General features: G+C 70.8%; 94 protein-coding genes (2 of these 94 cut by a window edge). 56 read left to right on the forward strand and 38 right to left on the reverse strand.

What is annotated here, in order from left to right:
- The 4 genes in view from J2X55_RS06505 to J2X55_RS06520 are tightly spaced (at most 60 nt apart) and all read left to right on the forward strand, a layout consistent with a single transcriptional unit that may run on beyond the window.
- A protein-coding gene (locus tag J2X55_RS06505; protein ID WP_309822485.1) for a TRAM domain-containing protein crosses the window boundary here: on the forward strand, nucleotides 1–56 show its final stretch. 1,204 nt of this gene lie to the left of the window's left edge; only the last 56 of its 1,260 coding nucleotides appear in the window; the start codon falls outside the window, past its left edge; it ends in the stop codon at nucleotides 54–56.
- 60 nt (nucleotides 57–116) lie between these two features.
- A complete protein-coding gene (locus J2X55_RS06510) occupies nucleotides 117–785 on the forward strand; it encodes a response regulator transcription factor (protein WP_115915687.1) in 669 nt (222 codons plus the stop codon).
- A complete protein-coding gene (locus J2X55_RS06515) occupies nucleotides 778–2,034 on the forward strand; it encodes an ATP-binding protein (RefSeq protein ID WP_181906334.1) in 1,257 nt (418 codons plus the stop codon). Before J2X55_RS06510 ends, J2X55_RS06515 begins: the two co-directional genes overlap by 8 nt.
- A complete protein-coding gene (locus J2X55_RS06520; protein ID WP_115917287.1) occupies nucleotides 2,031–3,065 on the forward strand; it encodes a hypothetical protein in 1,035 nt (344 codons plus the stop codon). The genes J2X55_RS06515 and J2X55_RS06520 overlap by 4 nt, the downstream gene beginning before the upstream one ends.
- 325 nt (nucleotides 3,066–3,390) lie before the next feature.
- On the opposite strand, the gene J2X55_RS06525 is transcribed toward J2X55_RS06520, so the two are convergent.
- Entirely contained in the window at nucleotides 3,391–3,627 is a 237-nt protein-coding gene (locus J2X55_RS06525) for an acyl-CoA carboxylase epsilon subunit (protein WP_309822488.1), read from the reverse strand.
- Nucleotides 3,624–5,213: an acyl-CoA carboxylase subunit beta gene (locus J2X55_RS06530; protein WP_396653245.1), complete on the reverse strand. Its 1,590-nt coding sequence runs from the start codon at nucleotides 5,211–5,213 to the stop codon at nucleotides 3,624–3,626. The genes J2X55_RS06525 and J2X55_RS06530 overlap by 4 nt, the downstream gene beginning before the upstream one ends.
- Before the next feature lie 157 nt (nucleotides 5,214–5,370).
- Here J2X55_RS06530 and J2X55_RS06535 point away from each other — a divergent pair, with 157 nt between their 5' ends.
- From J2X55_RS06535 to J2X55_RS06580, 10 genes are all read left to right on the forward strand, one after another.
- Nucleotides 5,371–6,153: a biotin--[acetyl-CoA-carboxylase] ligase gene (locus J2X55_RS06535; RefSeq protein ID WP_309822491.1), complete on the forward strand. Its 783-nt coding sequence runs from the start codon at nucleotides 5,371–5,373 to the stop codon at nucleotides 6,151–6,153.
- 95 nt (nucleotides 6,154–6,248) lie between these two features.
- Nucleotides 6,249–6,770 carry a PH domain-containing protein gene (locus tag J2X55_RS06540; RefSeq protein WP_181906418.1) on the forward strand — a complete coding sequence of 174 codons (522 nt, stop codon included), beginning with the start codon at nucleotides 6,249–6,251 and terminating at the stop codon, nucleotides 6,768–6,770.
- Between the two features lie 122 nt (nucleotides 6,771–6,892).
- On the forward strand, nucleotides 6,893–8,026 hold the full coding sequence (locus tag J2X55_RS06545) for a 5-(carboxyamino)imidazole ribonucleotide synthase (protein ID WP_309822492.1): 1,134 nt from the start codon (nucleotides 6,893–6,895) through the stop codon (nucleotides 8,024–8,026).
- Between the two features lie 107 nt (nucleotides 8,027–8,133).
- Entirely contained in the window at nucleotides 8,134–8,601 is a 468-nt protein-coding gene (gene purE / locus J2X55_RS06550; RefSeq protein WP_309823017.1) for a 5-(carboxyamino)imidazole ribonucleotide mutase, read from the forward strand.
- Between the two features lie 53 nt (nucleotides 8,602–8,654).
- Nucleotides 8,655–10,061: an LCP family protein gene (locus J2X55_RS06555; protein WP_309822494.1), complete on the forward strand. Its 1,407-nt coding sequence runs from the start codon at nucleotides 8,655–8,657 to the stop codon at nucleotides 10,059–10,061.
- Nucleotides 10,058–11,161 carry a glycosyl transferase gene (locus tag J2X55_RS06560; RefSeq protein ID WP_309822496.1) on the forward strand — a complete coding sequence of 368 codons (1,104 nt, stop codon included), beginning with the start codon at nucleotides 10,058–10,060 and terminating at the stop codon, nucleotides 11,159–11,161. Before J2X55_RS06555 ends, J2X55_RS06560 begins: the two co-directional genes overlap by 4 nt.
- Nucleotides 11,162–11,189: 28 nt before the next feature.
- Nucleotides 11,190–13,445, forward strand: a complete 2,256-nt coding sequence (locus tag J2X55_RS06565; protein ID WP_309822498.1) for a glycosyltransferase — start codon at nucleotides 11,190–11,192, stop codon at nucleotides 13,443–13,445.
- A 40-nt stretch (nucleotides 13,446–13,485) separates the two neighbouring features.
- Nucleotides 13,486–14,427 (forward strand): glycosyltransferase family 2 protein, encoded by a 942-nt coding sequence (locus J2X55_RS06570; protein WP_115917281.1) that lies wholly within the window; start codon nucleotides 13,486–13,488, stop codon nucleotides 14,425–14,427.
- Nucleotides 14,428–14,489: 62 nt separating this feature from the next.
- A complete protein-coding gene (locus J2X55_RS06575; RefSeq protein ID WP_309822499.1) occupies nucleotides 14,490–15,020 on the forward strand; it encodes a hypothetical protein in 531 nt (176 codons plus the stop codon).
- Nucleotides 15,017–17,449, forward strand: coding sequence for a hypothetical protein (locus tag J2X55_RS06580; protein ID WP_309822501.1), 2,433 nt, complete (start codon nucleotides 15,017–15,019; stop codon nucleotides 17,447–17,449). The genes J2X55_RS06575 and J2X55_RS06580 overlap by 4 nt, the downstream gene beginning before the upstream one ends.
- Before the next feature lie 63 nt (nucleotides 17,450–17,512).
- Here J2X55_RS06580 and J2X55_RS06585 read toward each other — a convergent pair whose 3' ends face one another.
- Nucleotides 17,513–18,931 carry a bifunctional dTDP-4-dehydrorhamnose 3,5-epimerase family protein/NAD(P)-dependent oxidoreductase gene (locus J2X55_RS06585; protein WP_309822503.1) on the reverse strand — a complete coding sequence of 473 codons (1,419 nt, stop codon included), beginning with the start codon at nucleotides 18,929–18,931 and terminating at the stop codon, nucleotides 17,513–17,515.
- 5 nt (nucleotides 18,932–18,936) lie between these two features.
- Nucleotides 18,937–19,935: a dTDP-glucose 4,6-dehydratase gene (gene rfbB, locus J2X55_RS06590; RefSeq protein WP_309822506.1), complete on the reverse strand. Its 999-nt coding sequence runs from the start codon at nucleotides 19,933–19,935 to the stop codon at nucleotides 18,937–18,939.
- An 82-nt stretch (nucleotides 19,936–20,017) separates the two neighbouring features.
- Here rfbB and rfbA point away from each other — a divergent pair, with 82 nt between their 5' ends.
- The 5 genes from rfbA to J2X55_RS06615 are packed head-to-tail and all read left to right on the forward strand — an operon-like array spanning nucleotide 20,018 to nucleotide 26,827.
- Nucleotides 20,018–20,890, forward strand: a complete 873-nt coding sequence (rfbA, locus tag J2X55_RS06595; protein WP_115915677.1) for a glucose-1-phosphate thymidylyltransferase RfbA — start codon at nucleotides 20,018–20,020, stop codon at nucleotides 20,888–20,890.
- A complete protein-coding gene (locus J2X55_RS06600) occupies nucleotides 20,887–22,764 on the forward strand; it encodes a rhamnan synthesis F family protein (protein WP_309822510.1) in 1,878 nt (625 codons plus the stop codon). Before rfbA ends, J2X55_RS06600 begins: the two co-directional genes overlap by 4 nt.
- 1 nt (nucleotide 22,765) lies before the next feature.
- Nucleotides 22,766–24,673, forward strand: a complete 1,908-nt coding sequence (locus tag J2X55_RS06605) for a rhamnan synthesis F family protein (protein WP_147302330.1) — start codon at nucleotides 22,766–22,768, stop codon at nucleotides 24,671–24,673.
- A gap of 43 nt (nucleotides 24,674–24,716) precedes the next feature.
- On the forward strand, nucleotides 24,717–25,628 hold the full coding sequence (locus J2X55_RS06610; RefSeq protein ID WP_309822512.1) for an ABC transporter permease: 912 nt from the start codon (nucleotides 24,717–24,719) through the stop codon (nucleotides 25,626–25,628).
- A gap of 2 nt (nucleotides 25,629–25,630) precedes the next feature.
- A complete protein-coding gene (locus tag J2X55_RS06615; RefSeq protein ID WP_309822513.1) occupies nucleotides 25,631–26,827 on the forward strand; it encodes an ABC transporter ATP-binding protein in 1,197 nt (398 codons plus the stop codon).
- Nucleotides 26,828–26,849: 22 nt separating this feature from the next.
- On the opposite strand, the gene J2X55_RS06620 is transcribed toward J2X55_RS06615, so the two are convergent.
- On the reverse strand, nucleotides 26,850–28,361 hold the full coding sequence (locus tag J2X55_RS06620) for a DUF2142 domain-containing protein (protein WP_309822515.1): 1,512 nt from the start codon (nucleotides 28,359–28,361) through the stop codon (nucleotides 26,850–26,852).
- Nucleotides 28,362–28,433: 72 nt separating this feature from the next.
- Between J2X55_RS06620 and J2X55_RS06625 the strand changes: the two genes are divergently transcribed.
- From J2X55_RS06625 to J2X55_RS06650, 6 genes are read left to right on the forward strand one after another with little or no spacing between them, the layout of a single operon-like run.
- Nucleotides 28,434–29,162: a glycosyltransferase family 2 protein gene (locus J2X55_RS06625; RefSeq protein ID WP_115915672.1), complete on the forward strand. Its 729-nt coding sequence runs from the start codon at nucleotides 28,434–28,436 to the stop codon at nucleotides 29,160–29,162.
- Nucleotides 29,159–29,569, forward strand: a complete 411-nt coding sequence (locus tag J2X55_RS06630) for a DUF2304 domain-containing protein (RefSeq protein ID WP_309822517.1) — start codon at nucleotides 29,159–29,161, stop codon at nucleotides 29,567–29,569. Before J2X55_RS06625 ends, J2X55_RS06630 begins: the two co-directional genes overlap by 4 nt.
- The gene (locus J2X55_RS06635) at nucleotides 29,553–30,800 is read left to right on the forward strand and encodes a hypothetical protein (RefSeq protein WP_309822519.1); all 1,248 of its coding nucleotides are present in this window, start codon (nucleotides 29,553–29,555) and stop codon (nucleotides 30,798–30,800) included. Before J2X55_RS06630 ends, J2X55_RS06635 begins: the two co-directional genes overlap by 17 nt.
- Nucleotides 30,801–30,851: 51 nt before the next feature.
- Entirely contained in the window at nucleotides 30,852–31,880 is a 1,029-nt protein-coding gene (gmd, locus tag J2X55_RS06640) for a GDP-mannose 4,6-dehydratase (protein ID WP_103206510.1), read from the forward strand.
- Between the two features lie 6 nt (nucleotides 31,881–31,886).
- Nucleotides 31,887–32,825: an NAD-dependent epimerase/dehydratase family protein gene (locus J2X55_RS06645; protein WP_309822521.1), complete on the forward strand. Its 939-nt coding sequence runs from the start codon at nucleotides 31,887–31,889 to the stop codon at nucleotides 32,823–32,825.
- Complete coding sequence (locus J2X55_RS06650) at nucleotides 32,822–34,006, forward strand: DegT/DnrJ/EryC1/StrS family aminotransferase (RefSeq protein ID WP_309822523.1); 1,185 nt, start codon at nucleotides 32,822–32,824, stop codon at nucleotides 34,004–34,006. Before J2X55_RS06645 ends, J2X55_RS06650 begins: the two co-directional genes overlap by 4 nt.
- A gap of 76 nt (nucleotides 34,007–34,082) precedes the next feature.
- Here the strand turns inward: J2X55_RS06650 and J2X55_RS06655 are convergent, their stop codons facing one another.
- The 10 genes from J2X55_RS06655 to J2X55_RS06700 all read right to left on the reverse strand — a co-directional run bounded on the left by J2X55_RS06655 (nucleotide 34,083) and on the right by J2X55_RS06700 (nucleotide 45,817).
- Entirely contained in the window at nucleotides 34,083–35,180 is a 1,098-nt protein-coding gene (locus J2X55_RS06655) for a glycosyltransferase family 1 protein (RefSeq protein WP_115915667.1), read from the reverse strand.
- A gap of 67 nt (nucleotides 35,181–35,247) precedes the next feature.
- Entirely contained in the window at nucleotides 35,248–36,138 is an 891-nt protein-coding gene (locus J2X55_RS06660) for a glycosyltransferase (protein WP_115915666.1), read from the reverse strand.
- Nucleotides 36,135–37,079 carry a UDP-glucuronic acid decarboxylase family protein gene (locus J2X55_RS06665; RefSeq protein WP_115915665.1) on the reverse strand — a complete coding sequence of 315 codons (945 nt, stop codon included), beginning with the start codon at nucleotides 37,077–37,079 and terminating at the stop codon, nucleotides 36,135–36,137. The genes J2X55_RS06660 and J2X55_RS06665 overlap by 4 nt, the downstream gene beginning before the upstream one ends.
- 44 nt (nucleotides 37,080–37,123) lie before the next feature.
- Nucleotides 37,124–38,005 carry a glycosyltransferase gene (locus J2X55_RS06670; RefSeq protein ID WP_309822526.1) on the reverse strand — a complete coding sequence of 294 codons (882 nt, stop codon included), beginning with the start codon at nucleotides 38,003–38,005 and terminating at the stop codon, nucleotides 37,124–37,126.
- A 37-nt stretch (nucleotides 38,006–38,042) separates the two neighbouring features.
- Nucleotides 38,043–39,104, reverse strand: a complete 1,062-nt coding sequence (locus J2X55_RS06675) for a glycosyltransferase family 1 protein (RefSeq protein ID WP_309822528.1) — start codon at nucleotides 39,102–39,104, stop codon at nucleotides 38,043–38,045.
- A 37-nt stretch (nucleotides 39,105–39,141) separates the two neighbouring features.
- On the reverse strand, nucleotides 39,142–40,386 hold the full coding sequence (locus J2X55_RS06680; RefSeq protein WP_115915662.1) for a lipopolysaccharide biosynthesis protein: 1,245 nt from the start codon (nucleotides 40,384–40,386) through the stop codon (nucleotides 39,142–39,144).
- Nucleotides 40,383–41,510 carry a glycosyltransferase family 1 protein gene (locus J2X55_RS06685; RefSeq protein WP_309822530.1) on the reverse strand — a complete coding sequence of 376 codons (1,128 nt, stop codon included), beginning with the start codon at nucleotides 41,508–41,510 and terminating at the stop codon, nucleotides 40,383–40,385. The genes J2X55_RS06680 and J2X55_RS06685 overlap by 4 nt, the downstream gene beginning before the upstream one ends.
- Nucleotides 41,510–42,706 carry a glycosyltransferase family 2 protein gene (locus tag J2X55_RS06690; RefSeq protein WP_115915660.1) on the reverse strand — a complete coding sequence of 399 codons (1,197 nt, stop codon included), beginning with the start codon at nucleotides 42,704–42,706 and terminating at the stop codon, nucleotides 41,510–41,512. The genes J2X55_RS06685 and J2X55_RS06690 overlap by 1 nt, the downstream gene beginning before the upstream one ends.
- Entirely contained in the window at nucleotides 42,703–43,899 is a 1,197-nt protein-coding gene (locus J2X55_RS06695; RefSeq protein WP_181906330.1) for a glycosyltransferase family 4 protein, read from the reverse strand. Before J2X55_RS06695 ends, J2X55_RS06690 begins: the two co-directional genes overlap by 4 nt.
- Before the next feature lies 1 nt (nucleotide 43,900).
- A complete protein-coding gene (locus J2X55_RS06700; RefSeq protein ID WP_309822535.1) occupies nucleotides 43,901–45,817 on the reverse strand; it encodes a DUF6541 family protein in 1,917 nt (638 codons plus the stop codon).
- Nucleotides 45,818–45,983: 166 nt separating this feature from the next.
- On the opposite strand from J2X55_RS06700, the gene glf reads away from it, so the two are divergent.
- Together glf and J2X55_RS06710 are read left to right on the forward strand one after the other, a co-directional pair.
- On the forward strand, nucleotides 45,984–47,120 hold the full coding sequence (gene glf / locus J2X55_RS06705; protein WP_115915658.1) for a UDP-galactopyranose mutase: 1,137 nt from the start codon (nucleotides 45,984–45,986) through the stop codon (nucleotides 47,118–47,120).
- A 7-nt stretch (nucleotides 47,121–47,127) separates the two neighbouring features.
- Nucleotides 47,128–49,170 (forward strand): acyltransferase family protein, encoded by a 2,043-nt coding sequence (locus tag J2X55_RS06710; protein WP_309822536.1) that lies wholly within the window; start codon nucleotides 47,128–47,130, stop codon nucleotides 49,168–49,170.
- A 45-nt stretch (nucleotides 49,171–49,215) separates the two neighbouring features.
- Here the strand turns inward: J2X55_RS06710 and J2X55_RS06715 are convergent, their stop codons facing one another.
- From J2X55_RS06715 to J2X55_RS06725, 3 genes are all read right to left on the reverse strand, one after another.
- Nucleotides 49,216–50,187: a glycosyltransferase family 2 protein gene (locus J2X55_RS06715; RefSeq protein WP_309822539.1), complete on the reverse strand. Its 972-nt coding sequence runs from the start codon at nucleotides 50,185–50,187 to the stop codon at nucleotides 49,216–49,218.
- Nucleotides 50,184–52,097 carry a glycosyltransferase gene (locus tag J2X55_RS06720; protein ID WP_309822540.1) on the reverse strand — a complete coding sequence of 638 codons (1,914 nt, stop codon included), beginning with the start codon at nucleotides 52,095–52,097 and terminating at the stop codon, nucleotides 50,184–50,186. The genes J2X55_RS06715 and J2X55_RS06720 overlap by 4 nt, the downstream gene beginning before the upstream one ends.
- Nucleotides 52,098–52,200: 103 nt before the next feature.
- The gene (locus J2X55_RS06725; protein WP_115917274.1) at nucleotides 52,201–53,595 is read right to left on the reverse strand and encodes an O-antigen ligase; all 1,395 of its coding nucleotides are present in this window, start codon (nucleotides 53,593–53,595) and stop codon (nucleotides 52,201–52,203) included.
- Between the two features lie 62 nt (nucleotides 53,596–53,657).
- Between J2X55_RS06725 and manA the strand changes: the two genes are divergently transcribed.
- The 4 genes from manA (at nucleotide 53,658) to J2X55_RS06745 (ending at nucleotide 59,607) form a co-directional block, all read left to right on the forward strand.
- Nucleotides 53,658–54,812 carry a mannose-6-phosphate isomerase, class I gene (manA, locus tag J2X55_RS06730; protein WP_115915655.1) on the forward strand — a complete coding sequence of 385 codons (1,155 nt, stop codon included), beginning with the start codon at nucleotides 53,658–53,660 and terminating at the stop codon, nucleotides 54,810–54,812.
- A 146-nt stretch (nucleotides 54,813–54,958) separates the two neighbouring features.
- Nucleotides 54,959–55,282 (forward strand): WhiB family transcriptional regulator, encoded by a 324-nt coding sequence (locus J2X55_RS06735; protein WP_115915654.1) that lies wholly within the window; start codon nucleotides 54,959–54,961, stop codon nucleotides 55,280–55,282.
- 93 nt (nucleotides 55,283–55,375) lie between these two features.
- Complete coding sequence (locus tag J2X55_RS06740; RefSeq protein WP_309822545.1) at nucleotides 55,376–58,219, forward strand: glycosyltransferase; 2,844 nt, start codon at nucleotides 55,376–55,378, stop codon at nucleotides 58,217–58,219.
- Nucleotides 58,216–59,607, forward strand: coding sequence for a DUF5719 family protein (locus tag J2X55_RS06745; protein ID WP_309822546.1), 1,392 nt, complete (start codon nucleotides 58,216–58,218; stop codon nucleotides 59,605–59,607). The genes J2X55_RS06740 and J2X55_RS06745 overlap by 4 nt, the downstream gene beginning before the upstream one ends.
- A 22-nt stretch (nucleotides 59,608–59,629) precedes the next feature.
- On the opposite strand, the gene J2X55_RS06750 is transcribed toward J2X55_RS06745, so the two are convergent.
- Entirely contained in the window at nucleotides 59,630–60,061 is a 432-nt protein-coding gene (locus tag J2X55_RS06750) for a hypothetical protein (protein ID WP_396653255.1), read from the reverse strand.
- Between the two features lie 154 nt (nucleotides 60,062–60,215).
- Here J2X55_RS06750 and J2X55_RS06755 point away from each other — a divergent pair, with 154 nt between their 5' ends.
- A complete protein-coding gene (locus J2X55_RS06755; protein ID WP_103206488.1) occupies nucleotides 60,216–60,422 on the forward strand; it encodes a DUF3499 family protein in 207 nt (68 codons plus the stop codon).
- Nucleotides 60,423–60,444: 22 nt separating this feature from the next.
- Here the strand turns inward: J2X55_RS06755 and J2X55_RS06760 are convergent, their stop codons facing one another.
- A complete protein-coding gene (locus J2X55_RS06760; protein ID WP_309822550.1) occupies nucleotides 60,445–61,275 on the reverse strand; it encodes an RDD family protein in 831 nt (276 codons plus the stop codon).
- 16 nt (nucleotides 61,276–61,291) lie between these two features.
- On the opposite strand from J2X55_RS06760, the gene J2X55_RS06765 reads away from it, so the two are divergent.
- The 3 genes from J2X55_RS06765 (at nucleotide 61,292) to katG (ending at nucleotide 65,114) form a co-directional block, all read left to right on the forward strand.
- The gene (locus tag J2X55_RS06765; RefSeq protein ID WP_309822551.1) at nucleotides 61,292–62,287 is read left to right on the forward strand and encodes a stage II sporulation protein M; all 996 of its coding nucleotides are present in this window, start codon (nucleotides 61,292–61,294) and stop codon (nucleotides 62,285–62,287) included.
- A gap of 110 nt (nucleotides 62,288–62,397) precedes the next feature.
- On the forward strand, nucleotides 62,398–62,859 hold the full coding sequence (locus tag J2X55_RS06770) for a Fur family transcriptional regulator (protein WP_115915649.1): 462 nt from the start codon (nucleotides 62,398–62,400) through the stop codon (nucleotides 62,857–62,859).
- A complete protein-coding gene (gene katG / locus J2X55_RS06775; RefSeq protein ID WP_115915648.1) occupies nucleotides 62,856–65,114 on the forward strand; it encodes a catalase/peroxidase HPI in 2,259 nt (752 codons plus the stop codon). Before J2X55_RS06770 ends, katG begins: the two co-directional genes overlap by 4 nt.
- 263 nt (nucleotides 65,115–65,377) lie before the next feature.
- Here the strand turns inward: katG and J2X55_RS06780 are convergent, their stop codons facing one another.
- The 8 genes from J2X55_RS06780 to J2X55_RS06815 all read right to left on the reverse strand — a co-directional run bounded on the left by J2X55_RS06780 (nucleotide 65,378) and on the right by J2X55_RS06815 (nucleotide 75,702).
- The gene (locus J2X55_RS06780) at nucleotides 65,378–66,337 is read right to left on the reverse strand and encodes an NAD-dependent epimerase/dehydratase family protein (protein WP_309822552.1); all 960 of its coding nucleotides are present in this window, start codon (nucleotides 66,335–66,337) and stop codon (nucleotides 65,378–65,380) included.
- A complete protein-coding gene (locus J2X55_RS06785) occupies nucleotides 66,334–69,021 on the reverse strand; it encodes an alpha/beta fold hydrolase (RefSeq protein ID WP_309822554.1) in 2,688 nt (895 codons plus the stop codon). Before J2X55_RS06785 ends, J2X55_RS06780 begins: the two co-directional genes overlap by 4 nt.
- On the reverse strand, nucleotides 69,018–70,040 hold the full coding sequence (locus J2X55_RS06790) for a 3-oxoacyl-ACP synthase III (protein ID WP_103206481.1): 1,023 nt from the start codon (nucleotides 70,038–70,040) through the stop codon (nucleotides 69,018–69,020). Before J2X55_RS06790 ends, J2X55_RS06785 begins: the two co-directional genes overlap by 4 nt.
- 125 nt (nucleotides 70,041–70,165) lie before the next feature.
- Complete coding sequence (locus J2X55_RS06795) at nucleotides 70,166–71,467, reverse strand: DUF58 domain-containing protein (RefSeq protein WP_309822555.1); 1,302 nt, start codon at nucleotides 71,465–71,467, stop codon at nucleotides 70,166–70,168.
- Entirely contained in the window at nucleotides 71,467–72,474 is a 1,008-nt protein-coding gene (locus J2X55_RS06800; RefSeq protein WP_309822557.1) for a MoxR family ATPase, read from the reverse strand. Before J2X55_RS06800 ends, J2X55_RS06795 begins: the two co-directional genes overlap by 1 nt.
- Nucleotides 72,471–73,649, reverse strand: coding sequence for a DUF4350 domain-containing protein (locus J2X55_RS06805; protein ID WP_309822560.1), 1,179 nt, complete (start codon nucleotides 73,647–73,649; stop codon nucleotides 72,471–72,473). The genes J2X55_RS06800 and J2X55_RS06805 overlap by 4 nt, the downstream gene beginning before the upstream one ends.
- On the reverse strand, nucleotides 73,646–74,284 hold the full coding sequence (locus tag J2X55_RS06810) for a DUF4129 domain-containing protein (protein ID WP_309822562.1): 639 nt from the start codon (nucleotides 74,282–74,284) through the stop codon (nucleotides 73,646–73,648). Before J2X55_RS06810 ends, J2X55_RS06805 begins: the two co-directional genes overlap by 4 nt.
- A gap of 11 nt (nucleotides 74,285–74,295) precedes the next feature.
- Nucleotides 74,296–75,702: a glycerophosphoryl diester phosphodiesterase membrane domain-containing protein gene (locus J2X55_RS06815; protein WP_309822565.1), complete on the reverse strand. Its 1,407-nt coding sequence runs from the start codon at nucleotides 75,700–75,702 to the stop codon at nucleotides 74,296–74,298.
- Nucleotides 75,703–75,866: 164 nt separating this feature from the next.
- Here J2X55_RS06815 and mtrA point away from each other — a divergent pair, with 164 nt between their 5' ends.
- The 5 genes from mtrA (at nucleotide 75,867) to hpf (ending at nucleotide 81,410) form a co-directional block, all read left to right on the forward strand.
- Nucleotides 75,867–76,547, forward strand: coding sequence for an MtrAB system response regulator MtrA (mtrA, locus tag J2X55_RS06820; RefSeq protein ID WP_115915640.1), 681 nt, complete (start codon nucleotides 75,867–75,869; stop codon nucleotides 76,545–76,547).
- Between the two features lie 7 nt (nucleotides 76,548–76,554).
- Nucleotides 76,555–78,240 carry an MtrAB system histidine kinase MtrB gene (mtrB, locus tag J2X55_RS06825; RefSeq protein WP_115915639.1) on the forward strand — a complete coding sequence of 562 codons (1,686 nt, stop codon included), beginning with the start codon at nucleotides 76,555–76,557 and terminating at the stop codon, nucleotides 78,238–78,240.
- Nucleotides 78,237–79,895, forward strand: coding sequence for an LpqB family beta-propeller domain-containing protein (locus J2X55_RS06830; protein WP_210110973.1), 1,659 nt, complete (start codon nucleotides 78,237–78,239; stop codon nucleotides 79,893–79,895). The genes mtrB and J2X55_RS06830 overlap by 4 nt, the downstream gene beginning before the upstream one ends.
- Before the next feature lie 90 nt (nucleotides 79,896–79,985).
- Complete coding sequence (locus J2X55_RS06835) at nucleotides 79,986–80,654, forward strand: phosphoribosyltransferase family protein (RefSeq protein WP_309822571.1); 669 nt, start codon at nucleotides 79,986–79,988, stop codon at nucleotides 80,652–80,654.
- A 93-nt stretch (nucleotides 80,655–80,747) separates the two neighbouring features.
- Nucleotides 80,748–81,410, forward strand: coding sequence for a ribosome hibernation-promoting factor, HPF/YfiA family (gene hpf, locus J2X55_RS06840; protein WP_115915636.1), 663 nt, complete (start codon nucleotides 80,748–80,750; stop codon nucleotides 81,408–81,410).
- An 80-nt stretch (nucleotides 81,411–81,490) separates the two neighbouring features.
- Here hpf and J2X55_RS06845 read toward each other — a convergent pair whose 3' ends face one another.
- Complete coding sequence (locus J2X55_RS06845) at nucleotides 81,491–82,798, reverse strand: hypothetical protein (RefSeq protein ID WP_115915635.1); 1,308 nt, start codon at nucleotides 82,796–82,798, stop codon at nucleotides 81,491–81,493.
- 184 nt (nucleotides 82,799–82,982) lie between these two features.
- Between J2X55_RS06845 and secA the strand changes: the two genes are divergently transcribed.
- Both secA and J2X55_RS06855 read left to right on the forward strand, forming a co-directional pair.
- Complete coding sequence (gene secA / locus J2X55_RS06850) at nucleotides 82,983–85,778, forward strand: preprotein translocase subunit SecA (RefSeq protein ID WP_309822576.1); 2,796 nt, start codon at nucleotides 82,983–82,985, stop codon at nucleotides 85,776–85,778.
- Between the two features lie 150 nt (nucleotides 85,779–85,928).
- A complete protein-coding gene (locus tag J2X55_RS06855; protein ID WP_115915633.1) occupies nucleotides 85,929–87,155 on the forward strand; it encodes a pyridoxal phosphate-dependent aminotransferase in 1,227 nt (408 codons plus the stop codon).
- A 29-nt stretch (nucleotides 87,156–87,184) separates the two neighbouring features.
- On the opposite strand, the gene J2X55_RS06860 is transcribed toward J2X55_RS06855, so the two are convergent.
- Entirely contained in the window at nucleotides 87,185–87,619 is a 435-nt protein-coding gene (locus J2X55_RS06860) for an Rv3235 family protein (protein ID WP_115915632.1), read from the reverse strand.
- 634 nt (nucleotides 87,620–88,253) lie between these two features.
- Between J2X55_RS06860 and J2X55_RS06865 the strand changes: the two genes are divergently transcribed.
- Complete coding sequence (locus J2X55_RS06865; protein WP_115915631.1) at nucleotides 88,254–89,750, forward strand: sensor histidine kinase; 1,497 nt, start codon at nucleotides 88,254–88,256, stop codon at nucleotides 89,748–89,750.
- A gap of 183 nt (nucleotides 89,751–89,933) precedes the next feature.
- Here the strand turns inward: J2X55_RS06865 and J2X55_RS06870 are convergent, their stop codons facing one another.
- On the reverse strand, nucleotides 89,934–90,182 hold the full coding sequence (locus J2X55_RS06870) for a WhiB family transcriptional regulator (RefSeq protein WP_013583608.1): 249 nt from the start codon (nucleotides 90,180–90,182) through the stop codon (nucleotides 89,934–89,936).
- 212 nt (nucleotides 90,183–90,394) lie between these two features.
- On the opposite strand from J2X55_RS06870, the gene J2X55_RS06875 reads away from it, so the two are divergent.
- Entirely contained in the window at nucleotides 90,395–90,775 is a 381-nt protein-coding gene (locus J2X55_RS06875; protein ID WP_309822581.1) for a histidine kinase, read from the forward strand.
- Between the two features lie 66 nt (nucleotides 90,776–90,841).
- Here J2X55_RS06875 and bcp read toward each other — a convergent pair whose 3' ends face one another.
- The 3 genes from bcp to aroA are packed head-to-tail and all read right to left on the reverse strand — an operon-like array spanning nucleotide 90,842 to nucleotide 93,725.
- The gene (bcp, locus tag J2X55_RS06880) at nucleotides 90,842–91,315 is read right to left on the reverse strand and encodes a thioredoxin-dependent thiol peroxidase (RefSeq protein ID WP_309822583.1); all 474 of its coding nucleotides are present in this window, start codon (nucleotides 91,313–91,315) and stop codon (nucleotides 90,842–90,844) included.
- Entirely contained in the window at nucleotides 91,312–92,373 is a 1,062-nt protein-coding gene (rsgA, locus tag J2X55_RS06885) for a ribosome small subunit-dependent GTPase A (protein WP_309822585.1), read from the reverse strand. The genes bcp and rsgA overlap by 4 nt, the downstream gene beginning before the upstream one ends.
- Nucleotides 92,374–92,387: 14 nt before the next feature.
- Nucleotides 92,388–93,725, reverse strand: coding sequence for a 3-phosphoshikimate 1-carboxyvinyltransferase (aroA, locus tag J2X55_RS06890; protein WP_115915628.1), 1,338 nt, complete (start codon nucleotides 93,723–93,725; stop codon nucleotides 92,388–92,390).
- A 112-nt stretch (nucleotides 93,726–93,837) separates the two neighbouring features.
- Here aroA and J2X55_RS06895 point away from each other — a divergent pair, with 112 nt between their 5' ends.
- The 5 genes from J2X55_RS06895 to J2X55_RS06915 are packed head-to-tail and all read left to right on the forward strand — an operon-like array spanning nucleotide 93,838 to nucleotide 99,879.
- Nucleotides 93,838–94,440, forward strand: a complete 603-nt coding sequence (locus tag J2X55_RS06895; RefSeq protein WP_115917268.1) for a sigma-70 family RNA polymerase sigma factor — start codon at nucleotides 93,838–93,840, stop codon at nucleotides 94,438–94,440.
- The gene (locus J2X55_RS06900) at nucleotides 94,437–94,679 is read left to right on the forward strand and encodes a zf-HC2 domain-containing protein (RefSeq protein ID WP_115915627.1); all 243 of its coding nucleotides are present in this window, start codon (nucleotides 94,437–94,439) and stop codon (nucleotides 94,677–94,679) included. Before J2X55_RS06895 ends, J2X55_RS06900 begins: the two co-directional genes overlap by 4 nt.
- A 53-nt stretch (nucleotides 94,680–94,732) precedes the next feature.
- Complete coding sequence (locus J2X55_RS06905) at nucleotides 94,733–96,034, forward strand: GNAT family N-acetyltransferase (protein WP_309822587.1); 1,302 nt, start codon at nucleotides 94,733–94,735, stop codon at nucleotides 96,032–96,034.
- Nucleotides 96,035–96,070: 36 nt separating this feature from the next.
- Nucleotides 96,071–98,581, forward strand: a complete 2,511-nt coding sequence (locus J2X55_RS06910) for a bifunctional lysylphosphatidylglycerol flippase/synthetase MprF (protein ID WP_115915625.1) — start codon at nucleotides 96,071–96,073, stop codon at nucleotides 98,579–98,581.
- The gene (locus J2X55_RS06915; protein WP_309822590.1) at nucleotides 98,578–99,879 is read left to right on the forward strand and encodes an esterase; all 1,302 of its coding nucleotides are present in this window, start codon (nucleotides 98,578–98,580) and stop codon (nucleotides 99,877–99,879) included. The genes J2X55_RS06910 and J2X55_RS06915 overlap by 4 nt, the downstream gene beginning before the upstream one ends.
- A gap of 223 nt (nucleotides 99,880–100,102) precedes the next feature.
- Here J2X55_RS06915 and J2X55_RS06920 read toward each other — a convergent pair whose 3' ends face one another.
- Nucleotides 100,103–103,792: a multifunctional oxoglutarate decarboxylase/oxoglutarate dehydrogenase thiamine pyrophosphate-binding subunit/dihydrolipoyllysine-residue succinyltransferase subunit gene (locus J2X55_RS06920; RefSeq protein ID WP_309822592.1), complete on the reverse strand. Its 3,690-nt coding sequence runs from the start codon at nucleotides 103,790–103,792 to the stop codon at nucleotides 100,103–100,105.
- Between the two features lie 137 nt (nucleotides 103,793–103,929).
- Between J2X55_RS06920 and J2X55_RS06925 the strand changes: the two genes are divergently transcribed.
- Nucleotides 103,930–105,390, forward strand: coding sequence for a GuaB1 family IMP dehydrogenase-related protein (locus tag J2X55_RS06925; RefSeq protein WP_309822595.1), 1,461 nt, complete (start codon nucleotides 103,930–103,932; stop codon nucleotides 105,388–105,390).
- On the opposite strand, the gene J2X55_RS06930 is transcribed toward J2X55_RS06925, so the two are convergent.
- Nucleotides 105,380–106,417 (reverse strand): glycoside hydrolase family 76 protein, encoded by a 1,038-nt coding sequence (locus tag J2X55_RS06930; protein ID WP_309822597.1) that lies wholly within the window; start codon nucleotides 106,415–106,417, stop codon nucleotides 105,380–105,382. The genes J2X55_RS06925 and J2X55_RS06930 overlap by 11 nt on opposite strands.
- A 157-nt stretch (nucleotides 106,418–106,574) precedes the next feature.
- Between J2X55_RS06930 and J2X55_RS06935 the strand changes: the two genes are divergently transcribed.
- Complete coding sequence (locus J2X55_RS06935; protein ID WP_115915620.1) at nucleotides 106,575–107,918, forward strand: hemolysin family protein; 1,344 nt, start codon at nucleotides 106,575–106,577, stop codon at nucleotides 107,916–107,918.
- Nucleotides 107,915–108,970: a hemolysin family protein gene (locus J2X55_RS06940; RefSeq protein WP_115915619.1), complete on the forward strand. Its 1,056-nt coding sequence runs from the start codon at nucleotides 107,915–107,917 to the stop codon at nucleotides 108,968–108,970. The genes J2X55_RS06935 and J2X55_RS06940 overlap by 4 nt, the downstream gene beginning before the upstream one ends.
- A 212-nt stretch (nucleotides 108,971–109,182) precedes the next feature.
- On the opposite strand, the gene J2X55_RS06945 is transcribed toward J2X55_RS06940, so the two are convergent.
- Complete coding sequence (locus J2X55_RS06945) at nucleotides 109,183–110,241, reverse strand: NADH:flavin oxidoreductase/NADH oxidase (RefSeq protein WP_309822600.1); 1,059 nt, start codon at nucleotides 110,239–110,241, stop codon at nucleotides 109,183–109,185.
- Nucleotides 110,242–110,269: 28 nt separating this feature from the next.
- Between J2X55_RS06945 and J2X55_RS06950 the strand changes: the two genes are divergently transcribed.
- The 4 genes from J2X55_RS06950 (at nucleotide 110,270) to J2X55_RS06965 (ending at nucleotide 114,333) form a co-directional block, all read left to right on the forward strand.
- Nucleotides 110,270–111,127: an ADP/ATP-dependent (S)-NAD(P)H-hydrate dehydratase gene (locus J2X55_RS06950; protein WP_309822602.1), complete on the forward strand. Its 858-nt coding sequence runs from the start codon at nucleotides 110,270–110,272 to the stop codon at nucleotides 111,125–111,127.
- 86 nt (nucleotides 111,128–111,213) lie between these two features.
- The gene (locus tag J2X55_RS06955) at nucleotides 111,214–112,521 is read left to right on the forward strand and encodes a glycosyltransferase family 87 protein (RefSeq protein WP_309822604.1); all 1,308 of its coding nucleotides are present in this window, start codon (nucleotides 111,214–111,216) and stop codon (nucleotides 112,519–112,521) included.
- A 49-nt stretch (nucleotides 112,522–112,570) separates the two neighbouring features.
- A complete protein-coding gene (locus tag J2X55_RS06960; RefSeq protein WP_309822605.1) occupies nucleotides 112,571–112,897 on the forward strand; it encodes a thiamine-binding protein in 327 nt (108 codons plus the stop codon).
- A 188-nt stretch (nucleotides 112,898–113,085) separates the two neighbouring features.
- Complete coding sequence (locus J2X55_RS06965; protein ID WP_309823018.1) at nucleotides 113,086–114,333, forward strand: MFS transporter; 1,248 nt, start codon at nucleotides 113,086–113,088, stop codon at nucleotides 114,331–114,333.
- 200 nt (nucleotides 114,334–114,533) lie between these two features.
- On the opposite strand, the gene J2X55_RS06970 is transcribed toward J2X55_RS06965, so the two are convergent.
- Nucleotides 114,534–115,343: the 3' portion of a homoserine O-acetyltransferase gene (locus J2X55_RS06970; protein ID WP_309822607.1), read on the reverse strand. Its footprint extends 396 nt past the window's final position; the window shows 810 of its 1,206 coding nt (coding positions 397–1,206); its start codon lies off the right edge, out of view — the gene reads right to left on this strand; it ends in the stop codon at nucleotides 114,534–114,536.

Below are 115,343 nucleotides of genomic sequence, written 5' to 3' on the forward strand. Positions count from 1 at the left end.
TGGATGTTTTCCCGAACTCACATCACGTCGAGGCCGTGACCGTCCTGCGCCGCTGACGCGCCGGTCCGTCAGACCGCTTCCGGCGCACCGGGCCCCCGCGCCGATACGATGTGGGGATGACGCGCGTCGCCCTGATCGATGACCACGAGTCGGTCCGACTCGGGCTGGAGGCCGCTCTCGCGCGCACCGAGACCACCGAGGTCGTCTTCTCGGGCGCGAACGTCGCCCTGTACCTCTCGTGGCGCAAGGCGGCGGCGGCGACTCCCGCCGACGTCGTCGTGCTCGACCTGACGCTCGGCGACGGCACGACGGTCTCGGAGAACGTCGACCGTGTCGTGCGCGACGGGTCGAGCGTGATCATCCACAGCGTCGCCGACCGCGCCGCCGCGGTGCGCGAGGCGCTCGCCGCCGGTGCCGCCGGGATCGTCAGCAAGTCGTCGCCGACGCACGAGGTGCTCGGCGCCATCAGTACCGTCGCCCGCGGCGAGGTGCTCGACAACGTCGAGTGGGCCAGCGCCGTCGAAGGCGATCGCGAGTTCGCCGACGCGCAGCTCTCGGCCCGCGAGCGCGAGGTCCTGCGCCTGTACGCCGCGGGGCTGCCGTTGAAGGCCGTGGCCGATCGTCTGGGCGTCGCCTACTCCACGGCCAAGGAGAACATCACCCGCGTCCGCGTGAAGTACGTCGAGGTGGGGCGTCCGGCACCGACCAAGGTCGACCTGCTGCGGCGCGCCATGGAAGACGGCATCCTGCAGGACGCACCCGATGACGCTCCACTCCATGGCTGACACCCACCGGTCCGTCCTCGACGAGGCATGGGGCCGCATCCCCCATACGCGGGAGGGGCAGGCGGAGCAGGGGGCTTTCACGCAGACGCGCATCGAGCGCGTCATCACCCTCATCGTGGGTCCGGGCTCTCTCGTGCTGGGACTCCAGGCGTTCGTCGCCGCCTTCGGCCCCGGAGACGAGGCCGCCGGATGGCACATGCCCCTCGTGCTGTCCGTCTTCGTCCCCCTGGTGGCCATGATCGTGGCGTGCACCGTGGGGCGGTTCGCGCGGGTCTTCTCGGGCATTTTCGCGGTGGTGTTCCTGCTCGCTCTCGCCTTCTGGCCGATCGCCACGGACGGAGGGCCCACACCCGTCCCGACCGAGAACCCCTGGATCTTCTACCTCATCAACGTCGCCACCGTCGCGACCGTCGTCGCGTTCCCCCTTTGGCTGCAGATCGTGTGGACGGTCGCGGCTCCGCTGCTGTTCGGTGTGGTCCGCCTGCTCCAGGCCGGCGGCCGCACGGAGTTCGTCCTCCCGATCGCGCTCGACGTCTCGTTCGCTCTGATCCTGGGCAGCGTGCTCGTGACCCTCGGCTGGATGTACCGCTCCATCGCCGCCAACGTGGATCAGGCCCGTGCCTCGGCGGTGTCGAGCTACGCCGCGGCGGCCGCGACCGCCGCGACCGAGCACGAGCGCGTGGCCGTGGCCGCGCTCATGCACGACAGTGTGCTGGGCGCCCTGCTCGCGGCGGACCGCGCGAGCACTCCTCGCGAGCGCACCCTCGCGGTCAGCATGGCGCGCGAGGCGCTGACCCGACTGGCCAACGCCGAGAAGGACTCCCTCGAGGGCAGCGACGAGCCCGTGTCGGCACCGCGTCTGGCCGACGACATCGAAGCGGCCGCTCGAGACCTCGGCGTCGATCTGACCGTCCTCCGCCACATCGACGAGGGCACCCCGCACGTGCCGGGCCGCATCGCGCGTGCGCTCGTGCTCGCGGCGATGCAGGCGGTCGCCAACGCCGTCCAGCACGCCGACGCGCAGGGTCTCACCGTCCAGTTGACCGGTCACGCCTCGCCCGGGAGGGTCTCGGTGCGGGTGCGCGACACCGGACCCGGTTTCGACGTCGCCTCGATCCCGGCCGACCGTCTCGGCATCCGCGGCTCGATCGATGCGCGCCTCGCGGCCGTCGGCGGTCGCAGCGAGATCGACTCCCACGCGGGCGGAACCACGGTGGCTCTCGAGTGGGAGAGCGGGGACCGCTGGTGACCGTCCGCTCCATCCTGTCGGTCATCGGCTTGGCCTTCACCGCCTACCTGGCCGCCCGCGGTCTCATCTGGACCTCGCCCGAGAGCGTCGTACGCGGGTGGCTGATCGTCGCGGCCCTGGTGATCTACCTGCCCGTGACGTGGTTGTGGATCTTCGCGATCGGCGCGCGCGACAGGGGCGGGAAGTCGTCGTCGGCGACGCGGGCGTACCTCGCCGGGTGGGACGTCGCCCTCGCCTTGTTCGTGGCGGTGGTCGTCTCGAACGCCCCGTTCCTCGCCGTGACCGAGGCCGGTCGCACGCAGCCGTTCGTCACCTGGGTGATCGGTGGCGTCGGTGCGCTCATGACCATCGTCATGGTGCGGCGCCGCCCGATCGTCGCCTGGGTGGGCATGCTGATCCTCGCTGTGTCGACGTCGTTGTGGCTGGGACCGCTGCAGGCGCTCAGCCTCGGTCTCGTGGGCTCGATCGTCTGGGTCACGGCGGCGCAGCTCGTCACCATCGCGCTCGACCGCGCGGCGCGCGACGCCGAACGCCTCGCCGAGCTCCAGCAGGCGGCATCCGCGTGGCAGGCTTCGCAGAGCGGTCGTCAGCGTGAGCGCCGCCTCCACGTCCAGCGGGCGCTGCAGACGGCGGGGCCGATCCTCGCCCGCACGATCGAAAACGGCGGCAATCTCCGCGCCGCGGACAAGCAGGCCGCCCGGCGGGCCGAGGCGAGCCTGCGCGACGAACTGCGGGGGAACCGCCTCCTCGACGACGGTGTCCGCGCCGAGATCGACTCCGCACGTCGCCGCGGCTCCGCGGTCAGCCTCTTCGACGAGGGCGGCCTCGAGGGGCTCGGAGCCGGCGACCTGAACGGCATCCGGGCGGAGCTGGCCGAGATCTTGCGCGAAGCGTCGTCGGAGCGCGTGATCATCCGGACGTCGCCGCACCACGAGATCGCCGTCACGATCGTGGGTCGTTCGGCCGGCGACGGCGCCGGGGGCGACGACGATCAGGTCGACCTCTGGCGCGAGATCCGTCGTCCGCGCTGATCGCGGTCCGTGAGGTCGGCCCACCGGCCGGGCCTAGTCGGCGACCCACCGGTCGATCTGGCGGCGCGGGCGCGGCCGGCGGCGACGACGTGAGGGGGGTCCGTCGACGCTGCCATGCCCTCCGCGGGGGAAGAGGATGAGGGTGAGGGGCGGCGGTTGCGCCTGCCCCTCACCCGTGCGAACGGTTACCCGAAAACCGTCCGCGCGGTCGAATCCGGCTCTAAGGAGCGGTCCGACCGAACGCGTGATGCGTTCCAGCTCCTCCAGTATTCGGCAGCGGCCCGCGGACGTCTGTAGGTATTTCGGGGGACATTTCGGGCGGATGTCAGCCGGTGAAGCCGTGCCATCCCGCTGTGCGGTTCAGCGGGGTCCGCAGACCCCGTGCCGAGAGCTCCCAGCGCGAGCGCGGAGCGTGGTCGGGGACGGTGGCGTCGGCCACCTCGCGCACGTACGTTTCGCTGACCACGACGATCGCCGCGGCCAACTCCTCTTCGGTGGGAGTGCCCCGCACGACCTCCGCCACGACGGGCGGAAGATCGCGGGCGGCGTCGGCGTCGCTCACAGGGGGATGTTCCCGTGCTTCTTGGCGGGCAGGCTCGCGCGCTTGTTGCGCAGGGCCCGCAGCGCCTTGGCGATCGAGACGCGCGTCTGCGCCGGCTCGATGATGCCGTCGAGCTCGCCGCGCTCGGCCGCGAGGAACGGGGATGCCACGTTGTACGTGTACTCGTTCGCGAGGCGCGTGCGCACGGCGGCGACGTCTTCGCCGGCTTCTTCGGCGCGCTTGATCTCGCCGCGGTACAGGATGTTGACCGCGCCCTGACCGCCCATGACGGCGATCTCGGCGGTAGGCCAGGCGAGGTTGATGTCGGCACCGAGCTGCTTGGAGCCCATGACGATGTACGCGCCGCCGTAGGCCTTGCGCAGGATCACAGTAACCAGCGGAACGGTGGCCTCGGCGTAGGCGTACAGCAACTTCGCGCCGCGGCGGATGACGCCGGTCCATTCCTGGTCGGTGCCGGGGAGGTAGCCGGGCACGTCGACCAGGGTGACGATGGGCACCGAGAACGCGTCGCAGAAGCGCACGAAACGGCTGGCCTTCTCGCCCGCGTCGATGTTCAGCGTGCCCGCCATCTGCGAGGGCTGGTTGGCGATGATGCCGACCGTGCGCCCCTCGATGCGGCCGAAGCCGATCACGATGTTCGGCGCGAACAGCGGCTGCACCTCGAGGAACTCTGCCGCATCCACGATCCCGTCGATGACGGTGTGGATGTCGTACGGCTGGTTCGGGGAGTCGGGGATGACCGTGTTGAGCGAGCGGTCGGCATCCGTCGTCTCGAACTCGAAGGGGGTGTCGTAGACGGGGATCTCGGCGAGGTTGTTGTCGGGGAGGTAGCTGATGAGGCCGCGCGCGTAGTCGATCGCGTCGTCCTCGTCGTCGGCGAGGTAGTGCGCGACGCCCGAGCGGGTGTTGTGGGTGTGGGCTCCGCCGAGCTCTTCCATGCCGACGTCTTCGCCGGTGACGGTCTTGATCACGTCGGGGCCGGTGACGAACATCTGGCTGGTCTTGTCGACCATGATGACGAAGTCGGTGAGGGCCGGGGAGTAGACCGCGCCGCCGGCGGCGGGGCCCATGATGATCGAGATCTGCGGGATGACGCCCGAAGCGGCGGTGTTGAGCCGGAAGATCTCGCCGTACTTGCCGAGGGCGACGACACCCTCTTGGATGCGGGCTCCGCCCGAGTCCAGGATGCCGATGATCGGGATGCCGCTGCGCAGGGCCAGCTCCATCACCTTGATGATCTTGTCGCCGGCGACCTCGCCGAGCGATCCGCCGAAGGTCGAGAAGTCCTGCGCGTAGACCGCGACCGTGCGGCCGTGGATCGTGCCCGTGCCGGTCACGACGGAGTCGCCGTAGGGGCGGGACTTGTCCATGCCGAAGGCGGTGGTGCGGTGGCGCACGTACTCGTCGAGCTCGACGAAGGAGCCGGGATCGACCAGCATCTCGAGGCGCTCGCGGGCGGTGAGCTTACCCTTCGCGTGCTGCTTGTCGCGGGCGGCGGTCTCGGCATCGACGACCGCCTCCTGGAACCTGTTGCGGAGGTCCGCGATCTTGCCGGCGGTGGTGAAGAGATCGGGCTGGTCGGTCACGCTTTCCACCCTAGCGACCGCACCGCCGCCCGCGTTGGAGGGTGCACACAAGCGAAGTCGCGAGGCGCTGTGGCATCCGTCCAGGCCCTGCCGTGTCCGCCCGAGCGGAAGAACGCAAGTGGATGCCGGGAGCCCGACGGTTCCCTAGGGTGTGCTCATGCCGATCCCCGCCGCCGGATACCCGCACGCCGCCGCCCACAGCCCTCGCGTCCAGGTCGTCGAGACGACCGACTCCACCAACGCCGACGTGATCGCCGCGGTCACCGCCGACCCCGCGGGGTGGCCGCACCTGTCGCTGCTCGTCACCGACGACCAGCGCGCCGGGCGCGGGCGCCTCGACCGCACCTGGACCGCCCCGGCCGGAACGGCCCTCGCCGTCTCGGTGGTCGTCGACGCGACGATGATCCCGGCGGAGCAGCGCGGGTGGATCCCGCTCGCGGCCGGAGCCGCCATGACCCGCGCCGTCCGCGCCCAGCTCACGGGCCACGGCGGGACGGTCGAGCTGAAGTGGCCGAACGACGTGCTCGTCGACGGAGGCAAGATCTGCGGCATCCTTGCCGAGGTCGTGCCCGGGGCGCCCGACACCGTCGTGGTGGGGGCGGGCGTCAACACGCGCATGAGCCGCGCCGACCTGCCCGTGACGACCGCGACCTCGTTCGCCGCGATCGGCGCGGAGTGCGATGACGACCGGCTGCTCGCCGACTACCTCGAGGACCTCGGCAAGACCCTGGCCCGTCTCGTGCACGACGACGTCGAGCGCGTCCACCACGAGATCGAGAAGCTCTGCGCCACCGTCGGCAGAGAGGTCACCGTGGCCCTGCCCGACGGCTCGACGCTCCAGGGCACCGCGGCACGTCTCGATCGCGACGGTCGCCTCGTCGTCGACGCCGGCACCATCGAGACCGTGGTCTCGGCCGGCGATGTCGTCCACGTGCGCTGACGGCGCGGCGCTCCGCGTGGCGGCGGGCCGCGAGCGCTCGCGTCTCGCAGAATGAGACCGTGACCCAGCCGTCGAACTCGATCGGGCGCCCGCGCATGCCGGCACCGGGGACGGCCGCGCCCGAGCTGCGGATCGCGCGTCTGCGCTCGCACGCGCGGCGGCTGTTCTGGTCGGCCCTCGTGCTGATCGGAGTGGCCGGGGCCACGGCGTACTTCTACGACAACCTCCCCGCGCCGTACGAGAACTGGATGCTGCTGACTGCGGCGGGCGTCCTCGTGCTCTTGCTCGTGGTCATCCCGTACCTCGTGTGGCTCTCGCACACCTGGACCATCACCACGCGGCGCGTGATCGAACGCTCGGGCCCGTTTGGCGCGAACCGCCGCGAGATCTCGCACGTCCGCGGGTACGCGATCCAGATGCGCCGCGGCATCCTGCAGCGGATGTGGGGAGCCGGGACCCTGTCGCTCTCGAACGGCGTCGAGCCGGTGCTGCGTCTGAAGAACATCCCGCACGCGGTCCTCGTGCACGAGACGCTGGTCGACCAGGTCGAGGTCAACCAGATCCTCGCCCATCGCGACGCGCAGACCTTCGGTTCCGGAGCCGTCCCCGGGGTCTGAGCGGCATCCGGGCTCGTCCGGACGCCGGAAGCCCCTCGCGTGCCCGACGTCGCGGCATCCCTGCACCCGGCTCGCGTCCTCGCGAGCGGCCCGACAGAATGGATGCCGACGGAAGGAGCGGCATGGCGCTGCGAGTCGGAGTGGTCGGTGGCGGACAGCTGGCGCGGATGATGATCGCGCCCGCCGTCGAGCTCGGGATCGAGATCCGCGTGCTCGCGGAAGACGAGGGCATGTCGGCCGCGCTCGCCGCGAGCGCCGTCGGCGACTATCGCGACGCCGACACGGTGCTGGCCTTCGCGCGCGACGTCGACGTCATCACCTTCGACCACGAGCACGTCCCGCAGGACGTGCTGGCCGCCCTGGTCGACGCGGGTGTCTCCGTCCACCCCGGGCCCGCGCCCCTCGGCGTCGCGCAGGACAAGCTGGTCATGCGCGCGAAGATGGCCGAACTCGGACTCCCGCAGCCCGACTGGGCGGCGGTCTCGACGGCATCCGAGCTGCAGGACTTCCTCGACGCTCACGGCGGTCGTGCCGTCGTGAAGACCCCGCGCGGCGGGTACGACGGCAAGGGCGTGCGGGTGGTCTCGGCCGCGACCGAGGCCGACGACTGGTTCGCCGCCCTGGCCGAGGACGGCAACGGCGGTTCGCTGCTGGTCGAGGAGCTCGTCGACTTCACCCGTGAACTCGCCCAGCAGGTGGCCCGGCGCCCCTCGGGCGAGGTCCGCGCCTACCCCGTGGTCGAGACCGTGCAGCGCGACGGCGTGTGCGCCGAGGTCGTCGCCCCGGCTCCTCGCGCCGACGCGCGCGTGCAGCGCGTGGCCGCCGAGATCGGCGTCGCCGTCGCCGAGGGGCTCGGCGTCACCGGGATGCTCGCCGTCGAGCTCTTCGAGACGAGCGATGAGCGCATCCTCATCAACGAACTCGCCATGAGGCCGCACAACAGCGGCCACTGGACGCAGGACGGCGCGGTCACGAGCCAGTTCGAGCAGCACCTGCGCGCGGTGCTCGACCTGCCTCTGGGATCCACGGATGCCGTGGCCCCGTGGTCGGTCATGATCAACGTCCTGGGGGGCCCTGTCGAGGGCACGCTCGACGAGCGGTTCGCCGCGGCGATGGCCGCCCACCCCGCGGCGAAGATCCACACCTACGGCAAGGCCCCGCGCCCGGGCCGCAAGGTCGGGCACGTCAACGTCATCGGCGACGACCTCGACGACGTCGTCTACGAGGGGCGCGCCGCGGCCGCGTTCTTCGACTGAGCGAGGCGTGTGAGCGCGCCGTTCCGAGATCTTCCAGCGAGTCGACCTACCCTGGACCGGTGACCCGGCCGCTGCATTCTTCCGAGACGCCCGTGGTCGGCGTCGTCATGGGCTCCGACTCCGACTGGCGCGTGATGAGCGCCGCCAGCGAGGTGCTGACCGAGTTCGGTATCCCGCACGAGGTCGAGGTGGTCTCGGCCCACCGCACCCCCGACAAGCTCGTCCGCTACGGCCGCGAGGCGCGCGGGCGCGGGCTGCGCGCCGTCATCGCCGGGGCCGGGGGCGCCGCGCACCTGCCGGGCATGTTGGCATCCGTCACCGCTCTTCCCGTCATCGGCGTGCCCGTGCAGCTGGCGACGCTCGACGGCCTCGACTCGCTGCTGTCGATCGTGCAGATGCCCGCGGGGATTCCCGTCGCCACCGTCTCGATCAACGGGGCCAAGAACGCGGGGCTTCTCGCGGCCCGGATCCTCGGGAGCGCCAACGCCGACCTGGCCGAGCGCGTCGAAGCATACGCGCGCGACCTCGAGGCGCAGGTCGAAGAGAAGAACCGACGTCTGAAGGACTCTCTGTGACGCTCGCGGCAGCTCGGCCTCGCGCACGCGCGCACGTCGTCGAACAGCGTCCGATGCGTCACCCCGACGCCACCTCGCTGCCCGTCATGACCCGCCGCGGCTGGTGGCTCGTGGCGCTGAACTTCCTGCTGCCGGGATCCGCCCAGGTGCTGGCCGGCAACAGGCGGCTCGGGCGGTTCGGTCTCGGGGCGACTCTGGCGATGTGGACGATCCTGGTGCTCGCGGGGCTCGGCGCGCTGCTCATGCCCAGCGGTCTGTTCGCGCTGGCCACCGGATCGTTCATCCCCGACTTCCTGTCGTGGTTCCGGCCGCTGCCGCTGACACTCGTGCAGATCGTCCTCATCGGCTACGTCGTGCTCTGGATCGTGCTGACCATCGACACGCTCCGCCTGGTCCGACTCGTCAAGGTCGGGCCGTTCTCGCGCGTCGCCATGGCCGTCCTGTCGGTGGGCCTTCTCGTTCTCTCCGGCTCGGGGGCGGCATGGGCGGCCCAGACGGCGGGGACGACGCGCGACGCGTTCTCGGAGCTGTTCGCCGAGTCGGCGCCGGTCGTGCCGCCGTCCGACGGGTACTACAACATCCTCCTTCTCGGTGCCGACTCGGGTGAGGGACGCGACTCGATGCGCTTCGACAGCATCTCGGTCGTCTCGATCAACGCCGACACCGGGGCCACCACCATCACCGGTATCCCACGCGACATGCCGCACTTCCCGTTCGCGCCGGGACCCATGCAGGACGAATACCCGGACGGGCACACCGGCCATGCGAACGCGACCTGCGGGTGGGGGAGCGGCATTAACCAGCTCCGCACCGAGGTCGAGGTGTGTCAGGACGGCAACAAGCTCTACCCGAACGCGGTGTCCGAGGGCTCCGAGCCCGGCATCGAGGCGACGAAGGACGCCGCCGAGGGGATCATGGGCATCCAGATCCCGTACTACGTGCTGATCGACATGAAGGGTTTCGCCGACCTCGTCGACGCGCTCGGCGGCGTCGACATCGACGTCAAGGAGCGCCTGCCCAAGGGCGGCCCCGCCTACGACGGCCAGCCCGTCGACGACTGGGCCTTCGGCTGGGTCGAGCCCGGTCAGCAGCACATGAACGGCGACACCGCCCAGTGGTACGCCCGCTCGCGCTACACCACGAGCGACTTCGACCGCATGCGTCGCCAGCGCGAGCTGCAAGAGGCGATCCTCGCGCAGACGACGCCGCAGAACGTGCTCACACACTTCCAGGACGTCGCCACCGCGGGCACCAACATCGTGCAGACGGATCTGCCGCAGAGCCTTATCGCCCCGACCCTCGTGAACCTCGCCATGAAGGCGAAGGATCAGCCGGTCGGAACACTGGAGCTGACACCGGCGGGCGGTGTCGACGAGTTCGACCCGGACTACGCCCAGGTCCAGCAGATGGTGCACGACAAACTGCACCCGGCGACCGAGACGGAGGCGCCCTCCTCGTGACCGTGACCCTTCGCGTCGTGCTGGACCAGCTCGTCGCCCCGACCTCCCGCGACCTGGCCGAAGCCTCGGCCTCGCTCACCGACGCCCTCGTCGCCACCGCCCCGCGGGGCTGCGACGTCGGCGCCATCGTGCCGTCCCCGGGCATCTCCGAGGACGAGGCTCCCGCCGGCCTCAGCTCCGAGACGCGTCTGTCGATGCGACGGCGCGAGCTCGCGGCATCCTGGCAGCTCGGGGTGGCTCCCGGCATCGGCAAGGGACTCATCCACTCGCCGACCCCGCTGGCACCCCTGGTGCGGCACGACCGCGTGAACGAGACGCACCAGATCGTGGTGACGCTGTGGGATCTGCGTGCGTGGGAGACGCCGGACGAACTGCCCAAGGCCGAGGTCCTCGCCGCTCGCGCGCTGCTGTCCCGGGTGGGCAAGCACGCGGATGCGGTGATCGTGCCGACCCACGCGATGGCCGAGCGCCTCGCGGAGGTCGCGAAGTCGAAGCTTGTGAAGAAGGTCCGTGTCATCGGCGGGGCGCCCGCCGCGGGGCTGCGCGTGCCGTCGGATGCGGTGGGGCGCCTGCGCGCCCTCGATCTGCCGTCGACCTTCGTCGCCGCCGCCGGTGGGAGCGCGGCCTCCGACGCCCTCGGCACCGCCTTCGCCGCCGTGGTCGCGTCGGGATGGGAGGGTGACGTCGTCGTCCTCGACGTTCCCGAGGGGGAAGAACCGGCGGTCGCCGACCTCGCCGCCGCCGCCGGCCTCGCCGAGGCGCGCGTCCACGCCCGTGGCTCCCTCGACCGCTGGGATCGCGCAGCGGTCCTCTCGCACGCCGCGGCTTTCGTGGCCGCCAGCCCCCGCGCCGACTGGCCCTGGCGAGCGGTCGACGCCCTCGCGGTGGGGGTGCCCCTCGCCGCGGTCGACACCCCGGTCCTGCACGAGGTGCTCGCCGATGCCGCCGCCTTCGCCGCCGCCGACGAGCTCGGCTCCGCCCTGGCTCGCGCCCTGGGGGAGGACTCCGAGAGACTGCGCGTCCTGGCCGGCGACCGCGCGAAGGGCTTCGCGTGGAGAGCGTCGGCCGAGCGGGTGTGGGCGCTGCACGCGGAGCTGTGATGCGAGCGGCGGCTCCTACTATGGAGCCATGCAGCGTTCGCGCCTTCGAGGTCTGATCCGGCGCCTCCGCGAAGCCCGTGGGGCCGGTGCGATCGTGCGCGCCGCCGACCGCCTGTGGTGGTACCGCGTCATCTCGGCCTCGTCCCTCGTCGACACCGAGTACTACGCCGCGCAGCTGGGGCTGGGCCGGGTGCCGGCCCCCCTCGCCATCGCCCACTACGTCTCGCGGGGGTTCCGCCGGGGCATGAGCCTGAACCCGCTGTTCGACGACGTCGTCGCCGGGTGGGAACTGCCCGAGGTCACGCGGGTTCCCGCGCTCTACGCGTACCTCGTGAACGAACGCGAGACCATCTCGATCCACCCGTGGTGGGATGCGGTGGCCTACGGTGCCGCGCGCGGTGGCCCCGGGCTCGAAGCGGCGTGGGCGAAGCCGAACGAGCAGCTGCAGGTGAGCGCGGCCGGACACGAGTGGACCCTGACCGTCGCCGAGGTGCGTCGCCGGGCGATCTCGGCCGCGCGCCGGTGGCGTCGAGCGACGCGGACACGTCAGACCGCCCCGTCCCGCGACACCGCTCTCGTCCGCATCGTCCAGGCGCACGATCGGCGCTACGTGCGCAAGCTCGTCCAGGTCGCGCGTCGCGCCGACGAGTGCGACGTCCTCGTCCCTCTCGTCGATGTGGATGCCAGCCAGTGGGTGTCGACCGCTCTGCTCGCCGATCTCGTGCCCGGGGTGCGCGTGAGCGGTCACCGTCGGGGAACGAGCTGGCGGTCGGTCCTCGCGGCGGCGGTCCGGGACGTATCGGCATCCACCGTTGTCTTTCTCGATCCCCGCGCGGAGTTCGACGACTCGCAGCTCGACGCGCTGATCTCGCAGGCGTCCGCGGGAGCGGCCGTGTGCGCGGCCCATCGCGCGGCCGATGGCACGATCGACGCGGTCGGGGCCGCCGACGTCGGCGGTGCGAGACCGTACGCCCTGTTGTCCGGCCTGCCGGGCGACGATCTGACGGGACTGCCCGAAACGGTCGACGTCCCTCTTCTCTCCGGCCGCACGTTCGCGATGCCCTCTGCGGCGCTGCGGCGCGCTCTCGACGACGTCGATGACGCGGAACCCGACGCCCTGTCCGCGATCTCGCGGACGGTACGGGACGACCTGCCCCTTCGCGCGCTGCCGGGGGTGTCTCCGGTACTGGACGAACCGGCGTTCGCCTTCGCCCCCCAGCGGGTCCCGCATCGCCCGGCGCGCCGGCGCGGCGGAGGCGATCGGTCGCGCGCGGAGAGCGTGCTCGAGAGGGCGGGGTTCCGCGTCGAGCGCTGGGTGGAGGCGGGGCACGGTCGCGTCGAGCCGGTCCTCTCCTGGATCAGACCCCACCCCGCCGCTCGGCGCTGGGCGGTGAAGATGTGCGCTCCGGCCGGCAAGCAGGGCGCGGTCTGGGGCGACGCCCACTTCGCGCGGGGGCTCGCCAACGCCCTGCGCCGACTCGGTCACACCGTCGTCGTCGACGCCTACGACGCGCGGGCGCGCTCGACGACCGCGGTCGACGACGTCTCCGTCGCCATCCGCGGGCCCTACGCTTTCGAGGCGACACCGACCGGCGTGAACCTCGAGTGGATCATCAGCCACCCCGACAGCCTCACGCGCGACGAGGTGGCGGGGTTCGACCGCGTCTTCGCCGCGTCGCACGGATGGGCGGAGCGGGCCGGGCGTCGATGGGGCCTCGAGATCGAAACGCTGCTCCCGTGCACCGACACCGATGTCTTCCACCCCCGCGGGCTGCCGCGCGACGAGGACATCGTCTTCGTCGGCAAGACCCGCGGGGCGGCCCGCCCGAGCGTGGTCGAGCCCGTGAAAGCCGGGATCCCCGTGCGTGTCTACGGGCCCGACTGGGCGCACTTCGTGCCCGCCTCGTCGATCGCCGCCAAGTCCATCCCGCACGAGCGTCTCGCGGAGCGCTACGAAACGGCATCCATCGTCCTGAACGACCAGTGGCCCGACATGCAGCGCGAAGGGTTCATGACCCTGCGCCCGTTCGACGTCGTCGCGGTGGAGGGGCGCCTCGTGTCCGAGCCGGTCGAGGGACTCGACGAGCTCTTCGACGGAGCCGTGGTCACGTATCGCGACACCGATCATCTCGTCGAGATGCTGTCGGGCCCGGCCGACGACCTCTTCCCCGACGCCGAACGGCTTCGACGCATCGCTGCCCGCGTGCGCGACGAGCACTCGTTCGATGCGCGGGCAGCCGTCCTCGACCGGGCTGCGCGCGAGATCGCCGCTCACCGCCGCTGACGGAACGGGCGGGCGCGACCTCACCCCTATGCTCGGACCCATGCCTTCTCGCGTGGGAATCGTCGTCCGAACCCGCAGACGCCCCGACTTCCTCCGTCGTGCCCTCGCGGACATCTCGGCGCAGACGTTCGCCGACTACCGCATCGTGGTGGTGAACGACGGGGGAGACCCCGACGAGGTCGAGGCGATCGTCGCCGCATCCGACCTGCGGGACGCCGTGCAGGTCCGCCACCTCGCCGAGGGCGAGGGCGGTCGCTGCGTCGCCGCGAACACCGGCGTGCGCGACGCGGGCACCGACCTCGTCGTGCTGCACGACGACGACGACCGTTGGCATCCCGAATTCCTCTCCCGCACCGTGGCGTGGCTCGACGGTCATCCCGACGCCCCCGCCGTGGCGGTCCCCACCGAGATCGTCTACGAAGAGCAACGCGGCGGCACCTGGACCGAGGTCGGCCGGGCGCCGTTCTGGGCGGGGATGCAGCGCATCTCGCTCGGCGAGATGCTCAGCGTCAATCGCGCGGTGCCCATCTCCGTGCTGTACCGCCGCTCGGTCCACGACGAGGTCGGCTGGTACGACGAGTCCCTCGACGCGGTCGAGGACTGGGACCTGTACCTCCGCATCCTCCGCGTCGGCGAGATCGGTTTCCTCCCCGGCGAGGCGCTGGCCTTCTGGACGCAGAGACCGGATGCCACGGGCCTCGACGCCAACAGCATGTTCGCCCTCACCGAGGTGCACGCCGTCGACGACGCGCGCGTGCGCGATCGCGCGCTCGCGGAGTGGGTGGGTCGCGAAGGGGAGGGCCTCCCGTTGTACCTGGCGGCCTTGCACGAGACGATGACGGCGCACATCGACAGGCGTCTCGAAGAAACCGCGGGGCGGCTGCGGGCGGAGATCCGGGACGACCTGCGCCACGAACTCGACTCGCATCAACCTCTGTGGTCGCGTCTGCGGAGCCTGCGGCGGCGGATCGGCCGTCGGTAACGACCTGATGTCGTGCGGCGTGGGCGGATGCGCGTCAGAGGTCGTACACGCATAATGTTCGCGTGAAGCACGCCATCGACGCCGCCGTTCCGTCCTCCGTTCGGCGCCCGCGCGTCGTGCTGCCCGTTCTGCTCGTCGCCGGGGTGCTGGCGTTCTCCGGGTGCGCGAGCACGTCAGGATCCGCGTCCCCGAGCCCGACCGAGACCGCGGCGTCGGCGACCCCGACCGTCTCCCCGACGTCGAGCGAGGCGCCCTCCTCGACGCCGGCTCCCACCGCCGGCGGCTCCGAGGCGACCGACGCGCCGTTCAACGGCCAGATCCTCATCATCACCTCCGAGGTGCGCGACGGCACGCTCGAGGTCTCCGCCATGGTCCCGGGGGTATCCGAGTCCGGTGGCACGTGCACACTCACCCTGGTGTCGACGGGGGCCAAGGTCGAGTCCACCGCGAACGAGGGCAAGGACGTGACCTACTGCGGTCTCATGTCGATCCCCGTCGCCGACTCGTCGACCGACCCGGCCTTCCAGGTCGCGTACTCGTCTCGCACCACCTCGGCCACGTCCGCGGTGACGACGGTCGAGCCGACCTCGTGATCCGACCGAATCGCCGCCGCCGTGTGGCGGCGATCATCGCGGCGTGGGCGTGCGGGCTCGCGCTCCTGGTGGCCGCTCCGATCGCCCTGCCCGCCACCGTCGCGCCCGTCGAACCGGCCGCAGCCGCCAATGCCGCTGACTGGAATCCCGGGAACATCATCGACGACGCCGTTTTCTACGACGGCAACGCCATGGGCTCCCCGGAGATCCAGGCGTTCATGGAGCGTCAGGTCCGCAACTGCCAGTCGGGCTACACCTGCGTCAAGGACTACCGACAGAACACCGACAATCGACCCGTCGACAAATACTGCAACGGGTACGCCGGGGCCGCGAACGAGAGCGCCTCGACGATCATCGACAAGGTCGCCCGCTCGTGCGGGATCAGCCAGAAGGCGCTTCTCGTCCTGCTGCAGAAGGAGCAGGGCCTCATCACCTCGACGGCGCCGTCCGCTTGGAACTACTCGGCGGCGACCGGACAGGGGTGCCCGGACACCGCGCCCTGTGACGCGGCGACCGCGGGGTTCTTCTACCAGGTGTACTACGCCGCGCGTCAGTTCGAGGTCTACCGGCTGAACCCGACCTGGTGGGGCTACCAGTCGGGGCGTTGGAACAACATCCTCTACAACCCGAACGGCGGCTGCGGCACGCAGCGCGTGTACATCGAGAACCAGGCGACGGCCGGGCTCTACATCTACACCCCCTACGTGCCGAACCAGGCGGCCCTCAACAACCTCTACGGCACCGGCGACGGCTGCTCCGCGTACGGCAACCGCAACTTCTGGCGCACGTTCACCGACTGGTTCGGGTCGACGCGCGTTCCGAGCAACCCGAACGGCCCCTTCGGGTCCCTCGAGGCCGTCACCGCCGTCCCCGGCGGATTCCGAGTGGCCGGGTGGACCATCGATCCCGACAGCGCCGCCTCCCTCGACATCCAGGTCTCCGTCGAGGGTACGGTGACCACCTTCCGGGCCGACACCGCTCGCCCCGACGTGGGCGCGTCGTACCCCGACAAGGGAGCGAACCACGGATTCTCGGTGGTCGTCCCCGCCGCCGTCGTGGGCGACAACAACGTCTGCGTCACCGGCGTGAACGTCGGTCAGGGCAGCGACGCGCGCATCGGGTGCGCGAAGGTGACCGCCATGGCGGGCTCGCCGATCGGCTACGTCGAGGCGGTGACGGCGGTCCAGGGGGGCATCTCCGTGGCCGGGTGGGCGCTCGATCCGGATTCGACCTCCTCCATCGACGTGCACGTCTACGTCGACGGCGTCGGTTCGATCACGACCGCGAATCTCTCCCGTCCGGATGTCGCCTCGGCCTACCCCGCGTACGGAGCGGCCCACGGGTTCAGTCGAGTCGTCGCCGCTTCGCCGGGAACACGCAACGTCTGCCTCTACGCGATCAACACCGGTCTCGGCGACAACACGCAACTCGGGTGTCGCAACGTCGACGTCGGCGCGCCGGTCGATCGCGGACGAGCGCCGATCGGTGCGTTCGACGCGGTCACGGTGGACGGCGCGAACATGACCATCAGCGGCTGGGCGATCGACCCCGACACCGCCGCGCCCGTCGAGGCCCGCGTCACGGTGACGAACTACCCGCAGATCTCCGTTCGCGCGGATGCGAACCGCCCCGACGTCGGCGCCGCCTACCCCATGTACGGCCCCGCTCACGGGTTCGTCACCACCACCACGGTCATGGGGGGGACGTACACGGTCTGCGTCACGGCGGTGAACACCGGTGCCGGCGGCGATTCGTCGCTCGGGTGCAAGAACATCACGGTCCCCGTGCCCGATCTCGGCCGCGCGCCCATCGGTTACCTCGACAGCGTCTCCGTCACCGGCAACACCGTGCGGGTCAGCGGGTGGGCTCTGGATCTCGACACGACGTCGCCGATACAGGTCCACATCTACGTCGGCAACTCGGGAGTCGCCTACCGTGCCGACGGCGCGCGTCCGGACGTCGGGGCCGCTTACCCGCTGCAGGGGCCCACTCACGGCTTCGATCAGACCATGACGGCCCCCGTGGGACAGTCCTCCGTCTGCGTCTACGGCATCAACAACGGCGCGGGCGGTAACGCCCTCATCGGGTGCCGGACGATCACCGTCGCCGACCACACGAGACCTCCGATCGGCAACCTCGAGTACGTCGGAGTATCGGGACGCTCTATCGTCGTCGCGGGATGGGCGTTCGATCCCGACACGACGTCGCCCATCGACGTGCACGTCTACATCGACGGCGTCGGTCGTCCCATCCGCGCCGACGCCGCGCGTCCGGATGTCGCAGCCGCCTACCCCGGCACGGGCAGCCAGCACGGCTTCACGAGCACTTTCGCCTCGACGAGCGGATCGCACACCGTATGCGTGTACCCGATCAACGACGTGACGGGGCCGAACACGTTCCTGGGATGCCGCACGGTGACGATCCCCTGACCGCAGCGATGACGAAGGCCGTCGACCCTTCCGGGGCGACGGCCTTCGTCATGGTGGGGGTGATCAGCCCCCGAGGTACCGGACCAGCGACTCGTCGCCGTCGCGCGGTTCGAACCCCGTCGCGCGCAGGCGGTCGAGCGCCAGCGTGCTGATCCGGGGTCGGGGGGCGACCGGTGACGTCGCCGCGGAGAAGTACTCGTCCGTCGTCACACCCGTGACCTTCGACGGGTCATGAGCGGTGAGCTCGAACACCCGCCGCGCGATGTCCGCCCAGCTCACCTCGGGGCCGTCGCTCGTCGTGTTGTACGTGCCGTAGGGCGCGCCGGTGTCGAGCAGGTGGCGCACGGCGCGCGCGATCTCATCTGTGAAGCTGAGACGACCGCGCTGGTCGTCGACCACGCGCGGGCTGATCCCCCGCTCGGCCAGCGAAGCCATGGTACGGACGAAGTTCGCGCCGTCCCCGATCACCCAGCTCGTGCGCACGATGTAGTGCTTCGACACGGCGGACACGATCGCGTCGCCGGCCGCTTTGGTCTGGCCGTAGACGCCGAGCGGCGAGAAGGGGGCGTCCTCCGCGTAGCCCCCGCTCTCGCGCCCGTCGAATACGTAGTCGCTCGACACGTGGACGAGGGTGACACCGTTCGCCTCGGCGACGCGGGCCAAGCTCGCGACGGCGCTCACGTTCGACGCCCACGCCTCGACGCGTCCCTCGGGCGTCTCGGCCGCATCGACCTTCGTGTACGCGGCGGCGTTGATGATGGTGCCGTAGTCGCGCCACCGGCGCGCGGCATCCAGGTCGGGGGAGGTGAGATCGAGATCGTCGCGTGCGGCGTACTCGATCCACGGGTGCTCACCGAACTCGGCGCGCAGCGCGCGGCCCAGCTGACCGTTCGCGCCGGTGACGAGGATCTTCTTCGGCGGCATGGGCACCACATCCGCCAGGCGGGGGTGCGCCATGTCTTTCGCGCTGATCTCGACGTCGGAGAGGGGGATCGGCCACTCGATACCGGACGTCTCGTCCGCGAGGTTCAGGAACGTGTAGGTCGCGTCGGGCGACCAGTGATCGTTCACGAGGTAGGTGTAGGCGGTGTCGGCTTCGAGGGTCTGGTACGAGTTGCCGACTCCGCGCGGAACGAAGATCGCCGTCGACGGGTCGAGCTCGGTCGTGAACACGGCACCGAAGCTCTCGCCCTCACGAAGGTCGACCCACGCGCCGAAGATGCGACCGGTGGCGACGGAGACGTACTTGTCCCACGGTTCCGCATGGATGCCGCGGGTCGTGCCCACGGCGTCGTTGAACGAGACGTTGTTCTGCACCGGACCGAAGTCGGGCAGATCGATTCCGGCGGCGGTCATCTTCTCGCGCTGCCAGTTCTCTTTGAACCATCCTCGGGCGTCGCCGTGGACGGGCAGGTCGAGGACGACGAGACCCGGGATGGGCGTCTCTAGGACGGACAGGGACTTGCCGAAGGCGATCGACACCGCGGTCACTGTCCCTTGCTCGCGTAGAACGCCTCGACGCCGTCCTTGGTGGGTGCCCACCAGGCTTCGTTCTCGCGGTACCAGTCGATGGTGGCGGCGAGACCGGACTCGAAGTCGCCGTACGTGGGAGTCCAGCCGAGTTCGGTGCGGAGCTTGGTCGAGTCGATCGCGTACCGCATGTCGTGGCCGGGGCGGTCGGTGACGAGATCGTAGGCGTCGGCCGGCTGACCGGTGATCCGGAGGATGAGTTCGACGACGCTCTTGTTGTCCTTCTCGCCGTCCGCGCCGATCAGATACGTCTCGCCGATCTCGCCCTTGTCGAGGATGGCGAGGACAGCCGAGGAGTGGTCGTCGGCGTGGATCCAGTCGCGGACGTTCTCGCCGGTCCCGTACAGCTTCGGGCGGATGCCGCGGAGCACGTTCGTGATCTGGCGGGGGATGAACTTCTCGACGTGCTGGTAGGGGCCGTAGTTGTTCGAGCAGTTGCTGATGGTGGCGCGGACGCCGAACGAGCGCACCCACGCGCGCACCAGCAGGTCGGATCCGGCCTTGGTCGACGAGTACGGCGACGAGGGGTTGTACGGCGTCTGCTCGGTGAAGCGCGCCGGGTCGTCGAGCTCGAGGTCGCCGTAGACCTCGTCGGTCGAGATGTGGTGGAAGCGCACGTCGTGGCGGCGCGCGGCCTCGAGGAGCGTGTAGGTGCCGATGATGTTCGTGTCGAGGAACGGGCGCGGGTCGTGCAGGGAGTTGTCGTTGTGCGACTCGGCGGCGTAGTGGACGACGGCATCGGCTTCGGCCACGAGCGGGTCGACGACGGCCGCATCGGCGATGTCGCCCACCACGAGGCGGACGCGGTCGGCGGGCAGCCCCTCGAGGGAGGCGCGGTTGCCGGCGTAGGTCAGCTTGTCGAGCACGGTCACCGTGTGATCCGTGTGCGCGACGACGTGGTGCACGAAGTTGGAACCGATGAAACCGGCGCCACCGGTCACGAGAAGACGACTCATGCGGTCAAGGTTAGCGGGCCGGGGGTCTTCGTCCCGTGGCCTCGGATTGGCGCCTACAGCGGGATGAGCCAGACTTGACCCCATGCGCGGAATCATTCTGGCGGGCGGCACGGGCTCGCGACTCCATCCCATCACGCTGGGCATCTCCAAGCAGCTCGTGCCCGTGTACGACAAGCCGATGATCTACTACCCGCTGTCGACCCTCATCCTGGCGGGAATCCGCGACATCCTCATCATCACCACCCCACAGGATGCCGAGCAGTTCCAGCGTCTCCTCGGTGACGGATCGCGTTTCGGCATCCACCTCACCTATCGGGTGCAGCCGTCGCCCGACGGTCTCGCGCAGGCCTTCATCCTGGGGGAGGAGCACATCGGCTCCGAGTCCGTGGCCCTCGTCCTGGGCGACAACATCTTCTACGGCCAGGGCATGGGGACGCGCCTGCGCCAATACACCGAGCTCGACGGAGGCGTGGTGTTCGGGTACCGCGTCGCCGACCCCACCGCCTACGGCGTCGTCGAGTTCGACGCGAACGGACGTGTCGTCTCGCTCGAGGAGAAGCCGGTCGTCCCGAAGAGCGACTACGCCGTCCCCGGACTCTACTTCTACGACAACGACGTCATCGAGATCGCACGTGATCTGAAGCCCTCTGCCCGCGGCGAGCTCGAGATCACCGATGTCAACCGCACCTACCTGGAGCAGGGACGCCTGCGCGTCGAACTGCTGCCGCGCGGGACGGCCTGGCTCGACACCGGGACCTTCGACTCGCTCAGCGAGGCCACGGAGTTCATCCGCACGGTCGAGAAGCGTCAGGGGCTCTCCATCGGCTGCCCCGAAGAGGTCGCGTGGCGCATGGGCTTCCTCACCGACGACGAACTGCGGGATCGGGCCGAACCTCTGGTCAAGAGCGGGTACGGCAACTACCTGTTGAAGGCACTCGCGCAGGGACACGAATGATCGACGAGAACCCCGGCCGTTTCCCCCTCGGGGGCCGACGCGCCGTCGTGTACGCGGCGACCGCCCGCAAGGGGCGCTTGTCAGGCGCCGTCCATCACGCGCTGACCGGTCTTCGAGAGCTCGCCGATCACCTGGTCGTCGTGACCGGTGCCCTGTCGGTTGACGAGCGCTCCCTGCTGGGGGAGATCGTCGACGAGATCGTCTCGCAAGGGGACGCCGGAGAAGGACTGCACGCGCACGGGCCCTTCGTCCGGTCGCAGGCCGAGCGGATGAGCGTGTTCGACGAAGTGGTCCTCACCAACGATCAGTGGTTCGGTCCCGTCGGGCCCCTGCAGCCGGTCGTCGAGCGTATGGAGGATCGTTACCTCGACGTCTGGTCTCTCACCGATCGGCGCGAGGGCGTGCCGGGTTCCCGGACGGAAGGCGGCGATGGTCGCGTCCAGCTGAGCGGATACTGGCTGGCCGTGCGGCAGAGGGTGTGGCAGTCGGATGCGTGGGAGCGCCTGTGGCGGGGGATCAGCGCGACCCCGTCGGAGCGTCGCCACGCGAACGGCGCGGAGGTGGCGCTCAGCGAGCAGCTCACGGCGGCGGGTTTCCGTCTGGCCGCGGCCTTCCCCAGCGAGAACTATCCGGCGGAACACCCCGACATGTTCAATGTCGACCTGCTCCTGGCCGACGGCTGCCCGGCCGTCAAACGCGAGATCTTCAACGGCTACCCGCTCTTCTACGATCAGCACGCGATCGTCGGTCGACGCATCGCCGCGGCCATGGCGGAGCACGGATACCCCGTCGATCTGTTGTGGAGCGATCTCGCCGCGACGGTCGCGCCCAAGCGCCTCCACACCAACGGTGCCATGCTCGAGGTGCTTCCCGACCGCGAGCTCGCGACCGGGCATGTGCCCTTGCGCATCCTGGGCGTCGTCCACGTCGTCGACCTCGAGCCCCTGCCCGAGCTGATCGCCCGTACCGTGCGCGTGCCCGGGATCGAGCGGATCGTGTTCACGATGGCGGATGCGACCCATCGCGGTGCCATAGAAGCCGCGTGGCAGACGGCGGGAGCCCCCGAGGGGATCGCCTTCGACATCCGAGAGGCCCTCGGCCGGAACACCCCCGACACCGCCGTGGTCTTCGACGAGTGCCGAGACCTCGCCCTGGACGGGGGCTTCGACCTCGTCCTCGCCGTCCACACCGGGGCCGCCGCATCGTCGACGCGTAACTCCCGTTCCTACTTCGAGCGCCAGCAGTACGACTGCCTGCTGCACAGCCCGGGGTACACGGCCAACGTCATCCAGCTCTTCCGTGATCGCGCGTCGCTCGGCGTCGTCTTCCCCCCCACCCCCCACATCGGCATGTCGACGCTCGGCGAGGGCTGGAGGGGACAGGCGGATGCCGTCGCGAAGACGATGGAGCGCTTGGGCATCGACGTCCCGCTCGACTGGGCCAGCCCGCTCGCCCCGGTCGGGGGGATGTGGATCGGGCGGCCGGAGGCGCTGCGACTGCTGGGGGAGCAGAAGTGGCCGGTCGGAGAAGAGGCGAGCCTGGTCCACACGCGGTTACACGCGTACGCGGCCGGGGAGCTCGGCTACCATTCCCGGACGGTCTCGACGGCGGAGCACGCCGGCCTCAGCCACGGCTCGCTGGAATACACCACCGATTTCATGTCGCGGACCTCGTACGGCTACCCCGCGGGATACACCGCACTCCTGCACCGCGCCGGTCCCATCGGTGCGGGCCGCGGTGTCGATTTCGCCCGCATGTGGGTGCGCTACCGGCGTCCGCATTGGTGGGGGACGCTCTCGCGCCTCGGTCGCGCGGCACGCATTGCGCGGGCGGTCGGCCGCTCCGTTCGACGACGACTCCGAAAGGGAGCCTGACGTGGAAACCCCTCACGGCACCATGAGCCGCGCCATCGTCTACGTGATCTACGACAAGCGAGGTCGCGTCGACGAGAGCGTCCTGTTCGCGCTCCGGGGACTCCGTCCCTTCGCGCAACGCATCGTCGCCGTCGTGAACGGGCGTCTGCGCGACGATGCCCGCGCCGAGCTCGAACTGGTCGCCGACGACGTGCTGCAGCGCGAGAACACCGGTATGGACATCTGGGGGCAGAAGGCGGGTCTGGAGGTCCTCGGGGACGACATCGAATCGTTCGACGAGGTTCTGCTCACCAACGACACCTGGTACGGACCGGTACGCCCGTTCGGCCCCGTCTTCGAGCGGATGGATGCCGAGGACGTCGACTTCTGGGGCCTCACCGACCACCCGCGGGTCGAGCTCGATCAGTCGTGGACCGGGGAGGTCATCCCGTACCACCTCCAGTCGTTCTGGATCGCCGTCCGCCGTCGGATGTTCTCGTCCGCCGAGTGGAAGAGCTATTGGGCGGGATTGCCGGTCCTGCAGGACTGGACCGAAGCCGTGACCCGGCACGAGGTCACCTTCACCGACCGCTTCGCCTCCCTCGGCTATCGGCACGGCGTCGTGTTCCCCCATCAGGACTACGACACCGAGAACCCGTCGATCTTCAATGCGGCGCAGATGCTCGACGCGGGCAACCCGATCGTCAAGCGCAAGCCATTCTTCTTCTGGCCGATCACCATGGACCACGAGGCGTCCATCGGCAAGTGGCTCCTCGACAAGGTCGAGTCGTACGGGTATCCGCGCCGGCTGGTCCTGTCGTCGGCCGCGCGGACGTCACCCCCGCGCGACCTGACGACCGATCTTGGGATGACGGACGTCCTTCCCGACATCGACGTGTCGTACGACCCGGAGCGCCCTCTTCGGATCGTCGTCGTGGCTCATATCTTCTACGTCGACATGACCGACGAGATCCTCGACCGGGGCGATCTCCTTCCCTGCGACTACGACCTCGTCGTCACGACTCCGGACGCTCATCGTGCGGAAGCCATCGAAGAGATCCTCGCGGCGCGTGCGCGCCCGGGGCGCCGTACCGAGGTTCGTGTGCTCCCCTCCAACGACGGGCGTGACCAGAGCGCGTTCCTCATCGAGTGTCGCGACATCATCCTGGGCGACGACTACGACCTGATCGTGAAGGTGCACACCAAGCGCACGCCCCAGCAGGGATTCACGGTCGGTCAGCATTTCAAGTCGCAGCAGCTCGACAACCTCCTCCCGAACGCGGGGTACGCGGCCAACCTCGTCGCCCTCTTCCAGAAGGAGGAGGGCCTGGGCCTCGCGTACCCGCCGATGATCCATATCGGTCAGGGAACCCTCGGCCATGCCTGGTGGGGCAACCGGCCGCGGTTCGAGCAGGTGGCCGACCAGTTGGGCATCGAGGTCCCCATCGATGCGGTGTCGCCGCTGGCGCCCTTCGGATCGATGTACGTCGCTCGTCCCCGCGCTCTCCGCCTTCTCGCGGAACAGCGTTGGCGGTACAGCGAGTTCGGCGGCAAAGAGGCGTACAAGGACGGCGGGCTCGCGCACGTCCTCGAGCGGATGCCGTCCTACGCGGCAGCGGAGAACGGCTTTCACACGCGCACGGTCCTCACCGCGGAGTACGCCGCCCTGAGCCACACGGCCCTCGAGTTCAAGCTGGACGAACTCGCCGCGACCATTCCCGGGACCCTGCGCGACAAGGCCCTCTTCCTGCAGCGGGCCGGGTGGATCGGCACGGGACGAGCGGTCGACTTCTTCTTCATGTACCTCCGTATCAACCGCCCGGACAAGCTCGAACAGGCCGAGAGAATGAGGCGGTTGGCGACGACCCCGCGCCGCGCCGTCGAGCGCGTGAAACGTCTCCTGGGAGTTTCCGGCACGCCGACCACATGAGCCGCAGATAGAATTCTGCTCTCCCGAAAGACGATGGTCAGGCTTGGAAAAAACACAAAGATTCGCGGTCCTCGAGTCGCTGCCCTTCGCGACCGTCGACGCCCGGGGTATGACGCTGCCCGGCCGCGGGGGAAAGATCCGCGAGCTCCTCGCTCGTCGTGACCTCCTCTTCCTGCTGATCCGACGCGACCTGCAGGCGCGATACCGCGACAGCTTCCTCGGGTTCCTGTGGACGGTCATCCGCCCGTTGATCCAGTTCCTCATGTACTTCATCGTGCTGGGGCAGTTCCTCCGCGCCGCCGAGGGCATCCCCAACTTCGCCATCTACCTCTTCGCCGGCCTGACGCTCTACCAGTTCTTCAACGACACCGTGGCGGGAGCGACGGGGTCAATCCTGATGAACGGGGGCCTGGTCAAGAAGATCTACCTGCCGCGAGAGATCTTCCCCTTCGCCAGCGTGGGCGGTGCCGGCTTCATGTTCCTCGTGCAGCTCACGGTGCTCGTGGTGGCCGCTCTCATCTTCCGCGCTCTCCCCGAGCCCGCCCAGATGCTGTGGTTCTTCCCGTCGCTCGGCCTCGTTCTGCTCTACGGCACGGCGATCGGTCTGCTTCTCAGTGCCGTGAACGTGTACCTGCGCGACATCCAGTACCTCACGGAGGTCGTCCTCATGCTCGCCATGTGGGCGTCCCCGATCGTCTATTCCTGGCGCATGGTGAGCGACGTCATCGCTCGGTTCTCGCTTCCCTCGTGGATGCTGGAGATCTATCTCGCGAACCCTCTGACCCTGGCGATCCTGGGCTTCCACAAGACTTTCTGGGGCGCAGGGTCTCCCTCCGACTATCCGCCGAACCTGGAGCTGCGCATGGTGATCGCCGGTGCCGTCGGCCTGGTCTTCCTGGTGGTCGCCCATCGGGTGTTCACCCGCCTCCAGGGCAACTTCGCGCAGGAGCTGTGACCGTGACGACGACAGTGGCCCCCGTGGTCGTGAGACTCACCGATGTGCGCAAGCGTTTCAAGGTGCGCCGCGACAACAACCTGAAAGACCGCATCGTCCATCTCGGGCGACAGGGCAAACGGCACCGCGAGGATTTCGTTGCGGTGAAGGATGTGTCGATCGACATCGAAGCGGGCACGACCGTGGCCCTCATGGGCGCGAACGGCTCCGGTAAGAGCACGCTGCTGAAGCTCATCGGTGGCATCGTCTCACCGTCGGCGGGCAGCGTGCAGACGAGGGGGCGCATGGCGGCGCTCCTCGAGCTCGGCGCGGGATTCCACCCCGATCTCAGCGGTCGCGAGAACATCTACCTCAATGCGTCGATCCTGGGTCTCACCCGCTCCGAGATCGACGATCGGTTCGACGACATCGTCGAATTCAGCGGCATCAGCGACTTCATCGACACCGCGGTGAAGTTCTACTCGTCGGGAATGTACGTCCGGTTGGCATTCTCCGTGGCCATCCACACCAACCCCGACATCCTCCTGGTCGACGAGGTTCTCGCGGTGGGCGACGAGGCGTTCCAACGCAAGTGCATGGACCGCATCGCCCAGTTCCGCGCCGCGGGCTGCACGATCATTCTGGTGAGCCATTCGGCCCAGCAGGTCGCCGAGCTGTGCGACCGCGGCATCGTCCTGCGAAAAGGCGAGATCGTTCACGACGGCGACGTCGATGAGGCGATCGGCGTCTTGCGCGATGTGCTGGAGGGGCGCGACGAAGCCACCGCAACGGAGTCGGCCGCGGCTGCCCCCATCGCCGTCACGTCGATCGAGATCCTCGACGAGAACGGCGAGCGGCGGCGCACGTTCGCATCGGGCGAGGCCATCGACATCCGGCTCACCCTCGTCTCCGGCCACGCGATCGACACGTGGGCGGCGGGCTTCAGCGTGAACACGCCGTTGGGGCATACCGTCTTCGCGTCGAACACCGACCTGTTGAGGACTCCTCTCGAACCGATCGAGGGAGAGACGGTGGTCGATTTCCGCGTCGACGCGTTGCACCTCGGCTCCGGGACGTACCACGTGCATGCGAATGCCGTCGCCCCGGACGAGGGCGGAGTGCACGGCATCGCTCACGGGGCGACGTTCTCGGTCGAGACTCCCGTGCCGACGCTCGGCTCGACCACCGCCGATGTCACCGTCGGAGTCCGCGGGCGCTGAGGACGGCGCCCGCGGACTCCGATCAGGCGGGCGTCACGTCGCGATTGCTCGTCTCGTTCGTCGAGAAGCGCGCCGCCGCGAGGGCCCGGTGTTGAACCACGCCCAGCAGGACGAAGGCGAGTATCAGGGCGGCTGAGCCTGCGGCCCACACGAGGGTGGGCGAGGGGATGCCGTTCCACCACCACTCCGCGCGGGCGCCCAAGCTCAGAGCGGGGTCGTCGACCCCCGTCGTGTATCGGCGGATGCCGACGTGAAGCGCGACGACCATCGCGACGCTGAGAGCGACCCCCGCGAAGGTGATGCGGCTGACGGTCCAGCTCCGCTCGATGTCCACGCCCACCGACGCGACCCCGAGGAAGATGACGAGGAGCGGCAGGATGTACCGGGGTTGAACCTGAGCGCCGACCATCGCCTGAGACTGCGCGAGGAGGACGAACGGCACCAGATACAGCGCGGTGAGGCTCAGCGCGAAGGCGATGACACGACGCGGTGTCATCCCGCGCGCGCCGACGAAGATCGCTCCCGCGGCCGCCATCAGCGACAGGGTGGACACGACGCTGGGCATGTAGGTGTCGAGCCAGCCGAGCCCCCATCCGCCGAGGGCGCCGGCGAGCAGCGTCGGGATGTTCAAGAAATTGGAGATGTGCTGATCGATCGTCAGGGGGACCGGGTCCAGCGAAAGGCCCGTGACGACGGCGCTTCCCTGTCGCGCCAAGAGGTAGAACCCGACGGCCGCGATGGCGATGACGATCGCGGCGGCGGCTGCCGCCCACATCGAGCGGCCCTTCCGGGCTCCCAGGATGACGGCGAGCACGATGGAGAGCAGAGCGTATGCCGCGGAGTCGGCCCTCGCCCCGGCGCCCATGACACCGCCCAGGACCGCGAGTGCGGCCAGCACCCAACGCCGTCGGCCGTCCGTGAGCATTGCACCGTACAGACAGACCCACACCGTTGCGGCGGAGATGTACGCCCACGCGGAGGGGTTGGTGGACGCGGCGACAAACATCCCCAGGGGGACGGCGGAACCGACGGCCGAGACGACGAGGGCCGGGCGCAGCCGTCGAGGCAAGGCGAAGAAAACGGCCGAGAGCACCCCGACGGTGAGCGCCGAATTGACGATGCGGATGACGAGCACCGAGGTCTGGATGTCGTCGCTCGCGAAGATCGACATCGTGCCGTAGAACAGCGGTGGGTACAGGCCCACGTTCACGCGGGGGGTGTCGCTCATTCCCGTCTCGCTCGGGTTCCAGCACGACCCGCTGACCTCGGGCTTGAAGGCGAAGCACGCGGCGTCCGTCAGGGGAGTGGGGACGCTCCGGGTCTCCGGCTCGCTGCCGGGCGCGCACAGGCCCGGGCGTTCTCCGAGCCCGCACCAGATGGAGGGGAGATGGAAGTCGTCGTCGGGGGACGAACCCACGGGGCTCGCGAAGGCCCACGACACGAGCGACAGGAAGAGGAGAACGGGGATGGCGACGGCGAGGGCCAGGGCCCCGCGTCCGCGCGCAGGGGCGGCTGTCGTAGAGGCGGTCGTCACCAGAGCATCGTAGTCGGAGCCCGCGGTGCGCATCCGTTGGCGGGTGGCGCCGGTGGGTAGGATGGCCGAGTTATGACCCTCACTGCCGACAGAGTTCTGGTGATCGTTCCCGCGTGGAACGAGGCCGCCAACGTCGGTTCGACGATCGCCGAGATCCGGGCCGCCGACCCCGCCTACGACGTCGTCGTCGTCGATGACGGATCGGTGGACGGAACCGGCGACGTCGCGGTCGCGGCCGGCGCTCGCGTTCTCACCCTGCCGTTCAACCTCGGGGTGGGCGGGGCGATGAAGACCGGTTTCACGTTCGCGCAGCGCGAGGGGTACCACCGGGCCATCCAGGTGGACGCCGATGGTCAGCACAATCCCGCCGATGTCGCACGGGTTCTCGCGGGGCTAGCCGACGCCGACATCTCGATCGGCGCCCGTTTCGCCGAGGTGGGCGACTACGCGGTGCGCGGGCCACGGCGGTGGGCGATGGTGGTGTTGGCGAGCGTCGTCTCCCGCGTCGCCGGTACGCGCCTGACGGACGTGACGAGCGGGTTCCGCGCCGCCAACCGGCGCGCGATCGACCAATACGTGCGGTACTACCCGGCCGAGTATCTCGGCGACACCCTCGACTCGCTCGTCGAAGCCGTTCACGCGGGTCTCACCGTCACCCAGGTCCCCGTGGCGATGCGCCCGCGCGTGCACGGCAAACCCAGCCAGAACCCGCTCGGTGCGAGCGTGTACCTGCTTCGTTCCGTGTTCGCGCTCACGCTCGCGGTCCTGCGCGGAACGCTTCGTCGGAGGCCCCGCGCATGACCATCGCCGCCCTGGGGTTCGGCCTCTTCGTCCTCGTGCTCATCGTCGTCTTCCTGATGCGTCGACAGCTGCGCGAGAAATACGCCACGCTGTGGCTCGTCGTGGGTCTCGCCATCCTGGTCCTGGGTGTGTTCCCCGGTCTGCTCGGCTGGCTCGCCGCGTTCCTCGGGGTCGCCGTCCCGTCGAACCTTCTCTTCGCGCTCGCGCTCGCTCTGCTCGTCGGTGTGGCCCTGCACCTGTCGTGGGAGCTCTCCCGTGCAGAGGAGGAGATCCGCCGAGTCGCCGAAGAAGTCGCGATCCTGCGTACCCAGGTCGACTCCCTGCGGTCGGGCTCTCCGGCGGAGGAGCCCGCGGGCGAGCGCCCCGTGGGCGAAGAACCGCGGTCGTCCGGTGGCTCGGGCAGCTGAGGGGCGCACCGGCGCCCTGACCTACATCCTCGCCGCGACCGCGATCGCGGGTGCCGTCGGTTACGCGATCCAGCTCCTCGCCCCCGTCCTGCTGCCGGACAGCGAGTCGTACCTGGGCTTCAGCGTCTACTGGTCGACGGTGTACGTTCTCGTCGCCGCTCTCGCGGGGGTGCAGCAGGAGATCTCGCGGGCCACCACACCCGGCGAGACGCCGGCGAGCGGCGCCACGCTCCGGTCGTTCGCCCTCCTGGTCGCCGGGGCCGCCGCCGTCGTGGGGATCGTGACGGCCCTCGTCGTCGCGCCCTCGGCCTTCCCCGACGACACCGTCGGCTCCGCCTTCTGGATCGTCGTGGCGGTGGTCGGGTACGTCGCCACAGCGGTCTTGGCGGGCGTGCTGTACGGCCTGTCGATGTGGCGGGTCGTCGCCGCTCTCGCCATCGCCGACGCCCTGCTGAGGGCGGTCCTGGTCGGACTCGCCCTGGTGGCCCACGCGCCCCACGCGTGGATCGCTGCGGCTGTCTCGCTGCCCTTCGGAGGAGCTTTCCTCCTGGTCTGGTTCTTCGTGCGCCGACGGATCGTCGGCAACTTCCGCCTCGACGTGGGCGCACGCCGACTGATCGTGAACACCGTCAGCACGGTGACGGCCGCCGCCGCGACCGGTCTGATCGTCACCGGTGTCCCCGTCGTCCTCCGCACGACGATGCCCGACGTCGACGCCGGGATCCTGGCATCCCTCGTCCTGACCATCACCATCACGCGCGCGCCCCTCATCGTGCCGATCATGGCTCTGCAGAGCTACCTCATCGTCGACTTCCGATCGAACGAAAGGCCGCTCGGACGACGCCTCGCCACGTACCTGGCGGCGCTCGCCGCGGTGACCGCGGCGGGCGCCGTGCTGGCCGTGTTCTTCGCAGAGCCCCTCCTGTCGCAGTTCACGAACGGTCGGTACGAGGTGCCGGGGTGGGTCGCGGGCGGCATCGTCGCGAGCGCGGGGGCGGTCGCTGCGCTCTGCGTGACCGGGCCGGCGCTGTTGAGCCGATCCCGCCACGACTGGTACGTCGGGGGGTGGCTCCTCGCCGCGCTGTCGACGGTGCTCCTGCTCCTGTTCTTGCCGGTAGGACCCTACGAGCGCGTCGTCGTGGCGCTCGCGGTGGCGCCCCTGCTCGGCATCGTCGTCCACGTCGTCGCGCTGCGCCTGCCCGCTCGGGGAACCACAGCAACGGCACGATAGACTTCCGTGCACCCGTCGGACCGCCCCGGGGCAACAGGAGATCCGAAACCCATGACGTCTAGCGAACCCCGCAAACGCGCCCTCATCACCGGCATCACCGGACAGGACGGCAGTTATCTCGCCGAACTCCTGCTCTCGAAGGGGTATGAGGTCCACGGCTTGATCCGACGGTCGTCCTCGTTCAACACGCAGCGCATCGACCACGTCTATCAGCCCGCGCAGGCGGACGACCACCGCCTGTTCCTGCACTTCGGAGACCTGTCCGACGGTTCGCGCCTGGTCACCCTGCTCAACGAGATCCAGCCCCACGAGGTGTACAACCTCGCGGCGCAGTCCCACGTCCGTGTCAGCTTCGACGAGCCCGAGTACACGGGCGACATCACGGGCGTCGGCACGACCCGGCTGCTCGAGGCCATCCGTGCGGCCCACGTCGATTGCCGTTTCTATCAGGCGTCGAGCTCCGAGATGTTCGGTGCGACCCCGCCGCCGCAGAACGAGGACACCCCGTTCTACCCCCGCTCTCCGTACGGCGTCGCGAAGCTCTACTCGTACTGGATCACCCGCAATTACCGCGAGGCCTACGACCTCTTCGCGGTCAACGGCATCCTGTTCAACCACGAATCGCCCCGTCGTGGTGGAACCTTCGTCACCCGCAAGATCACCCGCGCCGCGGCGCGCATCAAGGCGGGTCTGCAGTCGGAGCTGTACCTGGGCAACCTCGACGCCGTGCGTGACTGGGGCTACGCGCCCGAGTACGTCGAAGGCATGTGGCGCATGCTCCAGCACGACGAGCCCACCGACTACGTGCTCGCCACGAACACGGCTTACACGGTCAAGGACTTCCTGCGCTTCACCTTCGAGCACGTCGGCCTCGATTGGGAGAAGTACGTCAAGTTCGACGAGCGCTACCTCCGTCCCACCGAGGTCGACGCGCTCATCGGCGATTACGGCCGGGCCAAGGATCTGCTCGGTTGGGAGCCGAAGGTCCACACGCCTCGCCTCGCGCAGATCATGGTCGACGCCGACGCCGCAGCCCTCGAGGTCGAGGGTCGCCCGTTCATCGACCAGGTCCAGAGCTGAGGGCGGGTGCGCGCCCTTCTCACCGGCGGCACCGGCATGCTCGGCTCGAGCATCGTCGATGCGTGGCGAACGCACCGACCCGATGACGAGCTCGTCGTGCCCTCGCGGGGCGACGTCGACCTGACCGACCCCGCCGCCACGCGCGACATCGTGCGGGACGTCGCGCCCGACGTCGTCATCCATTCCGCTGCCTTTGTCGGTGGGATCGGCGACAAGGTCGCCCGGCCGCTGCCCTATCTGCTGGACAACCTCCGTATCGACGCGTCTGTGCTCGGCGCGGCGGTGGCCGCGGGGGTGCCGCGTTATCTCTACGTCGCCTCCGCGGCCGCATACCCGGCGGCCGCACCCAACCCGATCGCCGAGGAGTCGCTCTTCGACGGCCGCTTGGAGCCGGCGAACGAAGGGTACGGCCTGGCCAAGCTCACCGGACTCACCGCGGTGGGTTACGCCGCGCGGCAGACGGGGGCGGCATACCGGTCAATCCTGCCCTCGAACCTCTACGGTCCGCGCGACTCGTTCGACCCCTCGCGCTCGCATCTCATCGCCTCGACGCTGCTCAAGACCCATCGTGCGCACGCGTCGGCTGCGGATCACGTCGAGGTGTGGGGGGACGGAACCGCACGACGCGAGTTCACGTTCGCCCCCGACCTCGCCCGATGGATGGTCGCATCGCTCGACGACATGACCTCCTGGCCGGAGTTCATGAACATCGGGGCGGGGTACGACCACAGCATCCGCGAGTTCTACGAGGTGGCCAGCGACGTCGTCGGCTACCGGGGAGGACTCGCGTTCGACACCTCGAAGCCGAGCGGCGTTCCCCGACGGCTCATCGATTCGACTCGCGTGCGCGCCCACGGTTGGGCGCCTCAGACCACCATCCGTGACGGAATGGCGCAGTGCTACGACGCCTTCCTCACCCGCTCCGACACCGAAGGACTCCGATGAACCGCGAACCGGCCTACCCCCTTGCCACCACGACGTGGGATGACGCCGAATACGCAGCGCTGCAGGACGTCATCGCCGGCGGGCGCTTCACCAACGGCCCCCGCGTTCGCGAGTTCGAGAGCGCCTTCGCTGCGCACTTCGGCGCGCAGTTCGCCGTGATGGTCAACTCCGGCAGCTCCGCGAACCTCATCGCCGTCGCGGCCGCCGTTCTCGACCCGCGCTTCGACCTGTCGCGCGGCGACGAAGTGCTCGTGCCCGCGGTGTCGTGGCCGACCACGTACTACCCGCTCTCGCAGTACGGCCTCCGGCCCCGTTTCGTCGACATCGACCTCGACACGCTCAACGTCGACCTCGAGCTGCTCGAGGCGGCCATCGGGCCGCGGACGAAGGCCATCATGGCCGTCAATCTGCTCGGCAATCCAAACGACCTCACGCGTCTGCGCGCGATCGCCGAGACCCACGGTCTCGTGCTCCTCGAGGACAACTGCGAGTCCCTCGGCGCCGTCCACGACGGGATCAATGCCGGAACCGCGGGCCTGGCGGGCACCTTCAGCTCGTTCTTCTCGCACCACATCGCCACGATGGAGGGCGGACTCATCGTCACGGACGACGAGCAGCTCTACCAGGAGATGCTGTCGCTGCGGTCCCACGGGTGGACCCGTGAGCTGCCCGATCGCAACCACGTGCACAACAAGAGCGGTGACGCCTGGGACGACCTCTTCCGGTTCGTCCTCCCGGGCTACAACGTGCGTCCCCTCGAGATGGAGGGCGCCCTCGGGATCGAGCAGCTGAAGAAGGTGCCCGCTCTCATCCAGGGGCGTCGCGACAACGCGGCCTACTTCCAGGAGCGGTTCGCCGCCATCGACGCCGTCCGGATCCAGCGGGAGACGGGACAGAGCAGCTGGTTCGGGTTCTCGATGATCCTGGAGGGTCCGTTGTCGGGCCGACGGGCCGAGGTCGTGCGTGCCTTCGACGAGGCCGGGATCGAATCCCGTCCGATCGTCGCGGGCAACTTCACGCGCAACCCGGTGATGGCGCACCTTGACGCCGTCGTGCCCGAGGCGCTGCCCGCGGCCGACCGCGTCCACACCGACGGGCTCTTCGTCGGCAACCACCACTACCCGGTGACGGGCGGCCTCGACCTCGTCGCCGAGACGATCGAGCGCGTCGCGGCGAACTGATCGTTTCCGGCGCGCGGGAGCTCCCCGCCCGCCGGAAACGGGTCGCCCACGGCCGACGGGCGCTCGAACGTCGCCCTCAGCGGCCGTGGGACAGGGCCTTGTCGAAGCTGTCGAGGGTGCCGCGCGCCGTGCGTTCCCACGAAAACTCCGCCGCCCGGGCCGGACCGCGGGTTGCGAGGTCGGCCATGACATCGGGCCGGGTGGATGCCGTGACCATGGCGTCGGCGATCGACTGCAGGTCGTCGGGGTCGATGAAGAGAGCGACGTCGCCCACGACCTCGCGGTACACCGGGATGTCGCTGATGATCACGGGGACACCCGCCATCATCGCCTCCAGGGCGGGTAGGGAGAACCCGTCGGCGAAAGACGGCATCGCCAGCGCCGTGGCGGTCGAGTAGAGGTCGCGCATCTCTTCGTCGCTGACCCAGCTCTTCAGCTCGACCCACTTCTGCATCCCGGTCTCCGCGACCACGTCGACGAGGGGATCGTCTCCGTGGCTCCCTGTCACGACGACGCGCGGGCGGTGCTGTTCGGGCACGAGAGGCAGAGCGCGGATGAGTGAGGGCCAGTTCTTGTGCGGCCTGCGGTTGCCCGTGGCGAGCACCATCGGTCCGTTTTCGCCCGCGCGCGAGCGGTCGGCCCCGGGCACCGCGGTTCCGGCGAGGGGGACGAGGTCGACGCGCGCGGCGGGGACCTTGAGGTATCGCAGGATCGCCTGGCGGGACTCTTCGCTGATGGTGAGGACTCGAGTCGCGTTGCGCGCCGCGAGGCGCTCCATCAGCTTGACCGGCGCGGTGTAGAGCGGCGTCGACATGAACTGAGGGTGGCTCCAGTAGAGCATGTCGTGCATGGTGAGGACCGCCGGCATCCGCGTGTGAGCGGGGCCGAGGATCATCGGTGAGTGGAGGAGGTCCGCCCGGGCACGGGACGCGGCCCGGCCGCACGTGAGTTCACCCCAGGCCCACTGGAATCGGTTCTCTCCGCTGATACCGGAGTCGATCGTCTCTCCGGGGAACCAGGACCGGTCGAGGGCGTATCCTTCGCGGCTGAAGTAGCCCACGTACTCGTGCTCGGGAGCAAGACGACCGATCTCCCGGTACAGCTGACGCGCGTAGATCTCCATGCCGCCCTTTTTTCCGGTCAGCGAGAGCAGGTCGACGAAGATTCGTGCCATGGGTCTGGTGGTCCATTTCGGGCGGGGACGGATGAGTGTGCGGGCGGCCGTTCAGCGCCCCGGTGCCTCAGATCGAGAGCACGTGCGCAAGGGCAGATTTTATCCCCGCGCGCGTCCCCTTCCTCAGCACCGTCGGGAGCTCGGCGGCGCCGTGGAGCCGCGAGACGATGCGCAACCGCGCTGTCCTGCGTGTCCGCCGCCATCCGAGGTCGCCCGCGAGGCGGGCGGCGAGTGCGTAGTACCGCCGCTCGTCGGCGAAACGTTCTCCGTCCAACAGCGTCTTCTGGGAGGCGCTCTCGCTGTGCCTGCGGTAAGAGAAAGCGATCTCCGGGTCGTAGGCGAGGGTTGCCCCCGCGAACGCCATGTCCATGAGGAGGGCGAGGTCCTGGATGACGGGGAAGCCGTCGCGGAAATCGAATCGGCGGATGGTCTCGGTCCGGAAGGTCAGCGACGGCCAGTACAGCCAGTTGCCGCGGATGAGGCTGGTCGCCATCTCGGGCCCGCGGAGGACCGCGATGTCCGTGCCTCGCCGCGGGGCCAGGAGGTCGTGCTTGACCCGGTCTGTCAGGGGCTGCGACGGGGCGCCGTGCTCATCGATGACCTGCACTCCCGGTTGGATCACGTCGGCGTGAGGGACGGCGGCGATGGTCCGCTTCACGACCTCGACGTAGTTGGGGTGCAGGAGGTCGTCGCAGCCCAGGATGGTGAGGTGTGTGGCCTCGGCGCGTCGCACGCATTCACGGAAGTTCTCGGTGATGCCGACATTCTCGGTGTTGCGCGTGTAGGTCACGCGTGCGTCGTCGAGGTTCTGGAAGAAGTCGGCGACCGAGACGTCGGGATAGCAGTCGTCGATGACGGTGAGACGCCAATCGGGGTCGTTCTGCGCCTGCACCGAGCGCACGGCGTCGTACAGCAGGCCCGGGTCGCCCCAGAACGGGATGAAGACGTCGAGGGTCATGCCGAGGCGAGAACCCCGCGGAAGTAGTCGACCGTGCGCTCGAGGCCCGCGCGCAGGGCGATCGTCGGCTCCCACCCGAGCTCACGACGGGCGAGGTCGATGTTGGGCTGGCGCTGCTTGGGGTCGTCCTGGGGGAGTGCCCGGTGCTCGATGGTCGAGGCGCTCCCCGTGATCTCGAGCACGGCGTTCGCGAGCTCCAGCATCGTGAACTCGCCGGGGTTGCCGACGTTGATCGGCCCGGTCACCGAGTGATCGGTGTTCATCAGGCGCACCATTCCGTCGACGAGGTCGTCGACGAAGCAGAACGAGCGCGTCTGCGAGCCGTCACCGTAGATGGTGATCGGTTCTCCGCGCAGGGCCTGCACGATGAAGTTCGACACGACTCGGCCGTCGTTGGGGTGCATGCGCGGGCCGTAGGTGTTGAAGATGCGGATGACCTTGATCGACAGGTCGTGCTGGCGGCGGTAGTCGAAGAACAGCGTCTCGGCGGCGCGCTTGCCCTCGTCGTAGCAGGAGCGGGTGCCGATGGGGTTGACGTTGCCCCAGTAGTCCTCGGTCTGCGGGTGCACGGCCGGGTCGCCGTAGACCTCGGACGTCGAGGCCTGCAGGATCGGCACCCGGAGGCGCTTGGCCAGGCCCAGCATGTTGATGGCGCCCATGACGCTGGTCTTGGTGGTCTGCACCGGGTCGTGCTGGTAGTGCACCGGGGAGGCGGGGCACGCGAGGTTGTAGATCTGGTCGACCTCGACGTAGAGCGGGAAGGTCACGTCGTGACGCATCAGCTCGAAACGCGGGTTGTCGAAGAGGTGCTCGACGTTGCGGCGGGAACCCGTGAAGAAGTTGTCGACGCAGATGACCTCGTTGCCCTCGGCGAGGAGGCGTTCCGACAGGTGGGATCCGATGAAGCCGGCTCCGCCGGTGATCAAGACTCTCGATGACACTTCGTCAGCCTATCAGCGGGGTCATCTGCGCCCGGGGACGGCGGTCAGCGGGTGGTCGACACCATCCGCGCCTGACCGAACGTGCGCCCCAGGGCGCCCTCGAGCCGCCCCACGAACATGGGCCACCCGTCCAGGACCGTGATGGGGCGGGGGTTCCGCACGCCGTACAGCAGGCCCGCGCCCGTGAAGGCCGCCCGCCACCACAGCGGGTAGCCGTGCACGGCGAAGGCGCGGCCCGTGCCGCGTCCGTACGCGCGGAGCTTGCGGCGGCGCTCGGCGGCGCCGAGACCGAAGCCGGTCGAGATGCCGTCGACGTGGACGGATGCCGGCAGCCACCGGAAATCACGGGCCAGGACGGGTTCGTGCGCCAGGGCACGCAGCAGGAGGTCCGTCCCCTCGGCCACCTGCCACGGCGTCGAGGCTCCCGGCCCCATGCGCTCGTCGAACCCTCCGACGGCGTCGAAGAGGGACCGGCGCAGCAGGATGCCCATCTCGATGACGGCCCATACGTTGTACTTGTCGAGCGGCGTGCCCGGGTCGGGAAGCGTCGTCTTGGGGCCGCGCTCGTCCCACGAGGTGAACCCGCCCGCGCGGAAGGTCGGGTCGTCGACGGCGTCGTGCAGGGCCGCGACCGTGCCCGCGGGGTAGGTGGTGTTGTCGTTGGGGAAGGTCACGACGGCTTCGCCGGCGGGCAGGGCCGCGACTCCCGTGTTGCGACCGAGCGAGGCACCGCGCCCCGAGGTCGTGGCTGAGACGGCGACGCCCCGTTCGGCGAACTCCGCGGCGAGGGCGGCCACCTCGTCCTGTGCCCCCTGCGCGACGAGGACGACGTGGTCGCCCTCGCGCAGTTGGCCCTCCAGCGAGGTCAGCAGGGCGCGGAGGGGCTCGAGCCGCCCCAGGGTCGTCACGACGAAACCGATGTTCACCAGACGATTCTGCCTGTCGCGGTGCCCGGTGCGGGAATCAGCGCCCTTCCCGGTCGAGGATCGCGTTCCACGCCGCGGTCGTGGCATCCCACGTGAATCGCTCCGCGTTGGCGTGGGATGCGGCCGACAGGGTCGTCTTCAGATCGGCCGATCCCGAGATCTCGGAGAGGAGGGATGCCAGCTCCTGCGGCTGCGTGGGCGGGAAGTACCGTGCGGAGTCGCCGAGGATCTCGCGGTTGATGGGGATGTCGGAGGCGAGGACGGGCGCACCCAGGCGCTGCGCCTCGAGGGGAGGCAGGCCGAACCCCTCGTGCAGCGACGGCCAGACGAACGCGTCGGCCCGGGCGAAGGCCGCGGCGAGCTCGTCGTCGCTGACCGGACCGGTCCACCGGATGCGTTCGGGGGCGACGCCCCGAGAAGCCGCGTGGGGCGCCAGCTCCGGGTCGAGGTTGCCGACGAACTCCACCACGACGTCGGACGAGTCGGGCAGGAGCACGAGGGCGTCGATGACGGCGCGGGTGTTCTTGGCCGCTCCGTGACGACCGAAGGCGACCACGCGCGTCCCGCGCTCGTCGGAGGGGGTCTGTCGGGGTACCAGAGGGAGGCTGTCGGCTCCCTCGTAGACGACCTCGATGGACGCGGGATCCGCGCCGAATCGTTCGGCGATCTCGCGCTGGGACGCGTGGCTGACCGTGACGAGCCGCTGGCCGCGTCGCAGCATCCCGTAGCGGACCGCCAGCTGCCACTGCACACGGAAGGGGAAGGTGAAGTCCTGCGGCCGGATCGCGGGGGCGATGTCGTGGAGAACGGTGATCTGACGGCGGTACGACACGGGGGCGATGTTCGCCAGGTTCAGCAGCAGCGGTGAGCCGTGGCGACGCAGCCACCGGGGCAGCTCGAGCTGTTCCCACGCGGGACCGGCGAGGCGCCCGACCTTTTCGATGGGGATCCCCGCCACGCTGGAGGTGTCGGCCGATGCGGGCGCCAGCAGCACCACATCGTCACGGGACTGCGCGAGGTGGTGCGTCAGTTCGGTGGCGAAGCGTCGAACGCCGCCGAACGAATCGAGGAGGAAGCGGCCGTTGATGGCGACGGTCATCGCGCGGTCCTTTCATGGGGGCGTCCCGTGTGAGCACTCACGGCGTCGCCTCGGCGGGGGTGTGACGCAGCTCGTGCAGCACGCGCAGGCAGCGTCGGGTCAGCAGCAACGCGGCGGCGCCCTCGGTGAACGCGTACCCGAGAGCGGCGCCGATCGGGCCCCAGACGATGCCCAGGCCGATCATGAGGGGGATTCCGGCCGCCGTGGCGATGAGGGTGGCGCGCATGACGGCGGAGGCCTGCCCCGCCGGGAAGAGCACGAGGCGGGCGACGGCCGTGCGGACGGAGAAGAAGAAGAAGACCAGGCCCATGACGAAGAGGATGTCGAAGGGGGCCGGAGCGGCGGGGAGGTACGCCTGGGTCAGCCACGGTCCGACCAGGGCCAGACCCGCCCACCCGAGCAGACCGGTCGCGGCCGAGAGCCCGATGGCCAGACGCATCCGACGGCCGCGGTGGGGTCCGTGGGCCTCGCCGACCCACGCCTGCAGCGCGTTGGCGAGGGTCATCGGGATGAACTGCCCGAGCTTGAGCATCTTGTCGGCCGTCGCGTAGCCGCTGGCCGCCGCGGGGAGCGCGGTGACGTTGACGACGGGGGCCGGGACGCTCGAGTACCCGCTGAGACCGGCGTCGTTCAACGCCACCGCGAGGTTCGTACGGAGGAGCCGCGGCAGATCGCGTGGGCGCGGCCACGGTCCCGGATGCCGGCGCAGCAGCCGCACCGTGAAGATCGAGGTCCCCACGAGGGTGACGAGAATGCCGGCGAGCGGGTAGAGCACGACGACCCCGGTCGCCAGGACGAGGCCGGCGGCGGCGAGGTTCGCCAGCAGACGCGGCGCGGCGTCGAAGACGACGATGGTCCGCGGGTCGCCGACACCCGCGCAGAACCACGTGAACGACAGGGCGATGAGCGCACCCTGCATCCCCATCAGGATGGTCAGCCACTCCGAGCCCGGAGAGGCGACGAACCAGCAGATGACGGCGAGGGCGGGCAGGGCGACGACCGAGATCGACAGACGGACGGCGATCGACTCGCGGTAGAGGCGAGCGCGCTGGTCGTCGTCGCCGGCGACGGAGATGAGAGCCGGGCCCACGGTGGCCCATCCCCAACCGATGGCGATGGCCGCGAAGGTTCCGATGGACTCTCCGGCGATCGCGCTCGCCCAGCCCGCCTGGCCGGCGATCGCGGTGACAGCGGGCAGAGCAATGAGCGGCGAGAGCGCCGCGATCGCGGGAATGAGGAGGAAGCCGAGCAAGCGGCGCTTCATCGAGGGGGCGGCCGTCACCGTCGGGCCCCCCGGCGCACGGATTCGAGGACCTCCGCGGTCGCCTCCGCCGCGGAATCCCACGTGAAGCGCGCCGCCCATTCCTGGGCCTCGGCGCGCGCGTCGTCGTCGGCGGGAGCCCGCAGCGCCGCCGTGAGCGCGGCACCGAAGATGGCGGCATCCGTCGCATCGGCGTAGTGAGCGGCGTCACCGCCGACCTCACGCAGCACCGGGACGTCGTGAGCGAGGACCGGCACACGCCGGCGTAGCGCATCGACGACCGGGAGGCCGAAGCCCTCGGCGAGGGAGGGGCAGACGTACAGGTCGGCGGCCTGGTAGAGCGCCTCGAGCTGCTCGTCGCTGACCCAGCCGGGCAGGATCACGTCGCGCTCCAGACCGAGACGGGCCACGTCACCGGCGAGCGGGTCGGGCAGGCGGCTGCCGGCGACGACGGTCACGGGACGCGCGGCGGGGGCGATCGTGGCGAGGGCCTCGAGCAGTCCCGGGAAGTTCTTGTGCGGCATGCGGTTGCCCACGCTCAGCACGAGGGGACGGCCCGCGGGCAGCGCGAAGGACGACAGGATGCCACGGGGGTCGTCCACCGGGCGAGGTTCCGAGCTGCCGTTGTGGACCACCGAGACGCGCTCGGCCGGTACGGCGAGGAAACGTCCGATGCTGTCGGCCGCCGCGTGCGACACCGTGAGCACGCGGTCGGCGGTCCGCGCCGAGCGACGCATGAGGGTCGAGGTGACCGCGCGCTGGGCGCGCTGGGCGAGACCGCCGGGGACCTCGTCGTAGATGGCGTCGTGCACCGTGACCACGCGCGGGACGCCGCGGAAGACGGGCCCGAAGTTGGCGGGCGCCCACACGAGGTCGGCTCGGCCCCGCCGCGCGAGCAGGTCGGTCGCCGCGACCGCGCCCAGGGCCCAGGTCGCGGGGTCGGCTCCGACCCACGGCACGGTCTGCACGTGCCCCGGGAAGAACGCCGATACGCGATGGGCTCCGGCGCGGCCGGTCAGGGCGGCGAAGCGCGTACCCGGCAGAAGATTGGCGATACGCGGGAGCAGCTCGCGGACGTAGGTCTCGGTGCCCCCGCGCGAGCCGGTGAACCCCAGGAGATCGACGAGGATGCGGCGGTCGGCCATTAGCTCTCGATGACGGCTTCGGGGCGCTGCTCGCGCCGGGGCGTGGTCAGGACGCCCGAGAAGAAGCTCATCATCGCGGTCTGGAAGCCGAGGATGATCAACAGTGCGCTGGGCACGGCGATGCGCACGGCCTGGGCCGCGTTCTGCGCGCCGAAGTCGAGATTGCCCCACAGCGCCACCTGCACGATGCCGATGATGATGCCGAGGAAGAACAGGCCCACACCGATCAGCAGGCCGCGCTCGGCCGACCATTTGGCCACGATCCGCCGGTACCTCTCGCTCGTGGGCAGGAAGCCCTCTTGCGTGGCGTAGAGCTTCGTCAGCCAGAAGAACAGCAGGGATTGGAAACCGATCACGCACAGGGCGCTCGCGTAGACCATCGTGGTCACGTCGAAGCCCACGTCTCCGATCCGGATGCCGCCGAACGACAGCACGCCGACCGCGATGGCGCCGAAGAAGAAGGCCACCAGACCCGGGTAGACGAAGAGCCAGCGGGGAGCGAACAGCAGCAGGAACCGCAGGTGCCGCCATCCGTCGTGCCAGCTGCGCAGGTGCGGCGGGCGCGATCGGCCGTCCTTCTTGAGCGTCGTGGGCACTTCTTCGATGCGGAAGCGGGCGAGCGAGGCGCGCACCACCATCTCGGAGGCGAACTCCATGCCGGTGGTCTGCAGGTCGAGCTCGCGGATGCGGGCGCGGTTGAAGCCGCGCAGGCCGCAGTGGAAATCGCGGATGCCGGGCTTGAAGAACAGCTCGCCGATGAACGAGAGCACCGGGTTGCCGAGGTACTTGTGCAGCGGGGGCATGGCGCCCGGCTCGATGCCGCCGCGGAAGCGGTTGCCCATGACGAGGTCGGCGCCGGCGCGCAGGCGCTCGACGAAGGGCTCGAGGTTCTCGAAGTCGTAGCTGTCATCGGCGTCGGCCATGATGATGTACCGGCCGCGGGCCGTCTCGATGCCGTTGATGAGAGCGGCGCCGTATCCGCGGCGCGGGGCGTGCGAGACGCGCGCGCCGAGGCTCTCGGCGAGGGCCTGCGAGCCGTCGGTGCTCCCGTTGTCGGAGATGAGGATCTCTCCCCGGATGCCGCTGCGCTCGAGGAAGCCCTGCGCCTTGCGGATGCAGACCTCCAGCGTCTCGACCTCGTTGAGGCACGGCATGAGGATCGTCAACTCGAGGTCGGACGGTGCGGGAGTGGTCACGGGGTGTCTTCTTTCGTCTTCACCGCGGTGGAGGCGGGCAGCGCGAGCGCTGCGCGGATCCGGTCCACGGTTCGGCGGATGGTGCGTGTGCCGACGGCGGTGTCGTACCAGGCGCGCGAGGTGCGGCGCAGGTCGTCACCCCCGTCGGCGACGTCCCGGATGGCCCGGGCGAGATCTGCGGGGCGAATGGTGGGAGAGACGACGCCGTTGACGCCGTGCTCGATGAGTTCTGTCGCCGCGTTGCCCTCGTCGGCGACCAGCACCACGGGCGTGCCGTGGGCGTTGGCCTCCACGACGACGAGACCGTATCCCTCGCGGCGCGACGGGTTGGCCAGGGCGAGCGCGCCGTGCAGGAGCGCGTCGAGCTCGGCATCCGAGACGAAGCCCGGGAAATCGGTCCACTCCTCGCCGCCGACGCGTCGCACCTCGGCGCGCACCGCCTCGGAGCTGGGTCCGGTGCCCAGCACGACCAGGCGGAGATCGGGCAGGCTCTCGCGCGCCGCCGCGACGGCGGCCGGGAGTACCTCGACGCGCTTGTCGGGGATGTGGCGGCCGACATACAGCACGTAGGGGGGAGTCGCCGCGGACGAGGGGGGAGCCACCTCGACGGCGCCGTCGATCAGCCCGGGGCTGACGAGGGGTGCGCGACGCAGACCCTCGCGCCGCAGGCGCGTGGCCGAGAGCTGCGAATGGCACGTGGCCAGCGGGGTGAGGGCGATGGCCGCGCGCTGCAGGACCCAGGCGATCGTTCCCGTGACGGCCCCCGAGTACTCGATCCACTGACGGCGGTGCCACACCTCGAGATAGTCCACGACGAGGCGCGTCCCCGACCCGAGCAGGGCCAGTCGAGCCGCGAACACGTTGAAGATCGGCAGGCCGCTGACGATGACGGCGGCGTAGCGACGGCGGTGACGCACCAGCGCGCCGAACAGTCCCGCCGCGTACCGCAGGGCCGCAGGGATCCGGCGCACCCCGTCGGCGGAGTAGAGCGAGAGGCGACCGGTGACCGGCACGATGCGGAAGTGGTCCTCCCGCGGGGTCTCGGCATCCCACTGCACGGCGGTCAGATAGTCGACGTCCAGGCCCGCGCGGCCCAGCTCGTCGGCGAACGCACGGTACTGCCGCTCGCCGCCGCCCGTGGAGTACGGGAACAGGCAGTCGTAGGCGACCGCCACCGTCGAGGCGCGCGACACGTCAGCACCCCTCGATGCGGAACAGCCGCGCCGCGGGACCCTCGGAGTCCACGAGGACGAGATGCGTGCCCGGGGAGAGGTTCTGGATGCCGCTGTAAGCCGCGGCGCCGGCGGGATCGATGACGTCCTGCGTACCGAAGTCGAGGACGTAATCGACGCCGAGCTGGTCGACGGTGCGGCACACGGCCGGGTCGGAGTCGATGTCGCGGAGGTGGGCGTTCAGGAAGAGCAGCTCGGGCGAGGGGTTTCCGAAGACGTGCATCTGGGTCACCCGGCGGTCGGCGAAGGCGAGGGCGAGGGAGGCGCCCGTCCGGGGGCTGCCGGCGATGAGGGCGTCGGGGGGAGTCTCGTCGTCGAGGCGTTCGAGCAGGGCCTCTTCGTCGGACGACAGGATGAGGGAGCTGTCGGTGTAGGCGTAGGCCTCGTGCACCTGAGCGAGCGCGATGCGGACGTTGGGACCGATCGCGACCGAGAACACGGCGGCGACACCGACCGCGACCGCTCCGACGCGAAGCCATCCGGGAACGCGTCGATCGCGAACCGCCGCCCGGACGAGATCGACGATCGCAAGAGCCCCGAGGGTGGCGACGGGGATGGCCACCAGCGGCAGGAGGGCGGCGAGTCGGTTCGAGTCGTTGTACCAGGGGTTGGTCAGCAGCTGTCGCAGAGGGCTGTCGATGCGCAGGCCCGAGGCCACGGCGAACAGCATGACCGCGACGGCGAAGGGAGCGAGCACCGTGAGCAGACGCGGGCGGCGCGCGACGGCGGCGAAGCCGGCGATCAGCAGCAGGGAGGCGACCACCGTCGGGGTGAACCCGCGGGGCGCGGCGAACAGGCCCTCGCCGAGAGACTGCGAGAGCTGCTGCCACGGTGCCCATCCCGAGTGCTCGGCGCCCGTGCGGAAGACCGCGACGGTGCCGGCCAGCGCCGCGGCGAAAGCGACCGCCGAGACCACCAGCGCGAGGACGGAGCCGCGCGTACGCTCGGCAACCGCGCGCACCGCGAAGGCCGTGACCACGACGGCCGCCGCGAAGAACAGCAGGCTGAGGAACGCGTTGGGGTGGCCGAGGAAGGTTCCCCCGGCCAGCAGGGCGACCAGAAGTGCCGAGCGCACCAGGGCGGGCGCGCCGCGCTCCGGCAGCATCGTCACGATGACCGCGAGAGCCGCGGGCAGCATCGCGTAGCCGACCAGGTTCGGGTACAGCACCCCCCAGTTGAAGAACAGGGCCGGGAAGGCCCCGAACCCCGTCGACAGAGCGGCGGACACGACGTACGCGGTGCGGCGCTGGGCGAAGAACGCCCCGGCGAGGGCCATCGCCGACGCGGGCCACAGGATCGACACGATCGCGAGGTTCGCCCCGTTCACGGCGACGGGGACGCCGGCGCCCGTCAGCTCGGCACCGAGGGTGGTGAGCGCGTGCCAGGCGTTCGGGTAGAAGCCGATGTCGGAGGTGGATCCGATCTGGAACGGCGAGGCGCTGCCGTTCTGCAGACCGAGGGCGATCGCGTTCAGGTGGACGATGTTGTCGAAGCGCTGCGCGATGTTCTCGGGGTCCCCGAACGCGCGAGCGAACATCACCGCACTGACCAGGGCCGTCGCCGCCAGCGAGAGCAGCGCCACCAGGCCGGTCCGGCGGCCTGCGGGGGCGGCGTCGACCCCCGCGAAGCGGCGCAGGACGAGCGCGATGCCCACGACCACGACCGTGACCAGGGCGAGGGGGATCACGTTCCATCGCAGACCGACGAGGGGAGCGACGGATGCCGCGGCGGCGGCGATCGTGACCGAGATCGCCGGAGCGAGGAGCAACCGCTGAGGGCTTCGCCAGCCCCATCCGGCGGTGACCACGGCGGCGCCGGGGATGATCAGAACGGCAGCGACCGCGAGGTACGCCGGAATCGCGCTGATCCAGTCACCCATGCAATTCCGTCTCGTCCGCGGCCGTTTCGACACGCCATCGTATCGGACGGTCTCTGCGGGGCCGCTGAGCGCGGCCGCGGGGGCTCGGACGCGCCCCGGGTAGTATCGATCGGACGTCTCCCGCGGGGTCGCGCCCCACCTCTCGACACGAAAGACGCTGCATTTCATGGACCTCCTCATCGTCGGCTCCGGCTTCTTCGGCCTCACCATCGCCGAGCGCGCGGCCGCCGCGGGCCGCAAGGTCACGGTCATCGACCGTCGTCACCACATCGGCGGAAACGCCTACTCGGCCGACGAGCCCGAGACGGGCATCGAGGTGCACCAGTACGGCGCCCACCTGTTCCACACGTCCAACCCGACGGTGTGGGAGTACGTCAACCGCTTCACCCAGTTCACGAACTACGTGCACCGCGTGTACACGACGCACAAGAACGTCGTGTTCCCCCTGCCGATCAACCTCGGCACCATCAATCAGTTCTTCCAAGCCGCGTACACCCCCGACCAGGCCCGCGCACTCGTGCACGAGCTCGCGGGCGAGTTCGACGCGAAGGATGCCGCCAACCTCGAAGAGCGCGGGATCGCCCTGATCGGCCGCCCGCTGTACGAGGCATTCATCCGCGACTACACCGCGAAGCAGTGGCAGACCGACCCGAAGGACCTGCCGGCCGAGGTCATCTCGCGTCTGCCCGTCCGCTACACCTACGACAACCGCTACTTCAACGACACGTGGGAGGGCCTCCCGGTCGACGGCTACACCGCGTGGCTGGAGCGCATGGCGGATCACCCGAACATCGAGGTGAAGCTCTCGACCGACTACTTCGACGAGTCGCAGCCGCTGAACAAGAAGGCGACCGTCGGTCAGGTGCCGGTGGTCTACACCGGGCCGGTGGATCGTTACTTCGACTACGCCGAGGGCGAGCTGTCGTGGCGGACGCTCGACTTCGAGCAGGAGGTCCTGCCGATCGGCGACTTCCAGGGCACCAGCGTGATGAACTACGCCGACGCGGACGTGCCGTACACGCGCATCCACGAGTTCAAGCACTTCCACCCCGAACGCGCCGACCGGTACCCGACCGACAAGACGGTCGTCGTGCGCGAATACTCTCGTTTCGCCACGCGCGCCGATGAGCCGTACTACCCCGTGAACACGGCCGACGACCGCGCCGGCCTGCTGGCCTACCGCGAGCTGACCAAGGGTGAGCGTGACGTGCACTTCGGCGGTCGTCTCGGCACCTACCAGTACCTCGACATGCACATGGCCATCGGTTCCGCCCTCTCGATGTGGAACAACCAGCTCGCGTGACGTCGCCGTGCATCTGACCCTCGGGTCGCCCACCCGCCCCGTGCCCGCGCAACGGGAGGGGGACGAACGCTGGGCGTACCGTCGCGACATCGACGGGCTGCGCGCCGTCGCCATCCTGCTGGTCGTGTCGTACCACGTGTGGTTCGGCCGGGTCTCGGGCGGCGTGGACGTCTTCCTGATGCTCTCGGCGTTCTTCCTCACCCGCGGGTTTGTGCGGCGCATGGCGGGCCCCGCTCCGGTGCGTCCGGTCCGACACCTGCTCGGTGTGTTCCGGCGCCTGCTCCCGGCCGCCGCCGTGACCCTGGTCGGCATCCTGGCCGTGGTGTGGACGCTGTATCCCGAGACCATGTTCCGACCGGTCGCCGAGCAGGCGTGGGCTTCTCTCGGCTATGTGCAGAACTGGCTCCTGGCCGCCGACGCGGTGGACTACTACACGCGCACCGACGTGCCGAGTCCGCTGCAGCACTTCTGGTCGATGTCGGTGCAGGGCCAGGCCTTCGTGCTGTGGGTCATCCTGCTCTGGGTGTGCCAGATCGTGGTCCGGCGTCGCGGATGGTCTCCCGACCGCGTGGTGGGCGTGGTCTTCGCCGCGGTCTTCGCGATCTCGTTCGTGTATTCGGTCGTCCGAACCGCGTCGGCGCAGCAGCTGGCGTATTTCGACACCGGAGCGCGACTGTGGGAGTTCGCCGCCGGCTCTCTGCTGGTCGTCGCTCTGCCCCGTATCCGTCTCGGCGCGCTCGCCCGCGCGATCGTCGGGTGGGCGGGTCTGGCGGGACTCCTCGTGCTGGGGGCCGTGCTCGACGTCCAAGGCGGGTTCCCCGGATTTCTCGCGCTGTGGCCCGTGCTGTGCGCGGCGGCCATCGTCGTCTCGGGTTCGGGTGAGAGCGGGCGGTTCTCGTTGGCACGGATGCTGGCCTCGCGCCCGTTGCAGGCCGTGGGGCGCGACGCCTACGCGCTGTACCTCGTGCACTGGCCGGTCCTGGTGACCTTCCTCGTCGTGAACGAACGCACCGAGGTGGGCCTGGTGGGCGGCGCGGGGATCATCGTGCTGTCGCTGGTGCTCGCGCGAGGGGTGACCTGGGCGGTCGATCGCCCGGTGCGTGCGTGGCGCAGACACGATGCGTCCGCCCTCGTACCGGTGGCCGTCGTGACGGCCGCCGCCGCGATCGTCGCCGTTCCCGTCGGCACCTGGCAGACCTCGACCTGGATGCAGGAACGCGCGGTCGAGGCGCGGGCCCTGCAGACCAACCCGGGGGCGGCCGTGCTGCGCGACCCCTCCCTGCCGCCACCTCCGGCCGACGCCCCGCTGCTGCCGCTTCCGACCCTGATCGATGACGAGTGGGTCCACCTGGACCGCGAGTGCTCGGGGGAGTGGGCCACCGACGTCGAGATGCTGCGGGGGACCTGTTCCGAGACCACCGGCACCCCGCGCGCTCGCCACACCATCGCGGTGATCGGCGACTCGCACGCCCAGCAGATCACGAGCGCCCTGCTCCCCGTGGCCGAGGCCAACGGGTGGGGAGTGGTCTTCCTCGTCAAGGGAGGCTGCTCGATGGGGCTCGACGAGCCGGGGATGGACGAGCGCTGCGACGGGTGGCGCGAGGCGGCGATCGACCTCGTCGAACGGGTGCGTCCCGCTGCGGCGTTGACCGTAGTGACACGCTCGGACGCCGGCGAGGACGACGAGCGCCTCCGCCCCGGCATCGAACGCTTCCTGGACAGGATGGACGGCGCGGGCGTGCAGGTGCTGGGCGTCCGGGACAACCCGCGCTTCGCCTTCAACATGTACGACTGCGTGGTCGCCTCCGACGATCCGCTCGCCTGCGCGGTGCCGCGGTCGGCGTCGCTCGCCGACCGGAATCCCGCCGACGACCTCGACCGCGCCGGTGTCCACCTGGTCGACCTGACCCCGTGGATCTGCCCCGACGATCTGTGCGTGGGGGAGATCGGCAACGTCGCCGTCTACCGAGACGACAACCATCTCAGCCGCCTCTACGCGCGCACGCTCAGCCCCTCGCTGGCCGAGCAGCTCCCGGCCACGATTGGCTGAGCCGCGGGGTATGCGCGGCGCTCCCCGTCGAGCGGAGCGGACGCGTCAGCCGACGGTCTGCGACTGCTCCAGGGGCGGCATCGGCTTCCACGAGGAGTCCCGCAGGATGCGTCGGCCGTCGCGGAGCCCGCGGAACAGGTGGCTGGTGCCCGTGATCTTGCGCTCGACGACGACGAGGCGGATCAGTTCCTTCACGAAGGTCAGGGCTGTGCCGAGTGTGAACGGCAGTGCGCGGTAGACGCCGAGTGCGCGGTAGTACTTCTGCAGATAGGCGCGGTTGCGCATGATGTAGTACCGGTACGCGTCGCTCGACGCGTTCATGTGCCGGATACCCATGTCCCACTGCTTGATCTCGCGGGTGCGACGCAGCACGAACTCGTTCACGATCACCGAGGGCGTGTGACGCGAGGCCAACCAGCCGTACAGCTGGTCGTCCCAGTAGATGAAGAAGCGCGGGTCGGGCAGGCCGATCTTCGCCACGATGTCGCGGTGGATGAACATGCCCTCGAAGCAGCCCGAGTTCATCGGCTTGAAGCCGGAGTCGTCGAAGGCGGCGGGGGCGAAGGGGATCGGGATCGCCATCGACTCGGCCACGCGGTACTGCCAGTAGAACTCGCTGCCGTCGTAGTCGTAGCGACGACCCTGGATGCTGCGGAAGCGCGGCGTCCAGTGCCCCATGCGGGCGAGCCCGTCCGTCACGACCTCGACGTCGTCGTCCATGAGCCAGATCCACTCGGACCCGAGCTCGTAGGCGGTGCGCATGCCCTCGCTGAACCCGCCCGAGCCGCCCGTGTTCGTCTCGAGACGGCGATAGACCAGCTCGGTGGGCAGTCGGTCGCGGAACGATTCGACCACCGCGGTGGTGTCGTCGGTCGAGGCGTTGTCGATCACGACGAGGTGACCGGGGGCCGGGTTCATGCGTTCGACGCTCTCGAGCAGCCGTGTCAGCAGGTGCGTGCGGTTGTAGGTGACGACGACGATGGTCGCGGTCTTCGGGTCGAACGGGGCCGTGGTCACGGACGCTCCTCGAAGGTCGCGCGCCACTTCGCCTCGGAGACGAGGTCGGGCAGGGCGCTGCGGTACTGACGGGACAGGCGGGGCCATTCGCGCTGGAGGCGGCGGTGCAGCTTCCAGCTGTCGACGAGCATCCGCCGGAACAGGGCGCGGTCGCGCGTGTAGATGTTCTTCCCGGAACCGTCGGCCGCGCTCACCAGCGCGCTGTCGTAGAGCGGGACGCGCCACCAGTGGGCGTCGCCCTTGCCGAACTCGACCTCGGGCTGCGCGACGTTCTCGGGCTTGGGGGTGTGGAACCAGTGCGCGACGAGCGTGCGCGCCGTGAAGGTGCGCAGGGCCAGACCCGTCGGGCTGTCGAACTCGTGCTTCTTCAGGCGCTTGAACACCTGGCGTCCGCGGCGCGAGCGCAGGGGCACGCCCGAGTCCTTGTGCACGACGGTCTCGGGGTGCTTCTTCGCGACGGTGCGGGCGTCGGGCATGGCCGTCGCGAGGTTCGCGCGCATGTGGTCGGGGCCGGAGAGCACGTCGCGCAGGGCACGGTGACGCAGCTCGACCGGGTAGTACTGCATCATCATGAGGTGCTTGAGGTCGACGCGTCGGCTGTGGCGGATGAGCGTGCCGCCCTGCGGCGCACGCGAGTGCAGGAGCGCAGCCACGATGCGGTTGCGGGCGTGGAAGTACGCCTGCCAGTCGATCGAGTCGTCCTTGCCGAGCCATGAGACGTGCCAGAGCGCGACGCCGGGCACGGAGACCGTGGGGTAGCCGGCATCCCGAGCCCGAACGCAGAACTCGGCGTCGTCCCACTTGATGAAGGCGGGGAGGGACAGGCCGATCTCGCGCAGGATGCTGGTGGGGATGAGGCACATCCACCAGCCGTTGTAATCGGCGTCGAGGCGCATGTGCAGCAGGGGGCTCTGGCGCAGGTTGGCGACGCTGAAGTCGTGGGGGAGGCGCTCTTGGAAGAGGGCGCGCCACATGAAGGGCGCGTCGTCGACGACCTCGGCCCAGGCGTGCAGCTTGGGGCGGTCGAGGAGGTCGAACATGTGGGCGCCGACGATCGTGGGCACCGAGGCGTAGCGGCCGAACACCACCGAGCGGCGGATCGACTCCGGCTCGATGCGCACGTCGTCGTCGAGCAGCTGCACGAAGTCGCTGCCCTCGCGGGCGAGGGTCTCGACCATGGCCCGGGCGAAGCCGCCGGAACCGCCGAGGTTGGGCTGGCGGAGCACCTGGAGGGTGTCGCCGAGGCGTTCGGCGACCGCCGGGTAGGCGTCCTGCGCCTCGACCAGGTCGGTGCCCTGGTCGATGATGAACACCCGGTCCACGACGTCGAGCACGTCGGGGGCGTCGGCGAGGGCCTCGAGCGTCTCGACGCAGTATTCGGGCTTGTTGTAGGTCGTGACGCCGATGCTCGCCTTGCCTCCGCGGACGGGCTCCTGCTCGGTGGTCCACTCGGCGCCCTCGAACATCGCGTCCGCGCGGTCGGCGGCGACGTCGAACCAGATCCAGCCACCGTCGCTGTATTGATCGAGCACGAGATCGAACGAGGTCGAGACGCCGTCCCCGCGCACCTCGCGCGTCTCGATGCGCTGCTTGGTGCCGCCGCCGTTCGAGCGGTACACCAGCACCGTGGCATCCCCCGAGGTGTGCACGGTCAAGCGCACCTGGCGGACGGCCGTCCAGTGCTGCCAGTACGAGGCGGGGAATGCGTTGAAGTAGGTGCCGAACGAGACGCGTCGGCCCGCGACGATGCGGGCGCGGTGCCGATCGAGGATGTTGCTGAGCTGGGCGACGTTGGTGACCCGCACCGGCTCCTCGTCGATGGTCGACCACGTTTCGGGGTCGACGTACAACGGGAGGAGGTCGGGGTCGCGGTCGAGCGGCAGCACGGCGTTCTGCAGGGTGTACGTCACGAAGAGATCTTTCGGTCGAGGAGCCGCGGCCGCGGACGGCCAGCGGGCAGTCTACCGGGCGGGCGTTCGGGCACCCTGAGCGTTCGACGCTCCCGCGCGCTGCTCAGAGCGCCGGTCGTTGCAGCTCGCCGCGCTCGATCGAGATGCTCTGCTCGCTCGGGCCGACGCCGACGAGCGGGGTCTGCTTGATCTTCGCGCCGAAGAGGATCACGAACATCCAGCCCCACAGCAGCAGGGGACCCGAGTCGGTAAGCCCCTGCACCACGAGCAGCGCGCCGACGAGGGTCGGCAGCAGGGTCAGGGGGGAGTGCGGCCGGTCGTCGCGCAGATCCCAGCGGGGACGGTCGACGGCGAAGAACCACGAGCGCCACAGGTACGCGAGGTAGACGAGCGCGAGGAGTCCCACGCCGATACCGCCGAGCTGCAGGTAGGTGTCGAGCCACATCCCGTGCGCCTGGGTGACCGGCTGCCCGCGGTCGACGAGCCACCCGCCGATGAGGGGTTCCGACGTGATCCACGGCGTCGAGAACCCCCACCCGATGATCGGATGCTGGTCGGCCCGGGCGAGCACGTCGGCCCAGAGGCCCTCCCGCCCGGTGAGGTCGGCCCCCCGGCCCAGCACGCCGAAGACGGCGTCGCGTCCGAACCACAGAACGCCGGCTCCGCCGAGGCCGATCGCCGCGTACAGGAGATACCAGCGCGTGCGCTCGCCGGGGCGGCTCGCGGTGCGCATGACCAGGACCGTGCCGAGCACGAGAGCGACGAAGGCCGCGGCGATGATCCCGGTGATCGATCCCGCGCGGACGAAGAGGAACCCGGCGACGACGATCCACACCACGAGCAGCGTGCGGCGCGGGGCGCCGACCGCCAGCCGCACACCGAACACGGTGATCGCGACGAGCATCACCGCGGCCAGCAGATCCGCGTCGCCGAAGATCCCCTGGAGTCGGCCGCCCGAGAACAGGGCGCCGCTCGACCAGACGCCCTCCACGGCGTCGCCGGGGATGACGAAGCCGGGCAGCAGCGGGCCCCGCACGATCACCGCCACCGCCAGCTCGAACAGCAGGGACAGTCCGACGACCCACTTCGCCGCCGACGCGATCGCGCGCACGACGTCTCTCCAGGTCAGCACGGCACCGACGAACAGTGCCTGGAACGTCGTGACCCACAGCAGCAGAAGAGTCAGCACGGATGCCGCGGGCCAGGCGCTCCACAGCACCGAGGCCGTCGCCCAGACGAGGTAGCCCGCGGCGATCCACGGCAGGCGTCGGAGTGCGAGGGGTGGGCGCACGACCAGCCACACCGCAGCGGACACGACGGCGGTGGCCGCGACGACCACGGCGGTGGCGGCCGGGCCCACCGCGTTCACCAGACCCACGCCGCCCAGGGCGAGGACGAGCAGGAACACGCACCAGGCCCGCAGCAGCAGATGCCCCGTCGTCTCGCGCGCGGGTGCCGTCGGCAGCGCCGACACCGGGTGGTTCGTGTGCATCGCCATGGTGCTGTTCAGGGTAGCGGTCGGCATCCGTCGGCGTCGGGTGCGCGCATTATGCTGACGCCGTGCTGATCGCCATCTCGAACACCCCCCGCGACTACGCCTGGGGAAGCCCCACCCTCATCGCCGACCTCGAGGGCCGCGAGCCCACCGGCGCGCCCGAGGCGGAGGTGTGGTTCGGCGATCACCCGGGTTCGCCGGCCGAGGTGCACGACGGATCCGATCGCACGCTCGACGAGTGGCTCCCCGCCTCCGCGGCCGAGCAGGGCGTCCCCGCGAAGCTGCCCTATCTGTTGAAGCTGCTCGCGGCGGGGGCTCCGCTGTCGATCCAGGTCCATCCCTCGAAGGAGCAGGCGGTCGAGGGGTTCGCGCGCGAAGAAGAGGCCGGCGTCCCCCGCGGTGCGGGCGAGCGCAACTACAAGGACGACAACCACAAGCCCGAGGTCATCGTCGCTCTCAGCGACACGTTCACGGCCCTCGCGGGGCTCCGCGACCTGGAGCGCACGCGTGCCCTCGTCGAGGGCTTGGGCGATGCTCCCGCGGTGCAGACGCTGCGCACCCACCTCTCGTCGGCCGATCCCCTGCGTGCGGCGATCGGCTGGCTGCTCGGTGGCGCCGAACGAGCCGAGATCGAAGAGATCGTGGATGCCGCGGCCTCGGCCGAGGCGCCGGACTTCGCCGCCGAGCTGGCCCTGACGCGGTCCCTGCACTCCGCCTATCCCGCCGACCCCGGGATCGTGGTGGCTCTGCTGATGAACCTCGTCGAGCTGCGTCGCGGTGAGGCGATCTTCGTGCCGGCCGGTGTGCTGCACGCCTATGTCGCCGGCCTCGGGGTCGAGATCATGGCCGCGAGCGACAACGTGCTGCGCGGCGGCCTGACTCCCAAGCACATCGATGTGGAGGAGCTGCTGGGTCTGGTCGATTTCCGTCCGGCCGAACCGCCGTTCCTGCGCCCGACCGCGTCGGGGGAGAACGCCGAGGTCTTCGCGCCGGGCATCGCCGATTTCGCCCTGGGGCATCTCGAGGCGGGCGCTCCGGGCCGACTGGAGCTGAGCGGGGTGGCGATCGCGCTCGGTGTGGCGGGCGAGGCCGTGCTCACCGGGGCGTCGGGGAAGACCATCGCGGTGCGTCCCGGCGAGGCTGCCCTCATCACCCCCGACGAGTCGCCGCTGGCGTCGGACGGTGGGGGCGAGGTCTTCGTCGCGATGCCGGGCGACTGAGATCCGCGACACGCCGGAGAGCGCGGTGAAGGTTCACCTCGCCCTTGAGGGTTTACGATCCGCGACTTGACTCCGCGGAATGACACGGGTGTAATTATGACTGCGCGGAACCGCGTCATGGGGGCTTGAGCGAGGCGGAGGACGATATGGCGGCATCGCAGTACCGGTCCGGTGTCCCGGAGAATTGGTTCGTCGATCCCGTGGACCTCGGTGTTCCCGGAGTCCGTCGCGACATCGACTCCACCGAAGAGAACACCCTCGCCTGGCAGACCGACGCGCTTTGCTCGCAGACCGACCCCGAGGCATTCTTCCCCGAAAAGGGCGGTTCGACGCGGGATGCCAAGCGCATCTGCACCTCGTGCGACGTGAAGTCCGAGTGCCTCGAGTACGCCCTCCAGAACGACGAGCGTTTCGGCATCTGGGGCGGCCTCAGCGAGCGCGAGCGTCGCAAGCTCAAGCGCCGCGCCTGATCCCGGCATCCGGATTCACCCGCCCGAGCGATCCGTTCGCCGACGGCGCGGCGTCCGTGATCGAGGGAGAGCAGACTTAGGCTGATCCGCGTCATGCCCGACCGTGTTCACGCCATTCTCGTCGTGCGTCCCGAAGGACGCACTCCTGCAGCGAACCATCTGGAGCGCACGCTCGCGGCCCTCGCCGCGCAGACCCGCCCCGTCGATGCGCTCACCATCGTCCTGTGCGGCTCCGACGCCGGACTGAGGAATCTCGCCGCAGCGTCCGGCGCCGAGGGCGTCATCACCGCTCCCGCCGGAACCTCGTTCGCCGCGGCCACGGCGCTGGCCACGCCCCGCCTGACCGGCGACGCCGTGTGGTTGCTCGCCCAGGACACCGCTCCCGATCCCGACGCGCTCGTGCGTCTGGCCGGCGCCCTCGAGCTCTCGCCGCCCCTCGTGGTCGCCGCCCCCAAGCTCGTGGCCTGGGACGACCGGGACGCGATCGTCTCGCTCGGTGTGAGCATGAACCGCTACGGCGGCACCGTGGAACTCGCCGCCGGCGAACTCGACCAGGGACAACGCGACGGGGATGCCGACGTGCTCGGCGCCGACGTGCGGGGTCTGCTGGTGCGCAGAGACGCCTGGACGACCCTCGGCGGTCTCGACCCCGCCCTCGGCGGCGCCGACGAGGGACTCGACCTCGGCGTGCGCGCGCGCCTCGCGGGTCACCTGGTCTCGCTCGTGCCCTCGGCTCGTGTCGCCGTCGCCGGAGACGGCGTGGCGGCCATGGCCCGCGGTCGCCGTCGCGCTCGCCGCCGCGCCTTCGCGACACGCACGGCGCAACTGCACCGCCGGCTCGTCTACGCCCCCGCGGCGGCGGTGGCCCTGCACTGGCTCTCGCTGCTGCCGCTCGCCCTGTGGCGCACGATCCTGCACCTGATCACCAAAGTCCCCTACCGGGTGCTGCCCGAGTGGGGAGCGACGCTTCTGGTCATGGCTCGACCCGCCGCCGTCGCCCGCGCGCGCGGTCGCATCCGCTTCTCCCGCAAGGTGGGGTGGTCGCGACTCGCGCCGCTCCGAGTCTCGCGGGCCGAGATGCGCCTGCGCTGGGAGAGCGACGTCGCTGACCCCGATGCCCCGGTGCGGTCGGAGCTGCGCTTCTTCGTCGGCGGCGGAGCCTGGGCGGTGCTCGGCGCCCTCGCGGTCTCGGCCGCCCTCTTCGCCCCGCTGCTGGCCTGGCCCGTCCTCGGCGGGGGAGCCCTGGCGCCGCTGCGACAGAACGTGGCCCAGCTCTGGCAGGACGCCGCCTGGGGCGCGCGGCCCCTCGGGCTGGATGTCGTCGGACCGGCGGATCCGTTCTCGGCCCTCGTGGCGGTGATCGGCTCGCTCTCGCCGGGGGAGCCCTCGCGCGCGTTCGTCGTGCTGTGGGTGCTCGCCCTGCCCCTCGCCGTCCTCGGCGGGTGGTTCGCGGCGACCCGCGTGACGGAGTCGTCGATGCTGCGCATCGTCGCCGGTTTCGCCTGGGCCCTGGCGCCGACCTTCCTCGCCGCCCTCGTCGAGGGCCGGCCGGCGGGCGTGCTCGTGCACCTGCTCCTGCCGTGGCTGTTCTACGCCGCGAGCGTCGCTCACCGGTCGTGGGCGCCAGCGGGAGCGGCATCCCTCCTCCTCGTCGCCGTCCTCGCATCGGCGCCCTCACTGGCTCCGGCCGTCGTGGTGCTGTGGTCGGCGGCGCTCGTGGTCGTGGCCCTCGTGGCCGGCCGCGGCGTCGCCCGTGTCGTGTGGCTGCTGGTCCCCTCGATCGTCGTGTTCGCCCCGCTCGTGTGGACGCAGTTGCGCGCGGGCAACCCCTGGGGCCTGCTCGCCGACCCCGGCGTCGCCTACGCGGGGGCCGAGGCCTCCGCCACGCCGCTCGGGCGGGCGCTGCTCGCCGCGGGCTTCCCCACCTCCGACCCGGGCGGGTGGGCCAGCCTGACCGGCGGACCGGTCTGGTGGGTCGGCCTGCTGGTCGCGCCTCTCGCCGTGCTGGCCGTGCTCGCGGTCCTCACCCCGCGGTGGATCACGGCATCCGCCCTCATCGTCCTCACCGTGGCGGGACTGGCCACCGCCTTCGCCGCGGTGGGGATCGCCGTGTCGTTCGACCACTCGGTCGCAGTGCCCCTCTGGCCCGGGGCGGGTCTGAGTCTCGCGTGGATCGGTCTGGTCGGCGCGGCCGTCATCGCCCTCGACGCCGGGGTCCCCGCTCGAGTCGGCGTCCTGCGGCCGGTCGGCGCTCTGCTCGCGCTCGCGGCCCTCGCCGTCTCGGTCGCCCCCGCTCTCACCGCCCCGGCGGCCGGGGCCGACAGCGGCCGCTCGGTGCTCACGAACGGCCCCGTCTCGACCCTCCCGGCATTCGTCGCCGCCGAAGGGCGCGGCTCGCTCGACATCGGCACCATCGTCCTCGACCCCCGAGCCGACGGTCTGCGTGTGCAGGTCGTGTGGGGCGGCAGCGCCACCCTGTCGGGGCAGAGCACCGTCGAGGCCACGCGCACGACGGCCGACGATGAGGACGTCGAGCTCGCGGCCCTCGCGGCCGACCTCGTGACCCCCTCGGCCGACGACGTCGTCTCGCGTCTGGCGGAGCGCGGCATCTCGTTCGTGCTGCTCGAATCGGCCCCGGCCGGCGAGGACGACGTGATCCGCGGGACGCGGCTGGGAGCGGCGACCTCGCTGGACCAGCGCGACCTGCTCGACCCGGTCGGAGCGACCTCGCGCGGCGACCTCTGGCGCGTCAACACCGAGGTCACCCCGCGCCCGCCCCTCGACGACCATCGCCTCGGCCTGCAGCGCCTGGTCGCCGCGGGCTCCCTCGCCGTCGTGCTGATCGCCCTGCTGCTCGCCGTCCCGACCGCAGCATCGCGGCGGGTCGCGCGCCGCACGCCGCGCATCGTCGGCCCCAACCCGGGAGGAACCCGATGAGCGAGCGTCGTCTCGTCCGCGTCGCCGCCACGAGCGCCCGCGTCGTCGCCGGTGCGGCCGTGGCCACGGCCGCGGTGGTCGGCACGATCGTCGGGATCGCAGCCCCCTGGCCGCAATACACCGCGACCCCCGTGCGGGTGCAGGCCACCCCGGCCCCCGGTGACACCCTCCTCGCGTGCGACGGGCCCCTGCTGGCCCTCGGGCGCAGCGCCGACTCGGCGGGCTCGCTGAGCGCCGCGGCCGCGCAGCAGGTCGTCAGCGGCCCCGCCGACGCCGACGCGAGCACCACGGCCCTGACCGGCGCCACGGCCGATTCGTCCGGGGATGCCGAGGCTCTGCGCGCCGCCCCCCGCGACCGCGTGCAGACGCCCCTCGCCGCCGCCGGGTCCGCCACGGCCGCCGCGAGCGACCTGATCGGGTTCGCGGCATCCGCCTGCCGTCCCCCTCTGGCGGAGTCGTGGCTGGTCGGAGGCGCCTCGACCACGGGAGCGAACGACCTGGTCGTGCTGGCGAACCCCGGCGACGTCCCGGCGACCGTCCAACTCTCGGTCTACGGGGCGCAGGGCGTCTCGACCCCACCGAGCGGTCAGAACCTCGTCGTCCCCGCGGGGGGTCGTCGTGTCGTCCCCCTCGCGGGACTGCTGCTGGGCGAGGAGAGCCCGGTCGTGCGCGTCGTCTCGTCGGGCGCGCCGGTGCACGCCTCGCTCCAGGCGGCGCTGACGCGCCTGCTGCTTCCCGGCGGCGTCGACCAGGTCGCCCCGCTCGCTCAGGCGGACACGCGTCTGGTGATGCCGGGGGTGCAGGTGCTCGCCACCGACGCCAGCCAGGCGGGCACCGTACTCCGGCTGCTCTCGCCGGGCTCCGACGCGACCGCGACGGTGACACTGGTTCCTACCGACCCCGCCGTCGCCGCTCCCGCCCCCACCGACATACCGCTGACGTCGGGACTCCCGACCTCGCTCAACCTGTCGGGTCTGGCCGCGGGCGCCTACACGGTGGACGTCACCTCGACCGCGCCCATCGTCGGGGCCACCTGGTCGACGACCGGGTTCGGCGAGGGGGCGGACTTCGCCTGGTACGTGCCTGCTCCCGAGATCTCGGCCCCCAGCACGGTCGCCGTCGCGGCGGGCGTCGGAGCGAACCTGGTGATCGCCGGTGCCCAGAGCGACACGACCGTCACGCTCACCCCGTCCGACGGAGGCGCGCCCGTCACCACGGCCGTCGCCGCCGGCGCCAGCGTGGCCGTGCCGGTCGCCGCGGGCGTCTACCGCCTCGAATCGGGTTCTCCCGTCCGCGCGTCGGTCTCGTACGCCGGGACGGGTGCCGTGGCCTCGTACCCCCTGTGGCCGGCGGATGCCGCCGCCTCGGCGCTCACGATCCTGCCCTAGCGGCCCGCCCGCCCGGCGCGGGTCAGAAGAAGCGGAACCGTTCGGGACCGAGGTCCCACGGGTCGCGATCGAGGTATTCGGCCGCGGCGCGGAAGACCGCGCCCTCGATCATCATGCGGCGGTGCAGGTCGTCGTCGTGGTGGGGGTGTCCCAGGCGCTCGATGGGCACCCGGTACAGGATGATGCGCTTCTCTTCGCGCAGAACCGTCCACCGCGGGATGCCGTCGGCGGCCGCGGGCGGCATGATTCCGATCTCGAACGAGACCTCGCGCAGATCGGTCCACGCGGAGCGCAGGAACTCCGCCGCGGCGCCGACGGCGACGTCGAAGCGCTCGACACGCGTGTCGATCGGGGGCAGCGGCGGGCGCACGACGGGACTGCGGTTCTCGCGTCCGTGGCGACCGTGTCGCGAGGGGCGGGCCACCGGTCGCGCTTCCCGGGATCGGCGTCGCATCATGGGCCCATCCTACGTTCGAGGGGGCGCCGCGGTCGTGCCGTGCCGGGACCCTCGTCGGCAGGGCGGGGGCGGTCGCACCGGGGGCCGGCATCCGGAGTCCGGCGGCGCGGCGTCGAAGCGGTGTCGGAGCGGCTGACTAGGCTGGCCCGCGATGCGCGACAGACTCTGCTCGAAGGTGGGATGCGCCCGCGAGGCGATGAGCACCCTCACCTACGACTACGGCGACCAGATGGCGGCCCTCGGCCCCCTGGGTCCCGCGGGCGACCCGCACGCGCACGACCTGTGCGCGATCCACGCCGACCGCCTGTCGGTCCCCAAGGGCTGGGTCGTCGTGCGGCACGAGACGCTTCGCACCTGAGGTCGACTCCGGTCTGGCGTGCTCAGGCGCGCGGGGTGAGGGCGGCGGCGCGCTCGTTCTCGAGCAGGAGCGCGCGGTACTCGCGATCCCGCCGCACCGAGGACACGGCGCGGACGAACCCCTCGTCGTCGGACGGGGGGATCGGTGAGACGAAGGGGCGCACGGCCTCGGCGAGGGATGCCGCGACCCGGGCGCGCGCGGCGGGCTCGAGCGCATCGGCCCCGCGCACGAACTGCGCCACGCGAGCGGCCAGGCGGTCGGGCAGTCGCGAGACGTCGGCGATCGCGGCCCACGACTCCCAACCCGGTGGCAGACCCGGCGCCGGGGGAGGGAGTCGGCGCGTGCGGGTGCGTTCGCTCGCGGTGCCGGCGAGCAGGTCGCCCAGGCGCTGAGCGCGCGGGGTGAACATGCCGACCACCGCGGCGATCGCGCCGAGGGTGAACCACAGCTCCAGCACCCCGGCGAGGGACCGGATGAGGGCCTGACGGAAGCCGGCGGCCCCGCCGTCGGTGCGGACGATACGGGCTCCCACGGCGAGGCGGCCGAGACTCCGACCGCGCGAGAGGGTCTCTACGGTGGTGGGGATCACGACGGTCACGAGCACGAGCAGCGAGATCACGCCGATACGGATCGCCGCCTCGGGAAGGGTGCCGGCCGCGACCATCGTCGTCAGGAGCAGTGCCCCGCCGACCAGCAGGACCGCCCCGATGAGGAAGTCGATGAGCGCCCCGAGCGCCCGGAGGAAGAAGCCGACCGGTTGCACGTCGAGGGCGACGGCCTCTCCGGTGAGCGTCTCGTCGGTACCCGTGTGCACGAGGGCGACCGCGGGGGAGGGGGTCGTCGACGAAGCCATGCGTACAGTTGACCACATGGACCTCGATGCCCTCACGGCCGCCCGGCGCGACGAGTGGGCGCGGCTCGACGAACTGGGTCGCCGCAAGCGTCTCAGCGGTCCCGACGTCGACGAGTTGGTGACCCGTTACCGCGCGGCCTCGGCCGATCTGGCCGACATCAAGACCTCGGCCGGACGCACACCCGAGGGCGACCACGTCTCGATCCTGCTCGCGCGCACGAGGCTTCGTCTCACCGGGGTTCGCGACAACGTCCTGAAGCAGGTGCCGCGCTTCTTCGTGCTGCAGCTCCCCGCCGCGCTCTACCGCGTGCGCTGGAGCACTCTCGCCGTCACGATCGGTTTCCTCGTGGTCTCGAGCCTCGTCGCCCTGTGGATCTCGGGCGATCCGGCGGCCGTGGCAGCCCTGGGCGAGAAGAGCCAGCTGCAGAACTACGCCGACGAGCAGTTCGTGAACTACTACCGCGAGAACCCGAACGCGATCTTCGCCGGATCGGTCTGGACGAACAACGCCTGGATCGCGGCGCAGTGCGTGCTGTTCGGTGTCACGGGCCTGTGGCCACTCGCGGTCATGATGCAGAACGCCATCGGGGTGGGAACCTCCGCGGCGATCATGTTCTCGTTCGACCGCGGCGACCTGTTCTTCCAGTTCATCCTCCCGCACGGCCTGCTCGAGCTCACGGCGATCTTCGTCGCGGGCGCGGCGGGGCTGCAGATCTTCTGGGCCTGGGTCGCTCCCGGTCGCCGTTCGCGGGCGGCGGCGCTGGCCGCGGCGGGTCGTTCGCTCGCGACGGTGGCGGTGGGGCTCGTCTTCGCCCTCGCTCTCTCGGGGATCGTCGAGGGGTTCGTGACCCCGCGCGAGTGGCCCTGGCAGATCAAGGTCGCCATCGGGGCTCTGGCCCTCGGCGTCTTCCTCTTCTACATGCTGTGGGTCGGTCGACGCGCGGCGCGCGCGGGCGAGACCGGCGATCTCACCGAGTACGAGGCCGGAACTCCCACGCTGACGGCGGGATGACGGCATCCGGATGCCGTGTCCTGCGGCTCCGGCGGTCGTCGAGCTGAACGGCGCCGATCGTTTCCCGGCGTGTCATTTTTGATTCACTCAAAACAAGGTACGCTGGTCGCATGTTCGACAGTCGACCGGAAGCCCCCGCGGATGCCCTCATCCGCGGAGCGGGGCTGCGGGTGACGGCGACGCGTATCGCCGTCCTCGAAGCCCTCCGCGCCCGGCCGCACGCCACTGCCGACGCCGTCTACGACGGGATCGTCGGCACCCTCCCCGGAACGAGCAAGCAGTCGGTGTACAACGCACTCGGCGACTTCGCCGACGCCGGCCTCGCACGCCGCATCGAGCCGGCCGGCCACGCCGGCACGTTCGAGCTGCGCGTGGGCGACAACCACCACCACGTGGTGTGCACCGGGTGCGGCCGCATCGAGGACGTGGACTGCGTCGTCGGTTCGGCGCCGTGCCTGCACGTTCCGGAGGGCAGCGGCTTTCTCATAGAGACCGCTGAAGTGACGTTCTGGGGCGTGTGCTCCGATTGTCGAGCGACGTCCGAAGCCGAAAAACCGAGAGGATCCCGATGAGCGACGCTCTGAACGGGTGCCCCGTCTTCCACGATGGAGCCGCCCCCGACGACAACCGACTGCCCGTGGGCGAAGCCCCCGCCGACAGCGAGCCCGCCGGCGCCCTGCCCCACCCCACCCAGGGATCCGCCAACCGCGTGTGGTGGCCCGAGGCCCTGAACGTCAAGATCCTCGCGAAGAACAACGCGCTGCGCGACCCGCTCGACGAGGGCTTCGACTACAAGGCCGCGTTCGAGGCGCTCGACCTCGCCGCGGTCAAGGCCGACATCCAGCAGGTCATGACGACCTCGCAGGACTGGTGGCCCGCCGACTTCGGCCACTACGGCCCCCTCATGATCCGCATGGCCTGGCACAGCGCCGGCACCTACCGCGTGACCGACGGCCGCGGCGGCTCGGGCGCGGGCATGCAGCGCTTCGCCCCGCTGAACAGCTGGCCCGACAACGTCAACCTCGACAAGGCCCGCCGTCTGCTGTGGCCCATCAAGAAGAAGTACGGCCAGTCCATCTCGTGGGCCGACCTCATGATCCTGGCCGGCAACGTCGCGCTCGAGGACATGGGCTTCCCGACCTTCGGCTTCGCCGGCGGGCGCACGGACGTGTGGGAGCCCGACGACGACGTGTACTGGGGCCCCGAGACCACGTGGCTCGGCGACGAGCGCTACACGGGCAACCGCGAGCTCGAGCGTCCGCTCGCCGCCGTCCAGATGGGTCTGATCTACGTCAACCCCGAAGGACCCAACGGCAACCCCGACCCGCAGCTGTCGGCCCACGACATCCGCGAGACCTTCGGTCGCATGGCCATGAACGACGAAGAGACCGTCGCGCTCATCGCCGGTGGTCACACCTTTGGCAAGACCCACGGTGCGGCCAGCGACTCGCACGTCGGTCCCAACCCCGAGGCCGCCGACATTAACGACCAGGGCCTGGGTTGGAAGAACAGCCACGGCACCGGCAAGGGCGACGACACCATCACCAGTGGCCTCGAGGTCACGTGGACGTACCACCCCACCCGCTGGGACAACGAGTTCTTCCACATCCTCTTCGGCTACGAGTGGGAGCTCTTCCAGAGCCCCGCGGGCGCGCACCAGTGGCGTCCGGTCAACGGCGGCGGCGAGGGCCTGGTCCCCGAGGCGCACTCCGACGGCCGCCGCGAGCCCCGCATGCTCACCAGCGACCTGGCGCTTCGCGTCGACCCGGCCTACGAGAAGATCTCGCGCCGCTTCGCCGAGGACCCCGCCGCGTTCCAGGACGCCTTCGCCCGCGCGTGGTTCAAGCTGACCCACCGCGACATGGGCCCGCGCGAGCGCTACCTCGGTTCCGAGGTGCCCGACGAGGTCCTCGTCTGGCAGGACCCGGTGCCCGCCGTCGACCACGCTCTGATCGATCAGACGGATGCCGCGGCCCTGAAGCAGCAGATCCTCGACAGCGGACTGTCGGTACAGCAGCTCGTCACCACGACCTGGGCCGCCGCCTCGACCTTCCGCGGCAGCGACAAGCGCGGCGGCGTGAACGGCGCGCGCATCCGCCTCGAGCCGCAGAAGAGCTGGACGGTCAACAACCCCGAGCAGCTTGCATCCGTGCTCGACGTGCTCGAGAAGATCAAGGCCAAGTTCGACGCCCAGGCGCAGGACGGCAAGAAGGTCTCGATCGCCGACCTGCTCGTGCTCGCGGGCAACGCCGGTGTCGAGCAGGCCGCTCTCGCCGGTGGCGTCGAGGTCGAGGTGCCCTTCACCCCGGGCCGCACCGACGCGTCGCAGGAGCAGACCGAGATCGAGTCGTTCCGCTGGCTCGAGCCGATCGCCGACGGCTTCCGCAACTACGCCTCGCGCGAGGCGCGCCTGCCCGCGGAGTTCCTGCTGCTCGACAAGGCCAACCTGCTCACCCTCACCGCGCCCGAGATGACCGTGCTCGTCGGCGGTCTGCGCGCGATCGGGGCCAACTGGGACGGCAGCGACTGGGGCGTCTTCACCGACACCCCGGGCGCCCTGACGAACGACGTGTTCGCGAACCTCCTCGACCTCGGCACGACGTGGAAGCCGCTCGACAGCGGCAAGCACGCCTTCCAGGGCACGAAGGACGGCTCGGGTGAGACGGTCGGGATCGGCACGCGCGTCGACCTGGTGTTCTCGTCGAACTCCGAGCTGCGCGCGCTCGCCGAGGTGTACGCCTCCGACGACGCCAAGGAGAAGTTCGTCCGTGACTTCGTCGCCGCCTGGCGCAAGGTCACCGAGCTCGACCGGTTCGACCTGGTCTGAGAACGGTTCGCTGCGGCTCGGTCGTCGCGGCACGCGGAAGGCCCGTCCCCTCGCGGGGGCGGGCCTTCCGTCGTCGGTGCGCGTGACGTGTTCGGCTGCCTGAGTGCGCGTCAGGCAGCCCTGATCGGCTCATGCCCCGGTGGGCGACGCACCGACCATGTCCCGTTTACGGCTGCCTGAGTGCGCGTCAGGCGGCCCTTATCGGGACACGGTCTGCGAAAAAAGGGACGCGGGGGTCTACGGGAGACCCCGGATGCCGTGGCTCAGGCGAGCGAGAGGCGGCGCAGGCCCTCGTCGATCGACACCGACGGCGCCCAGCGCAGGTCGCGGCGGATCTCGGTCTGATCGAACCAGTGCGCGGTCGAGAGCTGCTCGGCGAGGAAACGCGTCATGGGCGGCTCGTCCTCGCCCGGGCGCACGGCCCACACCCGCTCGATCAGCGACCCCGCCGCCTTCGCCACGCCCGCGGGAACGCTGAAGCGCGGGGGAGTGACACCCGCGGCCCGGCAGATGCCGGCGAGCAGGTCGCCGACCGGCCGTGGTTCGCCGTTCGTCAGCACGTACGCGTGGCCGCTGACCTCGTCGACGCGGTGGAGGGCGGCCACGATCCCGGATGCCGCGTTGTCGACGAACGTGGAGTCGATGAGGGCCGTCCCGCCGTCGAGCAGGGGCAGGGTGCCCCGGCGGGCGCGAGCGACGACGCGCTCGATGAGCTGCGTATCACCGGGGCCCCATACGAGGTGCGGTCGGATCGCGACGAGCGCGGTGTCGCCACCGGCGCGGGAGAGCGCGAGCACCTCGGCCTGGGCCTTGGTGCGGGCGTACTCGCCGCGCGCGGCATCCGGATCCGCGGGCTCGGCTCCCACGCCCGCGAGGGCGTGGCCGGCGTGCGCGACCGAGGGCGACGAGACGTGCACCACACGCGTGACGCCCGCCGCGGCGGCGGCGTCGAGCAGGGTGCGGGTGCCTTCGACGTTCACGGCGTGGAACTGCGCGGGGTCGCCGGCGAGGGAGACCTTCGCCGCGAGATGCACCACCCCGTCGATCCCCTCGAGGGCGGATGCCACGGCATCCGGGTCCGTGACGGAACCCCGCCGGTCCTCGGCACCCTCGACGCCGGAGGGACGGCGTTGCAGCGTCCGCACCTCGTGCCCGGCGTCCTGCAGGGCGCGCACGACCGCACGGCCGAGGAACCCGGACGAGCCGGTCGCGAGAACCCTCACGGCGCCGTCGGCCTCTCGCCCGCGAGCACGCGTTCGGCCCAGGCGGACAGGCGCGAGCGGTCGATCTTGGAGTTGTGACGGATGTCGGTCGGCAGCGTCGGGACGACGAGCACCGCCGCGAGGCGCTGCGACGTCGCCGCGCGCACCCGATCCGTGAGGTCGGGGGAGGCCAGACCCGGGCGCCGGGCGCCCGCCTCGACCACCGCGACGACGACCTGCCCGCCGACGGGGCCCACGCCCACGGCGGCGGCGCGCTCGACGGCGGGGACCGTCTCGACGTCCTGCTCGATGCCCACGGGAGTGACCGGGCCTTCGGCGGTGGCGATGACGTGGGGAAGGCGCCCCTCGACCCACAGCCGGCCGTCGGCGTCGAGATGACCGACGTCTCCGGTGCGGTGCCAGCGGTCGGGGAGGCCGCGCTGCGCCTGACGGTCGGTGAGGTACAGGCGGAAGTAGCCGCGCTTGAGATGGGGCGCCGAGATGACGATCTCGCCGGTGACTCCCGCCTCTGTCGACGGGGCGCCGGAGGCACGGCCCTCGGCGTCGATTGCCGAGATGCGCACCTGGCCGGTGCCGAGCGGGCGGCCGACGCACACGCCCCGGTCTCCCTGCGCCTGTTCGATCTCGGGAAGGGTGACGTCGGCGACGAGCAGGCACTCGGTCATGCCGTACGGCGTGTGGGCCGTCGCGTTCGGCATGAGCGCCTGTGCGCGGCGGAGGAGCTCGACGCTCACGGGGGCCCCGGTCGACAGGAACGTCTCGACACGCTCGAGAGCGGAGCGGTCGTCGGCGGTCAGGGCCGATGCCGTCGCGACGACGTTCGACACGGCCGCGGGCGAGAGGAACACGATCCGCGCGTCCGAGGCGCGGACGGCCGCGGCCACCGCGGCCGCCGTCAGCGTACGCGGAGCCGAGACGTCCATGTCGGGCGTCGCCGAGCGCGTGCCCAGCGCCGGACCCAGCAGAGCGAAGGGGGCGAAGCCGGTGACGAGACCCGTCTCGGCGGTCACGCCGAAGTGCGCCGCGAGGGTGTCGCGCAGCGCGGTGAGCTGGGCATGCGTGTAGACGACGCCCTTGGCGGGCCCCGTCGACCCGGAGGTGAACAGCACCGCCGCCTCGGCCTCGGGGGCGGGGGGAGCGGGCACCGGTCGACCGCGCCCGGCGCGGGCGAGATCGGACAGGCTCGCCTCGACGCCGAGAGCGCGGGAGGTGATCGCGGGAAGAGCCGCGGCCGAGATACGGCGGCCCGGCCAGCCGAGGGCGCGCGCGGCCGCGAGGCCCGCGACCTCGCCGATCACGACGTCGGGGACCGCACCGCGCACGGCACGGGAGAGACCCCGGATGCCGAGACCCCGGTCGGCCACGACCACCACGGCGCCGATGCGCAGGCACGCGTACAGCGCGGCGGTCAGGGTCGGACCCGGCTGCACGAGCAGCGAGACACGGTCGCCCGCGCGCACGCCGAAGGCGTCGAGGCCCGCGGCGAGCTCGTCGACGCGCGCGGACAGCTGCCGCCAGCTCACGCGCAGCGGCTCTCCGCCTCGGGACGTGGTCATATCGATGACGGCGGTGTCGTCGTCGTCGCGGCGCGCATCGAGGGCGTCCCACAGGCGACCGGACGCAGCCTCGGGCGCGTCGGAGGCGTCGGGCGCGGGGGCGGTGGCCGCGCGCTTCGCGGCGGCCGAGCGACGCGCGCGGGTCGCGGGCGTCACGGCATCCACGACCTTCTCGTCGAGCCAATCGAGCACGACGTCGGCGTAGGGGCGCTCCTCGGCGATCAGGTGTCCGGCGCCCTCGAAACGGTGCACGTCGGCGTGCGGCAGCCGGTCGGTGAGGTCGTCGAGATGGTCCTCGCCGAACACCGGGTCTTTGGGACCCCGCAGGAGCAGGGCCGGCACGGCGAGCTCGCGCAGCCCCGACGACATGCGGTGCAGAGCAGGGGTGCTCTCGTGGTCGGGGGTCGCGGGGATGTCGGCGACGAAACCGCCGATGCCGCGGCGGCGGGCGACGGTCGCGTAGGGCGCGCGGAACGCGGCCTTCACGGCCGGGTCGAGATCGGCCAGGGCCAGGGTGGTGTCGAGGAAGGCCGTGGTGCCCGTGGTCCCGGCCGCGAGCATGCCGCGCGCCGTGGCGACGCGCAGAGCGAAGGGGAGCGGGGCGCCCGCGGGGTGGTGCACAGCGGTGTTCAGCGCGATCACGGCGGCGAGGCGGTCGCGGTGCTCGACGGCCCAGCCGAGCGAGACGGGCCCACCCCAGTCGTGACCGATGGTCACGACCGGACCCCGGATGCCGAGCGCCTCGACGAGAGCGTCGAGGTCGGCGATGCGCTGGGCCAGGGTGCGCCTTAGCGAGGAGCGCTCCGAGAAGCCCATCTCGAGCTGGTCGACGGCGACCACGCGCCAGACGGCCGCTCCCGCCGTGGCACGGGCGAGCGAGGCGTTCACGAGAGCGCGCCAGAGGTACGACCACGTCGGGTTGCCGTGCACGGCGACGATCGTGCCGATCGGCTCGAGGCCGCGCTCGGCGAGGGCGTCGCCGGTGTCGAGCACGTGCCACAGGCGCGTGGCTCCCGCGTCGGCGCGCACGCCGTCGACGCTCACGAGGCGCGACAGGGCCGGGTCGAGCCCGGGCAGGCCCGCGGGGGGAAGAGTGGCTTGCGGTCCCGTGACGCGCGGGAAGCTCACCAGGCCAGCTCCAACATCCCGGTGTTCAGGCCGGAGCCCACTCCCATCAGGAGGACGCGATCACCTCGGCGCAGCGTCTTCTGCTCGGCGGCGAGCGTGATCGGGATGGAGGCGGGGCCCACGTTGCCGAGGCTCGGGTAGGTCACCGGCACGCGCTCGCGGTCGAGCTTGGCCGCGCGGACGATCGCCGAGGTGTGAACCGACGAGACCTGGTGCGTGATGTAGCGATCCATGCCGGTCCAGGCGAACTCGCCCTTCGCTTCTTTCCACGCCGAGACGACCAGGTCGAGACCGCCCTTGAGCAGGGCCTTGGCGTCGGTGAACATGCCGTCGACGCTGCCGACGCAGAGGTCGTAGAACTGGGTCGCGGCGCGCGTGACGCCGCCCACGATGCGGTGGCCCTCGGGGTGATCGCTCGCGCGCCCCAGGACCGCGGCGGCGGCTCCGGACCCGAGGGTGAGGGAGGCGAACTCCTGCATGAACGCGTCGCGGTCGAGATCTTCGCGGACGAGGCGGTTGATCGTGTTCACCTGGATCTCGTCGGCGTCCTCGCCGTTGACGATGAGGGCGTACTTGACCTGGCCCGACTGGATCATGCCCGCCGCGAGGCTCATGCCGTTGATGAACCCCAGGCACGCGTTGGCGACGTCGAAGTTGATTGCCGAGCTGGGCAGCCCCAGACCGTGATGCAGGCGCACGGCGACCGAGGGCTCGAGGTGCTTGCGCGTCACCGAGGTGTTGATGATGAGCCCGATCTCGCTCGGGTCGACGCCCGCCTCGGCGAGGGCCTGCTTGCCCGCGGCGATCGTGGCCTCGTCGGAGGATTCGCCCTCCGCCCAGTTGCGACGCTCGTTCACGCCGGCGACGCGGCGCAGCAGACCCGGCTTGAGCTTGAGACGCTGCAGCGCCGGGGCGAGGCGCTCCTCGATGTCGTCGGACGTCGTGACGCGGCTGGGCAAGACGCTCGCCACCGAAACGAGGGCCACATCGTCGAAGTGCGTGGTGGCGTTACCTGGCAAGAGATCTCCCGCATCCTGTGCGTAGACGGCGCAGCCGGGCGCGGAGGGGACGCATCGACGGCTGGAAGGGTACCCCCCAGGATAAGCCGCGAGATATGTCGCAGGCTGCATGGGGAGTGGGTGTGCTACAGCCGGCCGGCCGCTTTCAGGGCGAGGTAGCGGTCGGCGACGAGCGGGGGCAGATCGTCGGCCGAGGCCGACACCGCGTCGCCCCCCGCGCGCACGATCGCGGCGGCCACGCGCTCGGCGTCGTACCGGGCGCGCTCGACGGCAGCGGCGGCGTAGACGTCGGCGGCGTCGCGGTGCACCGGGGTCTCGCCGGGTCCGTCGGTGGCGGTGGCCACGAGCAGCCGCGAACGAGAGGCGACCGCGGGAAGCGAGGCGAGGAACGAGCGGGCCGCCTCGGGGTCGTCGGCCGCCGTGAGCAGCACCACGAGGGCCGGACGAACGGCGAACCCGCGGACGTGCGCGAAAGCGGCATCCCAGTCGGTGTCGATCAGCTGCGGGTCGACGGGGGCCATGGCCTCCACCAGCGCGGGAAGCAGCTGAGAGCCGTCGACGCGCGTGACGCGCGCCCGGGGCACGCGGTCGAACATCAGCAGGTGCACGTGATCACCCGCGCGCGTCGCCAGCACCGAGAGCAGCAGCGCCGCCTCCATCGCGGCGTCGAGGCGCACCCCGTCGCCCACGCGGGCGGCGGCCGTGCGCCCGGTGTCGATGACGATGACCACGTGGCGATCGCGCTCGGGCCGCCAGGTGCGCAGCATCGTCGTGCCCGCCCGGGCGGTGGCCCGCCAGTCGATCGAGCGCACGTCGTCGCCGCGCACGTATTCGCGCAGACTGTCGAACTCGGTGCCCTGACCGCGCACCTGCAGGCTCGTGTTGCCGTCGAGTTCTCGCAACCGCGCCAGCCGCGAGGGCAGATGCCGTCGCGAGGTGAAGGGCGGGAGCACGCGGATCTTGCCGGGGGCGTCGACCACGCTCTGACGACCGGCCAGCCCCAGGGGGCCGGCCGCGCGTACGGCGACGAAGGCGCTGCGCAACTCGCCGCGACGGCGGGGGCGCAGGGGCAGGGGAGCGGCGCGCCTCTCACCGGGAGGGACGGTGAAGCGCTGCCGCTCGTCAGGCGCCCCGGCCGTCGGCTGCCACGCGTCGCGCACTCGCGCGCGAAGCAGACGCGTGCCGAGGTTGCGCACGCGCAGTTCTCCCGCCACGGGTTCGTCGCGCAGCGCCCGCTCGGGATGGGTGCGGGTGATCTCGACCCGGCGGGGGTCGGCGGCGAGCAGGGTGTCCACGATCGCGAGCACCAGGCACAGAAACACCCACCCGCCGGCGACCGCCCACGCCGACAGACCCGCCGTGCTCAGCAGCACGAGGGGTACGACGCCCAGGGCGACGAGCAGGGCGAGGCGACCGGTGACGAACATCAGATGGGGACGCGGGTCTGCTGCAGGACCGAGGTGAGGATGGCATCCACCGACACGCCCTCGATCTCCGCTTCGGGCCGCAGCCGGATGCGGTGGCGCCACACCGGTACGAGCATGGTCTGCACGTGATCGGGGGTGATCGCGGGGTAACCGCTCAGCCACGCCCACGCCTTCGCGGCGGCGAGCAGTCCGGTGGAGGCGCGGGGGCTGACCCCCACCAGCACCGAGGGGCTCTGACGGGTCGCACGCGCGAGGTCCACGACGTAGCCGAGCAGATCGTCGTCCACCGCGACGGATGCCGCCGCGCGCTGCGCCGCGAGGATCTGCGGCGCCGTGACGACCGGCGCGACACCGGCGTCGTCGAGGCGACGGGGGTCGAAACCCGAGGCGTGGCGACGCAGCACGTCGACCTCGGCGTCGCGACCGGGCAGGTCGACGACGAGCTTGAGGAGGAAGCGGTCCAGCTGCGCCTCGGGCAGCGTGTAGGTGCCCTCGTGCTCGATGGGGTTCTGGGTCGCGGCGACGAGGAACGGATCGGGCAGCGCGCGGCTCTCGCCGTCGGACGAGACCTGTCGCTCTTCCATCGCCTCGAGCAACGCCGCCTGGGTCTTCGGGGGAGTGCGGTTGATCTCGTCGGCCAGCAGCACGTGCGTGAAGACGGGACCGGCGCGGAACTCGAAGGTGCCGGCGCGGGCGTCGTAGACGAGGGAGCCGGTGACGTCGCCCGGCATGAGGTCGGGAGTGAACTGCACGCGGCCCGTGTCGAGCCCGAGCGCCCGGCTGAAGGAGCGTACGAGCAGGGTCTTGGCGACGCCGGGAACGCCCTCGAGCAGCACATGGCCGCGCGACAGGAGGGCGATGAGAAGGCCGGTGATCGTGCCGTCCTGGCCGACGACGGCCTTGCCGACCTCGAGGCGCACGCGGTGCATCGCGTCGCGCAGCTCCGCGTGATCGTCGCTCGGTGCGACCGGGGCCGCGGCGGCGGGGGTCTCGGGGCTGTCGGTCATCGTGTGGTCCCTTCGGTTCGGACGGCGGTGCGCACGCTCTCCTCGAGATCGCGGAGGCGGTCGGCCGCCGCGACGAGGTCGCGGTCGGTACGGGGGAGGTCGTCGACGAGGATTCCGCGGACGCGCGCGCGGTCCGCACCGAGTCTCTGGGCGACGGCGTCGGCGACCTCGTGCGGGGAGGTGCGGGCGGTCAGGCCCAGCAGCCGCCCGACGCGGGCGCGGGCGGCTCGGCGGAGTTCGTCGAGCGCGTGCGCGGCGTCCTTCGATGAGGCGTAGAGGCGCGCGCGGCCCTCGGTGGTCTCGGTGGCGCGGACGGTGACGGGAAGGCGCTCGGCCACGAGCGGGCCGAAGCGGCGACCGCGCCAGATCGCGGCGGTGAGAGCGGCGGTCAGCAGCACCAGCATGGCCGGCGTGACCCACGCGGGGGTGAGGTCGCCGAGGGTGGGTGCGGCCGCATTCTGGTCGGCGTCGGAGAGCGAGGGCACGTACCAGACGAGGGTCTCGGTCTGGCCCAGGACGCCCAGGGCGAGGGCGGCGTTGCCGTCGACGGGGAGCATCGAGTTGGTGAGGACCGAGAGCCCGTCGAGGGCGGTGACCGTTCGTCCGTCGGCACCGTCGGACTGCAAGAGGCCGAACTCGCCGTCGACGGGGTAGCACCCCTCGACCCCGTCGCCGGGGCGCAGGAGTTCTCCCACGCGAGCCGTTCCGGCGTTCGCGGCCGCGGGGACGGTGCACTCGGGAGTCGCGGACGTGTCGGGGGAGAAGCCGCCGAGCGCGGAGCCGTCGAGGAGCACCCGGAGCGCGCGGGTCCGCGGCTCGACGAGGACGACGTGCTGCGCGCGGTCGGCGAGCTCGCGCAGGGCGTCGTCGGACAGCATCGGTGCGTCGCGCAGGACGAGGGTCGCGCCGCCGGCCGCGAGGGCGCGCTCGGCGGCGGCGCGGTCGCGGGCGATCGTGACTGTGACCCCCTGCTGCTCGAGGATGCGCACGACCGCGCGAGTGCCGTCGGGACCCGCCGAGTCGGGGTCGAAGATCGCGCGCTGCGTGTATCCGCCGTAGACGAGGGTGCCGCCGATCAGCGCGGCGAGCAGCAGACCCGCGGCCAGAGCCGCCCAGCTCAGAGCGGACCTGCGGCGCGAACGGATCGGGGCCACCGGGGCTGTCACCGCGGTCACCGGGGTGCCACCGGCGCGGTGCGCGCGCGGACGGCCGCGTCGTCGAGGTCGGCGACGCGGCGGTAGCTCTGCTCGGTGCCCGTGCGGCGCAGGTAGCGGATGTCGTCGAAGGTCGTCGCGGCCGGCTCGAGCAGGGGGACGAGGGCGGGCAGCGCCGTCGCCGTCTCGCGCGCGAACGATCGGACCGTGGCGCCGGGAGGGGGATCCACCAGTCCGCGCTCGGTGAGGCCGCGCGCGAAGGCGCGGAACCGCAGCACGATCGCATCGTTCCAGTCACCCCGGCCGGCCGCGGACGCCGCATCGGAGCGGAGCTCGTCGGCGGAGCGCCCGTCGTCGTCGTCGAAGAGGGCGCGAGCCGGTTCAGAGGCGCGGGTCGACAGGCGCGGTCGACCCCAGATGAGCAGAGCGACGACGAGCAGCGCGACGACGATGATGCCCAGGACGACGAGAGCGGACGGGCCCCACCCGTCGTTGTCGGGGATGCGCAGCAGATCTTCGAGGAACTTCCCGATGGCCTGGGAGATGCGGTCGACGATGTTCGGCTCGGCCGCTTGATAGGCGGGGTCGCTGAGCTCGCGCTCCGCCCACTCGCGTGCCTGGTCGGGGTCGGGGAGCAGCGGGAAGGCGGCTGCCACGGCCGTGAGGATCACGCGTCGTCGGTCGAGCCGGGGGCGGCCCACGTCGTCTGCGCCGGGTCGCCGGCGGGAGGTGCCGGAGGCGCCGGGGGCGTCGAGGGCGCGGGGAGAGCCTGCGGCACGGAGCCGGCCGCCGGCGCGGGGTACGGGGGCGGTGGCGGGGCAGATGCGGCAGCCGGCGGGGCGGAGTCCGGAACAGGTCGTCCCTGGGCGGCCTGATGACCCTGGGGTGCAGCGGCGTACCCTCCCGCCGCCGGCGGGCCGTACCCCGCGGGCGCGCCGTACCCCGCCGGCGCGCCGTACCCGGAGGTCCCCGACGGTGGCCCGTACCCCGCGAACGCCGGCGGAGCGCCGTAGGGCACCGGGGCGGGGCGCTCGACGACGCGGCCCACACCCACGAGGTAGGGGTCGCTCAGTTCGGCGGCGCCGGAATCGCGCGCTTCCACGTACGACTGCAGATCGTGGTCGAGACCCTCGACGCGCATGCGGGCGTCGACGTACACGAGGACGGCGGAGGTCGACTGCACCACGAGAGCGATGCACTGAACGAGCAGGATGCCGAACTGCCCGATGACCTGCACGATGATGAGGCCGACGAGGGCACCGGCCCCGCTCTCGCCCGTCGGGGCGATGATCGACGGAACGAACCCGCCGAACAGGCTGAGGGGGATCGAGATGATCTGGGCGACGGCGCCGAAGACGACGGAGATGACCACGACGATCCCGAGCGTCGACCAGAAGCGCCCGCGGGTCAGCTGCCACGATCGGGCGATCGCGCGGAAGACGGGGGCCTGCTCGAGGATGATGACCGAGGGGACGAGGAAGAGCTTGGGCGTCAGCCAGAGGTACAGCGGGATGAGCGCCAGGAAGAACAGCACGCCGACGATCGCGCCGACCCAGGTCGCGGCGATGACCAGCAGAGCGACGATCCCCGCCAGAATCCCGACGAGGACGACCACCGCGCCGACCGTGAGCGCGCTGTAACCGACCAGGCGCCAGAACACCGGGCGCACCCGCGCCCAGACGGCTTTCAGGGAGGGTTTCTCGGCGACCACCGCGTGCGCGACCTCGGCGACGACGATGCCCTGCACGACGACGCCCAGGACGCCGGACAGGATGCCGAGCACCAGGCCCGCGATGGCGGTGAGGGCGATCGAGCCCGCGATGATGGCGTCGTAGTCGTCGCTGCCGTACGCGACGGTGTCGAGCCGGGAGAAGCTCGCGATCGCCACCCCGGCGATGGCCGCCGTCACGATGATGTAGGCCACCGCCTGCACCACGAGGGCGAAGCCCAGCAGCACCTTGGGGTTATGGCGCAGGGCGACGAAGGACCGGCCCAGGATGGTGCCGAACCCGTAGGGGTGCAGCGGAACGATCCCCGGGCGCGATGCCGGAGTCCAAGCGGGGTACGCGGTCATGTGGGGCCCCTCCTCGTCACATGGCGGTGTCCTCATCGTGTCATACACCCCCGACACGCACGCCTGTCGTGCAGGCAGGTCGACTACTCTCGATGGAACGTGCCCCCACCCGGGGCGTAGTGCCCGTTCCCGAGCGGGTTTCGAGACGGAAGACGTACACCCGAATGACTTCACGGATCCTGGTTGTCGACGACGACACCGCGTTGGCCGAGATGATCGGCATCGTGCTGCGCACCGAGGGATTCGACACGGCGTTCTGCGCCGACGGAGCGCAAGCGGTGGACGCCTGGCGCACCGAGCGCCCCGATCTCATCCTGCTCGACCTGATGCTCCCCGGTGTCGACGGCATCGAGATCTGCACCCGCGTGCGGGCCGAGTCCGGCGTGCCGATCATCATGCTCACCGCGCGCACCGACACGGCCGACGTGGTGAAGGGTCTGGAGTCGGGCGCCGACGACTACATCATGAAGCCCTTCAACCCCAAAGAGCTCGTCGCCCGCATCCGCACGCGCCTGCGTCCCGTGCAGGCTCCGGTCGACGAGACGCTGCGCATCGGCGACCTCGTCGTCGACGTGGCCGCCCACGAGGTCCGCCGCGGCGATGCCCCCATCGCCCTGACGCCGCTCGAGTTCGAGCTCCTCGTCGCCCTGGCCGAGAAGCCGCAGCAGGTGTTCTCGCGCGAGATGCTGCTCGAACAGGTCTGGGGCTACCACTACAAGGCCGACACCCGCCTGGTCAACGTGCACGTCCAGCGACTGCGCGCGAAGATCGAGGCCGACCCCGACAACCCGCGCATCGTGACCACCGTGCGCGGCGTGGGCTACCGCGCCGGCGCGGTGGCCTGATCCCCTCATGACGGGCGCGGTACGCACCCTCCCGCGGCCACGGGTGCGGGGATGGCGCGACTGGCGTGTCGAACGCGACCGTCTGGCGACCCTGTGGCGTCGGTCGCTGCGCTTCCGCACGATCGTGCTGACGGTGACCCTCACCGCTGTGACGATCCTCGTCACCTGCGTCGCCATGGCGCTCGTCATCCAGAACGAGCTGTTCACCGCCCGCAAGGACCAGGTGCTGCTCGAGGCCCAGCGCGCCACCGCCGCAGCGCAAGCGACCCTCGACGCCGCCGTCGACTCGACCGACCCGGCCGCGGCGCAGACGCTGATGAACGGCATCGCGACGCGCTTGTCGCAGCAGTCCTCGAGCGACCTCATCGCCCTGTACCGCATCGGCCCGCCCTCGCCGCTGGCGCCTCAACCTTTCATCTCCCCGGCGTTCGAGTCGAGCATCGTCACCGACGCCCTGCGCACCCAGGTGCAGTCGAGCCCCGACCTCCAGTGGTGGCAGTCGGTGGCTCTTCCGGCGGACGACGGGCGCGAGGTGCCCGGCATCCTCGTCGGTCATCAGCTGCGTTTCCCCGCGGAGGACGGGGTCGATTCGTACGAGCTCTACATGGGGTACGACCTGACGAGCGCCTCGCAGACCCTGGCTTTCGTGCAGGTGCTGCTGTGGGTGGTGGGTCTGGTGCTCGTGCTGCTCATCGGCGCGATCGCGTGGTTCGTCCTGAGATCGGTGACCACCCCGATCGCGGACGCCGCCGAGACGAGCGCCAAGCTCGCGGCGGGAGACCTGGGCGTGCGGCTCCCGGTACGCGGCGAGGACGAGCTCGCGACCCTGAACCGCTCGTTCAACGCGATGGCCGACAGCATCGAATCCCAGATCAAGGAGCTCGCCGACCTCTCGCTCGTGCAGCAGCGCTTCGTCTCCGACGTCTCCCACGAGCTGCGCACGCCGCTGACGACCATCAAGCTCGCCGCCGACATGATCAACGACCAGCGCGAGGAGTTCGATCCCGCGACGGGCCGCGCCGCGGAGCTGCTGCACGCCCAGGTGCAGCGGTTCGAGGTGCTCCTGACGGATCTGCTCGAGATCAGCCGCTACGACGCCGGGTCCGTCCAGCTCGAGCTCGAGCCGACGAGCCTGGCCCATCTCGCCGAGGACGTCATCCTGTCGATGGAGCAGCTCGCCGAGGGCCACGGCTCCGACGTGCGTCTCGTCGCCCCGGGCGGCTACACCCCGGTCGACATGGACGCCCGACGTGTCCGCCGCATCGTCCGCAACCTCCTTGGCAACGCGATCGAACACGGCGAGGGACGCCCGATCGTGGTGTCGGTCGACAGCGATCGGGATGCCGTGGCCCTCGGCGTCCGCGACTTCGGCCTGGGCATGCAGCCCGACGACGTGGAGCGCGTCTTCGACCGCTTCTGGCGCGCGGATCCCTCGCGCGTGCGCACCATCGGCGGGACGGGCCTGGGTCTGTCGATCGCCCTCGGCGATGCCAAGCTGCACGGCGGCACGCTGTCGGTCTGGTCCGAGCCCGGACGCGGGTCGAACTTCGTGCTCACCCTGCCGCGCGCCGATCAGCCGGTCAGCAGCTCGCCCCTGCCCCTCGTCCCCGACGACGAGCAGGGCGGAGCGCTCGAAGCCCTGGGTCTCACCCAGCCCATCTCGACCCGACCCGGAGTGAGGAAGACGACATGAGACGCATCCTCGCCCTCGTCAGCCTCGCCCTCGTGCTCGCGCTCGCCGCGTGCACGGGTCTGCCGACCTCGGGCTACGTCAATCCCGGGCGCGGCCCGCAGGTCGACGACACCCAGGCCTTCGCCTTCGTTCCCGACGGGCCCCAGGACGACGCCTCTCCCGCCGAAATCGTGGAGGGGTTCCTCCGCGCAGGTTCCGGCCCCGCCGACGACTGGGCCACAGCCAAGCTCTTCCTGGCGTCCGGGACGCAGTGGGACCCCCGTGCCCGCGTCACGATCGACCGCCTCGCCGATCGTCGCGCCGCCGCGAACGCCGACGGCACCGGGGTCACGGTGTCGCTCACCACGGTCGCGGGAGTGGATGCCAACGGCGCCTACGCCCCGACCGCCTCGGGCACCGCGGAGTCCCTCTCGTTCACCCTCGCGCGCGTCGACGACCAGTGGCGCATCACCTCGGCGCCCGACGGGGTCGTGCTGTACGAGGAGGTGTTCCCGACCGTCTACCAGTCGGCATCGATCGCGTACTTCGATCCGACGTGGAGCTTCATCGTGCCCGACGTCCGCTGGTTCCCGCGGGCGCTCGTGGCCAGCCGGGTGGCGACGGCCCTCGTCGACGGCCAGCCCAGCGCGTGGCTCGCCGGGGCGGTCAAGACGGCGTTCCCCGACGAGCTGTCGCTCGTGGGCCGCTCGGTGACCCTGTCGTCGAGCGGCGTCGCCCAGGTGCAGCTGCCGCGCACCGCGCTGAGCCTGGATCGCACGACCCTCGATCGGATGCAGACGCAGCTGGCCAAGAGCCTCGTCACGGCCGGCATCAGCGAGGTGCAGATGACGGTGGAGGGGACTCCGGTGCCCGCCTCCGAGGTCTCGGTGCGCGTCACCCGGGTCGACCCCTCTCCCGCGGTGCTGACCACCGCGGGAGTGTTCGGCGCGCTCGCCGGAGACGCGGTCGAAACCCTCGGCGGACTGTCCGACGCGGTCGCCTCGCTCGCGCCGGCGTCGGTCGAGCTCGAGGCGGACCGCAGCCTCGCGGCCGTCCGCACGCAGCAGGGCACGGTGGCGAGCGCTCTGGCCGACGGACGCACCTTCCTGCTCGATGATCGCTCCGGGCTCATCGCCCCCACGATCGATGCCGAGGGGGCGATCTGGAGCGTGCCCGCTTCTGCTCCGACGCAGCTTCGCGCCATCACCGCCGAGGGCGTGCCGCGCAACGTCGGCAACGCCTGGCCCGACGCCTCAGAGATCAGTGCGATGCAGATCTCGCGCGACGGGACGAGGGTGGCGGCGATCGTCACGGTCTCGGGTACGCGAGAGGTGTGGGTCGCCGGCATCCAGCGCGACGGCGGCGAGGTCGACCTCGGCGTGCCGCACGTCCTGTCGTTCTCGCAGCAGGGGGCTTTCGACCTGGCCTGGCTCGACGACACCACGGTGGGCGTCCTGGCCGATGTCGATGGCGCCAGCCGCCTGCGCGAGCTCAACGTCGGCGGACGAGGAACCGAAGCCGCCGCTCCCGACGGGGCGACCACCCTCGCCGCCGGCAGCACAAGCGTCCGCGTGCTCGACGACGCCGGTCGCCTCTACAGCCGTCGCGGGAGCTCCTGGACCCTGGTCGCCACCGACATCCGGGTGCTCGCCGCCCAGCAGGGCACGACCTCCTGAGGATCCTCCCCACGCGAGAGAAGAGGGGCGTTCTCCCCGGAGGTCGCTCGGACGCCCGCGCGCGACCATCGGCCCCGGCACCATGGGCCCATGTCGTTCCGAGCCGCGCTCGCCTCCTCGTTCCGCGACGCGCTCACGTTCTGGTTGCCCGTCTCGTGCGCCGGGTGCGGCGTCGTCGACACCGACCTGTGCTCCGGATGCCGTGAAGCCCTGATTCCGCGGCCGATGCGCCGTCTCGCCGGGCCCGGACTGACGGTGACGAGCGCCCTCGCCTTCGAGGGGGTCGCCGCGCGCGTCATCCGCGCCCTCAAGGAGGAGGGGCGGACATCCCTCGCGCGCGAGCTCGCCCCGGCGTTCGACGAGGCGCTGAGGCTCGCGGTCCCCGTCGGTGCTCTCGTGACGACCGTCCCGGGCACGCGCGCGGCCTTCCAGCGTCGCGGTTTCCGCCCGCTCGACGTGCTGTTGCACCGTGCCGGGTGGAGGCACGAGCGACTGTTGCGCGTCGTTCGTGCGACCCACGACCAGAGGGGCCTCGGACGACGCGAGCGGCGAGAGAACGTCGGGGGAGCGTTCGTGAGCCGGCCCCTCCTCGGCGGGGTGGTGGTCATCGTCGATGACGTGGTGACCACGGGGGCGACCCTCGTCGAGGCGGCGAGAGCTCTTCGGGCTGCGGGAGCCGCCGAGGTCGTCGCCGTCGCTCTGGCGCACACGCCGCGTCGCAGCGTCCTCAGGGGTGAATCCCGGGTGATTGAGACGTGACACGGCGGTGTCGGACGACTAGCGTGGGGATGACTGAAGGCGACGGATGTTCCGCCCTTAGACCGGGCGGAACCCGGAACAAGGAGGTCACTGATGGACACCAACATCGTCGGCGTGGGAGTCGGTATCACCGATCGTTTCCGCTCGGTGGTCGAAGAGAAGGTCAGCCGGATCGAGCACCTCGCGCCTCGCGCTCAGGCGCTCGAGGTCAAGGTGACTCACCGCTCCTATCGCAACGGTCGTCTCGAAGACGATACGGTCGAGCTCACCCTCGACGGCAAGGGCCCGGTCGTCCGCGCCGAGGCGACCGACACCGACAAGTTCGCGGCGCTCGATCTCGCGGTCGACAAAATCTCCGAGCAGGTGCGTCGGGCGAAGGACAAGCGCATCGACGCCCGCAACCACCCCCGCGGGGCGAAGTTCGAGAAGGGCACCGGAGAGCTCTCGGGCATCGACGTCGAGCCCGCCTCCGTCGAGGTGCTGCGCGCGGTCGCGACCGGCTCGGTACCCGTCCAAGAGACCGCCGCCGAAGACGAGGACTACACCCCCGTCGTCATCCGCCAGAAGGAGTTCGGCCCCGAGTGGATGACGGTCGAAGACGCCGTCGATCGCATGGAGCTCGTCGGCCACGACTTCTTCCTCTTCATCGACGCCCGTACCGACCACCCGAGCGTCGTCTACCGACGCAAGGGCTGGGACTACGGCGTGATCGCCCTCGCGACGCAGGCGGCGCCCGCCGTCGAGGTCGCGTCCTGACCTGAGTTCATCGCGAAGCCCCCGGTCTGCGGACCGGGGGCTTCGTCGTGCGGGCGATGCCGCGGGTGAAGAGCGCGGGCTCAGCCGTCGAAGATGTCGCCGAGCAGCGAGCCGATCACCAGGCCACCGAGCATGCCGCCGACCATGTTGCCGCCGCCCATTCCGCCTCCGCGGCCATAACCGCCACCGCGACCGTCGCCTCCCCAGTCGTTCGGGCGGGATTGCTCGATGTCGCGCTGGGCGATCTGCAGAGCCTCGGATGCCAGGCTCCCGGCGCGTCGCGCGGTGGCGAGGGCCGTCTCACGCTGGTCCTCGGGCACGGGGCCCAGCGGCAGACCCGCGCGCAGACGTTCCGCCTCGACGAAGCGCGTCCGAGCGTCGGCGCCGATCCAGCCCCGGTGACCCGTGATGAGTCCCCGGGCGACGGCGATCTGGCGGTCGGCGTCGTCGATGGCGTGCTCGACCTGGTCCTGCGAGGGGACGGGGCGCGCGGCGCGCTCGCGCGCGAGGTCGAGGTCGGCGTTGGCCTGTCGCAGCGAGGACAGAGCGGCGAACGGATCGCTGCGGGTCCCCGAGGCGGGCAGCGCCGTGAGCGCCTGCTGCAGCGTCGCCATGGCCTGGGTCACCGCGGGGGTCTGCGCCCCCATTCGCGCCTCGATGAGGTCGCCGCGCGAGTCGTCGATGACGGCGGCGAGGGTGGATTCGGCGCGGAGCGCTTCGATCTCGAAGGTGTCCACGGCATCCAGGAGCGATTCCGCCCGGCGCACGGCCTCGGTGGCGGCCTCGAGGGCGACCGAGGCCTGCTCGCGCTGGCCCGCTTCCCGTCGACGCTCCGAGACGGACGCGGTGTGCACGGCGAAGTCGAGGAGCTGCTCGATCTCTTCGGGGTTGCCGCCGATCTGCGAGAGGGCCGAGTCGCTGTAGCGCCGCGAGAGCCGGTCGACGACCTCGCGGGCGTTGGGGATGCGTTCGGCGAGGCGGTCGCGGTCGGCCCGCACGCGGGCGAGCGTCTCGGGCGCGCGGCGCACGGCGTCGATCTTCGGCTGCAACACCTGCGTGCGCTCTTCGAGCAGGTCTTCGGCCCACTGCGAGAGCTGGATGATGCGCGCGTTGCGCGTGCGCAGCTCTTCTTTGGTGTCGGGGATCTCGTCGTGGTTCAGCTGGTGCAGCTGGAACGCCTCGGCGAGGTGGGTGCGCACGGAATCGAGGGCGGCGGCGAGGTCTTCGGTGGCCTTGTCGCCCAGTTCGGCGCGAGCGAAGTCGAGCTCGTCCGAGGTCAGGCGGACGCGCTCGTCGGCGGCGACGATCGCCAGCTCCGCTCGACGGGCGAGATCGGCGTCCGCCGCGTCCTGTTCTTCGCGCTTCCTCTTGCCCCAGAAACCGGCCATGGCTCGATCCTAGGCGTCGGTCTCGCCGCCGTCGCCGTGTGTTCGCTGCGGGCGCGCCCCGCCGCTTTCGGATTGTGGCCTCCTCGCAGGTCACGAACGGGTAACACGGATAACATGGGCGATGTATGCCTGTTCGCAGGCCGGTGTCCACGTGGGCGCCGCACCCGACAGATGGAGATGCTTCGTGGCCAATCCGCTCGAGAAACTGCTGCGCGCCGGCGAGGGCCGCATCCTGCGCCGACTGCAGGGCGTCGTGAAAGCGACCGGAGCGCTCGAAGAGGACTACGAGCAGCTCACCGACGACGAGCTGCGCAACGAGACCGTCGAGCTGCGCGCGCGTTACGAGGCCGGCGAGACGCTCGACCAGCTCATGCCCGAGGCCTTCGCCGCCGTCCGCGAGGCAGCCAAGCGCACGCTCGGCCAGCGCCCCTACGACGTGCAGATCATGGGCGGTGCAGCCCTCCACCTCGGCAACATCGCCGAGATGAAGACGGGTGAGGGCAAGACCCTCACCGCGGCTCTCCCCGCGTACCTGAACGCGATCGCGGGCCAGGGCGTCCACGTCATCACGGTCAACGACTTCCTCGCGAGCTATCAGTCGGAGCTCATGGGCCGCGTCTACCGCGCCCTCGGTATGACCACGGGAACGGTCGTCGCGGGGCAGACCCCCGAGGTGCGCCGCGAGCAGTACGAGGCCGACATCAGCTACGGCACCAACAACGAGTTCGGCTTCGACTACCTGCGCGACAACATGGCCTGGCGCAAGGAAGACCTCGTGCAGCGCGGTCACTTCTACGCAATCGTCGACGAGGTCGACTCGATCCTCATCGACGAGGCCCGCACGCCGCTGATCATCTCGGGCCCCGCGTCCGGTGAGGCCAACCGCTGGTTCGCCGAGTTCGCGAAGCTCGCCCGCACCCTCGAGCCCGGCGTCGACTACGAGGTCGACGAGAAGAAGCGCACGATCGGTGTGCTCGAGCCCGGCATCGAGAAGGTCGAGGACTACCTCGGCATCGACAACCTGTACGAGTCCGCGAACACCCCGCTCATCTCGTTCCTGAACAACTCGATCAAGGCGATCGCGCTGTTCAAGCGCGACACCGACTACGTCGTCATGAACGACGAGGTCATGATCGTCGACGAGCACACCGGACGCATCCTCGTGGGCCGCCGCTACAACGAGGGCATCCACCAGGCGATCGAAGCCAAAGAGGGTGTGCCGGTCAAGGCCGAGAACCAGACGCTCGCGACGGTCACGCTGCAGAACTACTTCCGTCTCTACGACAAGCTCGCCGGAATGACCGGTACCGCCGAGACCGAGGCGGCCGAGTTCATGTCGACCTACAAGCTCGGCGTGGTGCCCATCCCGACCAACAAGCCGATGATCCGCAAGGACCAGTCCGACCTCGTCTACAAGAACGAGACGGCGAAGTTCGCGCAGGTCGTCGAGGACATCGTCGAGCGTCACGAGAAGGGCCAGCCGGTCCTCGTCGGCACCACCAGCGTCGAGAAGAGCGAGTACCTCTCGCGGCTGCTGGCCAAGAAGGGCGTGCGCCACGAGGTGCTCAACGCCAAGAACCACGCGCGCGAGGCCGAGATCGTCGCCCGTGCCGGTCGCCTGGGCGCCGTCACCGTCGCCACCAACATGGCCGGTCGCGGTACGGACATCATGCTCGGGGGCAACGCCGAGTTCCTCGCCGTGCAAGAGATGAAGGCGAAGAACCTCGACCCGGTCGAGACCCCCGAGGCCTACGAGTCCGAGTGGGACACCGTCTACCAGGGCATGCGCGACGCCGTGGCCGAAGAGGCCGCCAAGGTCGTCGAGGCCGGCGGTCTGTACGTCCTCGGCACCGAGCGCCACGAGTCGCGCCGTATCGACAACCAGCTCCGCGGTCGTTCGGGTCGTCAGGGCGACCCCGGTGAGAGCCGCTTCTACCTGTCGCTGACCGACGACCTCATGCGTCTGTTCCAGTCGGGCGCCGCCGAGGCGATCCTCGCCCGCACGAACTTCCCCGACGACGTCGCGATCGAGTCGGGCCTGGTCTCGCGCGCGATCAAGAGTGCGCAGTCGCAGGTCGAGTCGCGCAACGCCGAGATGCGCAAGAACGTCCTCAAGTACGACGACGTCCTGAACCGTCAGCGCGAGGCGATCTACGCCGATCGTCGTCACATGCTCCAGGGCGACGACATCGCCGACCGTGTCCAGCACTTCATCGAGGACGCGATCACCGCCGTCATCGACGACCACACCGGCTCGGGTCACACCGAGTCGTGGGACTTCGACGCGCTGTGGACAGAGCTGAAGACGATGTACCCCGTCAGCGTCACGATCGACGAGGTCGTGGCCGAGGCCGGCGGGAACAAGGGCCGCATCACGCCCGAGGGTCTCAAGCGCGAGATCATCTCGGACGCCCGCATCGCCTACGAGAACCGCGAGAAGGCGCTGGGCGAGCAGGCGCTGCGCGAACTCGAGCGTCGCGTCGTCCTGCAGGTGCTCGACCGCCGCTGGCGCGAGCACCTCTACGAGATGGACTACCTCAAGGACGGCATCGGCCTGCGTGCCATGGCCCAGCGCGACCCCCTCATCGAGTACCAGCGCGAGGGCTACCAGATGTTCCAGTCGATGATGGGGCAGATCAAGGAGGAGTCGGTCGGCTTCCTCTACAACCTCGAGGTCGAGGTCCGAAAGGTCGAGGGCGACGAGGCACAGGTCGAGGCCAAGGGGCTCGCCCCCGCGCCCGTCGAGACGCAGCGCCTCGAGTACTCCGCCGCGAACGACGCCGGCGAGGTCGAGGTCCGCAACGACCGTGGCCAGGTGCAGCAGGCGGCGACCAACCGTCTCCGCCAGGCCGAGCAGCAGTCCGAGCCCGCCGCCGAGCAGGCTCCCGCCGCCCGCGGAGCCTTCGGGCAGCGGGTGCCGTCGGGCGACGAGCCGGCCGCGAACAACCGCGCCGACCGCCGCGCCGCGAAGAAGAAGTAAGCGCAGAACGGATGCCGCGTCCCGAGGTCGGGGGCGCGGCATTCGTCGTCTGTGGTGACCGGCGTCCGCCCCGCGCGCGGCGGTTCGCACCCGGAAGAGGGGTCCACTCGGTGTCGATTGGCCGGAGGCGGGCGGGGATATCCTGAACCGATGAGCCCGCTGCGCCCCCTCGACCAGTCATCCAAGCTGAAGGACGTCCTGTACGAGATCCGCGGGGAGGCCCTCGTCGAGGCCGACCGTCTGGAGGCCGAGGGGCACGCGATCCTCAAGCTCAACACCGGCAACCCGGCGATCTTCGGGTTCGAGGCGCCGCACCAGATCGTGCGCGACATGATCGCCTCGGTGCCCAACGCTCACGGCTACAGCGACAGTCGTGGCATTCTGTCCGCCCGGCGTGCGGTCGTCTCGCGCTACGAGCAGGAGCCCGACTTCCCGCACCTCGACCCGGATCACGTGTTCCTGGGCAACGGCGTGTCCGAGCTCATCACCATGACGATGCAGGCTCTGCTCGACGAGGGCGACGAGGTGCTCATCCCCGCGCCCGACTACCCGCTGTGGACGGCGATGACGAGTCTCGGCGGCGGCACGCCCGTCCACTACCTCTGCGACGAGCAGCGCGAGTGGCAGCCCGACCTCGATGACATCCGCTCCAAGGTCACGCCCCGCACCAAGGCGATCGTCGTCATCAACCCGAACAACCCCACGGGTGCGGTGTATTCGCGCGAGATCCTGGAAGGTATCGCCGCTATCGCGCGCGAGCATTCGCTGCTGCTCCTGGCCGACGAGATCTACGACCGCATCCTCTTCGACGATGCGGTGCACATCCCCCTGGCCACCGTCGCGCCCGACCTGCTCTGCCTGACCTTCAACGGCCTGTCCAAGACCTACCGTGTGGCGGGCTACCGCTCGGGGTGGCTCGCTATCACCGGACCGAAGGAGCACGCGCAGGGCTTCCTGCACGGCATCAACCTGCTGGCATCCACGAGGCTCTGCCCCAACGTGCCGGCGCAGTTCGCGGTTCAGGCGGCTCTCTCGGGTGTGCAGTCGATCAATGCGCTCATCGCCCCGACGGGTCGTCTCCACGAGCAGCGGGATGCCGCGTGGCAGGGCCTCGAAGCGATCCCCGGTGTCTCGTGCGTCATGCCCCGGGGTGCGCTGTACGCGTTCCCGCGCTTCGACCCCGAGGTGTACGAGATCCCCGACGACGGCAAGTTCGTGCGCGACTTTCTGCTCGCCGAGCACGTGCTGCTGGTGCAGGGGTCGGGCTTCAATTGGCCGGCCACCGATCACGTGCGCATCGTGACGCTGCCCGAGGCACGGGTGATCAGCGACGCGGTCGAGCGCCTCGGCAACTTCCTGGCGTCCTGGCGGCCCTGACGGGCTTCCGTCCGGCGCCGGGGCGGCCGTCAGAGCAGACTGAGCGCGGTGATGCGCCAGCGCCGTTCGAGGGCTTCGAGGCGAAGGGCGACGGCTCGGGTGCGCATACGGCCCGAGACGACGACCGTCGCTTCGATGACGCCGTCGCGCGGTGACGAGAGGCGGACGCTGCGGATCTCGTGCATGACGCGATAGACCTGAACGCGCCGGGCGCTTCGTGCGCGCGTGGCCAGGCTGGTGCGTGTGAGGAGGTGGCGATACACCTCTTCCGACATCCACCGGGCGAGTTGTTCCGGGTCTCGTACACCGGCGACCACCTCGAGGATGCCGCGCACCATGGTGCCGACGAGCACCTCGAGGGGCGGGGGGCTCTCGGCGGACGGGTTCGTTCCGGAAGGCTGCGGGGTGCGCGCGTTCTGCTGCGCGCGTCGTTCGGCCTCGCGTCGCCGGGCTGCTTCGGGCATGGATCCTCAATCTGTCGGTCGTGCGTCGCGGGGCGGGGATGACGCCGACAGTAGGCGGGCCCCCGCACACCCGGAGGGGAATTCGCTGTGTCTGTGGATGATCCGCCCACGGGGTGAGGTTGGGGAGGAGTGCGGGCTCCCTCACCTCGGCGGATCGCGCCGCGCCCCCGCTCTCGGGCGCGCGGGCACCCCGCGATGACCGCCGTCCTCGCCGCGCAGCGGGGGCGTTCGGCGCCGCCGCCTCCGTGATCGTCCCGGCCTGACGCCGTCCGGCTCAGAGGCCGCAGAGGGCGTCCACCGTCACCGCTCTCGGACGACGGAGCGCACGTCTGCATGCTCGAAGACGGCTGTTTCGCGGCCGGCGTCCGCCCTCGTAAATCGTCCTCCGGGTGAGGCTCTCTCTACCAAGTGCTCATGTCGTCCGCCGACTGGGGGACAACGAGACCTCACCCGTCACCCCGCCGGTGCGCGCGAGGGCGGCGGAATGCCCGGGTGTGCGCGGTGGAGGGCTCGTCTCTTCGTCCCTCCGGGCGGCGTCGACGTGCACGTTCGCCCTGCCGCGTCTCGTCCGAACGGCGTCCGCGACAGTGGGGTGGGCGACTCCCCATCACGGGGCTCCCCCTAGGGTGGAGGGGTGTCGACACTCAGTGAACTCGTCTACGCCCAGGGCCGCTCCAGCGAGGCCGACGTCGAGTGGCTGCACCGGCTCGCGGGAGACGGGCAGCTGCTGGCCGACCTGGCGTTCGCCGACATCGTCATCTGGGTTCCCACTCCGGACGATTCCTTCGTGGCGGTCGCCCACACGCGTCCCGGGGGAGCGGCGACGCTCTTCTACCGCGACATCGTCGGCGACCGCGTCCGTCCCCAGTGGCGCACGCAGGTGCGCGAGGCGTTCCAGAGCGGTCGCATCGTCGACTCGGCATCCCCCGACTGGTTCGAAGAGACACCCACGCGCGTGCGTGCGGTGCCGATCGTGCGCGAGCTCTCGCGCGAGGGTCACGCGGTCACGACGGTGGGAGTGCTGACCCGCCACACGAACCTGGGGGAGACGCGCACCCCCTCGCGTCAGCAGATCACGTTCAACGACTGCGCCGACGACGTGTTCGGAATGATCGCCTCGGCCGAGTTCCCCGATCTCTCGGCCCCGACCGCTCCGCGCCGCGGCGCCCCGCGTGCGTCGGACGGACTCATCCGCCTCGACGTCGACGGCATCACCACCTTCGCGAGCCCCAACGCGCTCTCGGCCTTCAACCGCATGGGGTTCGACGACGAGCTCGAGGGCGAGTCGCTCGCCGAGGTGACCGCGCGGATCCTCCCCGCCAAGCGCCAGGACGTCGACGAATCGCTCCCCGTCGTGGTGAGCGGCCGCGCCCCGTGGCGTGCCGACATGGAGGCGCGCGGCGTCCAGGTCTCGCTGCGCACCATTCCGCTCCGCGACCGCGGTACCCGCATCGGTGCCATCGTGCTCAGCCGCGACGTCACCGAGATCCGGCACCAGGAGCAGGAGCTGATCACCAAGGACGCGACGATCCGCGAGATCCATCATCGCGTCAAGAACAACCTGCAGACGGTCGCGTCGCTGCTACGCATCCAGGCCCGCCGCACGCACTCCGACGAGGCGCGAGACGCCCTCACCCAGGCGATGCGCCGCGTCTCGGCGATCGCCGTGGTGCACGACACCCTGTCCGAGGGCCTCGCCCAGAACGTCGACTTCGACGACGTCTTCGCGCGCGTGCTCAAGCTCGTGGCCGAGGTCGCCGCGGCCCCGAACACCCGCGCGCGCACCCGCACCACGGGCAAGTTCGGAACGCTTCCGAGCCAGTTCGCCACGCCCCTCGCGTTGGCGCTGACCGAGCTCGTCACCAACGCCGTGGAGCACGGTCTGGCCGGCCAAGAGGGCGACGTCGAGATCGCGGCCGAGCGGAGCGGCGAGATGCTCGAGGTCAGCGTGCGCGACACGGGCGTGGGGCTGCCGGAGGGGCAGGTGGGTCGGGGTCTGGGAACGCAGATCGTCCGCACGCTCATCCAGGGCGAGCTCGGCGGCACGATCGACTGGCACACGCTGATGGGCAGCGGCACCGAGGTCACGATCGAGATCCCTCTGCGCTACATCGGCGGCTCCGCGGCCTGACGCGGCACCGCCGGACGGCGTGCAACCGGGGGAGGGATGCTGTGTCCCGATGTCGCGCACGCCTCAGTGGTCGCGTCGCGCGCAGAACGCGCAGGTCCGCACAGATCGCGCGATGAGGGCGCAGACTCTCGTACACGCGAAGAAGCCCACCCCAAAGGGGCGGGCTTCTTCGCGTTGCTGTCGTCAGGAGGCGCGACGGGCGCGAGCGGCGCGACGCTTGAGTGCGCGACGCTCGTCTTCGCTCAGGCCGCCCCAGACACCCGAGTCCTGGCCGGACTCGAGGGCGTACTGCAGGCAGACCTCGGTGACGGTGCAGCGTGCGCACACCGACTTCGCCTTCTCGATCTGGTCGACCGCGGGGCCGGTGTTGCCGACCGGGAAGAACAGCTCGGGGTCGACGGTCAGGCAGGCTGCTTTGTCGCGCCAATCCATGGGGGTGCTCCTTGTAACAGAAAATTGGTCGATTCGGCACCGGGATTCGGGTCCGGTACCCTGGTGGGAACGCGAGCGATTGCTCGCCCCACTTCGCTGTGGGAGCACACGGCTTGTTCCATGCTCCCATAGCGATTCCGCCTGATCAAGAGGTAACCGGCAGGTTTCCAGATCGTAACGGCGCAGGTGCGCCCGCCGGGGAGGCCTTCCGGATGCCGATTCGTGTTGCGGCCGCAGCTCTCCTGGGGCTCGAGAGTGTCGGCATCCTGGCCCTCGCGGGCTGGCAGACGGTCGCCCTCATCGGCGGCGACACCGACTCCGTGGTCAGTTCGATCGCCCTCATCGTCCTCACCGTCATCGGCGCCGCCATCGTCGGCGCCTTCGGGATCGCGACCGCTCGCGACGTGTCCGCCGGCCGGTCGGGCGGGATCGTGACGCAACTGCTCGTCCTGTCGGTGGCCATCGGCGCCGTGACGGGGGAGTGGGCGGCTCCCGGCATCGCCGTGCTGATCGCCGTCCCCGCGGTCGTCGGCCTGGTGCTGCTCGTGCTGGCGGCGCGCGCCGCAGCTCCGCGCCGTCGCGACGACGACTGAGTCGCCGGCTTGAACGCGAAGACCCCGCCGACCGCTGTCGCGGGGCGGGGTCATGGCATCCGGAGATCAGGCGGCGGCCAGCCCCAGGGTCTTGCGCAGACGCGCGACGTGGCCGGTGGCTTTGACGTTGTACATCGCCTCTACGATCTTGCCGTCCTCGTCGACGACGAACGTCGAGCGCAGCACGCCGGTGATCGTCTTACCGTAGTTCTGCTTCTCGCCCCACGCCCCGTAGGCCTCGTGGACGGCGTGGTCGGCGTCGCTCAGGAGCGGGAAGGTCAGTCCGTCGCTGTCGCGGAAGGCGCGCAGCTTCTCGGGCAGGTCGCGCGAGAGGCCGAGAACCGTGTAGCCGGCACCCTGCAGCGAGGCGAGGCTGTCGCGGAAATCGCAGGCCTGCGTGGTGCAGCCCGGGGTCTGGGCCGCGGGGTAGAAGTAGAGGATCACGCGGCGGCCGCGGAAGTCGCCCAGGGAGACGGGGTGCTCATCCTGGTCGAGGAGGGTGAAGTCGGGGGCGATGTCGCCCTTTTCGAGGTTCGTCACCCCTCCAGCCTAGAACGCTCGATGCCCTGGAACGTCGTCAGCAGGCGCTGCAGCGAGTCGAGCCGGGCCGCGGCCCCCGGACCCAGGCGCCCGGATTCGACGGCCTCGATGATCGCGCAGTCGGGGGCGTCGGGCAGATGCGTGCAGCCGCGTGGGCACTCCTCGGCGACCTCGGCGAGATCCGTGAAGGCGCCCAGCACGTGGGCGGGGTCGACGTGGCCCAGCCCGAACGAGCGCACGCCCGGGGTGTCGATGACCCAGCCCGACCCGTGTCGTCCGCGATACCGCAGCGAGACCGCCGACGACGAGGTGTGACGGCCCCGCCCGGTGACGGTGTTGACATGGCCGGTCGCCCGCTCCGAGCCCGTGAGCGCGTTGACCAGCGTGGATTTCCCGACGCCGGAGTGCCCGACGAACACGGTCGAGTGGCCGACGAGCGCCTCGCCGATCTCGTCGAGGGGCATCTCGCCCTGGGCGCTCGTGAACACGCGCAGGTCGAGCCCCACGAAGTGCGCGAGGAACTCGGTCGGGTCGGCCAGGTCGGTCTTGGTGACGACGAGCAGGGGGCGGATGCCGGCATCCAGCGCCGCGACCAGGTAGCGGTCGACGAGACGGGCGCGGGGCTCGGGGTCGGCCGCGGCCACCACGACGAGCATCTGGTCGGCGTTGGCGACGATCACGCGCTCGACCTGGTCGGTGTCATCGGCGCTCCGGCGCAGCAGGGAGGTGCGGTCCTCGAGGCCGATGATGCGACCGAGCGTGCCCTCGTCGCCCGAGAGGTCGCCGACGACGCGGGCGCGGTCGCCGTTGACGATGGGCTGCTTGCGGAGCTCGCGGGCGCGAGTGGCCAGCACCCGACGCTCGTCGGGGCCGTCTTCGTCGACGAGGACCGTGTAGCGGCCGCGGTCGACGCCGAGCACCCGGGCGATCTGCGCGTCGGCGTGCGCGGGGCGGCGCTTCGTACGCGGCCTGTTCGCCTTCGGGTTCGGACGCACCCGGATGGACGACTCGTCGTATTGAAGGTCGTCTTCGTCGTCGGGGTCGTCGAGCCAGCTCACGGGTTCGTCCTCGTTCAGCGACGCGAGTCGTCGAGCATCGTCTGCCACAGACCCGCGAACTGGGGCAGCGTCTTGGCGGTCGTGCCGATGTCGTCGACGCGCACGCCGGGCACGCGCAGACCGATCAGGGCCCCGGTGGTGGCCAGACGGTGGTCGTGGTGCGCCTTCCACTCGCCTCCGGTCAACGGCCGCGGGACGATGCGGATGCCGTCGTCGAGCTCGTGCGCCTCGCCGCCGAGCGAGCGCAGGTTGCCCACGAGGGCCGCGATGCGGTCGGTCTCGTGTCCGCGGATGTGTCCGATGCCGTGCAGCGTGGTCGGCCCGTCCGCGAAGGCGGCGAGACCGAAGAGCGTGGGAGCCAGCTCGCCGGCCGCGGACAGGTCGAGGTCGACGCCCAGGATGCCGTCATCTCCGGCGGCCACGGTGAGGGCGCCGCCGCGACGACTGACGCGGGCTCCCATCTCGGCGAGGATGTCGACGAGCAGGGCGCCCGGCTGCGTGCTGTGCAGGGGCCAGCCCGTGACGGTGACCGATCCGCCCGCGACCATGGCCGCAGCGAGGAACGGGGAGGCGTTGGAGAGGTCGGGCTCGATCGCCACGTCTTTGGCGCGCACGGGGCCGGCCGGCACGATCCACTCGCCGGGAGCGGGGCGCTCGACGTGCACGGCCCGATGAGCGAGGGCCTCGACCGTCATGTCGATGTGCGGGATGCTCGGCAGTCGCGAGCCGACGTGGCGGAGATGGAGCCCGACGTCGAAGCGCGGCGCCGCGAGCAGAAGACCCGAGACGAACTGGCTCGATTGGCTCGCGTCGATCTCGACCTCGCCGCCGCGCACGTGACCGTGCCCGCGCACCGTGAAGGGGAGCGCCCAGTGGCCGCCGTCGTCGATGTCGACGCCCACGTCGCGCAGGGCGTGGATCATCGCCCCCATCGGTCGGTGCAGCGCGCTCTCGTGGGCCGTGACGTGCACGTCGCCACGGGCGAAGCCCGCCACCGGAGCGATGAACCGCATGACGGTTCCCGCCTGGCCGCAGTCGATCGTGCCGCTGCCCGTGAACGACGACGGGGGCGTGACCAGCAGGTCCGGGCCGAAGGGCGAACCGGTGTCGATCTCGTCGATCCCGACGCCGAGGGCGCGCAGCGCGTCGACCATGCGGGCGGAATCGTCGGAGTGCAGCGGGCCGTGCACCGTGGCGGGGCCGTCGGCGATGGCGGCGAGGATCAGCTCGCGGTTGGTCAGGGACTTCGATCCGGGCACGGTGACGGTGGCATCGAGCGGGCCGTTCGCGACGGGCGCGTCCCACTCACCGCGGGGACTGGCGGCGGAAGGGGAATACCCGAGGGGAGACATCGGTTCCTACCCTACTGAAAGGGGACGACACGTGACCGCACTTCTCGAACGCGACCGACTGGTCGAGGCCATCCCGGTGGCCGTCGACGGGCTCGACGTAGACTGGCGCGCGATGAACGACACCGCAGACGCCGGCCCGCAGGCGGAGCCCCGCGCACAGTTCGAAGAGCAGGCTCTGCCCTTCATGGACCAGCTGTACGCCGCAGCCATGCGCATGACGCGCAATCCGGCCGACGCGGCCGACCTCGTGCAAGAGACCTTCGTGAAGGCCTTCGGCTCGTGGGCGACGTTCACGCAGGGGACGAACCTCAAGGCGTGGCTCTACCGCATTCTGACGAACACGTACATCAACACGTACCGCAAGAAGCAGCGAGAGCCGTACCAGAGCGCCATCGACGACCTCGAGGACTGGCAGCTGGGCGGAGCCGAGTCGACCACCGCGAGCAGCGCCCGTTCGGCCGAGGCCGAAGCGATCGATCACATGCCGGCATCCGTCGTCAAGGACGCCTTGCAGTCGATCCCCGAGGATTTCCGGATGGCGGTGTACCTCGCCGACGTCGAGGGCTTCGCCTACCAGGAGATCGCCGACATCATGAAGACCCCGATCGGCACGGTCATGAGCCGTCTGCACCGCGGCCGGCGGCTGCTGCGCGACCTGCTGTCGGATTACGCCAAGGAGCGCGGCATCCAGGCCGCGACGGGAGAGACGAAATGAGCGACTGCGGCTGCGACAAGGCGCGACGCGACCTTGAGGAATACCTCCGCAACGAGGTGTGCAAGACCGAGCAGAAAGACATCCGCGAGCACCTCGAGAACTGCCCCGGATGCCAGGACGAGGCCCTCGTGGCCCGCACGCTGACCGAAGTGGTCGCGCGTGCGTGCAAAGAGACTGCCCCCGACGAACTCCGCGATCAGGTGCTCTCGCGTCTGCGCGCCATCCAGGCGACGCACTGACCGGCGCGGGCACTCGCCCGCCGGATGTCGGACGTGATCTCTAGGCTGGGGTCATGGCATCCATCGACACTTTGACGCTGCCCCTCGACCAGACCTCCGCCGCCGACCTCGCAGCCGTCGGGCTCGAGTACGCGCGAGTGGATGCCGAGGGGGAGAGGTTCCGTCCCTTCCAGCGCGCGGTGTCCCGGGGGTTCCTCGGTGGCGAGTCCACCGACGCCGAGGCCGAGAACGCGCGGGAGACGCTCCGTACGCGGCGCCTCACGGCGGTCTACGACCGTCAGGGAACCGAGCCCGGGGTGCCCGTGGGCACGATCGACTCGTGGGCGTCCGAGCTCACGACCTCTCCCGGGCGCACGACGCCGCTGTGGTCCATCAGCGCCGTCACGGTGGCCGCGACGCATCGCCGTCGAGGCATCGCCCGCGCGATGATCGGCGGAGAGCTGCGCACCGCCGCGGCGGCGGGGTTCGCGATCGTGGGACTCACCGTCACCGAGGCCACCATCTACGGCCGGTGGGGATTCTCTCCCGCGGCGTGGGCGTCGGACGTCGTGGTCGACACGGGCCGCGCCCGTTGGACCGGTCCGACGGCACCCGGCCGGATCGACTTCGTTCCGCGGGAGACCGTGGTGGATCGTCTGAGAGCCGTACACGAGCGCGTGCGGGTGCAACGCCCCGGCTCGGTCCCCGGGTGGGACGGCCGGTGGCGCGGGGTGGCCGGTATCGCGCCCGGCGACAAGTCGGGCGAGAAGGTGCGCGCCGTCACCTACCGCACCGCCGACGGCGACGAGACGGGAATCCTCGTCTACGTGATCGACGAACGCGACGACTTCTCGTCTCACGATCTCGAGGTGCGCGCGATCTTCGCCGTCGACGGTGAGGCGTCGGCCGCCCTGTGGCGCTTCGCGCTCGAACACGACCTGGTCGGCCGGGTGAAGGCGTGGCTGCAGCCCGCCGTGCCCCCGGTGCAGTGGATGGTCGCCGATCGGCGTGCGGTGACGGCGACGCTCACCGACCACCACTGGCTGCGGATCCTCGACGTTCCCGGGGCCCTGGCCTCGCGCCGGTACGCCGCCGGGCTCGACGTCGTGCTCCGCGTCGCCGATCCGCTCGGATTCGCCGAGGGCACGTGGAGCCTGCGCATCGCGGCGGACGGCGAGGCACAGGTCGTGCCCGTGACGGACCGTCCGATCGACGTCGATCTGACCGTCGGCGCCCTGAGCTCACTGCTCCTCGGCGGTGTCCGCTCCACCGAGCTGGCGCTCGCGGGTCTCGTACGCGGTGAGGCCGGGGCCTTGGCATCCCTCGACCGGTCCTTCGCCCCGGACGTCGCGCCGCTCCTCGACATCTGGTACTGACGCCCGCTCATAGGAAGTGGCAATACGCTTTCGCCGATGTCCGATTCCGCCGCTCCTCCGGTCGCCGAAGGCCCCCCGTCTCGGCTGACCGTCGTCGGTGCTGCGCTGCGCCGGTACGTGTCCCGCAACCCCGTGGCGATCGTGGTCGCCGTGGTGGTCGTCGCGTCCGCGGCGGCGACCGGATCGCTCTGGGGCGAGGACGCGCTGGCGTGGGGAGCGGGGCCGCTGGCCACCTTCGGCAGCGGCCGGTGGTGGACCCTGCTGACGGCACTCGTGATCCCCGATTCGACGATCGACGCCCTCTCCTCGGTGCTGCTCGCCCTGACCGCCCTGGCCTCCGTCGAACGACTCGTCGGGTCGCGGCGCACGAGCGTGTTCCTGGTCCTGATCGGGCTGAGCGGGCTCGTCGTGGGCATCGGATTCCACGCGGCCGCCTGGACGATCACCGACCTCCGCCCGGTCGTCGCCGCCGAGGTGCCCGTGCTCGATCCGACCACCGCGATTGCGGGAGCCGTCATGGCGGGTTCGGCCTTCGCACCGACGCTGTGGCGCCGCCGCGTGCGACTGGTGGGCTTCGCCCTGCTGGCCCTGTTCGCGCTCTACGCCGGTGACGCGGACTCCTGGTACCGGCTCTCGGCCGCGGTCATCGGACTCGTCGTCGGCGCGGTCCTCGTGCGGGGCCGGGAGCGGCGTTCGTGGCACCGCAGCTCGACGCGCGAGACGCGCACCCTGCTCGCCCTGCTGGTCGCGGTCGTGGGCAGCGGGCCGATCGTCGCCCTGGTCAGCGGGGGAGGCCGGGGGCCGCTCTCGCTCGTCGTGGATGCGTACACGCAATACGACGACGAGCTCTTGTCGCAGTGCGGCCGGGTCGCCTCCTCGGTGTGCGACGAGCAGATCGCCCTGTTGATGACGCGGGGCGCGGGCCCCGCCCTTCTCGCGATCGTGCCCCTGGTCCTGCTGCTCGTGGCCGCGTGGGGCCTGCGACAGGGACGACGCTCGGCATGGATCGTCGCGGAGTTCGTGCTCGTGGCATCCGCGATCCTGCCCGTGATCTCTCTCCTCGACGGGCGCCTGCGGATCGACCCCTGGGTCGACGGCAGCGGCGCGGAGTACGTGCTGTGGGCGATCGCGACGATCGTGATCCCCCTCGTACTCGCCGCCGCGCTCGCCGTCGCCCGCGCCCGGTTCTCGGTCCGCGCGACCCGGCGGGCGGCGCGTGTCGTCGCCGCGGTGGTCTCCCTCGCCTTCCTGGCGTGCGCGACGACGCTGTTCGTCGTCGAGGCCATCGGTCATCGCGCGTTCGACCGCGACGTCTCGATCCTCGATCTCCTCGGTCTGACGCTCCGCCGTTTCCTGCCTCCCTCCTTCACCCACCCGGGCGGCTCGACGGCGTTCCCGCACAGCGGGCCGGCGCTGTTCGCCTACCAGTGGATCGGTGTGCTGTTCTGGGCGATCGTGGTCGCCGCGATCCTGTGGCTGTACCGCCGGTCGCGTCGCCCCGACACGGTCGACGACGGTCACTACCGTGAGCTGCTGCGGCGCGGGAGCGACACCCTGGGCTTCCTCGGCACCTGGGACGGAAACAGCCACTGGTACTCCGAGGATCGCGAGTGCGCGGTGGCCTACCGCCTGAGCGGGGACGTCGCCCTCGCCATCGGCGACCCCCTCGCCCCCGAGGGACGCCGCGTCGAGGCGCTCCGCGGTTTCACGGACTACTGCGTCGAGCACGGGTGGATCCCCGCCTTCTACAGCGTCCACGCCGACACCCTCGAGGACCTGGTCACCCTCGGGTGGAGGCACGTCCCGGTCGGGGTCGAGACGGTGATGGACCTGCCCGGCCTGACCTTCGCGGGCAAGACCTGGCAGAAGGTGCGGCAGCCGCTCACCCGCGCCGAGCGCGAGGGGTACACGGCCGTCTGGTCGCGGTGGCACGAATTGAGCGTCGGGCAGGCGTCGCAGGTGGTCGCGATCGACGAGGAATGGGTCGCCGACCGCGCGCTCCCCGAGATGGGCTTCACCCTCGGCTCGCTCGACGAGCTGCGAGACCGTGACGTCCGTCTGCTGCTCGCGGTGGGCCCCGACGGCAGGATCGAGGCGGTCACGAGCTGGATGCCGTCGTGGACCGCGGGCGAGATCACGGGGTGGACGCTCGATTTCATGCGTCGGCGTACCGACGGGCCGAACGGCATGATGGAGTTCCTCATCGCCAAGGCCGCCCTCGAGCTGCAGGCGGAAGGCGCGACGGTGCTCAGCCTGTCGGGGGCCCCTCTCGCCGACGATCCCGATGAGGCCGTCGACGGCGACCCGGCACCCCTTCGTGCGCTTCTCAGATGGCTCGCCGAGGTGCTCGAACCCGCCTACGGGTTCGCCTCCCTCTTCCGTTTCAAGGGCAAGTTCCGACCCCGGTACCGGTCCCTGGCGCTGGCCTACCGCGACCCGCTCGAACTCCCTTCGATCGGTGCCGCGGTGGGTCGCGCGTATCTGCCCGATGCCTCAGGCCGAGAGATGGTGGCACTGGCCCGAACCGCCTGGGAGGGCCGTCGGTGAACAAGTTCATCCTGTCGTTCGAGCTGATCGACAGCCCCATGCTGCTCATCAGCGCCGTCATCGCGGCGCTGTGTGTGGTCGCCGTCGCCGTGTGGCGTCCTCGTCGGCTCATCAGCACCCTGGTGATCGGTGTCGCGGCCGGGGTGGTCATGTTCATCGTGGCGAAGATCCTCGAGGCCATGGACACGTTCCAAGGCCCGCTGCCGGGGGCTGCCATCTGGTGGGCGTCGGGAGCGGTGGCGGCCGTCGCCATCGGCGTCGTCGGGATCTTCCGCCGGCCCTGGCCGCGTCGCGCGATCGGCGCCGTCGCCGTCATCGCCTCGCTCCTCGCCGGCATCCTGGGCGTGAACACCTCGTACGGCGTCACGCACAACCTGGCCGCGATCCTCGGCGTACAGGCGCTCGACCCCGCCTCACTGCCCCCGCAAGATGCGGTCTCCGGCGACCCGGCGACGCTCTACCAATCGTGGGAGCCCCCGGCGGACATGCCGTCGAAGGGCTCGGTCAGCGCTCTCACCGGCAGCACGAAGATCCCCACCGGTCAGTACGCGGCGCGCGACGCCTCGCTCTACCTGCCGCCGGCAGCCCAGGTCGCCGACCCTCCGGCCCTGCCGCTCCTGGTGTTCATGATGGGCCAGCCCGGATCGCCCGACCCGACGGCGCTGGCCAAGGCACTCGACGCCTTCGCCGCGAAGAACAAGGGTCTCGCACCCATCGCGATCGTCGTCGATCAGCTGACCGCCCCGGACCGCGACCCCACCTGCGTGGACTCCGCGAAGTACGGCGCCGTCGCGACCTACATCAACCAGCTCGTGCCGCAGTGGGCCGAGAAGAACCTGAACATCGTCACCGACCACAAGTACTGGACCATCGGCGGTTTCTCGAACGGCGGGTCGTGCGCGGCCCTTTACGGGGCGAAGTACCCCGACACCTGGGGTCAGATGCTCGACGTCATGGGCAATGAGTTCCCCGGGTCGGAGCACGTCGACCAGACCGTGAAGGACGTCTACAACGGAGACGCGAACGCCTTCCAGGCCAACAAGCCCGCGGTGGTCATGGCGGCCGCGGCCCCCGGTACCTACACCGGCCACACCGCCATCTTCACCTGGGGGAGCGAAGACAAGACGTACGGCCCCGGACAGCTCGCCAATTCGAAGGCGGCGGCGGCGGCGGGTTTCACGGTTCTGACGCACATCGTCGAGGGGGCCGGACACACCGGCGAGGCACTCGACGGCAGCCTGGCGTACGCCATTCCCGCCCTGGCTCCGACGCTGGGGTTGGCCGCGCCGGCATCCTGAGCTCCGGCACTCGACCGCGAAGGGGCACTGATCTCGGCGCCGTCCGACCGTCGAGGGTCACCGGTCCCCGCGCCGCCCGACCTTCCAGGGTCACCGGTCCCCGCGCCGCCTCGGGTCTGCGCGATCGCGCACGGTCCTGCGACTGCACGCGTGCCGATCCGTGTGGCGGAGTAGACGAAGGGCCCGACCGACATGAATGTCGACCGGGCCCTTCGTGGAAGGATCAGCGCGCGAGCGCCTCTTTCATGATCGCGGCGTGCTCGGCCGCGTGCACCTTCGGCGAACCGGTCGCGGTGGAAGCCGCGGCAGCACGGGAGATGCGACGGATCGAGCGGCCACCGAGCTGATCGGCGACCTCGAGGGCGATGAACGGCCACGCGCCCTGGTTCTCGGGCTCGTCCTGCACCCACACCAGCTCGGCGTTCGGGTACTGCGCCAGCACGCTGGTCAGTTCCTCGATCGGCGCCGGGTAGTACTGCTCGAGGCGCACGAGGGCGATCTCGGGGTTCGGGTTCTTGTCGAGCTCGGCCCGCAGATCCCAGTGGATCTTCCCCGCGTGGAGCAGGACGCGCGTGACGGCGCTCTTGTCGATCCCGCGGTTGTCGTCGAGCACCGGCTCGAAGCGACCCTCGAGGAAGTCCTCGACGGGGCTCGTCGCGCCACGCAGACGCAGCATCGCCTTCGGGGTGAAGACCACGAGGGGGCGACGGGGGCGCTGGTAGGCCTGACGGCGCAGCAGGTGGAAGTACGACGCGGGGGTCGAGGGGCGCGCGACGATCATGTTGTCCTGCGCGCACATCTGCAGGTAGCGCTCGATACGGGCCGACGAGTGGTCGGGGCCCTGGCCCTCGTAGCCGTGGGGGAGCAGCAGCACGACGCTCGACTGCTGCGCCCACTTCTGGTCGGCCGACGAGATGAACTCGTCGATGACGGACTGGGCGCCGTTGGCGAAGTCGCCGAACTGCGCCTCCCACAGCACCAGGGCGTCGGAGCGCTCGACCGAGTAGCCGTACTCGAACGCCATGGCGGCGTACTCGCTCAGCAGGGAGTCGTAGACCCAGAAGCGACCCTGGTTCTCGCTGAGGTTCGCGAGCGGCAGCCATTCCTGACCGTTGTCGCGGTCGTGGAGCACCGAGTGGCGCTGCACGAAGGTGCCGCGGCGTGAGTCCTGACCGGCGAGACGCACCGGGGTGCCCTCCATCAGCACTGAGCCGAATGCGAGCAGTTCGCCGAAGGCCCAGTCGATGTTGCCGTTGCGGCTCATGTCGTGGCGCTTCTCGAGCAGCTGCTGCAGCTTGGTGTGCACCGTGAAGCCGTCGGGCTTGTTCACGAAGGCGTCGCCGATGTGCTGGACGACCTCGCGCGAGACACCGGTGGTCTCGGGAGCGCCGACGGCCGGCTCTTCCGCCGCGTCGATGGTGACGACGGGGTTCGTGCCGGTCTCGGCCTCGTGCGTGTCGGCGAAGGCGACCTCGAGGCGGTTCTGGAAGTCCTGCTTCGCCTGCTCGTACTCGTCTTCGGTGATGTCACCACGGCCGACGAGCGATTCGGTGTACAGACGGCGCACCGACCGCTTGGCCTCGATGAGGTTCGTCATCAGCGGCTGGGTCATCGAGGGGTCGTCGCCCTCGTTGTGACCGCGGCGGCGGTAGCAGACGAGGTCGATCACGATGTCGCGGTGGAACTCCTCGCGATACATGAAGGCGAGCTCCGCGGCACGGACGACGGCCTCGGGGTCGTCGCCGTTCACGTGCAGGACCGGCGCCTGGATGGCCTTCGCGACGTCGGTGGCGTACACCGAGGTGCGGGCGTCGGTCGGCGTGGTGGTGAAGCCGACCTGGTTGTTCACCACGACGTGGATCGTGCCGCCCGTGCGGTAGCCGCGCAGCTGCGACATCTGCAGGGTCTCGACCACGACGCCCTGGCCCGCGAACGCGGCGTCGCCGTGCACGAGGATGGGCAGCCACGAGAACGTGCCGATGGGCTTGCGGTCCTGTTTGGCGCGGACGATGCCCTCGAGGACGCCGTCGACGGTCTCGAGGTGGGAGGGGTTGGCCGCCAGGTAGACGGGCAGCTCGTCGCCGGCGTCGCCGACGAAGGTGCCCTCGGTGCCCAGGTGGTACTTCACGTCGCCCGAGCCGCGCTTGCTGCCGATCGCGACCGCGCCCTCGAACTCACGGAATACGTGTCCGTAGGTCTTGCCGGCGATGTTGGTGAGCACGTTCAGGCGACCGCGGTGGGCCATGCCGATCGCGGCGCCGTCGAGGCCCGCCGAGGCGGCGCCCTGGAGGATCTGGTCGAGCAGGGGGATGAGCGACTCGCCGCCCTCGAGGCTGAAGCGCTTCTGGCCGACGTACTTGGTCTGCAGGAAGGTCTCGAAGGCCTCGGCCTGGTTCAGCTTCGACAGGATGCGCAGCTGCTCGTCGTGGCCGGGCTTGGTGTACTTGACCTCGACGTTGCGCTGGAACCACTGACGCTGGGCGGGGTCTTGGATGTGCATGTACTCGACGCCCATGGTCCGGCAGTACGAGTCACGCAGCACGCCCAGGATGTCGCGGAGCTTGGCGACGCGCTTGTTGCCGAGACCGCCGGTGACGAATTCGCGGTCGAGGTCCCAGAACGTGAGCCCGTGCGATTCGATCTCGAGGTCGGGGTGCGTGCGCTGGACGTACTCGAGCGGGTCGATGTCGGCCATGAGGTGGCCGCGCACGCGGAACGAGTTGATCAGCTCCTGCACGCGGGCGCTCTTGTCGATGCGCTCCGAGAGGTCGACGCTGATGTCCGCCGCCCAGTGGATGGGGGCGTAGGGGATGCGCAGGGCGGCGAAGATGTCGTCGTAGAAGCCGCGCTGCCCGATGAGCAGCTCGTGCACCTTCTTCAGGAACTCGCCGGAGCCGGCTCCCTGAATGACACGGTGGTCGTACGTGCTGGTGAGCGTGATCGTCTTGCCGATCGCCAACTCGTTCAGCGTCTTCTCGCTCGCGCCCATGAACTCGGCGGGGTAGTCGAGAGCTCCGGCGCCGATGATGGCACCCTGGCCGCGCATGAGGCGGGGGACCGAGTGGACCGTTCCGATGCCGCCGGGGTTGGTCAGCGAGACCGTGGTGCCCTGGAAGTCGGCCGGGGTGAGCTTGTTGTTACGGGCGCGGCGGACGAGGTCTTCGTATGAGGCGAGGAATTCGCCGAACGTCATCGTGTCGGCGCGCTTGATGCTCGGAACGAGCAGCGCGCGCGAGCCGTCGGGCTTGGGCATGTCGATCGCGATGCCCAGGTTGACGTGCGCGGGCGCCACGACCGAGGGCTTGCCGTCGACCTCGGCGTAGTAAACGTTCTGGCTGGGGAACTCTTTGAGCGCTTGGATCAGCGCCCACCCGATGAGGTGGGTGAAGCTCACCTTGCCGCCGCGCGTGCGCGACATGTGGTTGTTGATGACGATGCGGTTGTCGATCATCAGCTTGGCCGGGATCGTGCGCACGCTCGTCGCGGTGGGGACCGTGAGCGAGTCATCCATGTTGGATGCCAGGGCCTTCGGCATGCCCTTCAGGACCGTCACGCGGTCTTCCTCGGTGCTCTCGGCCGCCGCGGACGGAACCGCGTTCGGCGCCTGAGCCGGGATGGGCTGCGGCTTGGCCGGCTTCGCGGTGGTGCGGGCGACGGGTGCCTGCCCGACCACGGGGATCGGCGCCGTCACCGGCTTGGGCTCGGACCCCGCCGACGCCTGCGGCGCGGAGGGCGGGGGAGCGGCGGAGGATCCGTCGACGACCGGGTGGTACGCCTCCAGGATCGGCCACCAGGCCTTGTCTACGGAGTGCTTGTCGGCTTTGAACTGTTCGTAGAGTTCGTCTACGAGCCACTCGTTCGCGCCGAACTCGCCCTCGCTCGAAGTACCGACGCCCGTCACCTGGCTCGACACAGTCGATCGCCTGCTTTCCTCGATGAAGATTCCTGTGGATACGCGCACGTCGCCGTGCTGCGGAGATTCCAGCCTAGCCGAGGAATCTGGACGCCCTTCGGGTCTTTACATTCCCCTGATGTGGTGAGGTGGATGCCATGGAGTTCTCCGGCGCGCTACCCGATGTCGACCTGACGTACTCGGACGTCTTCCTCGTCCCCCGCCACTCCGAGGTGCGCAGCCGCCTCGACGTGGATCTCGCCCCCGCGGACGGCAGCGGTGCGACCATCCCGCTGGTCTCGGCGAACATGAACTCGGTCACCGGGACGCGGCTCGCGGCGACCCTGGCGCGCCGCGGCGGCCTCGGCGTCCTGCCGCAGGACATCGCGCTCGACGACCTGGTCGAGGCCGTGTCGTGGGTGAAGGCGCAGCCCGCGTCGTGGGACACGCCGCTGATCCTTCCGCCCGAGGCCACGGTCGCCGACGCGCGGCGCATCCTCCCCGCCGTTCCGGGCCGCGGAATCGTCGTCGCGACCCCTCGCGGAGACGGTGCCGTCGTCTTCTCCGACGTGCGCGGTATCGTGCCCGCCGGACGCCTGGCCACGGCCCTCCCCGACGCGACCCTCGGCGACATCGCGCGCCGCGACGCCGAGCCCATCGAGGCGGCCGACGTGCACGATCCCCGCGCGGTCTTCGCGCGGATCGAGGCCGCGGGCGTCGACATCGTCCCGGTCGTCGACGGCGACCGCCTCGTCGGAACGCTCTCGGCGCGCAGCGCCCTCCGCGCATCCGTCTACCGACCGGGCGTCGACGCCCAGGGGCGCCTCATCGTGGCCGCCGCGGTCGGTGTGAACGGAGACGTCGCCACCAAGGCACGTGCGCTCGCCGACGCCGGTGTCGACGTCCTCGTCGTCGACACCGCGCACGGGCACCAGGCCCAGATGCTCCGGGCGCTTCGGGCGGTGGCCGCTCTCGACCTCGGCATCCCGATCGCCGCCGGCAACGTGGTGACCGCCGAGGGCGTCGCCGACCTCGCCGACGCGGGCGCGACGATCCTCAAGGTCGGGGTGGGTCCGGGTGCGATGTGCACGACCCGCATGATGACCGCCGTCGGTCGGCCGCAGTTCTCGGCCGTGCTCGAGACCGCCGAGGCCGCGCGGAGCGTCGGCGCGCACGTCTGGGCCGACGGCGGGGTGCGCTACCCCCGCGACGTGGCCCTGGCGCTCGCCGCGGGCGCGGCATCGGTCATGGTCGGCTCGTGGTTCGCGGGGACGATCGAGGCCCCGGGCGAACTGCTCACCGATGCCGGTGGCCGCATCTACAAGGAATCGTGGGGCATGGCGTCGACGAAGGCGGTGCAGGGGCGCTTCGGTGGACTCGACCCCTTCGAGCGCGCCCGCAAGGAGCTGTTCGCCGAGGGCATCTCGTCGTCGCGCATCTACCTCGATCCGCAGCGACCCGGCCTGGAAGACCTGCTCGACATGATCACCTCGGGCGTCCGCTCGTCGTTCACGTACGCCGGGGCGGCGACCGTCGCCGAGTTCCACGAGCGTGCGCGCGTCGGCCTGCAGTCGGCGGCCGGCTACGACGAGGGCAAGGCGCTGCCGGTCAGCTGGTGATCGCGCGCTCGAGGCCGGCCGCGGCCTCGAGCGTGATCCAGGCGCCCAGCTGGACGGACAGGTCCAGGTCGTCGCCCTCCGCGCGCGCGGGTCGACGCGGGTCCGCCGCGAAGAGTCCGTTGCGGCGCCCGGCCCACAGCGCGTCGGCGTTTCGTTCCACGAGGCGCCGAGCCGTCCGCGCGACGTCGTGACCCTCGGCATCCGTCCCCGTCGCGAGATCCCTCGCCGCCTGCGTGAGATAGCGGGCCAGGATGCCGGCGAACAGTCCGCCGTCACCCCCTCCGGCCGCCGGGAAGAGGCCGTCGTCGCCGGCGCACCACCGCTCGACGGCCCGCACCAGCGCCCGGGCGCGTTCGACGTGCGCCCGAGCGGCGTGCGTCGGATCGGCGAGGGCGGGCTCGGCGAGCATCAGCTCGAGTCCGATCACGGCGCCCTGGTTGTACGTCCACAGCTCGGACCGTGTCACCCCGTGCTCGATGCCGTCGCGCACCAGGTGCGTCGTGGGCTCGTCGAGGACGGATGCCATCCACGCGGCCAGACCCGCCGCCTCGGCGCGTCGACCGGTCAGCGCGAGAACCATGCCACCCGGGGCGTTCGCGGGGGCGTTGTACAGCTCGCTGCCCACGCTCCAGGGGAGGGCCCCCACCGACGGGTCCACGGCATCCGCGAGGATCCGAGCGATCTTGCGCAGCGCACGGGGATGCCGCCCGCTCTGCGCGAGGGCGAGCCCCATCCAGGCGATGTCGTCGTAGAAGGGCGTCGTCCAGCGGCCGATCGTGCGCAGCGTCACCCCGCGCGCCACGCGGCGGATGAGGCGCCGACGACGCGCGTCGGGCCGGTGGGTCTCGGCGTCGGCGAGGACGTGGAGCAGGTGCGCGTGCCACCAGTAGTGCCACATCCGGGGGTTCTCCCGGCCGGCGACCGCGGCGTGCGCCCACGCCACCGGGCCGTAACGGTGGAGGTAGCGGTCGAGCACCGCGCGCTCCGCGGCGGCGGCGCGCTGCTGCGCCGGGGTGTCGGCATCCATCAGGCCATCCTCCCCAGTGCGGACGGACCTGTGCGAGACGGGTGCCGAGGGGCTGCTGCTGCAATAGAATCGTCCGCACGATGGACGACCCTCCCAGTTGTAGACCCAGGCCCCAACGACCCTCTCCCGCCGAGCGATCGAGCGGGGGTGATGCCTGATGGATTACGTCATGCTGGTTGTGGGGCTCGTTCTCACCGTGGGGACCGGACTCTTCGTCGCGAGCGAGTTCGCCCTCGTCAACCTCGACCGTGCCGACCTCGAATCGCGTCGCGCCGCCGGGGAGTCCCGGCTGTCGCTGACGATCGACGCCCTGCGCATCACGTCGACGCACCTGTCGAGCGCGCAGCTCGGCATCACGCTCACGACGCTGCTCACCGGTTACACGATGGAGCCGGCGATCTCGAACCTGCTGCGCCCGGTGTTCCAAGCCTGGGGCCTGCCCGAGGCGCTCACCGTCACCCTGGCCGCCGTCATCGGCGTCGGCTTCGCGACGGTGCTGTCGATGATCCTCGGAGAGCTCGTCCCCAAGAACTTCGCTCTGGCCATCCCGCGCCAGACGGGCAAGCTCGTCATGCCCTTCCAGGTCGCGTTCACCGCGGTGTTCAAGCCCGCGATCGTCGTCCTGAACGGCAGCGCCAACGGCGTGCTCCGCGCCATGGGGGTCGAGCCCAAGGAGGAGTTGTCGGGCGCGCGCTCCGCCGAAGAGCTGTCGAGCCTCGTCAAGCGGTCGGCCAGTGCGGGCATGCTCGAGAAGGACACGGCATCCCTCCTCGACCGCAGCCTCACGTTCGCGCGCCTCAGCGCCGCCGACGTCATGACCCCGCGCCCGAGCGTACACGCGCTCGCGGCGGGCGACCCCGCCGACGACGTGGTGCAGCTGGCCCGTCGCACCGGTCACAGCCGCTTCCCCGTGTACGGCGAGTCGATGGACGACATCGTCGGCGTCGTGCACCTCAAGGCCGCGATCGGCGTGCCGCGTGAGAAGCGCGGCGAGGTGCCCGTCGCCGCCCTGTCGACGGAGCCGCTGCGCGTGCCCGAGACCGTCCACCTCGACGCCCTCGTCTCGGAGCTGCGCTCGCGGGGCTACCAGATGGCGATCGTCATCGACGAGTACGGCGGAACGGCCGGAGTCGTGACCCTCGAGGACCTCGTCGAAGAGATCGTGGGCGAGGTGCTCGACGAGCACGACCGTTCCCGCGCCGGCGTCGTGCGCTCCGCCGCGTTCGTCACGTTCCCGGGCGACCTGCGGCCCGACGAGGCGCTCGATCGCGCGGGGGTGCGCGTCCCCGAGGGAGAGGTCTACGACACGGTGGGCGGCTACATCATGGCGGCGCTCGAGCGCATCCCCGTCGTGGGCGACACCGTCGACGTCGAGGACGGCCGGCTCGCCGTGCAGCGCATGGACGGCCGTCGCGTCGATCGCGTGCAGTTCACCCCGACCCCGATCGAGCAGGACGTCGACGACCTCGTCCGCGCGGCGAAGGGCGGTGACCAGCGATGAGCGACTGGGCCGGAATCGCCTGGCTGGTGGTCTTGCTGGCCGCCAACGCCTTCTTCGTCGGCGCGGAGTTCGCCGTCATCTCGGCGCGCCGCTCGCAGATCGAGCCGCACGCCGACCGCGGCTCGCGCGCGGCCAAGACCGCGCTGTACGCGATGGAGCACGCGACGCTCATGCTGGCCACCTGCCAGCTGGGCATCACGATCTGCTCGCTGCTGATCCTGAACGTCTCGGAGCCGGCGATCCACCACCTGCTCGCGGGCCCCCTGGGGCTGACCGGTATCCCCGAGGCGGCGGTCGACGTCGTCGGCTTCGTCGTGGCGCTGCTGGTGGTGTCGTACCTGCACGTCGTGTTCGGCGAGATGGTGCCGAAGAACCTCGCGTTCTCGCTGCCGGATCGCGCCGTCCTCATGCTGGCTCCGCCGCTGGTGGCCGTCTCGAAGGCGTTCCACCCGATCATCGTGGCGCTCAACTGGACCGCGAACCACGTGCTGCGCCTGTTCCGCGTCGAGCCGAAGGACGAGGCCGCCTCGACCTACACGCTCGACGAGGTCGCCACGATCGTCACGCAGTCGCGTCGCGAGGGCGTTCTCGACGACTCGGCCGGGACGGTCACCGCCGTGGTGGAGTTCACCGAGAAGAAGGCCGCCGACATCGCGGTGCCCGTGAGCGCCCTGGTGACGCTGCCCGAGACGACCACGCCGGCCGAGATCGAGCGGGCCGTCGCCCAGCACGGCTACTCGCGCTACGTGATCGTCGACGAGACGGGGCACCCCACCGGATACGTGCACCTCAAGGACGTGCTCCGCGCGGCGGAGGGATCGGATGCCGACATGGTCCGCCCCATCCCGAGCAAGCGCGTGCACCACATGGTGTCGATGCTCGAGACCACCGATCTCGAGGACGCCCTCGCCCTGATGCGCCGCTCCGGCCGCCACCTCGCGCAGGTGCGCGACGACAGCGGCGACGTGCAGTCGATCCTCTTCCTCGAGGACGTCATCGAAGAGCTCGTCGGCGAGGTGCAGGACGCCACCGAGCGTCGTCGCTTCGTCTGAATACACGACACCGGATGCCACGGAGCCCCGGCTCCGCGGCATCCGGTGTCTTCGTGTGAGGTCGCGCGGGTGCGAGCGGCCGGTGCGGCGCGAGACCCCGTGACCGTGCCCACAGCACCCGTCGTGGCACGTGCCGTGGGCGAGATCACGTGATCCGGCCCCTGTGGTGGGCGGTGCGGCGCGAGATCACGTGACCGGGATCGGGGCGGTGCTCAATAGGCGCGGAGGTACTGCGCGGGGGCGGGGGAGTCCGCACCGAGAGCGGCCGCGGCGCGCAGCGCGTAGTGCGGGTCGCGGAGCCACTCGCGGCCCGACATGATCGCGTCGGCGCGGCCGTCGGCGAGGATCTGCTCGCCGAACGTGGGGTCGTCGATCATGCCGACCGCGCTGACCAGCAGCCCCGTCTCGCGGCGCACGGTGTCGGCGTAGTCCACCTGATAGCCGGGGCCGGGCACGATGCGCTGCTCGGGGACGAGACCGCCGCTGGAGACGTCGATGAGGTCGGCGCCCGCCTCGGCGACGAGGCGCGCCGCGGCCACCGTGTCGGACACGTCCCAGCCGCCCTCGGCGGCGTCGGTCGCCGAGAAGCGCACGAACACGGCGGCATTTCCGGCGGCTTCGCGGACGGCCTCGGTCACGCGGACGAGCAGGCGCACACGGGTCTCGAACGACCCGCCGTACTCGTCCTCGCGGTGGTTGGTGAGGGGCGAGACGAACTGGTGCAGCAGGTAGCCGTGTGCGGCGTGCACCTCGACGACCTGGAATCCGGCGCGCACGGCCCGGCGGGTGGCATCCGCAAAGTCGGTGACGACCTTCTCGATCCCCGCGGGATCGAGGGCGACGGGAGCGGCGAAGCTGTCGTAGGCCAGCGCCGAGGGAGCGACGGTCGTCCAGCCGCCGTCGGCGGGAGCGATCGTCCCGCGGCCGCCGGTGAGGGGAGAGGTGGTCGAGGCCTTGCGCCCGGCGTGGCCGAGCTGCACCCCGGCGACGGCTCCGCGCGAGCGGATCGCGGCGACGATCGCGGCCCACGCCTCGGCCTGCTCGTCGGTCCAGATGCCGGCGTCCTCGGGCGAGATGCGGCCCTCGGGCGAGACGGCCGTCGCCTCGGCGATCACCAGGCCGGCACCGCCCGCGGCGAACTGCGCGAGGTGCACGTGGTGCCAGTCGTTCGGAACGCCCTCGATCGCGCTGTATTGGCACATGGGAGAGACCCAGAGGCGGTTGCGCACCTCGGTACCGCGGATGGACAGGGGTGTGAAGAGGGCACTCATGAGGACCTTTGCGTTCTAGGGTGACGCCATGACGGCGAAGGACTTCAGCGGGCACGACGTCGCCCGCGCACTGCGGAAGCCAACGGCGGACGACGACAAGTATTCCCGGGGTGTGGTCGGGCTGCGGACCGGCTCGGCCCGGTACCCGGGCGCCGCGGTGCTCGGCGTCGAGGCCGCATGGCGCACCGGGACCGGGATGGTCCGATACCTGGGCCCCGCGCGCGCTCAGGATCTCGTGCTGCAGCGTCGCCCCGAGACCGTGACGGCCGACGGGCGCGTGCAGGCCTGGGTGATGGGATCGGGAACGGATGCCGCCGAGCGCGACGCGGCCGAGACCGCGGCGCTGCGCGGCATCCTGTCGGGGGAGGTCCCCGTGGTCGTCGACGCGGGTGCGCTCGATCTGGTCCCCGGAGCGACGGCCCCCGTGATCGTCACGCCCCACGCGCGAGAGCTGGACCGATTGCGAAGCGCTCTCGGCATGCCGACGGCGGATGCCCGCGACGACGACGCACGCGAGGCGGCGGCGCGAGAGACGGCCGAGGCGTTCGGCGGAGTCGTGCTGTCGAAGGGCGCGGTCACGATCGTCGCGGCAGCCGGTGGCTGGGTCCGTCGCGTCTCGGCGGGAACGCCGTGGCTCGCGACGGCGGGCACCGGCGACGTGCTCGGCGGGGTGCTCGGGGCCGTGCTGGCCGGATCGGTGGCCGCCGGCCGCGACGGCGTGGACGATCTGGCCGCCGCGGCCGCCGCGGCCGCGTGGCTGCACGGAAGGGCCGGGCGGGTGGCATCCCTCGCCCGGGGAGATGGCGGGGGCCCGATCACCGCGCTCGATGTCGCCGAGGCTCTCCCGGGAGTCGTGGCCGCCGTGTTGCGGGACTCGATCGCGTAACGGTTCGCCCCGAGAGGCCCCGCGACGGCGGGGGTGCGTCCGACGCCCGTCCGGGTCGGCGGGCGCAGCCCGCTTAGGATGAGGCGGTGTTGAGGCGTGTCGTTCCCCTGTTGGTCGCGTTCGTCGCCGTGCACGTCGTGGTGGGGATCCTGGGCTATCAGCAGCCCAACGAACCCATGGGCGACGTGTACCTGGTGTACGAACCCTGGTCGCGGTGCGCCCTCTTCGGCGGCATCGATGTGACCTCGTGCACGCGCAGCGACGTGTGGGCCTGGCCGGGCATCACCGAGAAGTGGATCTACCCGCAGCTGGCGTTCCTGCCCATGACGTTCGCGTGGGTCTTCGCCTGGGCCGTCGGCTACACACCGGCCTGGGTGATCACCGTGGCGCTGTTCAACCTCGTCGCCTTCGTCGTGCTGGTCGGCAAGGGGCGCTCGACGGGTCGCGTGCTCGCGGCCTGGTTCTGGCTCGCCGCGATCCTGCTGATCGGGCCCGTGGGCCTGTACCGCATCGACGGCATCACGGTGCCGTTTGCGATCCTCGGCAGCATCTGGATGCTGCGGCGCCCGTTCGTGGCATCCCTGCTGCTCTCGATCTCGGTGTGGATGAAGGTCTGGCCCGCCGCGATCCTCGCCGCCGGTCTCATCGTCGTGCGCCGACGGCTGGCGCTCGTGTGGGGAGCCGTCGCGGTGTCGCTCGCGACGATCATCCCCGTGGTGGCCCTGGGCGGCGCGCCCTACGTCTTCGGATTCGTCGGCGACCAGACCTCGCGCGGCATCCAGATGGAGGCCCCCGTCGGCGGCCTGTACATGTTCCTCGCCGCGTTCTACGTGCCCGGCAGCGAGGTGTACTACGACGGAGGCGTGCTCACCTTCCAGGTGACCGGTCCGGGCGCCGAGCCCCTCATTGCCGCGATGACGCCGATCATGCTGCTCACGATGGTCGCCGTCGCGATCGTCGGTGTCGTCAAGATGCGCCGCGGGGCGACCTTCCTCTCGCTGTTCCCGCCGCTGAGCCTGGCGCTGGTGACGGCGTTCATCGCGCTGAACAAGGTCGGGTCGCCGCAGTACTACGTGTGGCTGTTCGCCCCCGTCGTGCTCGGGCTCATGATCGACCGCCGTCGCTGGTACGGCTTCGCCGGGATGACCCTCGTGATCGCCGCTCTCACGCAGTGGATGTACCCGCTGCTGTACGACGGACTCATGGCGACGCACCCGAACCCCTTCCCCGTGGTGGTGCTCGAGGCGCGCAACCTGCTCGCGCTCGTCCTGCTGGTGTGGGCGATCGTGCGCGTCGTGCGCGTTCCCACGGGGCGCGTGCGCCCGCCGGCGGGGCTGCGCGAGATCGTGACGGGGCGCCGACCGATCCCGGCCCGCGTTCCGACCGGGCGCTGACCGCGGTCTCCCCGTTCCGCGCCGCGGGGCGGGGACGTAGTGTCGATCCATGCTCATCGCTTTTTCGGTCGCCCCGTCCGGCGTCGGTACCGCCGCCGTAGAGAATGCCGACGGATCGGTCCACGACGCCGTCGCCGCGGCGGTCGCGGTCGTTCGCGCCTCGGGCCTGCCGCACCGCACGACCTCGATGTTCACCGAGGTCGAGGGTGAGTGGGACGAGGTGTTCGCCGTCGTGAAGGCGGCGACGGATGCCGTCCTGCCCTACGGATCGCGCGTCTCGCTCGTGCTCAAGGCCGACATCCGCCCCGGGCACACGGGCGAGCTCGACGGCAAGATCGAGCGCCTCGAGGACGCGCTGGAGCGTCGCGGGGACTGAGTCGCGGCAGAGCCTCGACCTCGGGACGACGTTGCGCGTTGCGTGCGCGACGGGTCGATCCGGACACGTCTCCCGGCCCGGTCGCACAGCCCCGCGCCACTCCCGACTCTCGAAACGATTCGACCCGGGCCCGCCCCGCCGACTACCATCACCAGGTGACCTCTTCGACGACCTCGAGAGGTGCGGCGATGCGGGCGCTCCTCTCCCTCGCCATCGGCAGTTTCGGCATCGGCATGACCGAGTTCGTCGTGATGGGCCTGCTGCCCAACATCGCGCGTGAACTCGTCCCCGGTGCGTGGGCAGCCTCTCCCGACGACGCGATCGCCCAGGCGGGCTGGCTCATCTCGCTGTACGCCCTCGGCGTCGTCGTCGGAGCCCCCACGATCGCCGGGTCCGTGGCCCGCTTCCCCCGCCACCGCGTGATGATCGTGCTGGCCGCGGCGTTGGCGTTCTTCACCCTGCTGACCGTGATCGCCCCCACGTTCGAGCTGGTCGCGGCATCCCGTTTCCTCGCGGGTCTTCCGCATGGCGCGTACTTCGGCATCGGCGCTTTGGTCGCTGCGGACGCCCTCGGCCCCGGCAACCGCGCCAAGGGCGTCGCCTTCGTCCTGACGGGACTGACCATCGCCAACGTCGTCGGCGTGCCCCTCGGCACCCTGCTCGGCCAGCAGGTCGGCTGGCGCGCCGCCTTCGCCGTGGTCACCGGCATCTTCGTGCTCGCGACGATCTGCATCGCCCTGTTCGTGCCGACGCACCCCGGCTCACCGGGGCGGCGGCTGCGCGACGAGCTGCGGGTGTTCCGCATCGGACAGGTCTGGCTCGCGCTGGGCATCGGCGCGGTCGGCTTCGGCGGCTTCTTCGCGATGTACAGCTACATCGCCCCCATGATCACCGATGTCGCGGGCCAGCCCGAGTGGACGGTGTCGATCGTGCTCGTCCTCGTGGGCGTCGGCATGACCGTCGGCAACATCGTCGGCGGCGCTCTCGCCGACAAGGACCTGCGCTTCTGGCTCTTCACGGGCCTGATCGCCCTGGGCCTGGCATCCGTCGGACTGGCCCTGACGGCCGGATGGATCGTGAGCCTCGTGCTGTTCGCCTTCCTCGTGGCGTTCTGCGGCGCGGCTCTCAGCCCCGCGATCCAGACCCGTCTCATGGACGTCGCCGAAGACAACCAGTCGATCGCCGCGGCGCTGAACCATTCGGCGCTGAACATCGGCAACAGCCTCGGCGCGTTCCTCGGCGGTCTCGCGATCGCCGCGGGTCTGGGTCTCGCGGCCCCGGCGTGGGTCGGTGCGGTGCTCGCCGCCGGCGGGCTCGTCGTCGCGATCGTGGCCTACCGCGTCGAGGACCGCAGCGGACGCCACCCCGATCACCGGATGCCGGCGGCCGAGGCCGCGCAGACCGCGATCACCGGATCGATTCCGACGCAGGGCTGACGCGGGACGAACCGCCGGCGCGGCGGGAGTGGTCGCGTCCGATCCGCAGCAAGGTCGAGTGTCCAGGACACGCCGCGTCCTGAGCGGGGTGTGCGGCGTTTCCTGGACACTCGAGTGGTCGTTCACGGGCACCGACGACAGCGACGGGGGAAGCCGGGGGAGGGCTTGCGGATGCCGCGGGCTCACGGCATCCGGGATCGTCAGGCCGCGAGGAGTCGCCGCAGGTGCGCGGCGACCGCGGCGGTCTCGATGAGGAATCCGTCGTGCCCGAAATCGCTCGACAGGACGATCGCGCTGTCTCCGTCGAGGGTGTTCGGGATGCCGCGGGCGATGCGGTGCTGCCCGTCGATGGGGAACAGGCGGTCGCTGTCGACGCCCAGGACGAGGGTCGTGGCGGTGACACGGCGCAGGGCGTCCTCGACGCCGTCGCGGTCGCGGCCGACGTCGTGCGAGTTCATCGCCTCGACGAGCACGAGGTAGCTGTTGGCGTCGAAGCGCCGCGTGAACTTGTTGCCGTGGAAGTCCAGGTACGACTCGACGGCGAAACGACCACCCCGGCCGAGCGGGCTCACCCCCGACTGCCAGGACCGCTGGAAGCGCTGGTTCAGCTCGGTGGGGCTGCGGTAGTTCAGCAGCGCCATCCGCCGGGCGAGGGCGAGACCGCGGTGCGGACCGTCGCCGTCGCCGGAGTCGTAGTACTCGCCGCCGGCGAAGCGCGGGTCGACGCGCACCGTGTCGAGTTGGACCGAGTTCAGAGCGATCTGGTCGGCCGTGGTGACGGGCGGAGCCGAGAGGATCGCCGCGCGCTCGACGCGGTCGGGCAGGCCGACGGACCACTCGAGGGCGTGCATCCCGCCCATCGACCCGCCGACGACGGCGTGCCAGCGCTCGATGCCGAGCTGGTCGGCGAGAAGGGCCTGGGCCTTCACCTGGTCGCGGATGGTGAGGTAGGGGAAGCGCGAAGCCCACTCGTAGCCGTCGGGGGCGATGCTCGCGGGACCGGTGGACCC

It is taken from the genome of Microbacterium sp. 1154, assembly GCF_031455375.1.
Classification (GTDB): Bacteria; Actinomycetota; Actinomycetes; order Actinomycetales; family Microbacteriaceae; genus Microbacterium.

What these genes read in the sequence shown, in the direction of transcription:
- J2X55_RS06510 (WP_115915687.1), top strand. Translation starts at nt 117, where the DNA reads ATGACGCGCGTCGCCCTGATCGATGACCACGAGTCGGTCCGACTCGGG.
- J2X55_RS06515 (WP_181906334.1), top strand. Translation starts at nt 778, where the DNA reads ATGGCTGACACCCACCGGTCCGTCCTCGACGAGGCATGGGGCCGCATC.
- J2X55_RS06535 (WP_309822491.1), top strand. Translation starts at nt 5,371, where the DNA reads ATGCCGATCCCCGCCGCCGGATACCCGCACGCCGCCGCCCACAGCCCT.
- J2X55_RS06540 (WP_181906418.1), top strand. Translation starts at nt 6,249, where the DNA reads ATGCCGGCACCGGGGACGGCCGCGCCCGAGCTGCGGATCGCGCGTCTG.
- J2X55_RS06545 (WP_309822492.1), top strand. Translation starts at nt 6,893, where the DNA reads ATGGCGCTGCGAGTCGGAGTGGTCGGTGGCGGACAGCTGGCGCGGATG.
- purE (WP_309823017.1), top strand. Translation starts at nt 8,134, where the DNA reads ATGGGCTCCGACTCCGACTGGCGCGTGATGAGCGCCGCCAGCGAGGTG.
- J2X55_RS06555 (WP_309822494.1), top strand. Translation starts at nt 8,655, where the DNA reads ATGCGTCACCCCGACGCCACCTCGCTGCCCGTCATGACCCGCCGCGGC.
- J2X55_RS06565 (WP_309822498.1), top strand. Translation starts at nt 11,190, where the DNA reads ATGCAGCGTTCGCGCCTTCGAGGTCTGATCCGGCGCCTCCGCGAAGCC.
- J2X55_RS06570 (WP_115917281.1), top strand. Translation starts at nt 13,486, where the DNA reads ATGCCTTCTCGCGTGGGAATCGTCGTCCGAACCCGCAGACGCCCCGAC.
- rfbB (WP_309822506.1), bottom strand. Translation starts at nt 19,935, where the DNA reads ATGAGTCGTCTTCTCGTGACCGGTGGCGCCGGTTTCATCGGTTCCAAC.
- rfbA (WP_115915677.1), top strand. Translation starts at nt 20,018, where the DNA reads ATGCGCGGAATCATTCTGGCGGGCGGCACGGGCTCGCGACTCCATCCC.
- J2X55_RS06600 (WP_309822510.1), top strand. Translation starts at nt 20,887, where the DNA reads ATGATCGACGAGAACCCCGGCCGTTTCCCCCTCGGGGGCCGACGCGCC.
- J2X55_RS06625 (WP_115915672.1), top strand. Translation starts at nt 28,434, where the DNA reads ATGACCCTCACTGCCGACAGAGTTCTGGTGATCGTTCCCGCGTGGAAC.
- J2X55_RS06630 (WP_309822517.1), top strand. Translation starts at nt 29,159, where the DNA reads ATGACCATCGCCGCCCTGGGGTTCGGCCTCTTCGTCCTCGTGCTCATC.
- gmd (WP_103206510.1), top strand. Translation starts at nt 30,852, where the DNA reads ATGACGTCTAGCGAACCCCGCAAACGCGCCCTCATCACCGGCATCACC.
- J2X55_RS06650 (WP_309822523.1), top strand. Translation starts at nt 32,822, where the DNA reads ATGAACCGCGAACCGGCCTACCCCCTTGCCACCACGACGTGGGATGAC.
- J2X55_RS06655 (WP_115915667.1), bottom strand. Translation starts at nt 35,180, where the DNA reads ATGGCACGAATCTTCGTCGACCTGCTCTCGCTGACCGGAAAAAAGGGC.
- J2X55_RS06660 (WP_115915666.1), bottom strand. Translation starts at nt 36,138, where the DNA reads ATGACCCTCGACGTCTTCATCCCGTTCTGGGGCGACCCGGGCCTGCTG.
- J2X55_RS06675 (WP_309822528.1), bottom strand. Translation starts at nt 39,104, where the DNA reads ATGACCGTCGCCATCAACGGCCGCTTCCTCCTCGATTCGTTCGGCGGC.
- J2X55_RS06685 (WP_309822530.1), bottom strand. Translation starts at nt 41,510, where the DNA reads ATGGCCGACCGCCGCATCCTCGTCGATCTCCTGGGGTTCACCGGCTCG.
- J2X55_RS06700 (WP_309822535.1), bottom strand. Translation starts at nt 45,817, where the DNA reads ATGGGTGACTGGATCAGCGCGATTCCGGCGTACCTCGCGGTCGCTGCC.
- glf (WP_115915658.1), top strand. Translation starts at nt 45,984, where the DNA reads ATGGACCTCCTCATCGTCGGCTCCGGCTTCTTCGGCCTCACCATCGCC.
- J2X55_RS06725 (WP_115917274.1), bottom strand. Translation starts at nt 53,595, where the DNA reads ATGGCGATGCACACGAACCACCCGGTGTCGGCGCTGCCGACGGCACCC.
- J2X55_RS06735 (WP_115915654.1), top strand. Translation starts at nt 54,959, where the DNA reads ATGGCGGCATCGCAGTACCGGTCCGGTGTCCCGGAGAATTGGTTCGTC.
- J2X55_RS06740 (WP_309822545.1), top strand. Translation starts at nt 55,376, where the DNA reads ATGCCCGACCGTGTTCACGCCATTCTCGTCGTGCGTCCCGAAGGACGC.
- J2X55_RS06745 (WP_309822546.1), top strand. Translation starts at nt 58,216, where the DNA reads ATGAGCGAGCGTCGTCTCGTCCGCGTCGCCGCCACGAGCGCCCGCGTC.
- J2X55_RS06750 (WP_396653255.1), bottom strand. Translation starts at nt 60,061, where the DNA reads ATGCGACGCCGATCCCGGGAAGCGCGACCGGTGGCCCGCCCCTCGCGA.
- J2X55_RS06755 (WP_103206488.1), top strand. Translation starts at nt 60,216, where the DNA reads ATGCGCGACAGACTCTGCTCGAAGGTGGGATGCGCCCGCGAGGCGATG.
- J2X55_RS06760 (WP_309822550.1), bottom strand. Translation starts at nt 61,275, where the DNA reads ATGGCTTCGTCGACGACCCCCTCCCCCGCGGTCGCCCTCGTGCACACG.
- J2X55_RS06765 (WP_309822551.1), top strand. Translation starts at nt 61,292, where the DNA reads ATGGACCTCGATGCCCTCACGGCCGCCCGGCGCGACGAGTGGGCGCGG.
- J2X55_RS06770 (WP_115915649.1), top strand. Translation starts at nt 62,398, where the DNA reads ATGTTCGACAGTCGACCGGAAGCCCCCGCGGATGCCCTCATCCGCGGA.
- katG (WP_115915648.1), top strand. Translation starts at nt 62,856, where the DNA reads ATGAGCGACGCTCTGAACGGGTGCCCCGTCTTCCACGATGGAGCCGCC.
- J2X55_RS06795 (WP_309822555.1), bottom strand. Translation starts at nt 71,467, where the DNA reads ATGTTCGTCACCGGTCGCCTCGCCCTGCTCGTCGCCCTGGGCGTCGTA.
- J2X55_RS06800 (WP_309822557.1), bottom strand. Translation starts at nt 72,474, where the DNA reads ATGACCGACAGCCCCGAGACCCCCGCCGCCGCGGCCCCGGTCGCACCG.
- J2X55_RS06815 (WP_309822565.1), bottom strand. Translation starts at nt 75,702, where the DNA reads ATGACCGCGTACCCCGCTTGGACTCCGGCATCGCGCCCGGGGATCGTT.
- mtrA (WP_115915640.1), top strand. Translation starts at nt 75,867, where the DNA reads ATGACTTCACGGATCCTGGTTGTCGACGACGACACCGCGTTGGCCGAG.
- mtrB (WP_115915639.1), top strand. Translation starts at nt 76,555, where the DNA reads ATGACGGGCGCGGTACGCACCCTCCCGCGGCCACGGGTGCGGGGATGG.
- J2X55_RS06830 (WP_210110973.1), top strand. Translation starts at nt 78,237, where the DNA reads ATGAGACGCATCCTCGCCCTCGTCAGCCTCGCCCTCGTGCTCGCGCTC.
- J2X55_RS06835 (WP_309822571.1), top strand. Translation starts at nt 79,986, where the DNA reads ATGTCGTTCCGAGCCGCGCTCGCCTCCTCGTTCCGCGACGCGCTCACG.
- hpf (WP_115915636.1), top strand. Translation starts at nt 80,748, where the DNA reads ATGGACACCAACATCGTCGGCGTGGGAGTCGGTATCACCGATCGTTTC.
- J2X55_RS06845 (WP_115915635.1), bottom strand. Translation starts at nt 82,798, where the DNA reads ATGGCCGGTTTCTGGGGCAAGAGGAAGCGCGAAGAACAGGACGCGGCG.
- J2X55_RS06855 (WP_115915633.1), top strand. Translation starts at nt 85,929, where the DNA reads ATGAGCCCGCTGCGCCCCCTCGACCAGTCATCCAAGCTGAAGGACGTC.
- J2X55_RS06860 (WP_115915632.1), bottom strand. Translation starts at nt 87,619, where the DNA reads ATGCCCGAAGCAGCCCGGCGACGCGAGGCCGAACGACGCGCGCAGCAG.
- J2X55_RS06870 (WP_013583608.1), bottom strand. Translation starts at nt 90,182, where the DNA reads ATGGATTGGCGCGACAAAGCAGCCTGCCTGACCGTCGACCCCGAGCTG.
- J2X55_RS06875 (WP_309822581.1), top strand. Translation starts at nt 90,395, where the DNA reads ATGCCGATTCGTGTTGCGGCCGCAGCTCTCCTGGGGCTCGAGAGTGTC.
- aroA (WP_115915628.1), bottom strand. Translation starts at nt 93,725, where the DNA reads ATGTCTCCCCTCGGGTATTCCCCTTCCGCCGCCAGTCCCCGCGGTGAG.
- J2X55_RS06895 (WP_115917268.1), top strand. Translation starts at nt 93,838, where the DNA reads ATGAACGACACCGCAGACGCCGGCCCGCAGGCGGAGCCCCGCGCACAG.
- J2X55_RS06900 (WP_115915627.1), top strand. Translation starts at nt 94,437, where the DNA reads ATGAGCGACTGCGGCTGCGACAAGGCGCGACGCGACCTTGAGGAATAC.
- J2X55_RS06905 (WP_309822587.1), top strand. Translation starts at nt 94,733, where the DNA reads ATGGCATCCATCGACACTTTGACGCTGCCCCTCGACCAGACCTCCGCC.
- J2X55_RS06910 (WP_115915625.1), top strand. Translation starts at nt 96,071, where the DNA reads ATGTCCGATTCCGCCGCTCCTCCGGTCGCCGAAGGCCCCCCGTCTCGG.
- J2X55_RS06925 (WP_309822595.1), top strand. Translation starts at nt 103,930, where the DNA reads ATGGAGTTCTCCGGCGCGCTACCCGATGTCGACCTGACGTACTCGGAC.
- J2X55_RS06930 (WP_309822597.1), bottom strand. Translation starts at nt 106,417, where the DNA reads ATGGATGCCGACACCCCGGCGCAGCAGCGCGCCGCCGCCGCGGAGCGC.
- J2X55_RS06935 (WP_115915620.1), top strand. Translation starts at nt 106,575, where the DNA reads ATGGATTACGTCATGCTGGTTGTGGGGCTCGTTCTCACCGTGGGGACC.
- J2X55_RS06940 (WP_115915619.1), top strand. Translation starts at nt 107,915, where the DNA reads ATGAGCGACTGGGCCGGAATCGCCTGGCTGGTGGTCTTGCTGGCCGCC.
- J2X55_RS06945 (WP_309822600.1), bottom strand. Translation starts at nt 110,241, where the DNA reads ATGAGTGCCCTCTTCACACCCCTGTCCATCCGCGGTACCGAGGTGCGC.
- J2X55_RS06950 (WP_309822602.1), top strand. Translation starts at nt 110,270, where the DNA reads ATGACGGCGAAGGACTTCAGCGGGCACGACGTCGCCCGCGCACTGCGG.
- J2X55_RS06960 (WP_309822605.1), top strand. Translation starts at nt 112,571, where the DNA reads ATGCTCATCGCTTTTTCGGTCGCCCCGTCCGGCGTCGGTACCGCCGCC.
- J2X55_RS06965 (WP_309823018.1), top strand. Translation starts at nt 113,086, where the DNA reads ATGCGGGCGCTCCTCTCCCTCGCCATCGGCAGTTTCGGCATCGGCATG.